Below are 115,343 nucleotides of genomic sequence, written 5' to 3'. Positions count from 1 at the left end.
CAACTCGACGGCGGCTTTCGCCTCCGCGGTCGACTCGGGCCGTTTCTTACGTCCGGTCTGATCGTTCAGTGTCGCGGCCACGGCACCCTCCTCACCAGGCACAACGCCTGGCAGGTCAGGCCGGAAACACCGTTAGATCCACACTCCCGAGATAGGCCTGTTCCACCTGCCCGGTCCCGGAATCGCCTTGCACGGCGACGGCGCGATACCAACGGCCCGCGCCATCCTCGCCTCCGTCCTAACCACCACCGCGGCCGAGAAAGCCACCGCCCGCCCCATCGTGGTCACCACCGCCGACCTAATCGCCCGGCTCCTACCCGAAAACGCCCTGACCGTCGGACTCGACCCCGACAACATCGCCTACGACGGAGAACGCCTCATCGTGCTCGCCGACACCGCAGCGGCCATCACCCACGCCGAAGAAGAAATGATCGGCCGGCGCCGACTACTGGACACCTTCAACGCCGAAACGATTCTCGACCTCAACACCTACACCGACCACGCCGAGACCCAACCCCCATACGTACTACTCATCGACTCCAACCCCCGGCACGCGCCCCGCCTCCACGCCATCGCCACCCACCACACCACCCTGGACCTACACCCCGTCATCCTCGGACACCACGACGGCATTCCCACCCTCGACATCAGCGCCGAGGGCACCATCACCAGCGACGAACCACACCCGGTTTCCCGACTGTCCACCCTCCCCGCTGGCGATCTCGCCGCCGTTCTCGCCATGCTCACCGACGCCGCCGCGCGTCCGGAACCCGGCCATGACATCGACCTCGACTTCGACCCCGCCCCGAACTACGCGGTCGACCAGGCGGCCACCACCGAGGTGGCCCCGCTGATCCCCGCCCAGCCAAGTAGGGCGGCGGCCCCGGTGCGGCTGCGGGTCCTCGGCCCAGTCCTCATCGACGTAGACACCGGGCCGGTAGCCACCGGGATGCGCAGCGGCTCCTACACCGTCCTCGCATCTCTGGCCGTGCACCCGAACGGGCGAACCCTCGACCAGCTCTCCGCCGACCTGCACCCCGACACCGACCCGAGCACCGCCGGCAAACGCATCCGCACCGACATCAGCACCATCCGGCGAGTGCTACGCGCCGCCACCGGCACGGAGGCCATGTTCGTCGTCTACGACCCAGCGGCCAGCCGCTACCACCTCGACCCCGAACTCATCGCCGTGGACCTGTGGCAGATGCTCACCACCATCGAGCGCGCCAACCAGGCCAAAGACGACACCGCCGCGCTCGCCGCGCTGCGGAAGGCAGCCGAGTGGTATAGGGGTGACTTCGCCGACGGCGGCGACCATCCCTGGATCGGCGACCACGCCACGACCTACCGGCACCAGATCCTGTCCGCGCTCGCCCGCATCGCTGAAATCGCCGAAACCGATCACCCGGACCAGGCGGTAGCCGCCCTGGAGCGTGCGCTGGAGTTCGACCCGGTCAACGAGGAGCTGTACCAGCGGATCATGCGCATCCATGGCCGCGCCGGACGACCCGACGCCGTGCGGCGCACCCTACGCCGCCTCGAGCAACGCCTCGCCGAGTTGGGTGACGCCGAACCATCCGAGGCCACCCGCCGCGTCGCCGCACGCCAACTCCAGCCCACCACCGCCGCCGGGGACCGCAGATGACCGACAACCCGGACACTCACATCCAGGCCAACCACGACACCGCCGACTACCCGGGCCGCAGCCGACCGCCGAGCGACGGCAGCGCAGGCTGGTCAGCGCGGTGGGCATACCCGTTCTATGCCGTGGCCGTCACCGGCGCCGTGATCGGTCAGACCTGGGTCGCCCTCGAACACCTGCCCTGGTCGCCCGCCGTGCCGGTCCCGGTCCGGGTACTCCTGGTGCTGCCGTTCGCGCTGTGCCTGGAACTCTTGGCGATGGCCCTCGCCGCGATGGCCGACGAACGGATGCGCCTCGGAGAACGCGCCTACGGCCTACGTGCGTTCTCGGCCATGGTCGCCGCCGTCGCGGTCGGTATCCAGGTAGCCGGGCACTGGCCAGACCTGTACTGGGCCGCCGTGTTCGGTGTCCTGTCCAGCTCCGCATACGCCCTGTGGATGCTGCACGCCGCCGCCCGCAGCCGAGACGCCCTCCGCGCGGCCGGCAAACTCGCCGACACCGCCCCCGACTACGGCCTATGGCGGCGGATACGCCACCCGAACCTCACCGCCCACGCAGCAGAGCTGGCCCGCGAAGGCCACCGCGACGCCACCACCGGCCAATGGCGCCCCCTCGCCCTGTTTGAGTCTCTGCGCGCCGCCGAACAGGCCATCAACGCCGAGAAACGCCGCCCGGCAGTCGCCCGAGCCGTCGCTGAAGTCGTGCGCGCCGACCAACACGACCCCCGCATGGCTGACATCGCAGTCCGGACACTGGACCTGGACCGGCTAGCCGCCGAACTATCCGCCCGCGTCAACTACTGCGCCTGGGCTGACCGACTAGCACCCGCCATCACCGCACCCACACCAACCCCGACCGACGGCGACACCAACAGGCCCGATCCGGCCGAGGCGTCAGAGCCCGAACAGCCACACCAACCTGCCCCCGCGCCTGACTTCGATGCGGCCACCCCGTATCCCGAAGCCCAACCCGTACCCGAGCTGGACTCACACGACCACGACCACGACCACGACCACGACGGCGGGGACTACGGCCCAGACGACGACGTGGACGACGGACAGGAAGCCGACACGGACGATGGTGACCTCGCCCCAGACCTCGCCCCGCTGCTACCCGCCGCCCGCGCGGCCCGCGACGACCTGGTCCGCCAAGGACGTACCGTCAGCCGAGACGCCCTCGCTCACCACCTCCGCCGCGACGGCCACGCCATCCGCAACAACCGCGTGTCCGAGCTACTCAACGCGCTACGCCGTGAAGAGACGACCCGCAACGGACACCTGAAGGTGCCGGTATGACGTCATTCCGGCCAGGCCAGAGGCCGAAACGACGCTGATGGATCTCTTATGCCGAACGAAAATGGCAAGCCCATCGCTGGCCACCGGCGTGTGCGCCCACTTCGCGCTGGTGTGATGGGTTCGTCCGCTACTAAACCTCCCGCCAGGGGTTGCGGGGTGCACAGATCATGCGGCATGCTAGCTCGCTGCGGGCGGCGACTGTTTGGTGTGGCCGCCAATCTTCGAAGGTAAAAATGACGGGGGGAAGTTTGCAGCAGGGCCCATCTTCACGGAAGAAGCGTCCTGATAGGACTTTTCTCATTCTCTGGGCCGCGGTTCCAGTTTTTGAGCTTCCCGTCGTCGCCCTCGTGATTTCCTCACCGGACGTAGCCTCAGATGCAGCCTTCGGCTCGGCCGGTTCGCAGGCGGTGGCCCTACTTTCGTTAGCGCTGGCGCTGGTCGGTGTAGCGCTTGCCTGGAAACGGCCTTCGCTCTGGCCTAGCCGGATCGCGGCTGCCCTGCTCTGGCTCACCTCTGGGCTCCTGGCGACGCTGACGCTCGGGTACCTAACACACGGAACATGGATGGGATTGGCGGTTTTGCTAGGGCACTCTGCGCTCGCGACGGGCGTCATCGGATGGGCACTGGTACGGCGCGTAGCGGCGGCTCAGCCATCAACCTTAGGGTGATGAGATCAGCATGAAAAAGGACCCACTTGCCCGACTTCGCGAGATCCAGAGCCGGGCGCTGGAGCTTCAGGATGCGATCAGTGCAATACAGTCTCAGCCACACCCGAACGGCGCGCGAGGCACTGACCCGACCGGCTTCGTTGTCGTAGCCGTCGCGGCGGACAGCCTGCCATCACGTATCGAGGTAGGTGCTGGTTGGCAACGCCATCTGACAGCTGACGAGATAGCACCATCCGTGCTGCTTGCCTTTCAGCAAGCGGTTGCCGAGGCTTCTCGGGCATGGTCCGAATCCCTCAACACCCACACCATGCGCTCCCTCACTTCCCTGAATCGCCGAGGGAAGGCCGCATCGGAGGCGCCAGGTCGGGGCGGTGAAGCTGCGATGGTGCAGACTCAACCGATCGGTGACCCACGTGACCCGTTGAGCCTGACGGAGGAAGTGCTCTCAGCGCTAAAGGTAACGCGGGACCAGGCCGCCGAAGCATCACCAACGTTGACGGGCTGGGATAGGGACCGGGCCGTCTCGATCACGCTTACTCCTACTGGCTTGCAAGCGTGCACGATTAACCCACAGTGGGCGGCACGAGAGGGCTCAGCGGGCATTAATACAGCATTGTCGGAGGCGCTGAGACAGGCGCGTGCTGGCATCGAGGAATGTGCCGCGCGCCGTAAGTCGACGACGCAGAACCTCGATGAACTTGCGCAACAAGCGCTCGCCACGTTGGCGGGGTTTCAAAATTTAACCAGCTCGCCGAAGGAGCGCTGAAATGCCACCCACCAATCGTCAACAGGTAACTGTAGCAACGGACGCGCTGCGGATCGAGGCAGGCGAGTGGGACCGGCAGAGTGCGGCGATCGGAGCGACCGCCGCCAAGGTTGCAGACATGGAGCTTGGTCGGGTTGAGGCTGGTCTATTTCAGCTGATCGTCTCCCCCTACAACGACGTTGTCCGACACGTCAGTCAGCGCTGCATCGAAGGGCAAACCGCCATGACTGAGGTCGCGAACACCCTACGCCAGGTCGCCGATACCTACGACGAGGAAGATCGCAGTAACGAGCACAAAATCCGAAACATCTACTAAATTAAGGTTCGTCGTGGACTTCAGTAAAGCCCAATTTGAGGGATTGTTGGCGGACATCAGCGCAGGCTTGGACGACCTGAGCATGCGGCTTAACCAGGTCGAGCCAGCCGCCATTGCCGCCGCTAACCGCTGGTTCGTTCCAGATTTTTTGGCCGAAGAAATTTTGTGGCTTGGTCGCGAGTCCTTCAAGGTTGGCAGAGAAATCTTCGACTTCCTTGTCGACCTCCTAAAAGGCGCCACCGCACCAATCTTCATGTTCATGGACGCCTGGGAATGGATGGACGTTCGCGGTTCCGCCTCGGGAATCGGCAGCGCCCTGTCCTCACAGCACCTGGTCGTTGACAACTCCGACTGGTCAGGCAAGGCCAGAGACGCCTACGTCAACAGCGCCGCGAGTCATTCAGATGCAGCCTCACACATCAGCTCGCTCGCGTCGAGCACATCGAACCACCTTCTACTATGCGCCGGTGCTGGCGCACTGTTCTACACCACGCTTGCCGTTGTGGTCGCCAAGCTCATAACAGCAACCATCGCCGCGATCACCGCTTTTGGTTCCGGTGTCTTCTCTCCGGTTGGTGCCGCGCTGATCCTGGAGGAAGCCGGGGTAAACACTGCGATCGTCTGGACGGCTATCTCTACGCTGTCGGCCTTCCTTGCTTCGCAGGTCCAAGTAATGGTTAGCCTGCACGGCGAGGCCGTGGACAACAGCTCCTTCCCTGCTGGGAAATGGCCATCGCCCAACTCGTCAACATTCAACGACGCGACGGTCAAGGACGGAGACGCAGACTGGTCGCTCGCCCCACCAAACTAGCCGCCCAGGCCGAGAGCCAGCATCCCAGGGATAGCAGGGCGCTCCCTGACTAGATTGGCTACCGGCTACCGGCCCATCTCTCTACCTGCCGCGGCGAGTAGCCGTTGGGCGGTGCGTTGTGGGATGCCGAGGTGTTGGGCCAGCTCGATGCCGAGGCCACGCCGGTCTCGACCGGCCTCGGCTGCTTCGGCCAGTAGCGGGAGTGTGGCGTTTTCCGTGTTTGGCCGTTGGGTGTGATCGATGTTGTTAGATGGTGATCCGGTCGCCGTAGGCGAGGATCAGGGCGTTGAGGGCCTTCGCCCAACCGTAGACCCGGCCGGTGATGCTCCCACTCTTGCGCTTCTGCTGGACGACGAGGTAGAGGACCTTCATCGCGGCCTGCTCGGTCGGGAAGTGCCCCCGCCGCCGGGCGGCCTGCCGGAACCGGGCGTTGAGGGACTCGATGATGTTGGTGGTGTAGAGGACCTTGCGGACCTCGTGGTCGTAGTCCAAGAACGGCACGAACTGTGGCCATGATGTTCGCCAGAGCCAGATCACGGCCGGGTACTGGTCGCCGAACTCGGCGGCGAACTCCTCGAACCGGGCCTCCGCGGCCGTGACGGTGGGGGCGGTGTAGATCTCCCGCAACGCGGGGGTGATCTTCTGCCAGTCCTTCCGATTCGTGTATCGCAGTGACGCCCGGACGAGATGGACGACGCACTGCTGGTGCACCGCCTGCGGCCAGACCTGCTCGATGGCGTCGGTCATGCCCTTGAGGCCGTCGGAGCAGACCATGAACACGTCGGCGACGCCCCGGTTGCGCAGTTCGGTAAGGTAGCCGGCCCACAGCCTTGGCGCCCTCGCCGCCGGTGCCGGCCCACATGCCCAGCACGTCGCGTTCCCCGTCGAGGCTGATCCCGACCACGACGTAGACAGGCCGGTTCGCGACCTGCCCCTGGCGAATCTTCATCACGAGTGCGTCGATCCGCCAGATGCGCGGCAATCTCCCCGGTGGTCAACCCTTTGGCATACAGCGACAGGATCGCCTCGTTGAACCCGTCCAACCTGCGGACGTGCTTCGGCACGATCCGCGGGGCGAACGAACCCGCCCGATCCCGAGGGACCTGGATCCGTACCGGCCCGACCTCGGTCCGCACCGTCTTCGCCACATGCCCATTGCGAACGTTGCTCCGCCGGCCGGTCGCCTCGTCGACGCCGACCTCGTCGAGGTGGGCATCCAGTTCGGCGTCGAGCGCTGATTCAAGGACCGTGCGGGTGACCCCAGCGAGGAGCCCACCCGGGGGTGACCAACGAGACTCCGTCGGCCTTGGCCCGCTCGACCAGCTGCTGCGCGAACTCCACCTCCGCCGCCGTCGGCTCCGGATGCTGAACCGCGTTCTCCTTGTCTGCCATGACGTGGTCCTTCCTGGACAGAATCAACGTCCTGTCCAACGGACCACACCCAGGTCAAACACGGAAAACTACGCAGTCCCAGCACGGTGCACATGCGACGCGTTCCGGCACGGTACAGGGGTTACGGGAAGGCCCGGGGCCCCCGGTGAGGGGTTGGCCCGGACCACGCTCAGGACCTCCGCCCTGGGCGATTCGAACCTCGAACGACTTCCACGGGAGGATCTGCTCTCCGGGTCTGGCGCGGGGAGAGCTGTCACGATCGGGATTCGTGATCCCTCTGTTGTGGGGCTCCGTGACTGCGTGGCGTCATACGCATGACCCCTTCGCCATGTGGGACGGCAACGTTTCTGACAGCTCGACCGAGAAGTTCACGCCGACCTCCAGCGTGTAGGTCCCGGCTCCCTGGAAGTCCAGGGTTTTCTTGGCGGTGTTGAGTGAGAAGCCGGAGGGAAGGGTGGTGCCCTTGCTCTTCGCTTCGGTCAGGAAGTCGTAGAGGTCATAGCTGCGGGGGCCTCCCATCATCATTTCCGTTGCCCAGAAGTTCCCCTGGAAGCTGGTGTTGAGGGCCAGGTTGCCGGTGTAGGTGGCTGGCGTCAGCGACGCGACGACGTACCGGGTTGTTCCGGCGGGCACAAGGACGCTCTGCGACGGTGCGGTGTGCCTGTCGTCGAGCCTCGTGGTCTGGGTGGTCGATTCTTGATAGGAGATCGTGGTCGATTTTTTCGTTCCGAAGTTCACGACCTTCGAGAAATCGAAGGTTCCCGAAACCTCGAAGGTGGTGGACACACCGGTGGTGACGGTGGTCGACACGATGTTGGTTCTTGTCCTGCTGAACGAGTTACTCTTCAACGTCTGGTCAATGGACGTGTTGTTGGTCAGTACCGCGCAACCCAGGTAGTACCGTTCACCCTGGACGATCGTGGGCGTGCCTACCGGAACTGCGATCTTCTCCGTCTGGGAGATTGGGAAGGTGTGGATATTATGGAGACCGCCCCAGTAGACGTAGTATGCTTGGTCCTTGATTAGTGATTCCAGACTGGTGACCGTTGCGGCCTGTGCAGGGGCTGCCGCTATCAGCACCGAGGCGACTGTGCTTATTGACAACGCAGCGAACATTCGAGCTCTGGATATTTTCAAACCGTGCCCTCCTCGGAACAACTGATCGTCGACTATTACTGATACGCGGGCGATCGGTATCGGGCGTAGGCGCGCAACATTTATCGACGCATCGAGATCCCCCTTCCCCTTGTTCATGGAGCAGGGTTGTCGATCCGTTCAGTCGATCGATCGACCTGACTATCAGGGATCACCATAGCCGCTTCGATGCACGATGTCCAATATTCTTGTCCGCGCCGCATGAACTGGCGATGATATACCACACCACAAGCCATTCTCCCAGAATGGCAGGGGTGCCTCACCTGTAACGACGCGATAAATGTGCCCCGTCCACCCGGAGAGGCAGGCCACAACCATCAGATTTACTACTGTCAGTACATTAATTCTTACGGCTCGCTACTGAGAACACTTAATACGATCTTGAATGTCTGTTGAGAGCTCCTAACCTGCGCCGTCATCTGCTGGCGCCGACGCCCACTGACAGCGTCAGGACCGCTCAAAATCCCCGGAACGTTCATCCCGGTGCTCAGACCAGACCGGCGTCGTGGACCAGGAGCGCCACCTGGACCCGGTTGTTGAGGTCCAGTTTCGCCAGCAGCCGCGACACGTACGCCTTGACCGTCGCCACACTCATGAACAGCTCCCCCGCGATCTCGGCGTTACTGCGGCCCTGGCCGAGCGCGATCGCGACCTCCCGCTCCCGCTCGCTCAACGTGGCGAGTTGCCGCTGTGCCCGCTGGCGGCGCGGGTCGACGCCGACGGCCCCGGTGACGTGCGCGACCAGTTGGCGGGTAACCGTCGGAGACAACATGGTCTCACCCAGTGCCACCCGCCGGACGGCATGCACGATCTCAGTCGGTGCAGTGTCCTTGAGCAGAAAGCCAGCCGCCCCAGCCCGCAACGCCCGCAGTACCTGCTCGTCAGCATCGAACGTCGTCAGCACCAACACTTCAGGTGCGTTGGGCGTAGACCGCAACTTTTCCGTAGCCGCCAACCCGTCAAGCCGCGGCATCCGGATGTCCATCAACACGACGTCCGGCGCGTACGCGGCCACGGCGGCGGGCACCTCGGTGCCGTCGGTGGCCTCTCCCACCACCAAAAGATCCGTCACACTGTCGATAATCATCAACAGCGCGGCCCGAACCAGCGGATCGTCATCGACGATCAACACCCGAAGGGGACCGGCCGGTGCCCCACCGCCCGCTGGCAAGCCGTTCGACCCCACCGGGCCCGGCTCGCCGGACGGACTGGTCAGGCCGGCCACGGCAGCCACGCGGCGAGCCGGAAGTGCCCGGCCGCGTCCCGTCCGTGCTCCAGCCGCCCGCCGGCTAGGCCGACCCGCTCGGCCACACCGATAAGCCCAGTCCCGGTACCGGGGATGCCGTCACCGGAGCCGGCCACGGGGATTGCCACGCCCTGCCCCGCCGCGCCGACCGGCCAGGGATTGCGGATCTCGACGGTGAGCCCGTCGCCCCGTCGCCCGGCGAGCCGCACGTCGACCACCGCGGCCGGGGCGTGCTTGCGGGCGTTGGTCAGCCCCTCCTGCACGATCCGGTACGCGCTGCGCCCCACCGCGGGCGGCACCTCCGCCCGGTCGGCGACTTCCTCGACGAGATTCACCCGGACACCGGCGGCTCGGGACTCGCCGATCAGCGTCGGCACGTCGACGAGGGTGGGCTGAGGCCGTTCCGGTTCGGCGCCCTCCGCCACCCCGGTCTCCGCCCGGAGCACCCCGATCACCTCCCGCAGGTCCCGCAGGGCTGCGTGTGCGCTGTCCCGGATTACCCCGGACGCCCTGGACACCTCTTGAGGCGAGGCATCCGGGCGGAATTCCAGTGCTCCGGCGTGCAGGCTGAGCAACGAGATGCGGTGCGCCAACACGTCATGCATCTCCCGGGCGATGCGGGTACGTTCCAACTGTCGGGCCCGCGTCACTCGCAGCTGCTGCTCAGCCTCGGCCCGATGCGCCCGCTCCCGCAGCGACACCACCAGTTGCCGGCGTGCCCGGACGAACATGCCCCAAGCCAGCACGGCCCCGAGGAACAATAGGGTCCACCCCACGATCAACCACAGCGACATCACCGGTTCGGGGCGCAGCCGCAGATGGATCGGCGTGGCGAGCAGGTGTACACCGAACATGCCGGCGGCGACCGGGAACGGCCGGTGCACGGTCACCGTGAACAGAATGATCAGCAACGCCACGCCGCCACCGACCGAGAACAGCGTCAGCGGCAGGCTGGCCAACGCCAACCCCACCGGCCAGCGCCGACGGACCCAGAGAGCACCACAGAGCATCAGGCTGGCCAGAAGATCGACCTCGTTGAGCCAGCTCGGGCCGACGTTCAGCGGCGAATCGCGCGGCGCCATCCCCGCCCAGCCGAGGGCGGCCAGGAAGCAGATGCTGTCGACGAACCAGTCCCGCAGTGTCCGCCGGGCACGGGCCGTGGGTACCCTCAGCGTGCCCGGAAGGAGCCAGGGGTGTTCGGGTGCAGCGGCGCTGGTCACCGGTCAATCGTAGGCACCAGTCGGGGAGGCCCGACAGCTACTAAAGTCGACGCCGGCCATGGTCCAAGGTCTACCCGACGACAGTCGGTCGACCGCAGCGCGCCGCCGGGTGGTTCCGGCAGCCTCGACGCCATGATTACGGTCGAAAACCTCACCAAGCGGTACGGCCCGCACACGGTCGTCGATAACGTCTCGTTCCACTGCGAGCCGGGCACCGTCACCGGCTTCCTCGGGCCGAACGCTGCCGGCAAGTCCACCACCATGCGGATGATCTGCGGGTTGACCCCGCCGACCGACGGCGCCGCAACGATCGCCGGCCGGCCGTACCGGCAGCTACCCAATCCGGGGCAGGAGATCGGAGTGCTACTCGACGCCTCGGCCCAGCACTCGGGGCGCACCGGGCGGGAGACGCTGGCCCTGGCTGCCACGACGATGGGCGTAGACCGCCGCCGGGTCGCCACGGTGCTGGACCGGGTCGGCTTGAACGCGGTCGCCGCCAGGCGGCGGGTCGGGGCGTACTCGCTGGGGATGCGGCAGCGGCTCGGCCTCGCGCTGGCGCTGCTGGGTGACCCCCGGGTGCTGATCCTCGACGAGCCGGCCAACGGCCTGGACCCGGAGGGCATCTTCTGGATGCGCGGCCTGCTGCGCGACTTCGCCGACCAAGGCGGCACCGTGCTGCTGTCGTCGCACCTGCTGCGCGAGGTGGAGGCGGTCGCCGACCGGCTGGCGGTGATCGGCGGCGGCCGGATTGTCGCCCAGGGCGGCAGGGACGAGTTGCTCGCCGATACGGGCACCTTGGTTCGGGCGCGGGACTCGCATGCCCTGCGGCTCACACTGCAGCGGGCCGCACTGGACGCCACCGCCGACACCAATGGCGGTTTCGTCGTGCGTGCCGAGCCGGGCGTCGTGGGCCAGGCCGCCGCCGACGCCGGGCTGGTCCTCACCGAACTGCGGCCCGCCGCCGGCGGCGGCCTCGAACAGCTCTTCCTCACCCTCACTGCGGGCGCAACCACGAAGGAGGCTGTCAAGTGACCATGACCGCCGAACCCACCACCGAGTCGGGCCCCCGCGTCGCGGCCGTCAGGCCGTCCATAGCCCGACTGACCTCGATCGAGCTACGCAAGCTCGCCGACACCCGAGCCGGCCGCTGGCTGCTGGCCACCATCGGGCTGATCGCGGTCGCCGTCGCTGTGGTGCAGCTGTTCAGACTGGACGACGCGGAGCAGACCTTCACCCGCTTCCTCACCCCGACGCTGCCTCTGGTGGGCCTACTGCTGCCGGCGGTCGGCATCCTGTCGATCAACTCGGAGTGGACCCAGCGCACCGCGCTGACCACGTACGCCCTGGTGCCACATCGGGAACGGGTGGTGCTGGCCAAGCTCGCGGCGGTGGTGCTGGCAGCACTCACGTCGGTGCTGGTGAGCCTGGCCGTGGCCACCGTCGGCACCCTCGCCGCCAAGGCCACCGGTGGCGCGGGAAGCTGGGACGGCGAGTGGGTGCTGGTACCGCACGCGGCCGTGCTCCAGCTGGTCTGGGGACTGATGGGGGCCGCGTTTGGCCTGCTGCTGCTCAACACCCCGCTGGCGATCTTCGGCTATCTGCTGCTGCCGATGGTCTGGGATATCCTCGCCAAGACGATCTCGGCGCTGCAGGGTCCAGCCACCTGGCTCCACCCCAAGATCACCATGGATCCCCTTCTCAACGACAATGAGATGACCGCCGGGCAGTGGGGCCGGCTGGCGGTCACGGTACTGGTCTGGGTGGCCGTGCCCTTGGTCGCCGGCATGCTGCGGACCCTGCGGCGGGAGGTTTCCTGATCGCGACGCCCGGCAGCCCGGCGCCGCCACGGTGGTGGACGACGGCGCCGGGGAGCTGGCACTTCCTCCTGTCGGGCGAACGAGGGTGGTGGCACCCGGGCTCACCGCCGACCCAGAACGTGCCCGGGTGGCGTCCAACTGCCCTGCCCCACCGAGGTCAGGTAGTCGTAGGCGTAGACGGTGGGCGGACACGGCCACCCACATCCACAGACCGGACACCGGTCCACCCGGAGCCAGTGTTCGACGATGATCCGCCGGGCGGACACGATCATTCGGTTGCGCAGTTGCACCGCCGACAGGCCGATCGGGTTGGGTCGGACAGGGGTGGCCATCACCGCTGACAGGTCCGCTGCCGGGCAGGTCGTGCCACCAACAGCCGCGGGTCAAGGATCACCGTCGGCTGGTCCCACAGCGGGCGGTAGGCGCCGGCCCGCGCCGAATACAGCGTGGCGGGGCCGACCGCGTCCAGCCGTGCGGGCCGGCGGCGGAGTAGCCGGATCATGCGCGTGCTCCCCTCGATCGGGTCGAGGCGGCGTGTCACCACCCAGGATGATCCTGCGGTGACACCGAGCTACTTGTCAGGATGGGTGCTGTCCGCGACGTATCCGCGCTTGACTCCGGACGGTCAGCTGGCGGCGAGTAGCGCGTCGCGGTACTCCTGCGTCCACTCCGCGTCGCGCTGGTCTGCGGGCAGGCCGGCTAGTGCCGTGACCACGAACGTTCACGGTGTTGGGTTGACACGCCGTCCGGCCTGTCGGCCGGGCGGCGTTGCGGCGGTCAGGCTGTGGCGGTGGCAGATCTTGTACGCGTGCGGCGGCTCAGTGATCAGGAAGGTCAGCAGCTGCTCAGAATCACTCGCCGGGGAACCGGTTCCCCGATCCGCCTGCGGCGGGCGATGGTCGTGCTCGCCTCGGCCGGTGGGAACACAGTGCCGGCCATCGCTCGCCTGGTCCAAGCTGACGAGGACACGATCCGGCAGGTCATCCACCGGTTCAACGAGATGGGGATGGCCAGCCTGGACCCTCAGTGGGCGGGTGGCCGTCCCCGCCAGATCAGTCCTGACGAAGAGCAGTTCATCGTCGAGACGGCCAACACCCGCCCCGAGAAGCTGGGGCGGCCGTTCACCCGGTGGAGCATCCGCAAGCTCGCCGACCACCTGCGCGTTCACTCGACTCGACGGGTCCGGATCGGGCGGGAACGGCTGCGGCAGATCCTGCACCGGCACCGGATCACCTTCCAGCGGACCAAGACGTGGAAGGAGTCCACCGACCCGCAGCGCGATGCCAAACTCGCCCGGATCGAGTACGTCAGCACCCACCTCCCACAACGGGTGTTCGCCTTCGACGAGTTCGGACCCCTCGTGATCCGCCCCCAGCCCGGCGCCGGGTGGGGGCCCGCGGGCCACCCGCGCCGGCTGCCGGCGAACTACCACAAGCTGCACGGCGTCCGGCAGTTCCACGGCTGCTACTCCGTCGGCGACGACCAGCTTTGGGGCGTGGTCCGACGCCGCAAGAGCGCCGCGAACACCCTCGCCGCGCTCAAGTCGATCCGAGCAGCACGTCCGGACGGGGCGCCGATCTATGTCATCCTGGACAACCTGTCCGCGCACAAAGGCCACAAGATCCGCACGTGGACGGCCCGCAACAAGGTCGAGCTGTGCTTCACCCCGACCTACGCCTCCTGGGCCAACCCGATCGAAGCCCAGTTCGGGCCGCTGCGCACCTTCGTCATCGCCGGCTCCAACCACCCGAACCACCCCGCGCTGACCCGGAAACTGCAGGCCTACCTGCGCTGGCGCAACGCCAACGCCCGCCACCCCGACGTCGGTCAGCGGCGAGCAGGGTCCTCCTCGGGCCGGATCCAATCGAAGGTGCGCTCCACCGCCCGTCGCCAGTTTTCCCGTTCCCGTGTCCGGACTGCGGCATCCATCTCCGGCACCCATCGGGCAGCCGGATGCCAGTTGCTGCGCAGGCCCTCCAGGTCTGGCCAGTACTCGACCGCAAGCCCGGCTGCGTATGCGGCCCCGAGGGAGACCGTCTCGGCCGCCATCGGGCGCACCACCGGCACTGCAAGTACGTCCGCGACGAACTGCATCAGCAAATTGTTCGCGGTCATCCCGCCGTCCACCCGCAAGGCGGTCAGCTCCAGCCCGGAGTCGGCGTTCATGGCGTCGACCACCTCACGGGTCTGCCACCCGGTCGCCTCCAGCACGGCCCGGGCCAGGTGCCCCTTGGTGATGTATGAGGTGAGTCCGACGATCGTGCCGCGCGCCTCGCTGCGCCAGTGTGGGGCGAAAAGCCCGGAGAAGGCGGGCACAATGTAGCAGCCGCCGTTGTCGTCGACCGTTCGGGCGAGGGTCTCGATTTCCGGTGCGGTGCTGATCAACTCCAGCCGGTCGCGGAACCACTGCACCAGGGATCCTGTGATCGCGATGGACCCCTCCAGGGCGTACAGGGCGGGCTCGTCGCCGATCCGGTAGCCGACGGTGGTGAGCAGGCCGTGCCGCGAAGGCACCGGCTCGGTACCGGTGTTCAGCAGCAGGAAGCTGCCGGTGCCATAGGTGCACTTGGCCTCGCCTGGGTCGAAGCAGGTCTGACCGAACAGGGCGGCCTGCTGGTCACCGAGGGCCGCCGCGATCCGGACGCCGGGCAGGACGGCTGTGGCGGTGCCGTACACCTCCGACGAGGAGCGGATCTGCGGCAGCATGGCCGCCGGCACGCCGAAGAAGCTCAGCAGTCTGGGATGCCAGTCGAGAGTGCGCAGATCCATCAACATGGTACGGCTGGCGTTGGTGACGTCGGTCAGGTGCAGGCCACCGTCCGGGCCGCCGGTGAGGTTCCAGATCAGCCAGCTTTCCATGGTCCCGAAGAGCACCTCGCCGCGTTCGGCGCGTTCGGCGAGGCCGGGGATGTGGTCGAGCAGCCAGCGCAGCTTCGGGCCGGAGAAGTACGTGGTCAGCGGCAGCCCGCACAGCTCCTGGATGTGCTCGGCGCCGCTGGCGCGGGAAAGGGCTTCCACCACCAGGTCGGTGCGGGTGTCCTGCCAGATGAGCGCGGGAGCCACCGGGACACCGGTGCGCCGGTCCCAGACGACCGTGGTTTCGCGCTGGTTGGCGATCCCGATCGCGGCGATCTGGTCGATGCTGAGGCCGGCCTGGTTGAGGGCGCGGGGAACGACCTTGCCGACGTTGCGCCAGATCTCCATAGCGTCGTGCTCTACCCAGCCCGGCCGGGGAAAGTGCTGCCGGTGTTCCCGCTGGGCAACTGAGACGAGATTGCCACGGCGGTCGAAGACGATGCATCGGGTGGACGTGGTTCCCTGATCGATGGCGACGACAAAGCGCTCGGTCATTACTCGTCCTTCGTGAAGCCGGGTGGTGGGTGACGGATCACCAGCGCGTGGCGCCGAGATCGCGGGACACCGCGCGGGCGGCGTCGCGGACGTACGTGACGAGGGCTGGGCGGGGGTTGCCGGACCCGTCGCAGGTGCGGTCCACCGGACCGGAGAGCCCGATCGCGCCCACGACCAGGCCGCCATAGCCACGGATCGGCGCGGCGATGCCGGCCTCGCCAGGGGTCATCTCACCGATTTCGGCCCCCCAGCCATTGTCCCGGATTTCGCTGAGGGCCCGGGTGAGTGCTCGTGCGGTGACCAGGGTGCGTCGGGTGTAGGGCTCGGGTTCGCGTTGCGTAACCGCGTTGGCGGCGCCCACGTCGTAGGCGAGCAGGACTTTGCCGAGCGCGGTGGCGTGCGGGGGAAGAAGGGACCCGACGTCCAGCGTCTGGAGGATGTCGTCGGGCCGGAACACGTGGTGGACCACAAGTACCTTGCCGTCCAGCAGAGTGCCGATACGGACCGCCTCGCCGCTGCGCGCGGCGAGTGGGTCCGCCCAGTTGATGGAACGGGAACGGAGCTCGTTGACGTCGAGGTAGCTCGTGCCGAGGTGCAGCAGCGTGGCACCGAGTTGGTACTTGCCGGAGGTCTTGTCCTGTTCCACGAATCCGACGTCTTGCAGCGTACGTATGATGCCGTGCGCCGTGCCCTTGGGCAGGTTGAGAGAACGGGCGATCTCCCCGATGCCGAGCCGGCCGGAACTGCTGGCCAGCAGGCGGAGGATCGCCGCGGCACGCGCGATGGACTGCACCTGACCCGGCATGGGGCGGATGCTAAAGCGTTCGGGGCCAACGCAACAGTGTTCGGCATTGTCGACCGGGGTTCGTTGACCTGCCTCCTCATGTTTCCTACGGTTCACCGCACGGCGACGTCCGACACCTCGCCGACATCGCACGGCCCTCCGTCCCCCGGTCGCGGAGGTCCGCCACCCCCACCTGGAGACACCATGACACAGCGTGTGAGAGCGCCCGGACTCCTTGGCGAGTTGGCCGCCGAGTTCGCCGGCACCGCGATCCTGATTCTCTTCGGCGTGGGCGTCGTCGCCCAGGTCACTGCCGGTGGCACCGGTGAGTTCGACAGCATCGCCTGGGCCTGGGGCCTTGGCGTCGCGCTGGGCATCTACGTCGCTGGCCGGATCAGTGGCGCCCACCTCAATCCGGCGGTGACGCTCGCCCTCGCGGTGTTCAAGGGCTTCTCGTGGCGCAAGGTGATGCCCTATGCCCTCGCACAGACCGCCGGGGCGTTCGTCGCGGCCCTGATCATTCGCTGGAACTACAGCGAGGTGCTGCAGCGGTTTGACCCGGGCTTGACCAGCAAGAGCCAGGGCGTCTTCTCGACCCTGCCGGGTGCTGGCATCACCGAGTGGGGCGCCCTGCGTGACCAGATCATCGGCACGGCGATCCTGCTGTTTCTGATCCTTGCCGTAACCGACGCCCGCAACTCTCTGCCCGGTGCCAACCTTGCCCCACTGATCGTCGGCCTGATCGTGGTCGCGATTGGCATGGCGTTCGCCGTCAACGCCGGCTACGCGATCAACCCGGCCCGTGACTTCGGCCCCCGCCTCGCGTCCTTCCTCACCGGCTACGAGACGGCCTTCCTGGACCCGAGCGGATATCCGTATTTTTGGGTGCCCATCGTCGGACCGCTGGTCGGTGGTGTCATCGGCGCCGGCCTCTATCAATTGTTCGTCGGCCGATTCCTGCCGAGCGATGAGCCGCAGCCGGGCGCGAACAGCGCCGAGACTGCGACCGAAACGGCTGCGATGTCCGAGCGCGCCCGCGTCTGATCGACATATCCCGACGACCCGTAGAGGTGACATCCCGCATGGCTGACTTCGTTGGTGCGGTGGACCAGGGCACCACCAGTACCCGTTTCATGGTTTTTGATCACGGTGGTAACGACGTCGGTCGCCACCAGCTCGAGCATCAGCAGATCCTGCCGCGGCCCGGTTGGGTCGAACACAATCCGGTGGAGATCTGGGAGCGGACCCAGACCGTCATCCAGACCGTGCTCTACGAGCACCGCCTGACCGTCACCGACCTCGCCGCGCTCGGGATCACCAACCAGCGTGAGACCACCGTGGTATGGAACAGGCGCACCGGTCGGCCCTACCACAACGCCATCGTGTGGCAGGACACCCGCACCGACCGGATCGCCTCGGCACTGGAGCGCTCGGGGCGGGGCGACATCATCCGCCGTAAGGCCGGCCTGCCACCGGCCACATACTTCTCCGCCGGCAAGATCCAGTGGATCCTCGACAACGTCGATGGGGTCCGGGAAGCAGCCGAGCGTGGAGAGGCCGTCTTCGGCAACACCGACACCTGGCTGCTGTGGAACCTGACCGGCGGCACCGACGGCGGCGTGCACGTCACCGATCCGACCAACGCCAGCCGCACCATGCTGATGAACCTGGACACGCTGGACTGGGACGACGAACTACTGTCGTTCTTCGACATCCCGCGCGCCATGTTGCCCCGGATCCGACCATCGTCCGACCCGGACTCCTACGGTGCCACCACGGCGCGTGGTCCGTTCACCGGATCGGTCCCGCTCACCGCGGTCCTCGGCGACCAGCAGGCAGCCACCGTCGGTCAGGTCTGCTTCGCCCCGGGCGAGGCCAAGAACACCTACGGTACGGGCAACTTCATGCTCCTCAACACCGGCACGGAGATCGTCCGCTCCCAGGCCGGCCTACTCACCACCGTCTGCTACCAGTTCAGCGACCAGGCGCCGGTATACGCCCTGGAAGGCTCCATCGCGGTCACCGGATCAGCCGTGCAGTGGCTACGCGACCAGTTGAAAATCATCAACACCGCAGGGCAGAGCGAGATCCTGGCCCGCCAGGTGCCCGACAACGGCGGAGTGTACTTCGTACCCGCCTTCTCCGGCCTGTTCGCCCCGTACTGGCGCTCCGACGCCCGCGGCGCGATCGTCGGCCTCTCCCGGTTCAACACCGACGCCCACATCGCCCGGGCCACCCTCGAGTCGATCTGCTACCAGAGCCGAGACGTCGCCGAGGCCATGGCCAAAGACTCCGGCGTACCGCTGGAATGTCTCAAGGTCGACGGCGGCGTCACCGACAACGACCTGTGCATGCAACTGCAAGCCGACATCCTCGGCGTACCGGTAAGCCGGCCCGTGGTCGCCGAGACCACCGCGCTCGGCGCCGCGTACGCCGCCGGCCTCGCCGTCGGATTCTGGCGCAGCACCGACGAACTACGCGAGAACTGGAACGAAAGCCACCGCTGGCAGCCCACCTGGCCACCAGAACAACGCCAAGCCGAGTACGAACGCTGGAAGCAGGCCGTCCAACGCACCCTGAACTGGGTCGACGTCGACTGACCACCACCGCATCCGAGAAACCCGGGAGGCCGGCGTCCCCGCTGGCCTCCCAGACACAGGAGAGAGAACGCATGCACTCCGCGACACTGTCACTGGCCGCCCGCGAGCGGTCGCTGGCCGCGCTGAGCAGCGGCCCGGAACTGGACGTCCTGGTGGTCGGTGGCGGCGTCACCGGCGCCGGCTGCGCCCTGGACGCCGTCACCCGGGGCCTGTCGGTCGGCCTCGTCGAGGCCCGCGACTGGGCCAGCGGCACGTCGAGCCGCTCCAGTAAACTCATCCACGGTGGTCTGCGCTACCTGGAGATGCTCGACTTCGGGCTGGTCCGCGAGGCGCTGCGCGAGCGGGGCCTACTACTGCAGCGACTCGCCCCGCACCTGGTCCGGCCGGTGCCGTTTCTCTACCCGCTGCGGCACCGCGGCTGGGAACGGCTGTACGCGGGCGCCGGTGTCCTGCTCTACGACACGATGAGCCTTTCCGGCAGCAACTCCCGCGGGGTACCGGCCCACCGGCACCTGACCCGACGTGGCGCGGTCCGCGCTTGCCCGTCCCTGCGTCCGGAGTCGCTGGTGGGCGCGTTGCAGTACTACGACGCTCAGGTCGATGACGCCCGGCTGGTGACGTGTCTCGTCCGTACCGCCGCAGCCCACGGCGCGTACCCCGTTTCCCGAGCCCGGGTCGTGGGCCTCCTGCGCGACGGCCACCGCATCACCGGGGCGCGGGTCCACGACCTGGAGACCGACCAGGTCCTCGAGGTCCTCGCCCGGCAGGTCATCAACGCCACCGGCGTCTGGACCGACGAAATCCAGTCTCTCGTTGGGGAGCGTGGGCCGGTGCAGGTTCGCGCGTCGAAAGGTATCCACCTCGTCGTGCCCCGCGACCGGATCCGCTCCACCACCGGCCTGATCCTGCGAACCGAATCCAGCGTGCTGTTCGTGATCCCGTGGGGTCGGCACTGGCTGATCGGCACCACCGACACCGACTGGGATCTGGACAAGGCGCACCCGGCAGCGACCAGCCGCGACATCGACTACCTGCTGGAACGGGTCAACGAGGTACTGGCCAGTCCGCTGACCCGCGACGACGTCGAGGGCGTATACGCGGGCCTGCGGCCGCTGCTGTCCGGGCATTCGGATGCGACCGCCAAGCTGTCCCGTGAGCACACCGTGGCGAACCCGGCTCCGGGTCTGGTGATGGTCGCCGGCGGGAAGTACACAACGTACCGGGTGATGGCCCGCGACGCTGTCGACGAGGCCGTGCGGGGACTCGGCGGTGGGGTGCCGCGGTCCTGCACCGACCGGGTTCCCCTGCTCGGCGCCGAGGGCTATGTCGCCCGATGGAACCAGCGCCGTCGCATCGCGCGACAGTACAACCTGACCGTGGAGCGGGTTGAGCATCTGTTGCGCCGCTACGGCGCCGCCGTCGACGAGGTGTTGGACCTGCTGGGAGAGGATCCGACCCTCGTTGAGCCGCTCGACGGCGCCGACGACTATCTGCGTGTGGAGGTCGTCCACGCGGCGTCAGCCGAGGGTGCCCTGCACCTGGAGGACGTGCTTACCCGGCGTACACATATATCGATCGAGACGTTCGACCGGGGCCTGGCAGCCGCCCGACCGGCGGCGCAGTTGATGGCGTCGGTGCTCGGCTGGGACGCCGAGCGTGTGGACCGCGAGGTGGCGCACTACGTCGCACAGGTGGACGCCGAACGGATGGCGCACGACCAGATCGACGACCAGGCCGCCGACGCGGCCCGGCTGGTCGTGCCGGATGTGGTGCCGCAGGTAGCACTCGCGGCCTGACCTGGCGCGCGCGCCGCATGCTTTCCGCCACGTCCCGCCCGACAGGCCGGAGTCAGCTACGGCCGACCCGGCTCGGATCTGCGTGAAGCCCGAGCATGATCAATTATCGGCCCCTACCTACGGAAGAGAACTGGTTTCCGGGTTAGTACTGCAACGGCAGTAGGCGAATCGAGTTCGGCTCGCGTTCGTTGGTCTGGCTGTGGCGGACGTTGATGTCGACCGGTGGCATGGGGAGTTGGGCCGGTTGCATGCCCGTATCGGGCCCCGGTTTCGCCGTTCGGAGCCACGGCGGCGGGCGCGGCAGTACCTGTGCGGGCTGGTGTCGGGTCTGGGCCGTAAGAACGGCTGGACCCTGGCTGAGCAGGCCGGGGATGTGTCGCCGGACGGGATGCAGCGGCTGTTGCGGTGGGCGGACTGGGACGTCGACGCGGTCCGTGATGATGTGCGGGACTACGTGGTCGAGCACCTCGGCGACCCGGCTGGTGTGTTGATCGTTGACGACACCGGGTTCCTGAAGAAGGGCACCCGGTCGGCCGGGGTGCAACGGCAGTATTCCGGCACCGCTGGCCGGACGGAGAACTGCCAGGTCGGGACGTTCCTGGCTTACCGTTCGTCGAAGGGTCACGCGTTGATCGACCGGCAGCTCTACCTCCCGGCGTCGTGGACCGATGACCGGGACCGGTGCCGAGCCGCCGGGATCCCGGACGACGTCGAGTTCGCCACCAAGGTGCAGATGGCCCGCCAGATGCTGGCCCGAGCCCTCGACGCCGGGGTGCCGGTGGGGTGGGTGACCATGGACGAGGCCTACGGCCAGTCGAAGTCACTGCGGCTGTGGCTGGAACACCAGGATATGGCTTATGTAGTCGCGACCCGCCGCAACGACGACATGATCACCACCACGATGGGCATCGCCCGCGCGGACGAGCTGATCGCCGCGCTGCCGGCTCGGGCATGGTGCCGGCTGTCCGCCGGCGCCGGCGCCCACGGCCCCCGCGAGTACTGGTGGGCGCGGGTACCGGTGCGTATCGGCTGGCAACCCGGTCGCGGGCACTGGCTCCTGGCCCGGCTCAGTATCACCACCGGCGAGATCGCCTACTACGTCTGCTACGGACCCCGCCGCACCCGCCTGATCGACCTCGCCCGCATCGCCGGAGCGCGGTGGGCGATCGAGGAGTGCTTCCAACAGGCCAAAAACGAAGCCGGCCTCGACGAATACCAGGTCCGCGACTGGCGAGCCTGGTACGCCCACATCACCCTCGCGATGGCCGCCCACGCCTGGCTGTCCGTCGCCCGATCCCTTACCGCAAAAGGGGATCCAGCCCCAGCGACGGCATGATGATCGGCTACACGGTACCGGAGATCCGAAGACTGCTCACCACACTCGTAGTCCGTTCAACCCACCCACCAGAGCGCGTCTGGGCCTGGTCCCGATGGCGCCGACGACGCCAACACCAAGCCCGCACCAGCCACTACCGACGACGCGGCTACCCCTAACGGGTCTGCTGCACCAGTAGGTGACATCTGAGTTGGCTTGCCCTGTGGGCGGGCTGGAAGGATGTCGCTGTGTGCCCAAGCCCTACCCCCGAGAGTTCCGTGATGACGTCGTGCGGGTGGCTCGTGACCGCGAGGCGGGAGTGACGGTCGAGCAGATCGCGAAGGACTTCGGGGTCCACCCGATGACGTTGTTCAAGTGGCTGCGTCAGGCCGACATCGACGCCGGCGCGAAGCCCGGCACGCCCAGTGGCGAGTCAGCCGAGCTGCGCGAGGCCCGCAAACGGATCCGCTTGCTGCAGGAGAACGAGGTCCTGCGTCGGGCCGCTGCTTACTTGTCGCAGGCGCATCTGCCGGGAAAAGGCTCTACCCGCTCGTGAGCGAGCTGGCCGCCGACGGGATCCCCGTCGCGGTGACGTGCCGGGTATTGAACATCGCTCGTCAGCCCTACTACCGGTGGCTCGGCCGGCAGCGTCGGTGACGCCGAACTCGTCGCCGCTCATCGCGCGAACGCCCTGGTCGATGCCCACCGCGATGACCCGGAGTTCGGGTACCGGTTCCTGGTCGATGAGGCCCGCGCCGCCGGCCAGGCGATGGCCGAGCGCACCGGGTGGAAGATCTGCTCGGACAATGGCTGGTGGAGCGCCTTCGGTAAGCGCAAGAAGCGCGGCAAGGGCGGCAAGGTCGGTCCACCGGTTCACAACGACCTCGTGCAACGGGACTTCACCGCCAGCGGGCCCGAACCGGTTGTGGCTGGCCGACATCACCGAACACCGCACCGGCGAGGGCAAGCTCTACCTGTGCGCGATCAAGGACGCGTGGTCGAGGCGGATTGTCGGCTACTCCATCGACTCACGGATGAAGTCCCGGCTGGCCGTCAACGCCCTGTACAACGCTGTAGCCCGACGCGGCCGGCTGGCCGGCTGCGTGCTGCACACCGACCGTGGGTCGCAGGGCGAATTCAACTGGTCGTCGCAACACCTTTGATGATGGAGGTGTTTGGATGGCGCGACGTCAGCAGCAGGCGGATCGGGCGTTGCGTCCGGCGATGCGTTCGCCGGGCAGGCCGATGCCGGCGCGGCATGTGCAGCGCGTGCGTTCTGGCGGTTGATCGCGCGGGGTAAGCGCACTGAGGAGGTAGCGCTTGAGCTCGGTGTGTCGACGCCTGTTGCAGTGCGGTGGTTTCGTCACGCTGGTGGCATGCCGCCGTTGAGTCTGGCCGAGCCTTCCGGCCGTTACCTGTCGCTTTTTTCCGAGCGTGAGGAGAATGCGCTGCTTAAGGCGCAGGGGCAGGGTGTCCGTGCGATCGCCCGGGAACTCGGGCGGGACCCGGGCACGATCTCGCGTGAGTTGCGGCGCAATGCCGCGACTCGCAGCGGCAAGCTTGAGTACCGGGCCACCGTGGCGCAGTGGAAGGCACAGGTCACCGCGCGGCGGCCCAAGCCGGCGAAGCTGGCGAGTAACCGGCGGCTGAAGGAGTACGTACAGGCCCGGCTGAGCGGGCAACTGTGCCGTCGTGACGGGACAGTTGCCGCCGGCCCTGCGACGACCTGGAAAGGGCTGAACAAGCCGCACCGTGCAGACCGCCGCTGGGCGGCGGCCTGGAGCCCAGAGCAGATTAGTCGACGGCTGGTCGTCGACTTCCCCGATGATGAAGATATGCGCATCAGCCACGAGGCGATTTACCAGGCGCTCTACATCCAAGGACGCGGCGCGCTCACGCGTGAGCTGGTGGCCTGCCTGCGGACCGGTCGGGCGCTGCGTAAGCCCCGTGAACGCTCGCGGAACAGGCCGCAAGGGCATGTCACCGCTGATGTCGTCTTGAGCCAACGACCCGCCGAGGTCAAGGACCGAGCGGTCCCCGGCCACTGGGAAGGCGACCTGATAATCGGACTGCACCGCTCCGCCATCGGTACCGTCGTCGAGCGCACCAGCCGATACACGCTCCTGGTCCACCTTCCCCGCATCGAAGGCTACGGAACCGTCCCGCCGGTCAAGAACGGGCCCGCCCTCGGCGGCTACGGCGCCATCGCGATGAAGGACGCACTCCAGTCCACGATGACCATCATGCCCGAGGGTCTGCGGCGATCACTGACCTGGGACCGCGGCAAAGAACTCTCAGCCCACAGCCAGTTCACGATCGATACCGGCATTGCGGTCTACTTCGCCGACCCCCACTCACCCTGGCAACGCGGCACGAACGAAAACACCAACGGGCTACTACGCCAGTACTTCCCCAAAGGCACCGATCTGTCCCGCTGGGGCCTCGAAGACCTCCTCGCCGTACAAACAGCGATCAACAGCAGACCCCGCAAGGTCCTCGACTGGAAGACACCCGCCGAAGCTCTCGACGAGCAGCTACGGTTACTCCAACCAACAAGCGTTGCAACGACCGGTTGAACCCAGGCAGTTTCGCAGCCGAAAATTCGTCCACGCCCTGCACCAGCATCACATGACCGGATCGATGGGCAGAGTCGGCGCCGCCGGCGACAACGCCGCCATGGAATCGTTCTTCGGCCTGCTGCAGAACAACGTCCTCGACCGGCGGACCTGGACCACCCGCCAGCAGCTCAGGACCGCGATCGTGACCTGGATCGAACGGACCTACCACCGCCGCCGACGACACTCTCTGTCCCGGTTGACCCCTAACGAGTACGAGACCACCATGACCCCACCGGCCAGTCAGGCCGCGTGACTGAAACTGTCACCTATCGGTGCAGCAGACCCTCATCATCTACTGCGCCGCCTGCGACCGACGCATGCAAGGCCAGTACAACCACGGCCACGCCTACTACCGCTGCCGATTCCCACAGGAGTACGCCCTCGCCACCATCTCCCACACCCCCGCAACGTGTACCTACGCGAGGACGCCCTCACCGACCCACTCGACACCTGGCTCGCCTCCGCCTTCGCCCCCCAACGCCTCGAACACACCATCGCCGCGATGGCCGACGCCCAACCAGTAGCCCATCCGCCCCCAACCGGCATACCAGCCCAGAGCATCATCACCGAGTGCGACGCCAAGCTAGAGCGCCACCGCGCCGCCCTCGACGCTGGCGCAGACCCGACGGTAGTTACCGCCTGGATCACCCGGACCCAGGCCGACCGCGCCCGCGCCGAAGCAGAACTACACGCACTCGCGAGCATCACCCCACACCGGCTGGCCCGAGCAGAAATCACCGCCCTGGTGACCGCACTCGGGGATATCGCCGCCGTGCTCCGCGACGCCGACCCAGCCGACAAGGCCAAGGTCTACCGGCAACTCGGCCTCCGGCTGAACTACCAGCCCGAAACGCAAACGGTGCGCGCTGAAGTGGAACTCAGCGCGCACCGTGGGGAAATGGTTTGTGTCCGAGGGGGGATCGATACCACAACCCCACCATCGCGATGCGTCGGCGATGACATAACAATTGAATTTCGATGGTAACAGCCTGCCAACAGCGAGCTTTGCCGAGTGCTGCGACGACACCGCCCCTTGCAAGGCCGCGGCCAGAGTACCGGGGTAGCTACTGGACCGTCACGGTGATAGACATCGATCGGCCGCCATCCGGGCCGACGGAACGGAGCACACTTGTGTTCCTACTTCCTCATCGTGATCGTCTAATTCCTGCCGACACCTCGGCGCACCGAGACAGGTTTCGTTCATCGCCGAAGGGGAGGCACCCCGCTACCCACTTGTGGGATCCACTTCAGGCAGGGGCCCGGTGACCTGATGTCCATCAACATACACAGCCTGCGCTACATTCGTGCACCCTCATCGCCTTGGCGCCACGACCCCCGCTCCAACGACACCGGCCCTGTAATGCGCCTATAGCCGGAGCATGCGAAGGGGGACGCGCAAGCGCCCATGCCCCTGGTATACCAACCACCCCACCCCACACCCAGGGCTCCGGCAAGGTAGCGATATGACCGTTGTGGCCGGTTGGGTGGGGACGCTCCGGATCATGGTGGTATAGAGACGGGCGCGGCCTTTCGATGATCATCTAGGTGTCGAGTCTGGGAAGATCAAAGAGGACCACGCCCGTTGGGATCATCATCGCTGATTGATGTGTTGGCCGTGCACGCGGACCACCTGGATGAGTCGTTGCCGGTCCAACGCCGGTCGAGCCTGGTCACGGCGTTGGCGGCAGTGCCGGACCGGCGAGACCCCCGCGGTGTCGTCCATGCGTTGCCCGCGGTCCTGGCCACTGCCGTCGCGGCGGTGCTGACCGGTGCCCGCTCCGCGGCGGCGGTCGCGGAATGGGCCGCTGATGCGCCGCAGCAGGTCCTCCCTGAACTGGGCGTGTTCCGGGATCCGTTCACCGGGGTGCATCGAGCTCCGGACGAGTCCACGTTCCGGCGAATCCTGGCCGGTGTCGACGCCGACGCCCTGGACGACACGGTCGGTCGGTGGGTCCTCGCGTGCCAGCCGGCGGCGACCACCGGGCGACGGGTGTACAGCGTGGACGGCAAAACCTTGCGGGGCAGCGGCCCGGCCGGTGAACAGGTGCATCTCCTCGCAGTGCTCGACCAGCACACCGGGACGGTCCTGGGCCAGGTCGACGTCGACGGCAAGACCAACGAGCTGACCCGCTTCCAGCCGCTGCTGGGCCCTCTCGACCTGACCGCGGTGGTCGTCACCGCCGACGCGTTACACACCCAGCGCGAGCATGCCCGCTGGCTGGTCGACACCAAGAAGGCCGCCTACGTCTTCACCGTGAAGAAGAACCAGCCGCGTCTGTATCGGCAGCTCAAGACCCTGCCCTGGACGAAGATCCCGATCCAGGACGAGACCAGCACCCGCGGGCACGGCCGCTACGACATCCGCCGCCTGCAAGCAGTCACCTGCACCGGGCCACTCGCCCTGGACTTTCCCCACGCCGTACAAGCACTACGGATCCGCCGCCGACGGCTGAACCTGGCCACTGGCCGCTGGTCCACCGTCACCGTCTACGCGATCACCAACCTGAGCGCAGCCCAGGCCGGCCCTGCCGAACTGGCCGACTGGCTGCGCGGGCACTGGGCCATCGAAACTCTGCACCACCTCCGCGACACCACCTACGCCGAGGACGCCAGCCGCCTACGCACCGGCAACGCACCCCGCGCCATGGCCACTCTGCGCAACACGGCGATCAACCTGCTCCGGCTAACGGCATCACCACCATCGCTGCAGCCCTACGCCACAACAGCCGAAACCCATACCGGCCACTCCAACTACTCGGACTCGACTGAAACGGCCATATCGTCACCTTGCCGGAACCCTGGCGAGGCAGCCAACCGGGGCGCGTCACTTCGTAAAAACCCGGGCTAATGTGCAGATATGATCGACCAAAGAATGCTCACAAGCATCGCCAGCAAAATCATCCAGACCAAGGCTTTGGTCGCGAGTCGTGCACGAGGTGTACGGGCCTCGGCTAGCCGGCCAAGCATCTCGACCTTCGACTCAAACAGGTACGGGCTGGGACTGTCGGCGGTCCTGAACTTCAGTGGGTCGGTGGGTGGTCCGGTGTCTGGCCTGTTGGGTTTGTCCGGATCTGAACTTGCCACCGTCACAGTATGTCCTCCCAAAGATGCCACGCACAACCGGCCAACGAGTTGACAAGCCTATGTAGGGTTCTGCCGCTGCTCGAACACGGCAGCGGCAGACCCGTTTTCTTCTTAAACAGGATGGGCGACAGGAGGCGGCGGTGTATTCATTGGCATCCGGATGCCGGTCGATGGATCACACATCACAACTATCCCGTAGATCAACGGCTACCCCTGGCATGCTGGACTGGAATTCCATTCCCAATTTCCGGGTAGCGTGCAAATGAGTCCGGGTGAAGCGCATTTTCTTGCTCTGTAATAATTCGCGCCAGCTACGAATGTTTGGTATCTCGCGCCGTCGGTGCCTACCTGCCAGTAGTACTCGCCACCCGTCGACCTGAATTGCATCTCTTCCACGCAGAGGTCGTTGCCTGGCAGCCCGCCACAGTTGTACGTCTGTCGCATAATAAGCCATTTGGACGTCCGCTCCCATAGGAACGCTTTCCTCGGTGAGTACCTAGCCCATTCGAAAGTCGGCTCCCATGGTGTCGCCGTGGCAATGTTGGAGAAATCGCTGTCACCCGCCAGGTTGTTTGCTTGCACTCTGAACGAGTATGTGCGATCTGCGGGGAGTTGATTCCACCGTCACCGTCTACGCGATCACCAACCTGAGCGCAGCCCAGGCCGGCCCTGCCGAACTGGCCGACTGGCTGCGCGGGCACTGGGCCATCGAAACTCTGCACCACCTCCGCGACACCACCTACGCCGAGGACGCCAGCCGCCTACGCACCGGCAACGCACCCCGCGCCATGGCCACTCTGCGCAACACGGCGATCAACCTGCTCCGGCTAACCGGCATCACCACCATCGCTGCAGCCCTACGGCACAACAGCCGAAACCCATACCAGCCACTCCAACTACTCGGACTCGACTGAAACGGCCATATCTTCACCTTGCCGGAACCCTGCACGTCCGGGCGGGGCGTTGTCGTGTCTATCGGAGTTCATTAAGTGGTGCCCCGGCCAGGGGTCCGAGAACGCCGCCACTACGAATCTGCACTGCGGCGGCAGAGGCTACGGAAGGTGCGTTTAGCGTGTTTAGGCAGCGCTCCTGGACTTTCGATCTAATTCAGTCAGCCAGTAGCGATGGGACCGATCAGCCGTTTTAGGCTAGAGACTTCGTATCGCAATACCTGCGATCCGGCTTCAGCTCGAGTGGTGACATTGCCCTACTACAACCTTGCCGTTCTTTCTATCTGAAGAAAGTAGCCAATGAAGACAAGTGCTAGATTGCTTCTATCCGCGACCCTCGTCCTATCGGGACTCCTGTCGATTTCAGGCCCGGCAGCAGCGGTGACCGAAACGGTCGGATCCGCCACGCCCATCCCGTCGCAGCCCAAACCGCCGGCCCTGCCAGCAGGGACTGCCGGAACCGCAACCGCACCAAACAGTGAGTCCTGCGATGAGGTAGTTGAACGTCACAAAAGGCGCACCGCCATTACCGGGAAAGAAGTTGTTGCTTGCGTTGTGGTCGGAGAGGAAGGCAAACTTCCCGAGCAGGGTGACATGCGCGTCGCCGCACCGCTAGAACTGCCGCAATACTGCTACGACAATGCATTTGACGGACAGTGGTGGGGTACTCGAGAAGAAGCTTGCCGCATTCGCGGTGTGCGAGTAGATATTACAAATGTACAAACTGGCCAACTAGTCGGGCAACTGCTATTGAATGAATACGCCTATGCGTATGGGTCATCGACCACCCTGAATTGGGCGCAGCAGGTCGAAGTATCCCTGTATGGCGGCTGGGGCACTATTGCCGGCACGACCGTGGATGCTCGCACCGAATGCAGTGGCGCATGCACTACGAGTAGTAGCGACTTTCCTCGACAGTCCGTCATTCTCGATACCCGCCAAGGTGGCGAGGCATATTTCCGGGGAACATCCAGTGCGGTTGGCAGCACAGGTAATGCAAATGCTAGCTGGCACTACCGCTTCTACAACCCTGCCTGGGTTGGCGGCCAGACCACTGAGGTGGCAGCTCCGTATCCCACTGTTCGTTGCGACAATGCAGTGCCCGGCTACCGTATCGCGGGATGCATTTGGCCAGACTGGCCAGGTGTGCTGAGCTACCAGTGGAACACCTATCCCGAACTGGCTAATCATATCTGGAACGCCCAGCAGTCCGGCCTCCCTGGTGCGTACCCCGGCCTCGCGCCCAATGGCAGCCCACTCACCCGGCTAACCGACGAGACCCTAAAAGTCAAGAACAGAAACAAGGCATGTCCTACCTCATATCCTCGACCGAGTGGCAAGAGTTGTGACGAATACCCCTTCGCTTCCACATACCAGGGTGCGTCTACTGGTGGTGGGACGGGTCGCACTCTCGAAGTCTGCTCCATCAGCGCACTACCCACCGGCGCAACCGGAGCCACAGGATACAGCGCCTGCATGATCAACGCGGAACAAAACAGCGAGGGCGGCACGGGTATCAACAAGATGTACCAGGAGAATCGAATCCTAGACCGCGACCCTTTCCACGTATGGATTTGGTCCACTCAGGACTGATTTTCGTAGGGTTTGCGAAGGTCTGGCTCGGAGGTCGGTGACCGATGTACTTCGCTGCCGGCACGGCTGAATCTAGAGTGGTCGGAGGGCGCCCACCTCCGACCACTTCCTACCACTTACCGATCTAAGGTGTAGCCATGAGCCCACTAACATCTGGACGGGGATCCGTACGCGTAAGCTACCACCTATTCTTCGTTCGCGAAGAGACGGAACACTTCGCCGAGATGACCGATAGCAGCAACGGCCTTGTGTCAACATATACTGGGGTCGCCGCCATCTTTACCGGAATCCACACGGGCAATGTAGCGGTAACGGTGGAAGCGCACCCGAGTGCACCACCGCCAGTTCTTGAAAGCTGGGAAGAGATCGTCGAGGTGTCGCTCGTCGCGCCGCAGGGTAGGGTCGCGGTGCATGCACTCGGAGATGATGGTCCAGACTTGCCAGACCTCACGCCGGCAGGTCCGGGCACCTACAGGATGCGGGTGCACGCTCGAGGCCGTGACATCGCCACTGACCTTGTTGCGACAGACCCCGTCGAGGACTACCTGATCCAGGCTTGGCCAAGCGACCACGCTCCAGAGCGGATCATTCGCCAGTCCGACAAGTACGGCGAGGGCCGGCGGGCTTCTCGAACACTCCCGCGTCGCCTAGAAACCGACCAAGAGCGGACATACAGAGAAGCACGTGCTCAACGGGCAGATAGGCTCCGTCGCCTTGCTCCGCAGTCCGAAGAAAGCTGATCAGCACGTAAACCGGGGGGGGAGGCCAACGTGCTCGCCCCCGGCCTTGGGTCAAAGGTCTGCCTCCGCGGATCGAGCCTCCGAAACCTCGCACTCGTCGGGTGTCGGGGCCGAAGGCCAGGTCCAGCCCGGTAGCCTCGCCTGCCGCTAAATCCGGCTGGATCCCTGAGCAGCGTGGTGGCGACGGTCCCGGGGCGATCCGAGTAGGTCGTGGGCGAGCAGCCCGGCGTACGCCTCCGCCCAGGGCCAGCACCGCCGCGGGGTGCCGCACACGGGGCAACGGCCGTCGACTTGGCGGTGGTCGTTCAGGTCCCGCCACCACCGGCGGATGGTCGCGTCGCCGGGCGTCAACGCCTACTCCCGGCGCGCTGCGGGGGCGCCCAGTTCCCCTGCCCGACCGAGCCGAGGTAGTCGTAGGCGGTCAACGTGGGCGGACACGGCCAGGCGGACCGGCAGATCGGGCACCGGTCCACCCGCGGCCAGTGCTCGGCGATGATCCGCCGGGCGGACAGGATCATCCGGTTGCGTAGCTGGACCGTCGACAGACTGCCGGAGCGCGGCCGGGCGTGGGTGGCCATCACCGGCGGCAGGCCCGCTGCCGAGCCAACCGGGTCATCAACGGCCGGCTATCGAGGATCACCGTCGGCTGGTCCCACAGCGGGCGGTAGGCGCCGGCCCGCGCCGAATACACCGTGGCAGGACCGGTCGCGTCCAGCCGTACGGGCCGGTGGCGACGGAGTCGGCGGAGTAGCCGGATCATGCGCGTGCTCCCCTCGATCAGGTCGAGGCGGCAACGGCACCAGTGTCACCACCCAGAATGATCCTGTGGTGACACCGAGCTACTTGTCAGGATGGGCGCTGTCCGTTACCGGGTAGCGGACAGGCGGCGGACAGCCTCGGCGACCTGCCTAGCCAGCTTCCGCGACGAGGTGGCGTCGGCGATGGCGCGAGCTTCGTCCAGGACCTGCCGGGCAGTGCTGGTGTCCCCGGCCTGCATGTGCGCCACCGCGAGGTGCACCAGGTGTCGGCCGTGCCAGTCCGATCCGCGGGCGTCCTCACTCGCCTCGGCGACCCCGGCGGTCAGCAACCGCAGGGACCGATCGTTGGCCCGGTCGTCCCGGGCGCCCAGGTACCGCCACACAATCCCCTGCTGCACAGCGAAAAACGCGGGCGTGTACCAGTAGCCCCACGGCGACAGGGGCTGGCCGATGGCCTGCTTAGCAAGATCGGCAGCCTCGCTGAGGAGGCCGACTACCTCGCGTGGGTGGGCGTTGGCCATGGCTAGGCCGCGGGCGCCCTGCCCGGTGGAGTATGCGCGTAGCGCGGTGTGGACCGTATCGTCTCGGCGGGCCGCCCCGGACAGGCCGATCATGGTTGGCAGGTCCCCGCACCCCTCGGCCTGGTGGCCCTGAAACGAGAGCACAGCAGCGATCAAATCTTGATTTCCGGCCTCGGTGGACCATTGCAGCGCGCGCCCGAGCCACATTGTGGCGGCGCGGTCATCACCGGTGGCAATCCCTAGCCACCCGGCGAATTGGGCCCATTGTGCGGCCATATCCACAACCGCCGGCCGGACCTGGTGGCCGGCATCTCGCAGCAGGGACAAAACGGTGTCGAGCTGCACGCGGACCGGATCGACAACCAGAGTTGAACCGATGCTGTCCTCTAGGCGCCGGTAGCTGGCGAGCAGATCGGCCAGGGCATCCACGGCACCGTGGTCAACCCGGCGGGGATGCTCGGCCGCATATGTGGCGCGCTCGCTGGGGGTGGGCATGTCGGCGACGAGAGCGGCCAGGGCCCCGCCCGCGGCCAGGGCGTCGTCCAGGCGCACGGCGACGTCCACTGTTGGCCGGGTCCGGCCGGTCTCTAACTGGTGCAGCAGACTCTTGCCGTAGCTGACCGCCACGCCCAACTGCCGCAGCGTCAAGCCGTGCGATTCGCGCCGCTGACGCAGCTCGGCGCCGAATCTCGGGTCCACGATGGTGCGTGTCGGTGCCGGCATTGGTTCTCCCAGGTAGCGGTCTGGGGTGGCGGGCGCCGGCCGCTACAACCGGCGCCCTGCCGCCATCGACGGTACTCCCTGCCCGCACGTCACGCCGTCACCTGTCCGTATGGATGTTCCGGCGCGTCGCGGCGTACGCCCTACCACGGAATGGTGGTTCCGAACAGGTTCGAGCTGTCCGCTATGAAGTAGCGGACATTCAAACCGTCAACGGACGTCCAAAAATCATTCGTCGATATGAGTTGTCGACTATGGATACGCTACTAAAATTGTTCGGGCTGATAAGTGATCACGAGCAACGGTGACGGGGCCTCCGTGCGGGGTCGTGGCCCTCGGTCGCGCACCATCGCCGCCCTATCTCGGCGGCCATCCATCGACACACCCCCGAGAAGTCTTCCCATCTGTTCATACGTGTGTTCGACTAGGCGGTGTCTTCAAAGGATCTTGATGTCGGATGATGTAGCGCGTGGGTCGTCGCTACGAGTTGTCTGACGTCGAGTGGGAAGCGCTGTCGAGGTACCTGCCGTCGGCGGTGACGGGTGGTCGGCCTCGGGTCGATGACCGGAGGGTGCTCAACGGGATCGTGTGGAAGATCCGAGCCGGGGCGGCGTGGCGGGACGTGCCCGCCCGCTACGGATCCTGGCAATCGATCTACACCCGTTTCCGCAGGTGGGCCCTGGACGGGACATTCGAGCGGATGCTGTCCGGGGTCCAGGTCGACGCGGACGCTGCCGGTGACATCGACTGGCTGGTCTCGGTCGACTCGACCATCGTGCGAGCCCACCAGCACGCCGCCGGCGCTAAAGGGGGCGGCGAGAAACGGACGAACCACAAGATCACGCCCTCGGTCGATCTCGAGGTGGACTGACCACCAAGATTCACCTCGCCTGCGACGGCCTGGGCCGAACCCTGGCGTTCGTGCTCTCCGGCGGCAACGTCAACGACTGCACCCGCTTCACCCAGGTCCTCGCCGACATCCGTGTCGAGCGGCCGGGTCCCGGCCGGCCCCGCGTGCGCCCGGACCACGTCATCGCCGACAAGGGCTACAGCTCCAAAGCCATCCGCGTCGACCTACGCCGACGCGGCATCGGGCACACCATCCCAGAACGCGCCGACCAGCAGGCCAACCGCCGCCGACGAGGCAGCCGAGGCGGCCGGCCACCAGCGTTCGACAAGCAGCTCTACAAACGGCGCAACGTCGTCGAACGCTGCTTCAATCGGCTCAAGCAGTGCCGCAGCCTCGCGACGCGCTACGACAAGACAGCGACCTCATACCGGGCCACCGTCACCATCGCCGCGCTACTCCAATGGTTGTGAACCTTTGAAGACACGGCCTAGCACGCCCTGACCGGCACTCACCGGAGGTCTTCGACAGCGTGAACTACCCCTCCCACCCCCACCGTCGCCCCGCCATGCCACTGGTCGCCCGCGCGGCACACGCCGCCACCGCCGCCTACCAGCGCGCAATGACCAGTAAGCGCGAACGCCTGTACCAGCAGGAGATATACCGGCTCCGGCAGGAGAACGCGTGGCTCCGGAACGAAGTCCGGCACTGCTGGGATGCCATCGACGGGATGGGCCACGACATGGAGGTGCGGCGCCAGGAATTCGTCCTGGGCGAGTTGCTTGCCCGGGCGGACACCCGCAGGCAGACGGCGGTCGTCGATCAACGGCGCCTGCTGGAGGTTCACCTTCCGCCGCCGAAGCCGAGGAAGCCGTCCGGGCCACCTACGCGGAGGGCTACGCCGACGGGATCATGCGCCGCAGGACCGACGGCCAAAACTGAGTTCCCCTACCGGTCCCCTACAACGAATCAGGCCCCCTCGCTGGAGGGGGCCTGACCTGCAGTGCGGGAGATCATATTTGAGTGTCCGAGGGGCGATCGATACCGCCGCCCCACCATCACAGTGCATGAACGATGACGTGGTAGTCAGCTATGGATTGTAGCTGCCCGGCACTCGCCCCATGCCGCAATGGAGACCGACCGCTAAGGGCCGATGAAGGCTGACCGCCGCACTCGTGCCAGCGCTCGGACTCGCCTGGCCGCAATGGAGACCGACCGCTACGGGCCGATGAAGGGCCGCTCTCACACCGGCGAGCCGGGTAGCACTATGACGGCCGCAATGGAGACCGGCCGCTACGGGCCGGTGAAGGAGTAACCCATCCGGCGGGTAGGCCCATCAGCCACTCGACGCCGCAATGGAGACCGACCGCTACGGGCCGGTGAAGGGACCGCACAACCGTTTGGCGATGGGAACACGGCAAGCAGCCGCAATGGAGACCGACCGCTAGGCCGTGTCTTCAAAGGTTCACAACCATTGGAGTAGCGCGGCGATGGTGACGGTGGCCCGGTATGAGGTCGCTGTCTTGTCGTAGCGCGTCGCGAGGCTGCGGCACTGCTTGAGCCGATTGAAGCAGCGTTCGACGACGTTGCGCCGTTTGTAGAGCTGCTTGTCGAACGCTGGTGGCCGGCCGCCTCGGCTGCCTCGTCGGCGGCGGTTGGCCTGCTGGTCGGCGCGTTCTGGGATGGTGTGCCCGATGCCGCGTCGGCGTAGGTCGACGCGGATGGCTTTGGAGCTGTAGCCCTAATAGTGCTTTGTTAGGTCGTTGTGGCGTGTCGCTTATATGAGCACCGTGGCGGTGTTTGGCTGCGCCGGTGGATGAACGGGAACTCGCCCGGGTGCGGGGGCAGTTGGAGGACTTCGCCGCAGGGGTGTTCGCGGGGTTGCCGCGGTCGGATCAGCGGGCGACGGGTCTGCGGTATCTGCGTGGGCTGATGCTGGATGGTCGGCGCAAGTCGATGCAGCCGATGGCGCAGCGGCTCGGCGTTGATCACCAGCAGTTGCAGCAGTTCCTAACCTCGTCCACGTGGGACGTCGGCGGTGTGCGACGGCGGATGGCCACCGCTGCGGTCGACGTGGTGACGCCGCAGGTGTGGGTGGTCGACGACACCGGATTCCCGAAGGACGGCAAGGCTTCGGCGTGTGTGGCCCGGCAGTATTCCGGCACCCTGGGCAAGGTCGCCAACTGCCAGATCGCCGTCAGTGTTCACGCGGCGACCGACACGGCATCGGCGGTGCTGAACTGGCGGTTGTTCCTGCCGGAGTCCTGGGACGAGGGCTGCGTGCCCGGCCCGGACGGCAAGCCCGCGAACCCGCACGCCCGCAGGCTGCGCCAGCAGCCCGTCACCCGCGATCAGGCCGGGGCGAAGAAACCCCACTCGCGGGTGCGGCTGCCACCCGTCGAGCAGATCGCGCAGATCCGCCGTCGGCGGGCGGCATCCAAGGCCCCCGACACCGAGCGGTACCGGCCGAAGTGGCTGATGGCCCTGGAAATGCTCGACGAGTTGGCCGAGTGGGGACTGTGTCCACCGCTGCTGACCGCCGACGCCGGCTACGGGCAGGTCGCCGAGTTCCGTCAGGGCCTGACCGAACGCGGCATTCCCTACATCGTGGCGACCACGTCGTCGACCACCGCGCAACCCGGCCACGCCCAACCCGTGCAGGTGCCCTACGCCGGAGCCGGCCCGCATCCCACACCGCGCTACCCCCAGCCAGCCCGCACCCTGAAAAACCTCGCCCTCACCCACGGCGCCGACGCGGCGCGTCTGGTGCGCTGGCGCGACCGGCTACCCACACCCGAACGCACCCCGGACCGGCCCGCCGGTGACCTGTCCGGGCACTTCTTCGCCCTGCGGGTGCGTCCCGCCGGCCGGGCCATCCAACGCGGCCCCCACCGCGGCGACGACGGCGTCCTGCCCGAATGCTGGCTGCTCGTGCAATGGCCTCCCAGCCAGGACGAACCCAGCGACTACTGGCTGTCCAACCTACCCACCGACACGCCCCTTGCCGAACTGGTCCGCCTGGCCAAAAGCCGCTGGCGCATCGAACACGACTACCGCGAACTCAAAACCGCCCTCGGCCTCGACCACTTCGAAGGACGATCCTGGATCGGCTGGCACCGCCACGTCACCCTCACCGCAGCCGCCCAACTGTTCCTCACCCAACTGAGGCTGACACACCCAAAAGCAGCAGGGCAGGCCTGAGCCTCTACGCCATCCTCCGCGAACTGCAATACCTACTCGCGACCTGGCTCGGACTCTGCCCTCTCTGCCACCAACTCGTCCCGACCTAACAAAGCACTACTAGCCCTACTGCGCGCGTTGGACACCGCCTGCCTCAACGCCGAAGAACTGGCCACGGCCGCAGAACAGTCTTTTGATCAACACCCGGACGCCGAGATCATCACCAGCTTCGCAGGCCTCGGTCGACTCATCGGCGCCCGGGTACTCGCCGAAATCGGAGATGACCGATCCCGCTTCGCTGATACACGAGCACTGAAATCGTATGCCGGTTCCGCCCCGATCACCCGCGCCTCCGGCAAGAGCCTGATCGTCATGCACCGACGAGTGAAAAACCAGCGCCTCGCCCACGCCAGCCATCTCTGGGCCTTCTCCGCCCTCACCGCCTCCCCCGGCGCCCACGCTCACTACCAACGCCGACGAACCGCCGGCGACGGCCACACCGCCGCCCTGCGCCACCTGTCCAACCGGCTCCTTGGCTGCCTTCACCACTGCCTGCAAACCCGACAGCTCTACCAGGAGACAACCGCCTTCACCCCACCCCAACCACAACAGCTACCCACCGCAGCTTGACACCAAATTGCGTGGGATGTCTTGTCGGCGATGACGTGGTCCGGGCGCACGCGGGGCCGGCCGGGACCCGGCCGCTCGACACGGATGTCGGCGAGGACCTGGGTGAAGCGGGTGCAGTCGTTGACGTTGCCGCCGGAGAGCACGAACGCCAGGGTTCGGCCCAGGCCGTCGCAGGCGAGGTGAATCTTGGTGGTCAGTCCACCTCGAGATCGACCGAGGGCGTGATCTTGTGGTTCGTCCGTTTCTCGCCGCCCCCTTTAGCGCCGGCGGCGTGCTGGTGGGCTCGCACGATGGTCGAGTCGACCGAGACCAGCCAGTCGATGTCACCGGCAGCGTCCGCGTCGACCTGGACCCCGGACAGCATCCGCTCGAATGTCCCGTCCAGGGCCCACCTGCGGAAACGGGTGTAGATCGATTGCCAGGATCCGTAGCGGGCGGGCACGTCCCGCCACGCCGCCCCGGCTCGGATCTTCCACACGATCCCGTTGAGCACCCTCCGGTCATCGACCCGAGGCCGACCACCCGTCACCGCCGACGGCAGGTACCTCGACAGCGCTTCCCACTCGACGTCAGACAACTCGTAGCGACGACCCACGCGCTACATCATCCGACACCAAGATCCTTTGAAGACACCGCCTAGTGCTGTGACCACGAACGTTTGCGGTGTTGGGGTCAGGCTGCTCGGGTAGCTGGCTGGCCCCAGCGTCGTTGTCGTTCGCTGCGGATGCGGGCGCGTTCTCGGCGTTGGGCGGCCAGGACGTCGGGGTGGCGGGCGTTGGCGTTGCGCCAGCGTAGGTAGGCCTGCAGTCGCCGGGTCAGCGCGGGGTGGTTGGGGTGGTTCGAGCCGGCGATGACGAAGGTGCGCAGCGGTCCGAACTGGGCCTCGATGGGGTTGGCCCAGGAGGCGTAGGTCGGGGTGAAGCAGAGCTCAACTTTGTTCCGTGCCGCCCACGTGCGGATCTCGCGGCTCTTGTGCGCGGACAGGTTGTCCAGGATGACGTAGATGGGTGCCCCATCCGGTCGGGCGGCGCGGATCGATGTGAGCGCGGCGAGGGTGTTCGCGGCGCTCTTACGACGGCGCACGACGCCCCAGAGTTGGTCATCACCGAGGCTGTAGCAGCCGTGGAACTGCCGGACCCCGTGCAGCTTGTGGTAGTTCGCGGGCAGCCGGTGCGGACGCTCGCGGGCGCCCATCCAGTGCCGGCCTGCGGGCGGATGGCCAGGGGCCCGAACTCGTCGAAGGCGAACACCCGCTGCGGGAAGCTGCTGCTGACGTACTCGATCCGGGCGAGCTTGGCATCGCGGTGTGGGTCGGTGGACTCCTTCCACGTCTTGGTCCGCTGGAAGGTGATCCGATGCCGCTGCAGGATCTGCCGTAGCCGTTCCCGCCCTATCCGCACACGGCGGGTCGCGTGCAGGCGCAGGTGGTCGGCGAGTTTGCGGATGCTCCACCGGGTGAACGGCCGCCCCAGCTTCTCGGGGCGGGTGTTGGCCGTCTCGACGATGAACTGCTCTTCGTCAGGACTGATCTGGCGGGGACGGCCACCCGCCCACTGAGGGTCCAGGCTGGCCATCCCCATCTCGTTGAACCGGTGGATGACCTGCCGGATCGTGTCCTCATCGGCTTGGACCAAGCGGGCGATCGCCGGCACCGTGTTCCCACCAGCCGAAGCGAGCACGACCATCGACCGCCGCAACCGGATCGGCGAGCCGGTACCTCTACGAGTGATCCTCAGCAGCTGCTGACCCTCCTGATCACTGAGCCGCCGCACGCGAACGAGTTCTGCCACCGCCACAGCCTGACCGCCACGACGCCGCCCGGCCGGCAGGCCAGACGGCGTGTCAACCAACACCGTGAACGTTCGTGGTCACGGCACTAGCGGCCCGATGATGGGCACCCAAAAGTACGGATATCCACTCGGGTCCAGGAAGGCCGTCTCGTACCCGGTGAGGAAGGACGCGAGGCGGGGGCCGAAGTCACGGGCCGGGTTGATCGCGTAGCCGGCGTTGACGGCGAACGCCATGCCAATCGCGACCACGATCAGGCCGACGATCAGCGGGGCAAGGTTGGCACCGGGCAAAGAGTTGCGGGCGTCGGTTACGGCAAAGATCACAAACAGCAGGATCGCCGTGCCAATGATCTGGTCACGCAGGGCGCCCCACTCAGTCATGCCAGCACCCGGCAGAGTCGAGAAGACGCCCTGACTCTTGCTGGTCAAGCCCGGGTCAAACCGCTGCAGCACCTCGCTGTAGTTCCAGCGAATGATCAGGGCCGCGACGAACGCCCCGGCGGTCTGTGCGAGGGCATAGTACGGCAGCCGCCATTCGTGATCATGGCTGGAGTTCGAGGGTGAGTCGCCGGGCGTAGTGGGCTCGTCTGGCTCGTGCCTGGTGGTGGCGTCGCCATCGTGACCAGCGCAGGTGGTAGGCGATGCTGCGCGTCGGCCGGATCAGTAGGACGTTGATCAGGCGGCGGATTTCGTTGACGGTCAGGTCGATCATGTCGGGTTGAGCGGGACGGTCTGCTGATCGGGCGGCGGCGGCGCAGATCGCGAGGACCGCGAGGGCTGCCAGGGCGAGGGTGGTGAACCGGTGCCAGGACGTCCAGCGGCGGACCTGGTGCTGGTCAAGCCCAACCTGTCCCTTTCCGGTCTGGAAACTCTCTTCCACGATCCATCTGATTCCGGCCACGCGGACCAGTTGGGCGAGTGTGACCGGGCCCGGCGCCCAGCAGCGGTAGAACGCCAGCTCACCAGTAGGGCGTAGAGGGTCAGGCCGGCGCGGGGGCTTTTGGGTCGAGGCGTTGCAGGGTGCAGAAGGCGTGGGCGGCGGATACGAGGGTGACGTGGTGGTGCCAGCCTTGCCAGGTGCGGCCCTCGTAGTGGTCGAGGCCGAGTCCGGTTTTCAGTTCGCGGTAGTCGTGTTCGATGCGCCAGCGGAGTTTCGCCCATCGGATGAGGGTGCGTTTCGGCGTGGTGGCGGGCAGGTTCGACAGCCAGTACTTGGTGGGTTCGTCGCGCTCGGGTGGCCATTCGGCGATCAGCCACGCTTCGGGTAGGTCCTGGTCGCGGTGTGCGGCGAGTAGGACCCGTCCGGCTGGGCGGACCCGTAGGAACACGAACCGGGAGCGCATCCTCACGGGCCGGCCGGCGCGGTTACGGGAGCCGTCACGCCAGTACACCGGCTGGGCCGCGGCAGCGCCGTGGCACAGGACCAGATCCTTGACCGAGGTCGCGGGGTTGCGGTATCGCAGTGTCGGTCGCCGGCCTGTCCACGCTGCCGGTGGCGCGGTCCGTGCCGCTTCCTGCCGTTAAACGCCGATCGTGGTGGCCATCTGCACCACATAGGACAAGCCACGCCCAATCGGGCCGTGGCGGAACTCGCCGCTGTCGCCGTACCCGGCGTCCGCCACGATCACCGGCGGCGTCAGCCCCCACCCGATCACCTCGTCGATCATGTCCAACCCGAGACGCCGCTTCTCCCGATGCCCGACCTCGCCAGGGATCTGCGATCGCACACGCCGCGCATCGACATCAGCCGCAGCGGCCGGCGAGGCGGGATCCCACGACTCCGGCAGGAACAACCGCCAGTCGACCGGACACGACGCGACATCGGTGACCCGGTTCAGACTCACCCCGATCTGACAGTTGGTGACCTTGCCCGCCGTACCGGTGTACTGCCGAGCCACACCCGGCGACGCCCTACCGCACTTGAGCCAACCCGTGTCATCCAGAGCCCACGCCGCCGGCCCGATCGCCTCATCCATCCGCACCGCCAGCCGCCGCCGCACCGGCACCACGTCCCACGGACTGTTCGTCACAAAATGGTTCAACGCCTGATCATGCACACCCGGCAGATGCCCCGCCATCGGCTGGATCGACTTACGCCGCCCATCCACCATCGACCCACGCACATACTGCCCAGCCCGGTCCTGCCACCCAGCACGAGTCAACGACCCGAACACCTCACCGGTGAACTCGGCCAGACCCTCACCCAGACGCTCCACTTCCCAAACATCCACACCAGAGCCAACAACTCACCACACCAACAGTCCTCGAACTATGCCCAAATGCGACAAAGCGCAACCTTGTGATTGGTTGTCACGTACGCGCGGGTCCTCCGGCGACGTGCGAGACGGTGTCGGTCACCTCCGCGAAGCCGCCGGCGCGTACGCGCTCGAACGTCAGCCTGGTGAGGTGTCGCTCGAAGCCCCGGCAGCGGGTTCGGGGATGATGCACGGATGGCACACGTCCTCGAGGCAGCGGCTCCGCTCCGCGGCCGGGCACGGGCCTTTCTGGCCGAGAACGCCCGCGTGATGCCGGTCGGCACCGGCCCGACGACGACCGTTGCCGGGCGGCCATGAAGGCGACGTTCGGACACAGCGACGAACAGGCGTTGGCCGCGCTGCGACACCTCCAGCGTCGGTACTCCGGGCTGACGTACCGCAGCGCGTTCCCGCGAGAGCGAGATCGTCTTCGAGCCCGTGTTCGACGTCGACCACGACGAGAAACAGATCAGGTTCGACTTCGCCATCTCGGACACCGATCCGGACGGTTGCCGCTACGGCTTCCCGCGTCCCGACGGCACGGTGTGGTTCGGCCACCTGAACACCGCCGTCCCCGCCTTTCCGTCGCTGGACTCTTCATCGAGTGCGACGCCCTGCTGCACCACGCCCACCGTCAGCATCTCCGGTCCACCGAGACGCCGCCCGACGCCGACGCCCACCGGGAGCGACTGCTGGACCGCCATCCCACCCTTCGACGCCTCGACATGGCCAGTGGTCTCTGTGTCGAGTGGTGGGCCGACGAGCGAAGACTCGTGCACGTCGATGGGTTCGCCGCACGGCAGGCAGCGCACGGACGCGGCGCGGGCCGGGTCGCGACCGTGGCGAGGACGTGGCACCTCGACGAGGATGCCGGGTCCGGGTGCGATGACCGGTCCTGATCGCCGGGGATCGACGGTGGGTCACCCCGGCGAGGCGACGAAGCGCAGTTCGGCACTGCGCCGCTGACCGTCCGGGCTGGTGAACCAGAGCTGGTCGGGGGCGGGCAGCATCTCGGTGACGGTGACCCGGGCGTCTGCCCCGGCGGTCCGCGCCGCCCGTCGCGCGGCGCGGGAGAGCACCTCCACCGAGGCGAGGCCGGCCAGGTCGACATAGACCGGCTTCTTCTCCCCGGTGCACCGGACGAAGACGTGCCGGGGCAGCCCGTGCCGGCCCGCCCAGGCCCGGGCGCGGCGGAACCGGCGGGCCTCGTCGGGGTCGGCGGCGAAGTCGATGGCGCCGGCGGGCAGGGTCCACGACTCACGGCTCACCACGAGCCTGCCGATGGTCAACCGGGGCCGGTGCGCAGCCGGGGAGAGGAGCCGGAAGTGCGGCATCAGGTTGGCCGCCACCAGGTCCGCCAGCACCTCCAGCAGGTCGTGGCACACGCCGTCGCGGCGCCGCCGGACGACGAGCCGGCCGTCGCTGTCGAGCACCTCGCAGCCACCGACCACCAGGTCGTGCTCCGGGTCATGGCCGCAGGTGTCGGGGGCGAAGACCAGACGACGATCCGCGGGGGCGTGCAGTCTCGGGGACAACCGGGTCGCGCTGCCGCCCTGCGCGCCCGTGGACGCCAGCCGGACCGTGCCGGCCGACAGGTCCGCCGCCATCGCCCGGGCCAACTCGTCCGGCGCGGGGTGGCACTCCACCCAGCTGGCGTACCGCATCGTGTGGTATCCGGGGTGCAGCTCCCCGAGGACCCAGTCGACGTTCCCGGCGACCACGGCGGCCAGGTCCGGCGCGGCGATCATCAGGTCCGGGCTGTGCTGGGCCGCCGCCGGCCAGCCCGGCGGGCCGGCGGGGAACGCGGCGGCGACGCCGGCCCGCAGACCGGCGGCGTCCCGCCACACCCGGCGCTCGCCGTCGTCGACGGCGAGCAGCCGTTCCCAGCGGGCGGCCAGGGCGCGGGTCAGCGGTCGCACCACCGGCTCCGGGTCGTCGATGAGCACTCCCCGGGCGGCCAGCCACAGCTCCGCCAGCGGCACCGGCCCACCCGGCCGCCGGGTGGCGAGCTGGTCGAAGAGGGTCCGAAGCGCCCGCCGGTAGAGGGCCGCACCGGCCGCCGTGTACCACCGGGCACTGTCCAGCAGCAGAGCCAGCGGAGCGCGGAGCGCGTCCAGCGCCGCCGGACCGATCGTGATCGTGTCCGGCTCCCGGCACTCCTCGAAGACCAGGGTACGACCGGCGTACAGCTGACCAGCCGCGCGGACCGGGGCCTCGCCGGTCAGGTCGGTGAAGGTCGCGTCCAGGGTGGACAGGGCGTCGCGGACCGCCGTCGCGTCCCCCCGGGCCGCCGCCACCCCCGCCGCCGCGGCGGTGAGCCGGTCGAGGGCGGCGCGGGCGGGTCCGCGTACGGCGGGATCGTCGACCCGGTCCACGACGGCCCGCATGGTGGCGGCCGGGTGCAGGTCGTCCGGGGGTGCCTCCAGGGTCCACTCGATCCGGCGGTCGACGTACAGCCGGTCCAGGGCGGCGCGGATCCGCTCCGGGTCGGTGGTGCGGGCCGCCGGGTCGGCGCGGACCACGTCGACCACCTCCCGTGCGGTCCGGTCGGGTCGCAGCGCCCGCAGCACGGCGGCGTCGACCGGATCCAGAAACACCGGCTCGGCCAGCGGGACACGCAGGTCCTCCCCGTCGGCGTCGAGCAGGGGCAGCAGCCGGGGAACCAGCCACGGACGCAGCGGCGGGGCGAGCGCCCGACCGAGTGCCGCGAGGGCCCAGCCCTCCAGGTAGAGGGTGCGGTCGCCGCCGGTGCCGTCGTGCACGAGGCGGACGGGCTCCACCTGCGCCGGGTCGATCCGCCCCCACCGCAGCGGCCCGAAGAAGCCGATCGTGTCGTTCTTCAGGCAGTACCGGTGCAGGTAGCTGGTGACCAGGGCCTCGATCCGGCGGTGCCGACCGGTGCGGGAGACCGTCCGCGGGTCACGTCGCAGCAGCGTGTCGAACCCGTTGTCCAGCGCGGCCGGGTTCTGCCAGGCGACCGCCTCGCGGACCCGCGGGTCGGCGGCCACCCGGTGCAGTGCCCGCGCGAGGGCCCGCTCGGCGACCCGGAACCGGGCGAGGTAGTCCTCCGCGGGAGCGCCGCCGTTCGCCGCGTCGGCCAACCCGGCCAGCTCCGGGTCGACCAGGGACTCCACGAGGTCGGCGGGGAAACCGGCCGCGCGGACGCAGAACCACTGCCACAGGCCCCAGCCGCCGCCGAGCGCCACCTGGTGCGGGGCGGCCATCAGCCCGCCCGGACCGCGGTCACCAGGTGGTCGCTCTCCGAGCCACCGAGCACCTGCTGGCGTACCTCGGTGAAGCCGGCCTCGTGCAGCAGGCCGACGAGTTCGTCACGGGCGTAGGCCCGACCGCCCTGGGTGTGGAAGAGGTTCAGGCTGAACATCCGGACGAACGCCTCGCCCGGTCCGGCTGGCCGCTCGGGCACCTCCGCGAGCGGTTCGAGCAGGGCCACCCGCCCACCGGGTCGCAGCGCGGCGGCGACCCGGCGCAGCAGGGTCAGCGTCGCGGCCGGCTGGTAGCCGTACACAATGTTGAAGAGCAGCACCAGGTCGTGGCCGGTGCCGTAGTCGACCTCGAAGAGGTCGCCCGCGCGCAGGGTGACCCGGTCGGTAAGCCCGGCGGCGGCGACGGTCTCCGCACCCTGGGCCAGCGCGCCGGCCAGGTCCACGACGGTCGCCCGCAACCGCGGGTTCGCGGTGAGGAAGGCCACCGGGTAGCTCGCGTGCCCGCCGCCGATGTCGAGCAGGCTGCGCGCGTCGGCCGGTACCGGTACCTGCTCGACGATCTCCGCACCGAGCCGGTCGGCGAGGCGACGCAGCATGGTCTGGAAGTCCGCGAGGGTCTGCGGTTGCGTCTCCAGCCAGGCGTAGAAGTCGCCGGTCGGTGCGCCGGAGCGGATCGACGCCTCCAGGTCGTGCCACCAGCCGATGAGAAGCGCCGACCAGAAGGAGAGCACCGGCGCGAAGCTGTCCGGGGCGGCACGCAGCAGCCAGCGCGCGGTGTTGGCGCTGTTGGCGTACCGGCCGTCGGCACGGGTTAGGTAGCCGTAGCCAGCCAGCGCGTCGAGGAGGATGCGCAGGCCGAGCGGGTCGGTGCCGGTACGCGCGGCGAGCTGGTCGACCGGCAGCGGGCCGTCGGCCAGCGCCTCGAAGACCCCCAGGCGCAACGCCGCTCCGGCGCTGCGGAAGGAGACCGCGTCGAGCAGGTCGAGGTACGCGGCGGGGGCGGCGTCGGAGGTGAGGAACTGCTGTTCCTCCTCCGGAGTCAGCGGCACCGGCATGGCGGGGGCTCCTTCACGTGGCTGGTCGACTGTCGGCCGGGGCGGTCTCGGGGTCCGGAGTGTCGTCGGGCAGGGCGTCGGGCAGGGCGTCGGCGCAGCGCAGCGCCGGCCGGGTCCAGGCGAGCGCGGCGAGGAGCACCATCGCCACCCCGGTGACCGCGAAGAGCAGCGCGATCCCCCGGCCGTCCCCGGTGCCGACCACCCGGCCCACCGAGTCGGCGAGCGCCCCGCCGGGACGCAGCAGCGGCTCGAAGACGCCGTCGGCGACCGGCCCGGCCAGCACGTACGCCAGCGGCACGCTGGCGTCACCGATCACCCGGGCGGTGGCCAGCACCCGGCCCAGCAGCGCCGGTTCGGTCTTGGTCTGGATCAGGGTCATGGTGGAGCTGTTCACGATCGGCAGGGTGAAGAGGAACAGCGGGGCGACCACGCCGATCAGCCAGGCGGAGGGGGACGCGGCGTGCAGGACGAGGGCCACTCCCCCGGCGGCGAGTCCACCGCAGACAGCGGTGACCCGGCGGGTCGGCCCGCCCCACGCTCCCATCACGAGGCTGCCGGCGAAGAGACCGGCGCCCCCGGCGAACATCAGCACACCGAGGGTGTCCGCCGTGGTGAACGACAGGATCAGCGGCTGGACCAGCACCCCGGCGAGTCCGAAGAGGAAGTTGTACACGCCAAAAACCATCATGAGCTGGAGCAGGCCGCGCCGTTGCCGCAGGTACCGCCACCCGGCGGTGGCTCCCCGCAGCACCGCCTCGGCGGGACCGGATCGGGCGGGGCGGGCCACCTCGGCGGGGAGCCGGACCAGCAGCAGAGTCGAGGCCGCGACCACGAAGGTGCCCAGGTCGATCGCCATGACCCCGCCGATCCCGATGGTCACCACCAGCACCCCGGCGATCAGCGGGGCGGCGATCTGCACGGCCCGGGAGATCTGCATCAACCCGTTGAACCGGCCCAGGTGACGCTTGCCGACCAACGCCGGGGTCATCGCCTGGTAGGCGACCTGGTGCACGGTGGACGCGGCGGCGCTCACCGCGGTGGCGAGGTAGATGTGCCAGACCGCGAGGGCGTCGGCGGCAACCAGCGCGGCGAGCGCCGCCGTGCCAGCGGCGGCGACGGTGTCGGCGGCCACCATCAAACGGCGGCGGTCCCGGCGGTCCGCGAGCGCGCCGGCGACGGGCGCGAACAGCACCGCCGGCAGCGTCGCGGCGAGGAAGATCAACGCGAACTGGGTGACCGAGCCGGTGCGCTGGTAGACCCAGACACCGAGGACGAACCCGGTGAGGCTCGATCCGACGAGCGACACGAGCTGCCCGAACCAGATCGCCGCCCACCGGGCGGTGGGTGTCGCACGGTCATCCACGGGGCCGCCCGGGCGGTGGGTCGAGAAAGCCGGCGGCCACGAACGCCGCCAGGTAGGTGTGCACCATCCGCTCGTCGGCTGCCGGGCAGGTGACCCCGGCCGCCGCGAGCACCGCCTCGGTGCCGGCGCAGTCGAAGTCCGGCTGCGTCCGGACCGGGGTGTCCGCGCCGAGGAGCGGGGCGAAATGGGCCAGCGCGGCGTCCGGGCGGTCCAGCAGGGCCGCCCGCCAACGGGGGTACGCCACCACCGTCACCGGGTAGCCGAAGCTGGCGAGCGCGGCGGCCAGGGCGGGGTACGAGATGGTCCGGTTGTTGTAGTAGTGGTGGTCTCCGGTGGAACCGGTCCGGGTCAGGTGCCCGATGCCGGTCCCGACGTAGTCGACCGGCGCGAGATCGGCCGGGTCGTCGATCTCCGGTACGGCACCGAGCTGCACGCAGGTTTTCAGCAGCCGGCTGAAGAAGTCGTCGGTGTTGCCGACGCCGCTGCCGGCGTCGCCGGTGATCCGGGCCGGGCGGTGCACGCTGACCGGCAGTCCCCGTTCCCGGGCGGCGCGGACCAGCGCGTCGGCCACCCACTTGCTGGCGTTGTAGCCGTCGTGGAGGCCGTCGCATTCGTCCGGGACGTCGCCCTCGCGGACCAGGGTGCCGGTGCGGGACGGGGTGACGAACACCCCGAGGGTGGAGACGAAGTGCACCGCGCTCGGGCCGCCGGCGGTGGCCAACCGGAGCACCTCCCGGGTGCCGCCGACGTTGGCCGGACGCAGCACCGGGTATGGCTGGACAAAGTTGACCACGCCTCCGTTGTGCACGATCGCGTCCAGCCGTTCGCCCAGCTCGGCGAAGGCCACACCGGTCAGGCCGAGGCGGGGTGCCCCGAGGTCACCGGGGACACCGACAACGCGGTCGGCGTACTCCGGTCGCCAGAGTCCGTACCGGTGGAGGTTGGCGCGGACCCGGTTGATGGCGGCGACCGGTGTGTCGGCGCGGACCAGGCAGTGCATGGTGGCGGTGCTCGCGGCGAGCCAGTCGGCAAGCAGATACGCCCCGAGGAAGCCGGTCGCCCCGGTGCAGAGCACCGTGCGGGGCGGCGAGACCGGCGTCCCGGGGGGTACGGACAGGTCCTCGGGAAGACGGGCCTCGGCGCGGAGCAGGTCACCGCCGCTGCGCGACGTGGGAGCGCCGCCGTCGAGGACGGCGGCGAGACCGGCCAGGTCGGCGGTGGAGAAGACTTCCCGCAGTGGCAACTCCACCCCGAGCGCGGCCTGGATCCGGGTCGCCACGGTCGCCGCGAGCAGCGAGTGTCCGCCTAGGTCGAAGAAGTTGTCGTGCCGCCCGACCGGGCCGGTGTCGAGCAGCTCGGCCCAGATGTCGGCGAGTGTCTTCTCGGTCGGGGTGGCCGGTGCTTCGTGCGCCGGCCGGCCGGTCTCGCCGGGCAGGGGCAGGGCGGCCAGGTCGAGCTTGCCGTGCCGGTTGGTGGGCAGGTCGGGCACCCGGACGAAGGAGGCGGGCACGAGGTGTTCCGGCATCCGGCGGCGCAACGCGATCCGCGCCGCCGGCCCGTCCGGGGTGGTGTCGTCGCCGACCAGGTAGGCGACGAGCCGGGGGCCGGCCGGGGCGTGGTCGACGACGACGGCGGTACGGCGTACCCCGGGCAGGGTGGCGCAGGCCGCCTCGACCTCGCCGATCTCGATCCGGTGGCCCCGGATCTTGACCTGCTGGTCGGTGCGGCCGAGGAATTCGAGGGTGCCGTCGGCGCGGTGCCGGGCCAGGTCACCGGTGCGGTAGAGCCGCGCCCCGGGTGGGCCGTACGGGTCGGGCACGAACCGGGCGGCGGTCTCGGCGGGGTTGCCGAGGTAGCCCCGGGCGGGGGCGGTGCCGCCGACGTACACCTCGCCGCCCAGCCCGATCGGCACCGGCCGCTGGTGGGCGTCGAGGACGTGCACCCGCACGTTCGGCACCGGTCGGCCGATCGGCAACCGGGTCAGGCCGGGCAGTTCACCGGCGTCCACGGTGGCGTACGTGGTGGCGCAGACGGTCGCCTCGGTCGGCCCGTAGTGGTTGTGCAGGGTGACCCGGCCGGCGGTGAGCCCGGCCCAGCGGCGGACGGTCTCCAGGTCGACGGCCTCCCCGCCGACCATCATGGCGCGAAGCGGGCCGACGTCGACCACGCCGGTCCGGGCTGCGAGGTCACCGACCCAGCGTGCCCAGAGCGGCGCGGCGGTGTCGACCAGGGTGAGGCCGTGCTCCCGGCACAGCGCGGTCAGGCCCGCCCCGGTGATCGCGGCCGGCTGCCGGTGCACCACGAGCGTGGCCCCGCTGACCAGCGCCGGAAGGATGTCGCCGACGGAGGCGTCGAAGCTCAGCGGGGGCAGCATGAGCAGCCGGTCACCGGGGGCGATGCCGTGCAGGTCGGCGAACGCCAGCGCCAGGTTGACGGCGGTGCGGTGGCTGACCATCACCCCCTTGGGCGTGCCGGTGGAGCCGGAGGTGTGGATGACGTAGGCGAGTTGGTCCGGGTGGACCGGCCGGGGTTCCACCGGGGACGGGTCCCCGGCCCCACCGGCGTCGACCCGTTGGCCGTCGGCGTCGACGGCGAGGAGTCTGCCGGCGTACGGCCGGTCGCCGCCCTCGTCCGGCGCACCGGCCAGGGTGGCGGCGAGGTCGGAGTCGGTGAGGCAGACCGCGGTGCCCGCGGCGGCGAGCAAGGCGCGCAGCCGGGCCGGCGGGTGGGTGGGGTCCAGTGGCAGGTATCCGGCGCCGGCCTTGAGGATCGCCAGCAGGCCGGTGACGGCGGCGCGGCCGGCGGCCAGCGCGAGCCCGACCGGCTGGTCGGGGCCGACGCCGACGCGGCGCAGGTGGGCGGCGAGCCGGTCGGCGCCGGCGTCCAGTTGGCCGTAGGTCAGCACCGGCCGGGCCGGCCCCTCCGGGCTGATGTCCAGCAGCGCGGGCGCGTCCGGGTCGGCCGCCGCCCGCGCGCCGACCAGATCGTGCAGCCCCACCCCGTCCGGGTACGCCCGGTCAGTGGCGTTCCAGGCGGCCAGGTCGTGCCGCTCGGCGGGACCGGTCAGCTCCACCGTGGAAAGGCGGACGTGCGACCGGGCAGCCAGCGCCGACAGCACGGAGCGGAACCGGTCGACGAACCGGTCGATGGTCACCTGGTCGAAGAGGTCGGTGTTGTAGTCGACCAGGCCGCCGAGTCCGGCCGGGGACTCGTGCACCGCCACGGTGAGGTCCAGGCGGGAGGTCTCCCGGCGGACCGGCACCGGGCGGACGGCGAGACCGGCCCGTGGACCGGCGACGCCGGCCTGGTTCAGGACCAGCATCACCTGGAAGAGCGGGTTGCGGCTGGCGTCGCGGGGCAGCCGGACGGTCTCGACGATCCGTTCGAAGGGCAACGCGGCGTGGGCCAGGGATTCCACGCAGGTGGCCCGGACCCGGGTCAGCGCCTCGGTCAGGGTCGGGTCCCCGGAGAGGTCGGTGCGCAACGGCAGACTGTTCACCAGCAGGCCGACCATCCGCTGCTGTTCGACGTCGGCGCGCAACGTCACCGGGGAGGCCACACACACATCGTCGGTGTCGCCGAGGCGGGCCAGCAGCACCTGGAGGCCGGCAAGCAGAATCATGAAGCGGGTGCAGCCGGTCCGCCGCCCCAGGGCGTCGAGTGACGCGACCAAATCATCGCCTATGTCGAAGCCGTGGGTGCGGCCGGGGAAGGTCTGCACGGCCGGTCGCGGCCGGTCGGTCGGGAGGTCGAGCAGACCGGAGGAGCCGGCCAGTCGGTCGGCCCAGAACCTCCGCAGTTCGTCGGCGGCGGTCCCGGCCGACCGGTCCTGTTGCCACAGCACGTAGTCCGGGAACTGCGCGGCCGGAGGAGCCGGCGGCGCGGCCACCCCGGAGAGACGGCGGTGGTGACCGTCGAGAAGGCCGGTGAGCACGATGCCGACGGACTGCTCGTCGGCGACGATGTGGTGCAGGCTGACCACCAACAGGTGCTCGTCGGCGGCCAGCCGGCCCACCCGGACCCGGACCAGGGGTGCCCGGCTCAGGTCGAAGGGGGTTTCGCTCTCCCGGTGGACGGCGACGGCGACCGCCGCCTCACGGCCGGCGGGTGCCACCGCGGTCAGGTCCTCCACGGCGAGTACGCACCGGGCGGACGGGTCGGCGGCGGGCAGGACGACCTGCTCCACCTCCCCGTCGCGCTCCACGAACGTTGTGCGCAGCGCGTCGTGCGCGGCGACGACCTCGTCCAGCGCGGACTGCAACGCGGCGAGATCCAACCGGCCGGTGATCCGGACCGCCTGGTTGAGCACGTACGCCGGGTTGCCCGGCTGGAGCCGGTCGAGGAACCACATACCCTCCTGCATCGGAGAGAGCGGCACCCGGGTGCCCGGTGCCCGCCGGGGGATGCCGGCGGGCCGGGCCCCGCCGGCGAGCCCCCGGCGGGCCATCAGCTCCCGGATCAGGCGCTCCCGGTCGGCGCCGGTCACTCCTGGCCACCCAGCAGCGCCCGCAGTTCCTCGTCGGAGAGGTCGGCCACCTCGTGCCGGAGGGCGGCGACGGCGTCGACCTGACCGGCGACCGGTTCGGTGGCGCGCAGCACGCCGGCCAGCGCGGCGATCGTCGGTGCCTCGAAGAGGACCCGGATCGGCACCTCCATCTCCAGCGCGGTGCCGATCCGGCTCAGCGCCTGCGCGCCGAGCAGCGAATGCCCACCGAGGCGGAAGAAGTCGTCGTGCACGCCGATCCCCTCGACCCGCAGCACCTCCGCCCAGATCCCGGCGAGCACCTTCTCCAGCGCGTCGCGGGGGGCGACCCGCTCCGCTCGCCGGTCGGTCCACCGGACGGCGGGAAGGGCACTCCGGTCGACCTTGCCGTTGCCGTTGAGGGGCAACGCGGCCAGCGGCACCAGGGCGGCGGGCAGCATGTACTCGGGCAGCCGGCCGGCGAGTCCGGGTCGGACCCGGTCGGCGAGGGACTCCGGGTCGACGCCGGGCGCGGGCACGGCGTACGCCACCAGTCGGGTGTCGCCGTCGCCACCGGCCCAGGTGCTGACCACCGCGTCCGCGACCAGGTCGTGGCTGCGCAGCAGGGCCTCGATCTCGCCCAGCTCGATCCGGAAACCCCGCACCTTGACCTGGTGATCGACGCGGCCGAGGAATTCCAGCCGGCCGTCGGTGCGTTGCCGGGCCAGGTCACCGGTGGCGTAGAGCCGGGCGCCCGGCTGGTCGGCGAACGGGTCGGGAACGAACCGGCCGGCGGTCAGGCCGGGCCGGCCGTGGTATCCCCGGACCACCCCGGAACCACCGATATGGACCTCGCCCACCACGCCCACCGGCACCGGCTGGCGGGCGTCGTCGAGCAGGTAGATGCGGGTGTTGGCGATCGGCGCGCCGAGGTCCACCGCGGCCGGGGCGGGTGGCACGACGGTGGCCGCGGACCAGACGGTGGTCTCGGTGGGCCCGTAGCAGTTCCACAGCGTCGCGCCGTCGGACAGCAGGGCGTCGGCGAGGTCCCGGGGCAGGGCCTCACCGCCGCAGAGTCGAGTCCGCAACGCCGTCGGTACGCCGCCGGAGGCCAGCAGCAGCCGCCAGGTCGCCGGGGTCGCCTGCATGGCGGTGATCCCCGCGTCGTTCAGGCGACGGCGCAGCGCCGGGCCGTCGCCCACCTCGTCGGCACCGACGACCAGCAGCGGAACGTCCAGCAGCAGCGGCACCAGCAGCTCCAGCACCGAGATGTCGAACGACAGGGTGGTGACCGCGGCGAACCGGTCCCCGGGCGTCAGGTCCAGGTCGTCGTGGAAGGAGGCGACGAGGTTGACCACGCAGCGGTGCGGGACCGCCACCCCCTTCGGCCGGCCGGTCGAGCCGGAGGTGTAGATGAGGTACGCCAACCCGTCCGGGTGCGACGGCACCGTCGGGATCGGTTCGTCGGGGGCCGGATCATCCGTGTCGTCGTCGAGGAGCACCGTCACCGAGCCGTCCAGCACCGCGCCGAGGCGCGCGTGGACCGCCCGTTGCGTGAGGACGACGCGGGTGCCGGAGTCGACGAGCATGTGGCGCAGTCGCTCCGGGGGAAGGCCGGGGTCCAGCGGCAGGTAGCCGGCCCCGGCCCGCCAGACGCCGAGCACGGCCGCGACCATGTCGACGCCGCGGTCCAGGCAGAAGCCGACCGGGGTGTCCGGGGCGACACCGGCGCCGAGCAGCCGGCGGGTGATCTGTCCTGCCCGCCGGTGCAGCCCGGCCCGGTCCACCTGCCCGTCCTCGCCGGTGACGGCTGGCCGGTCGCCGGGCTCGACGGGATCGGTGGGGAGCAGGTCCAGGACGGTGGCGACCGGCGGTGCGCCCCGGTCCGTCTGGTTCCACTCGACCACGGCACGCCACCGCTCCACCCCGCTCAGCAGCGGGATCCGGGCCAGGGCGAGATCCGGGTCGGCGACCCCCGCCTCCAGCAGAGTGCCCAGGTGCCGGGCCAGGCGGTCGATCGTGGACGCGTCGAACAGGTCGGTGTCGTACTCCAGTGCCAGCCGCAGGGTGCCGTCGGAGGCCGTCTCGGCGGCCAGGGTGAGATCGAATTTGGCGGTGCCGCTGTCGACCTCCAAGGAGGCGACGGTGCAGCCGGTGAGCCGGAAGGCGGTGTTCGGGGCGTTATGCAGGATGAGCTGGGCCTGGAAGATCGGCGCGTGGGACATGCTGCGGTCGGGTTGCAGTTCCTCGACCACCCTCTCGAAGGGCACCTCCGCGTTGCCGAGGCCGACCAGGGTGGCCTCCCGCACCCGCGCGACGAGTTGCCGCAGGGACGGGCGGCCGGCGGACGACACCCGCAGCGCGAGAGTGTTCACGAAGAACCCGGCCAGCCGCTCCAGGTCGGGGTGCTCCCGGCCGGCGACCGGAGTGCCGACCACGATGTCGTCCTGCCCGCTGTGTCGGGACAGGACGGCCTGGAAGGCGGCGAGCAGGGTCATGAACAAGGTGACCCCGTTGTCCCGGTTGAACTCCTCGACGCGCGCGGTGACCGACGCCGGGACGGTGAAGTAGTGACAGGCGCCCCAATATGAGCGGACGGGCGGGCGGGGCCGGTCGGTGGGGAGACTGAGCAGGGCCGGTGCCCCACGCAGGTGTTCCACCCAGTAGTCGAGTTGCCGGCGCAGGGCGTCGCCGGCCAGCCGGTCGCGCTGCCAGACGGCGAAGTCGGCGTACTGGGTGGGCAGGTCGGGCAGGTGGGCGGGGGTGCCGGTCGACACGGCGGCGTACGCGACCTCCAACTCCCCGAAGAGCACCCCGATCGACCAGGCATCGAAGACGATGTGGTGGACGCAGAACGCCAGGTGGTGGCGGTCCGCCCCGGTCCGGACCACCTGCACCCGCATCAGCGGGCCCCCGGCCAGGTCGAACGGCTGCCCGGACTGTTCCCAGACGAGCCGGGTGGCCTCGGCGTCGCGCCGATCCGCCGGGAGGCTGGTCAGGTCGACCTCGGTGAGGTCCACCTCGCCGGTGGGCCGGACCACCTGCACCGGTTCCCCGCCGGACTCGTCGAACGTGGTGCGCAGCGCCCCGTGCCGGTTGACGATCGTGGTCAGCGCGGTGCGCAGCGCCGCGACATCCAGCGGGCCGTGCACCCGGTAGGCGACCGGAATGTTGTAGACCGGCACCCCGCCGGTGAGCCGGTCCAGGAACCACAACCGCTGCTGGCCGAAGGAGGCCGGGTGGCTGCGGACCGCCCGGGCCCGTTCGGTGAGCAGTCTGGCCAGCAGGGCCCGCTTGCCGCCGGCGGCGGACGCGGTGGAGTCGGCGGTCGTCATCGAACCCCCTGGTTCGTGGTGTCGTGCAGAATCTGGACGTCGGTGGAGATTCCGGGTATCGGAAGGCCGTGCCGCTGGGCCGCCACCGCGACCTGCCGGCGCAGCGACGCCGGGCCGTTCTGCCCGAAGTGCCGCAGGTAGCCGGCGAGGGTCACCGGGTCATCGGCGAGGAACGGCAGGTCACTGGCGACCATGTGCCGGACCACCAGCATCGGCACCGGGCCGCGCAGCGGCCGGAACGCGGTGTTCCACAGGCCGCCCTTGGCCGGCGGGCCGTCGTGGAACTCGCCGAGCATCAACCCCTGCTCGGTGTAGTCCGGCTTGAGCCGCGCCTGCGTCCGGTCCACGGCCTCCCGGGCCACGTCGGGCGGGAGGTCGGGGAGGGTGAGCAGGATCGTCTTGAACTGGGCGGGTAGACCGGCAAGCGGTTCCAGACGGCGGAACCAGTCCCGGTAGACGGCGAGCACCTCGTCCAGGCCGGCCTCGTCGACGGTGTCCCCCCGGTGCACCGCCAGATAGAACGTGTCCCGGTCCAGGGAGCCCTGGACGAAGGGACAAACCGGGCCCTTGCGGCCCAGTTCCGGGTGGGGTTCGCAGAGGTACTCGCGGGCCCAGTCGACCACCGCCCGCAACTGGTCGACGATCCCGGTCAGCAGCGGGTGCAACGGCTCAGCGTGCAGGTCGGGATCGGTGAAGAGGATCTGCTCGGGGAAGTGCGGCTGGGTCAACAACCCACTCACCGCCCGGCGGACCGACGCCGGCCCGCGCGCAGCGTGGTGGCGGCGAGAGCGGCAGCCAGGACGAGACCGGCACCGGCGCCCCGCAGGATGCGGTCCTGCCGGTCGGCCCGGGCCAACGCGTCGGCGTACGGGGCGGTGGTGTGCGCGACCATCGCGTACAGCGGCACCCACCGACCCGGCAGCAGCCGGGCGAGGGTCCGGTCGGCGGCGGCGGCGATCGTGTACCCGAGCCGGTGCACCCGGCCCCGCAGGTCCTCGAAGTTCGCCGCGGAGAGGTCGGCGAGCACGTCGGTGTGCGGCTTGCGGGCCGCCTCGAACGCGGCGAGCGCGGAGGCCCGGTCGGGGTGCTCGGCGAGGCAGCGGTCGAGGACCGCGCAGTCCTCGAAGGCCGAATTCATGCCCTGTCCGTAGAACGGGTAGACGGCGTGGGCGGCGTCACCGATCAACACCACCCGGTCGGCGTGCCGCCAGGGGGCGGTGCGGACGGTCACCAGGTGGCCGACGGGGTGGTCGGCCACCTGGCGGGCCAGGTCGGGCATCAGGTCCTCCGCGTCGGGGAAGTGCCGGCGGAAGAAGTCCACCACCGCCGTCGGGGTGTCGAGGGCGGCGAAGCTCACCGGCCCCTCGTGGGCCATGAAAAGCGAGCAGGTCAGCGAGCCGTCCCGATTGGGGTGGGCGACCATCAGCCCCTCGTGGCCGGGCCAGACGTGCAGGGCTTCCAGCCGTACCCGGGGGCGGCCGTCGTCGCCGACCGGGATCGTCAGCTCCTTGTAGCCCCAGGGGAGGAACTCCTGGGCGTAGTCGGCGCGGAGGCCGTGCTGCATCTGTTGCCGGACGGCGGAGAAGACCCCGTCCGCGCCGACGACCAGGTCGGCGCGGACCATGGCCGGCTCGCCGCCACCGGTCGGCGCGACCCGCACCGTGGCGGTCTCCCGGTCCAGGTGCACCATCCGGCTGCCGAAGTGGAACCGGACACCCGGTTCGGCCTCGGCGGCGTCCACCACCCGCGAGATCAGTTCCTCGCGGAGCACCGAGTGGAGGATCTCGTGCTCGCGTACCCCGTAGGGCTGGAAGCGGACGGTGCCGTCCGGCGAGTGCACCACCCGGCCGCGCATCGGCACGCTCTGCTTGAGCACGTCGTCGAGGAGACCCACCCCGTCCAGCGCCCGCATGCCCCGGGCGGACAGCCCCAGGTTTATCGATCGCCCACCCGGGCCGGCCAGTGCCGAGCGGGGGTCGGGACGTCGCTCGTGGACCCGCACCTCGTAGCCCCGACGGGCGAGGTGCAGGGCGGCGAGGGAACCGGCCAGACCGGCCCCGACGACGACCACACGTTCTCTGCGCTCGGTCACGCACCCTCCTCGGCGATCAGGGTGTCCAGGAGTTCGTCGACCTCGCTGTCGGATAGGTCGTCGAGCGAGGCGAGTAGGTCCTGCGGCGTCGGGCCGACCGGCCCGGTCCGATCCGGCCCGGCGGGGGTCCCCGCGGTGTTGCCGACCTCGACGGCGAGTTCGGCGACGGTGGGCGCGGCGAAGAGGCTGCGCAGCGCCAGGTCGACGCCGAAGGTGGCACGGATGCGGGCGATCAGCCGGGTCGCGGTGAGCGAGTGGCCGCCGAGGGCGAAGAAGTTGTCGTGCACGCCAACCTCGGTGCGGCCGAGCACGTCGCGCCAGAGCCCGACGAGCTGCTCCTCGGTGCGGGTGCGGGGTGCGGTCGGCCCGTTGCCGGTGGTTTCCCGCCAGGTCGGCTCGGGCAGCACCCGCCGGTCCAGTTTGCCGCTCGTAGTGCGGGGCAGCGCGCCGAGCAGGACCAGGGTCGCCGGCACCATGTAGTCGGGCAGCCGACGGGCCAGGTCGGCCCGGACCGCCGGCCAGATCGACGCCGCCTCGGCGCCGGGCGGATCGGTGACCGCGTAGGCGGCGATCCGCACGTCGGCCCCCGCGCCCCAGGTGGTCACTGCGGCCTCCCGGACGGCCGGATGGTCGCGCAGCGCCGCCTCGATCTCGCCCAGTTCGATCCGGAATCCCCGGACCTTGACCTGCTGGTCGGCGCGGCCCAGGTAGTCGAGTCGTCCGTCGGGCAGCCGGCGGGCCAGATCGCCGGTGGCGTAGAGCCGGCCGCCGGGGCGCGGGCCGAACGGGTCGGGCCGGAACCGGGCGGCGGTGGGGCCGGGGCGGCCGTGGTAGCCGCGCGCCACCCCGGCGCCGCCGATGTGGATCTCTCCGACCACGCCCTCGGGGACCGGCTCGCCCGCGGGGTCGAGCAGGTGGATCCGGGTGTTGGCGACCGGGCCGCCCAGGTCGACCGGGACGGAGTCGCCGACCGCGCCGACCGAGGAGTAGACGGTGGTCTCCGACGGACCGTATGCGTTGACCACCCGGGCGCCGTCGACGCGCAGCGCGTCGGCCAGGTCGCGGGGCAGCGCCTCGCCGCCGCTGATCCGCAGGCGAACCCCCGCCGGTACGCCGGCCGACGTGACCACCATCCGCCACGTCGCCGGCGTGGCCTGGAGCACCGTGACGCCCCGGTCGACGCAGGCGGCGCGGAGCGCGGCGGCGTCCCGCGCGGTCTCCGCATCGAGGACCTCGATCCGGGCCCCGGCCAGCAACGGCAGCACCAGCTCGACCAGCGAAATGTCGAAGGCCGGGGTGGTGATCGCCGCGACCCGGTCGGCGGAGGTGAGCCCGAACAGCCGGTGGCAGCCGAGGAGGAGGTTGACCACCGCGCGATGGCTGACCGCCACGCCCTTGGGCACTCCGGTGGAGCCGGAGGTGTAGAGCAGGTAGGCGAGCCCGTCCGGGTGGCCGGTGACCGGCGGCGGGTCGCTCGACGGGCCGGTCGGGTCGAGCTGGTCGACGCGGAGCACCACCGGGGTGGTGCCGGCCGTCGCGACGGCGTCGGCGACGAGGGCCGCCCCGGCGGCGTCGGTGAGAAGCACCGGCGGGGCCGCGTCGGCGAGCATGCCGGCGAGCCGGGCCGGCGGCAGCGTCGGGTCCAGCGGCAGGTATCCCCCGCCGGCCCGCCAGACGGCGAGAAGCGCCGCCACCAGTTCGGTGCCCCGACCCACGCAGAGCCCGACCGCCACGTCCGGGCCGACACCGTGGGCGCGCAACAGGTGGGCGAGGCGATTGGCGCGGGCGGTTAGGTCGTGGTGGCGCAGGGACCCGTCCGGGCCGGCGACCGCGACCGCGTCCGGATCGGCCGGCGGAAACCGGTCGAGCAGTTCGCCGACTCCGGCTACGTCGGGCAGCGGCAGCTCGGTGTCGTTGCCGTCGCGCAGGATCCGCTCGCGTTCGGCAGGGTCGAGCAGGGGCAACTCGCCGACGGGTGTGCCGGGCCGGTCGAGGGCGGCGGTGAGCAGGGTGAGGTACCGCTGTGCGAGGTGGCGGATCCGGATCTCGTCGTAGAGGTCGGTGCGGTAGGTGATCCGACCGCGCAGCCCGGCCGGACGGTCCTCCACGGTGAGCGTCAGGTCGAACTTGACCGTGCCGTTCTCCCAGAGGCGGGGGGCGATCCGCAGCCCGGCCGAGGTGACGTCCGGGGTTGGCTCGTCGAGGGCGAACATCACCTGCGCCACCGGGGAGTGGGCGAGACTGCGGGTGGGGGCGAGCCGATCCACGATCCGGTCGTAGGGGACGTCCTGGCGGGCCTGCGCGGCGGTGGCCGAGGCGCGGGCCCGCGCGTGGACGCCCGCGAAGGACGGTTGGTCGGCGAAACCGGCCCGCAGGGCGAGGGTGTTGGCGAAGAAGCCCACCACGTCCCGGGTCTCGGGCCGGGTCCGCCCGGACACCGGGACCGCCACCAGCAGTTCGTCGGCGCCGGTGGCCCGGTGCAGGAGGATCTGGAAGCCGGCCAGGAGTCGGGTGAAGAGGGTGCCGTCCCGGCCGGCCCGCAGCCGTCGGGTCAGCTCGTCCGGAACGTCGAAGACCACCTCGGCCCCGGCGTCGGACTGCTCGGCCGGGCGAGGCCGGTCGGCGGGCAGGTCGAGCAGGGTGGGCGCGCCGGCCAGTTCGGCGTGCCAGAAGTCCACGTCGGCGTCGAACGCGCCCCGGTCGGCCTCCTCCCGTTGCCAGACCGCGAAGTCCGCGTACTGCACCTCGGGTGCGGGCAGGGCGGGGCGGGCGCCGGCCACCGCCGCCGCGTAGCCGGTGGCCAGCTCGCGGAAGAGGATCCCGAACGACCAGCCGTCGGCGACGCCGTGGTGCACCACGACGACGAGCACGTGCGCCCCGGCGTCCCGGCGGACCAGGCCGAATCGGGCCAGCGGGCCGGTCGCCAGGTTGAACGGCTCCCGGGCGGCGACATCGACCAGATCCCGCCAGGCCCCACCGGGACCGGCGTCGACCACCGGCAGGTGGACCGGCGCGGCCGGGACGACCACCTGGGCGGGATCCCCGTCGACCGCGGTGAAGTGGGTGCGCAGGGTCTCGTGCCGCTCGACCAGCCAGCTGAGGGTGGCCTCCAGCGCGGGCACGTCGAGTTGTCCGGTCAGCTCGACCGCCCAGGCGATGTGGTAGGTCACCGCCCCCGGGGCCATCTGGTCGAGCATCCACAGTCGACGCTGGGTGAACGACGACGGCACGATATAGGTTTCGGTGTTCATACCCCCGCCTGGTTACGGTGTGGAGGGGCCGGCCGCCGGTCGGCGGCCGGGGTCTCGGGGCCGGTTGACGCGGCGTCGACGGCTCCGGGCGTACGCGTGTCGACGGCGACGAGCCGCAGTTCCGCGGTGTGGCGCTGCCCCTGGGCGTCGGTCAGCCAGGCGTGTTCCGGGCCGGGCAGCATCTCGCTGCACCGCAGCGTGGCCGCCGGGTCGTCGGCGACGGTACGACGGACCGCGCGGGCGAGGACGTCCACCGAGGCGAGGCTGGCGAGGTCGAGGTGGAACGGTTTCGCCTCCACCGGGGTCTTCACGAAGAGGTGCCGGGGCAACCCGTGCTCCTGCTGCCACCGCCGGAGCCGCCGGAACCGCTCGCCCTCGTCGGTCAGCGTGGCGAAGTCCAGTTCCGCCGCGGCGAAACGCCAGCTCTCCCGGGCCAGCACCACCCGATCGACGGTGATCCGGGGCTGGTGGTCGGCGGGGCGGCGAAGGTCGAAGCGCTGCACCAGGTGCAGCATCAGCGGCTCGGCGAGCACCTCGGCCAGCGGCAGCCGGTAGCGTCCGTCCCGGCTGCTCACGGTCAGCACGCCGTCGACCGGGCCGAGGACGCAGTCACCGATCGGCAGCGACGTGGCCGGGTCGAGGCCGCAGCTGTCATGGCCGAAGACCAGTCGGACGTCCCGGTCGGTGACGAGCGCGTCGGCCAGCCGGGACGATGCGCCACCCACCTCCCCGGTCGCGGCGAGGGCGATCCGGCCGTGCGGCAGGTCGGCGGTGATCGCCGCCCGCAGTTCCCGCGGCACGGGGTGCTGGCCGACGAAGAGCGCCGCGCGGAGCGTGTTCACCCCCGGGTGCACCTCGCCGACCACCCAGTGAAAGTCGCCGCTGGCGACCGCCTCCGGCCCGGCGGCGGCGAGAAGCACGTCCGGGCTGTGCTGGTACGCGCCGACCCAGCCCGGCCGGGGCGCGGCGAACGCGGCGGCGACCCGCTGCCGAAGCTCGTCCGAGGTGGCGGTGATCCGGTGGTCGACCGGGTCGGGCAGGATCCGCGCCCAGCGGTCCTGCAATCCCCGCACGACCGGGGCGATCAATTTCTCCGGCGGGTCGAAGAGCAGGTCGTTGGCCCAGAGCCAGAAGTCGGCGAACGGAACGGTCGCCGCGCCGGTGCGGGCGACCAGTTCCCGGTACCGCTGCGTCGCGGCCCGCCGGAACAGCGCCGCCCCGGCGGAGGTGAACCAGCGGGCACTCTCCAACAGCAGGCTCAGCGCCGGCCAGAGGGTCGCGGTGAGGTCGGTGGAGAGGGTCACGTCGGTGCCCGAGGCGCACTCCTCGTAGACCAGGGTCCGCCCGGCGTACACCATGCCGGCCCGGCGGTTGGGCGACTGACCGGTGAGGGCACTGAACCGCTCCTCCAACGCCTCGACCGCCGCGCCCAGCCGGTCGGCGTCCCCGGCGGCCACGGCGACCGCGTCCCGGGCCCGGTCCAACTCGTCGAGGGCGGCCAGCGCCGGTTCGCGTACCGCCGGGTCGGTGACGGCCGCGAGGCGGGCGCGCAGGGCGCGTTCCGGGTGCAGGTCCTCCCTCGGCACCTCCAGCGACCAGGTGATCCGGCGGGCGTCCCGAAGTTCCGCGAGCAGCCGGTGGACCTGGTCGGGGTCGGTGATCCCGCTGCTCGGATCGGCGACCAGTTCGGCGGTGATCGCTCCGGCCGGTCGGGTGCCGTCACAGGCGCGCAGAAGTCGGGCGGTCACCGGGGGGAGAGGCACCGGTGCGGTCAGCGGCACGTGCAACTCGTCGCCGACGAGGGCGAGGAAGGGCATCCGCCGGGGCACCAACCAGGGGCGCAGCCCCGGGTCGCGGGTGGTGAGCGCCTCGGCCGTCTCGACGATCGCCCAGTTCTCGAAGTGGACGGTCCGGCTGGCGAGCGCCGCGGGGCCGTGCCGGACGGTCAGCGCGGGCACGCCGTCGTCGATCCGGGCCCACCCGACCGGGCCGAAGAAGCCGATGGTGTCGTTCTTGGCGCAGTACCGCTGGAGGTAGGTGGCGACGAGCGCCTCGTGCTGCCGGTGCCGCGAGTCGGTGGCACCAGGAGCGGCGGCGCGGAGGGGGTCCACCCCGGTGCACAGCGCATGCCGGTTCTGCCAGGTCACGGCGGCCCGGAAGAGCGGATCGGTGGCGGCGGCACGCAACGCCGCGGTGCGTCGCGCGCCGGCGTCGCCGTAGACCTGCCGGTAGGCGGCGAGCGCGGCCTCCCGCGCGGAGTGGGCGACCCGCAGGGCGGTGTCGGCCTGGAGCAGCGCGCCCCCGCCGACCGTGGCGGCCTCCGGCGGCAGCGGGTCCGGCGGGCCGTCCCGGCGCACCTGCCGGACCGCCCGGTTCCACCGGGCGCGCTCGCCGGGTGGGCTGGCCATGCGGGCCCGGCGCAGCGCCTCGGCGAGGTCCCGGCGGGCCTCGGTGAGCCACTGTTCGGCGGCCAGCACCGCGTCGGCGGCCTGGACCAGTTCCAGGTCACCGAGGGCGGTCAGCGTCCGCAGCGGGAAGCCGGCCGCGCGCAGGCCTACCCAGCGCCACAGCGCCCAGGGCCCGTCGACCGGCCGGACCAGGTGCGACCGGGTGAGGTCGACGGCCGGGTCGGTGGGTGACGACCGGTAACCGGCCCGATCCCGGCGGGTCACCCCGGGGCTCGCCGGTCGCACCCCGGTCGCCCGCTTGCCGAGCAGCCCGGCCAGCCCGGCGAGGGTCGGGTGGTCGTAGACGACCCGCACCGGCAGCTCGACGCCGAACCGGTCGGCGACGACGAAGGTCAGCCGGGTGGCGAGCAGCGAGTTCCCGCCCAGCACGAAGAAGTCGTCGTCCGGGGTGGACGGGGCGGTGCCGAGCAGGTCGGCCCAGAGGGCGGCCAGGCGCACCTGGACCGGGTCGGTCAGGTCGGCGACCGGATGGGCCGCCGGCTGGTCCGGCAGGGGCAGTGCCCGCCGGTCGATCTTGCCGCTGCGGGTCAGCGGCAGGGTCGGCAGGACCAGGTGGGCGGCCGGCCGGAGGTGGACTGGAAGCCGGTCAGCCGCGTACCGGGCCAGGTCCGGCGGGGTCGGAGCCGTTACGTCGGGGCGGGAGGTCAGGTACGCCAGCAGCCGGCGCCGCTCTCCCGCCCCGTCGACCAGGACGGCGGCGTCGGAGACGGCGGGGTGGGTCCGCAGCACCGCGGCGACCTCTCCCGGCTCGACCCGGAAGCCGCGGATCTTCACCTGCTCGTCGATGCGGCCGAGGAAGTCGAGAGTGCCGTCCGGCCGCCATCGGACTCGGTCACCGGTGCGGTACATCCGGGCACCCGGACGGGGGTCGAACGGGTCGGGGACGAACGCCGCGGCCGTCGCCGCCGGATGTCCGAGGTAGCCCCGGGCGACTCCTGCGCCGCCGGTGTGGAGTTCACCGGGCACCCCGACCGGCACCGGCCGGCCCGCCAGGTCGAGGACGTACACCGTGGTGCGGGGCACCGGCCGACCGATCGGCACCGGGTCCGGCACGGCTGCCGGGTCGGTCATCGGGTGCACGCAGGTGAAGGTGGTGTTCTCGGTTGGTCCGTACCCGTTGACCAGGACCGCACCGCCACGAACCCGCAGGGCCCGGCGGACCGCCTCCGGGGCGAGCACGTCCCCGCCAGCGAGGAGTTGCCCGACGTCGGTGAGGCAGTCCGGGTCGAACTCCACCAGCTGGTGGAAGAGCCCGGCGGTCAACCAGAGCACGGTGATCTTCTCCCGGCGGAGCAACCGGGCCAGCTCGACGAGGTCCGGCGTACCGGGCGGGGCGACCACGAGCCGCGCACCGGAGGTCAGGGCACCCCAGATCTCCAGGGTGGCCGCGTCGAAGGCGGCCGGGGCGAGGTGAAGGACCGTCTCGGCCGGACCCAGTCGCAGGTAGCCGGGCCGGTGAACCAGGCGAACCACGGCGGAGTGGGTGACGGCGACACCCTTCGGGGTGCCGGTCGAACCGGAGGTGAAGCTGACGTAGGCGAGCCCGGTGGGGTGCGGTCGCCGTACCGCGACGCCCGCCGGCGTGCCGGCGTCGGGGTCGTCCAGGCGGAACAGCCGGGTCGCGCCGGGAACCTCGGCGGTGGCCAGCACCGGCGGATCCCCGGCGGCGGCGAGCAGCTGCCGGGTTCGCGCCGGCGGGTCGGTGGGGTCGAGTGGCAGGTATCCGCCACCGGCCCTGAGCACGGCGAGCAGGGTGACGACCAGCTCCACCGAGCGGGGCAGGGCCACCGCCACCGGCTCGTCCCGGCGCACACCCCAGGCGACGAGACGACGGGCGAGGGCGTCGGCCCGGCCGGCCAACTCCCGGTAAGTGAGGCTGACCCCGTCGGCGCCGACCACCGCCACCGCGTCGGGTTGCCGCCGGACCACGGCGGCGACGAGGTCCGGCACGGTCGCGTCCACCGGGTACGCCCCGGACGGCACCGGATCGCCGACGGCGCGGAAGCCGGCCAACATGGCCCGGTCGGCGGCGTCGAGCAGGGGCAGCGCGGTGACCGGCCGGTCGAGCCCGTCGGCCAGTCCGGTGAGGATCACCGCGAAGTGACGCAGCACCGCCTCCGCGCCGGCCCCGCTGAGCCGGCGTCGGTCGTGGTAGAGCAGGGCCTTCAGCACCGGTTCGCCGTAGACGCAGAGGGTGACCATCGGACCCGGGTGCCGGTGGACGCGGGCGACCCGAGAGCCCCAGCCGGGCACCGTACGGCTCAGCGTGGTCTGCAGGTCGCGGCGCTCGTACATGAGGAGGGAGTCGAAGATCGGAATGCTGGCCGGCACTCCGCTCCACTGCTGGATCCGGGGCAGGGGGGCGAGCTGGTGCGGGCGGATCTCGTCGACCTGCCGGCGCACGTCGAGAAGCCAGTCCCGGACCGGCCGACGCGGGTCGACGTCGGTACGCAACGGCACCGTGTTGATCAGCAGGCCGAGCATCTCCTCGGCGCCGTCCACGGTGGCTCTCCGGCAGCTGCGGGTGTGACCGAAGACGACCTCGGTGAGTCCGGTGTGGCGGTGCAGCAGCATGGACCAGGCCGCGGTGACCAGCGTGCCGACCGGGACGCCGACGGTCCGGGCCGCCTCGTGGACGGCCGCGGTGGCCTCCGGGGTGAGCGTCCGGACCCGTTCGCCGACCGTGTCCACCCCGCGGGGCAGGTCGTCCGGCGCCCGGTCCCGCGGCACCGGGGTCGGCAGGGGCACGCCGGCCAGCCGGCGGGTCCAGAAGCGCTGGTCTCCGGTGAGCGGGCGCCGCGCGACCCAGACCGCGTAGTCGCGGAACGGTCGTCGCCCCGGCGGGTCGTACGGCCGACCGGTCCGGAGCGCGTCGTGGTCGGTGAAGACCTCGCCGAGCAGCATGTGGACCGACCGTCCATCGAGGATGGCATGGTGCAGGGTGACCGCCAGGGTGTGCCGGTCCGGCCCGTGGGTGAGCAGGGCGACCCGGGCGAGTGGGGCGATCGAGGGGTCGAAGCCGGCGGCGCGGTCGTCGGCGAGGAATCGGGCGAGCCGCTCGGCGTGGCCGGTGGACGGAGCAGCGGACCAGTCGTGGTGCGCCACCGGCAGGGTAACCGCCGGGCGGACCTCCTGCGCGAGGTCGCCGTTCGGGGACCAGACGAAGGCGGTACGCAGCACCGGGTGGCGCGCGGCGGCGTGTTGCCAGGCGGTTCGCATGGCGGTCGGGTCCAGCGGCACGGGCCAGTCGACGACGACCTGGAGGATGTCGACACCCGAGCGGGGCTGGTGTTCCCGGGTGAACAGCATGCCGGGCTGCAACGTCACCGTGTCGTAGCGGCTGTCCGGATCGACGGCGGCATCGAAGGGCGTTGCCGGCACATTGACTCCTTCGTGTCCGGCACACCGGACATAAAAACCTCTGGAACAGTCGGTAAGCAGGGAGGATCGAATTCCCGGCGCCCCGTTGCCGCGATGTGCGGAATTAACTGGGCCGGGGATAGCTAACCAAAAATTACGAGAGCAATTCGGATCTGTCAACCGGTCGGAATGTCCGGTCCGACTCGCCGACGGGTAGCCCGCATCCGATGAACTAATAGGATATTTCCGAGGCAATGGTAAATCGGCTCCCGCCCCCACCGATAGCCAGATCAGTGGGCAGAAGGTTGTGTCTTCCGCCGATACCTCCACCGATCCCACAGCGACGACACCCGCCGGTCGCGCGGCTGACCAGGACACCGGCGCGCAGGAGGGCTCGTCGCCCCTCGGAGGAGACGGGCGGCGGGCGCGACGGGGCGTCCCGGCACGCGCAGGGACCGCCAGCGGCACCGTCGCCCGCCACCTGGGCAGGCAAAACGACCGCGGACGTACCGGTTCTCCCGGTGCGTCCGCGGTCGTCGGTGGTGCGGTGGCGGTCAGCCCTGCACGGCCAGCCACTCCCGCAGGCTGCGCGGGCGCAGGTCGGTCCAGATCTCGTCGATATGCGCGAGGCATCTGGCCCGATCGCCGTCGAAGCCCGCCGGACGCCATCCGGCCGGAATCTCCGAGCCGATCGGCCAAATCGAGTACTGCTCCTCATCGTTGAGCACCACGTGATAGCGGCGCCGGTCCCCAGGCTCTTCCATCGACACTCTCCAAGGCGCTGTAGCCACAAGTTAGACCGACCAATATACCCTCGGTTCGGCCGGTCGGCGTTGACCGATCGGCGTCATTGTCTTGTCCGTTTGCTCATCGACAATAGCCGGACCGCGCGCAGGGGGTACGCCAGAACCAAACCGACGGACGTTCTAGGTGAATTCTCACACCCGGGGTCATTTTTTCGGCTCTGGCACATATTTTGTGATTGATCTTGGTGGCGGTTCACGAGTTGGTCAGGATGCGTTTGCGCAGGAGGTCGAGGTTCGCCCGGCCATACATCTGCCGCTTGATCGTCTTGATGCGGTTGATCTGGCCCTCGACCGGACTCGAACTCCAAGGCTGGGTGAGGCCGGCGACGACGGCGTCGCGGTCGCTGGCCAGGCCGGCGGTGAAGCCGCGGATTTCGGGGTATCCGGCGTGGCGGGTGCGGTCGATCCAGGCGTCGAGGTGCTGCCCGGTGCCTTGGTGGCGGACCCGCGGGCGAGGCTGGCGACGGTGTCGAGGTCCGGGCAGCGGCGGCGGGCGTCGGCGAGATTGGCGTGGTCGTCGTCGGTGAGTTTGTGGCCGGGGCGCATGATCCAGGCGGTGATCCGCCGGGCCGACGGCACCCAGACAGCGGTCGCAGGGGCAGGTCGGGTGCGGTTGATGGTGAGCCAGTCGCGCAGCACCCGCAAGCTGCCGTGGTAGCCGCGGGCCACGATCTCGGCGTGCAGGTCAGCGGTCTGGTGGATGCCGTCGGTGAGGCGTTGCCGTAGGTAGGAGTGGAATGGGGCGAGGACGCTGGGTCGGCTGCTGGAGTTCGGGCCGATCAACGCTTCGGCGGTGGCGGCGTGGGCGTACTTGCGGGCGGTTCTGACGTTCATGTCGAGGCGGCGGGCGGTTGCTTTGATCGACAGTCCTTCGGCTCGTAGGGCGTGCACGGCGGCGTGGCGTTGGCGGGTGTTCGTCGCCCGTCGTCCCGCTGCGACGGGCTCGTTGGCCGGTGTGGCCAGGGCAGATGGTGGTTCGGTGTGGGTGCGTAGGCATCGGCGGTGCCCGCGGATGACTTTCTCGACGGTGTCGCTGAGGTTCTTCAGCAGGTGCCACCGGTCGGCGACCTGGATCGCGTCAGGTGCCCCCTTTGCGGGCGCCGTCGGCATAGCTGCCGCCTCGATCGCGGCAGATGATCTGAACGCCGGGATGGTCGCGCAGCCAGGCGGCGAGGGTGTCTGCGGTGCGGTCGGGCAGAATGTCGATCGGTCGGCGGGTGTGCATGTCGAGCAGCACGGTCGCGTATCGGTGGCCCCGACGGCGGGCGAAGTCGTCCACGCCCAGCGCTGTCGGTGTCACCGGCGGCGGGTTGGGCATCCGGCGGATCATCCGGATCAACGTCGAGCGCGATACCGATGCCGCTAACCGATGCGCCAGCCGGCTGCCCGGTCGACCGCCCAGCGCCACCGCGACGGCTTCCAGGTCGCCCGCGGCCACGACGGTGTGACGGGCATGCCGCCGCGTCAGCCCGGGCACCTGCTCGACGAACGTCCGCCGTCCGCATCCGGCGTTCACGCAGGTGAATCGGCGGACCGTCAACGCGACCAGCACCTCATGACCACCCAACCTGACATCGGCCAGCCGCCGCACATAGCGGCCATGCACAGTGGTCGACCACACGCCACAGGCGCCACACCGTGCCCGCACCGTCTGCGTCGCCGCAGTGATCCTGACCCCGACGGCCCGGACCACCACCGCCTCCAACCGCAAGCCCATCAGGTGCGGCAGCAACGCCGGAATGATCTCCATCCCGGCAACCCAACCCGAACTACCGACGAGCGCGACTCACAAAATGTGTGCCAGAGCCAAGTTTGGGGCGGTGTTGACAACAGCCCGAACACCTCCGCAGGCCCAGCAACGACGACCAGCCCGCGCCGCCCGCCAGGCGTCCCCGCAGCAGCCGCAAACGCGCACCAAAGCAGTAAGCCAGCCGGACCAAGATCCTCGACCAAGATCCGACTGGCTTAAACTGCTCTACAGTTGGCCCTTTGAATCAGAGTAAGGCTACTCATCGCTCCGACAGCAGACAGGTCAATGCCTCCACCAACACCGTCGGCGTGCAGCACCCCGGTAGTTCTGAACCGCTGGCCGCCTGATGGAAACTAGGTGACGTCTGCGCTGCGCTGGCCGCGCAGGAGCGGGCCCTCGAACTCTACTCCCCCGGCGACTACACCGACTGGGCGCTCACCCGGCTCGACCGTGCTATCTGCCTGACGACAACGGGCGACGCATCCGACGCGCTTGACACACTGGCCGAGACGATCGGGAGTCTGGAAGGGGCAAAACGTCAGGGCATCATCGCTGAACGGGCGCGCTGCGTCCTCGACGCGTTGCCTCCGACGCAGCGCTCGTCCTCGACCGCACAAGACCTGGTGCCGAACTAGAGATTCAGGAAGCCCCGCCCGCACCACTAGTCGATTCGCAATCTATTCAAGTGCCATTCGCCGCGCCGGTTAAAACTCAGACTGATACTATGTGTATATGCACGCATACCCATAACCTTCACGGGCGAGGAAACCATTCTGCGTACCCCAGCCTTCGTTGCAATATCTCTTGCCATTTGAGCCCTTGACGCTCACAGCGGCATAACACGAACCTTTATTGGTATCCCCGGGGCAATTGCTGGACTTCTGTGCATAGATCGTACCCAGTGGGGCACTCGTAATCTTTGTTCTAGCCGTCATTTCCCAACTCCAGGTCGGGCATTTCACTTGGGTGTAGGACTCAATGTAGCTGTTCCAAGTCTGTCCAATCCATGCCGTTCCCGTGCACGGGTTTTGGTCATTAAACATCGTTACGGCAAAAGTCTTTGTACTTTCCCGCCTGTAGTCAGATGCATGCGCGGGACTTGCAAACACGAAGACCGCTGCCGCAGCGGATAGTACAGCCGTGAGAAAGATGGCTGATTTACGCGCTAATGATGTTGATCGAATCATGCTTCACCCTAGCATTACCTTTAGGCATGGTCAAGATCGCCGAATGGGTCGCCGACGTGCCGGCCGGGACAGCTCTTGCCCTGGGCATGACTCCCGATCGGCGCCCGTCGGAGGCGATGATCCGTCGGCTGTTGCAGGCCATGGACCCGCAACTACTGACCGCGGCGATCAGTGTCTGGCTCGCCGGCCGGGCCACCGCCTCAACGGCCGGCCGGGTGATTGACGTCAATGGCAAGACCCTGCGCGTGCGACACGAGGTCGCATGTGTCGGCGACACCAACAGGCCCGATCCGGCCGAGGCATCAGAGGCGTCAGAGGCGTCAGAGGCGTCAGAGGCCGAACAGCCACACCAACCTGCCGCCGCGCCTGACTTCGATGCGGCCAACCCGTACTCCGAAGCCCAGCCCATACCCAAGCTGGACTCACACGACCACGACCACGACCACGACGGCGAGGACTACGGCCCAGACGACGACGTGGACGACGGACAGGAAACCGACACAGTCAGTGGTGACCTCGCCCCGCTGCTACCCGCCGCCCGCGCGGCCCACGACGACCTGGTCCGCGAAGGACGTACCGTCAGCCGAGACGCCCTCGCTCACCACCTCCGCCGCGACGGCCACGCCATCCGCAACAACCGCGTGTCCGAGCTACTCAACGCGCTACGCCGTGAAGAGACGACCCGCAACGGACACCTGAAGGCGCCGGAATGACGCCAGTCCGCCCAGGTCAGAGCGTTCCGTGGTCGGGTGGTGTTCGCCGTTCGCGCTCACGAGACTTCCGAGGCAACGCGCGGCGGCGGGAAGGAGACAACAGGATGCGAATGGTCTCCTGAGCATCATCACGGCGATCCTGATCCTTGTGCAAAAGCACCGCTACGGCGCAGAGGAACACCGGATCAGCGCACTTTTTGACCAGGTATGGCCCGGAAGATAGACCTAAAAGGATCACGATAGCGCTGGGGTCATCTGGTATCCAGGACCACACGGGGCTGCTCCCTGACGAAGGAGGGAGCACACCTGTCAGACGACCAAGGACTCCCAACGGACAAGATCAATAGATGTCCGCAGGGACCCCGGAGCCCGGCTGCGATGACTCTCAGTAGAGTGATCGACACCGGGATCCTGCTCGTCGCGCACCACCACAGCCCTGTGATTGAGTCGACGTCGGTGGATCTCTCTACGCCGAACGAAGAACCGGTAGGCCCCGTCGCTAGCCACCGGCGCGTGCGCCCGCTTCGCGTTGATAGCGATGAGTCTGTCCTGGCCAAATTTGCCGGTTTTCGCCGTTGGTACATGTCGAGTCGAACTGGACTCGACGTAGAACTTCTGTTCGAAGGCAACGAACGAGTTCACCAGTTCACGGACATCACCAAACTGGCGCCAGCTCCGTGGTTGAAAATCTGGCCGACCACTGTGGTCGGGTAAGATCAGCACAGGCGCCTCGGCCCGATGCCCTGTGATTAGCGTATGGAGACGGGCGGACCGCTTAGACACCCCAACAAGCCGAGAAACGCGATGATAGACGACTTACCCGAACCCGCTGGAAGGGTAATAGCCGTGCGTGCTTCATTACGTGCGACCGCTAGTTTGAGCCGCCAGCTCGGGGTCGTCCGTGTCGCGAAGTGCGGCCGTCGCGGCGAGGTGTGTGCGGGACTGGAAAGCTGCGCAAGCCTTGCCAAGATCATGAACAGCAGCCATATGGGCCACTAGTCCCCAGGGACGATGGGCAGCCCCCTACAGGTCCGCTGACATGGAACAACTATAGATGACCACTTGGGTCTTATGCGGTAGGCAGGGGCGGCGGGCCCAGCCGATTTCACACGTGAGGCGTGGCCGGACGGGGGGCCGGCACGCCTCACGTGCTTGACCAGAGGAGTTTAGTCGCCCTCTGCCGCGGCGAGTAGCCGTTGAGCGGTGCGCTGGGGGATGCCGAGGCGTTGGGCCAGCTCGATTCCGAGACCGCGCCGGTCCCGCCCCTCGGCGCGGGCCTGTGCGAGGAGGTCTGTGGCGGCCTGCAGGCGTGGGTCGTCAGCGTATGGGTGTGGTTTGTAGGGGCCGGTGGTGCCGGGGGTGCGGCTGGTGGATTGCCGGCCGGTGCGTGCGTCGGCGTGTGCCCATACGGTGCGTCGGTACCAGTACCGGCGGATCCGTCCGCTGGGTAGTGCCTCGGTGTCGTCTGGGTTGTCGATCAGCTCGTGCGGCAGGTTGCGGTAGGAGGAGTAGCCGAGGATTTCGGCGGCGCCGCTGGAGGTGACGAGGTCGGTCGGGTTGCCGCTGCGGTCGACCTTGGTGAGCACGGCCTTCTTGTCGGTCAGGTGCGCGGCGTGGAACACCTCGATGTCGTCGCGCCAGAACCACTCCTGGCCGTCATGAACGAACGCGTTGGGGAAGCCGAATCGGTCGCGGTGCAGGTGCCAGTGGTTGACCGTGGAGCGTGCGGCGCCGGTGTGCGCCGCGACGCCTGCGCGGTCGAGTGCGATCCGTCCGCCGATGCTTCGTTGCGCCACGGCCGTCATCCTCTCAACCTCACCGATGCCGGGATCCGCTGCCCGGTCCTGCCGGTCGCGGTGGCGACGGGCAGGGCGTGGTTGTTGGCGGCTCTCGTAGGATGCTCGGCACGCCCGCCCGGGTAGAGGCTGTCGTCGGCCTGGATGGCCCGGCACCGGGCGAGGTGGCCGGCGGGAGTTCCACGCACCCTTGGGTGTGCCCGCCGGCCACCGACCATCTAGTTGTTCTTCGGCCGGAGTATCTGCCAGGCGACATGCGCCATCTGGCCGATGTTCAGGACGAGGAACTTGGTCCGTGTCGAGGGCCGTTTGAGCGCGCCGTACACGGTCAGGATCGCGGCGGCGGTGGTGCCGTCGATGATCACTCCGTCGATTTTGCGCATGTGTCCTCGCGCGGCCTCCCGAAGCGTCTCGATCAGTCGGGGGTCGCCTGCGGTGGCGTCGTTGGGTAGCTGGTCGATCCACACGAGGTCCGGGCAGTCCGGGCAATCGATGTGCACCGGGTCCTCGCCCACGCGGGTCACGGGGCCGTCGTCGGCGCCGCAGATCGGGCCGGGGTGTCCGCTGGCTTTGGCGTGCGTGTAGCCGTAGGTCATGGCTGCTGCCCGCCGGAGGTCGGGTTGGGTTCTGGGGCCGGGTTGGTGGTGGGTGGGTCGGGCAGGTGGGTCGGGTCGAGGGTGACGCCGAGGCGGGTGCGGGCGGCCTCGATCAGGCCGCTGGTGTGGTAGAAGATCTCGCCGCTGAGTTCGTCGTCGTGGTCGTGTGCGATGCGGCACGCGGTGATGAGTGACCGGCAGGCGGCGGTGAGCGCGTTGACGAGGGCGTCGTGGTCGTCGTCGCGGGGGCACGGTGTGATCTCGGTGGCGTAGTAGCCGTGTTCCTCTCCGGAGGGGAACCGGAGTCGGTACTGGTCGCCGTGCGGTCCGTCGGGCTGGGGCTCGACGGCGGTGATCGTGCCGAGGCGGTACTCGATGGGGTTGACGGGGTGGAGTACCCGGGCGGTGTCGTGCAGGTCCATCGTGGTCTCCATGGTCGTGGTCAGTGGGTGGGGTGGTCGGTTTCGCCGCCGCCGTTGATTTCGAAGGCGATGCGTTGGTCGCTGGTTTCGCTGGTGTCTGCGTGCAGGTACAGGTCGTCGGTGCGGCGTTTGACGCCGATGGAGACGCCGTGCAGGTCGAGCACCACGTAGGCGCTGCGGTCCCCGGCCTGGTGGTCTCGTGGGTAGAGACGCAGGTTCAGGTGGTTGACCGCCTCGATCAGAGCTGGCTCGATCGGCCCGGCGGCGTGCAGTGCGGCGCTGAGATGGCGGCCGTCCAGGATCACCGGTGATGCCTGGGCGTCACCCTCGTGTGGCGCATGTCCGTTCATGTCCGCGTTGCGCTCGGGCGTATCGGTTGCCGGCACGGTCGCAGGGTTGGAGGGGAAGGCGCCGAGGATGGTGGACAGGGTGCCGCCGAGGTGTTGGTCGGTGATCGCGGCGCAGGCGATCAGCGCGGCTCCGGCGACGACGGCCTGCGACGCGCTGTAGCGGACTCGCACGGCGCGGGAGCCGTCGTCGGTGATGGCGCGAACCTCGACCTTCCCGTTGTGCCAGGTGCAGACGGGTAGGTCCGAGTCCGGGGTGGCGCGTACGGGCCGTTCGAGGGCGTGGCGCAGGTCAGCGCGCAGCGTGGCGCGGGTGCGATCGACGGCGTCGTCAGCGTGTTGGGCGTCGGTGAGGGCAACGGCTTGTTCGGTGAGGCCCTCGACGGTCAGGGCGGCCCTGCGTTGGCGGTCGGCGTGTACGGCTGCGTGGGCGTAGGCGGTGGCGAGGGCGAGCAGGCGCTCAACAGTGGTCACAAGGATCTCCGGATAGAAGGGGGATGGTGCAGGCTGGTGCCGGGCGGCGCGGGTGTGATGCCGCGCCGCCCGGAGTGGGGTACCTACTGGGGCGCGGGCGCGCGGCCTTTTGCGGGGGCGCCCTCATTGGCCGGGGTGGTGGGGGTGTGGGTGGTGGCTACGGGTGGCTGGGTGGGTAGTGGGGGCAGGACGCGGTGGAGCATCGTGCCGGTGCGATCGAGGCTGGCGGCGGCGTGTGCGGTCAGGTGTACGCCGATGGCGATGGCCTCGGCGGTGGTGAGAGTGACGACGATTTGGCGGCCGTGTTGGTCGCGGGTGTGGATCTCGACGTGGCCGTTGGGTAGGACCCGCACGGGCAGGAACGTCTCGACCTGGGTGCGGTCCGGCGCGAGGGTGTGGATGGCCTCGGTCAGACTGCTGTAGTGGTTCTGGGCCTCGGTGTTCCAGTACTGGCTGCGGGCGATGTGGTGGTCACGCTCGGTTTTGGTGTCGGCGTGGTTGGCCACGGTGTAGGCCACTTTCGCCTTCGCGTAGGCGTCGCACAGGGCGTCGATCGAGTTCAGGACCGTGTCGGCGGCCGGCGTCGGGACGGTGCTCATGCGGAGGTCCTCCATCGTGGAGTGCGTGCGAGTGCGTCGAGGTGTGGGCGCGGTCGTAGCGGCGCGCAACGGGCGGGTGGTGCGATGCCCCGGTGGGCGGCCGGTCTGTGGCGGGGGTGGGCGTCTGGGGCCGGGCTGTGTGGGCGGGCGGGCCGCGCCGCCCGGTCGGGCAACAGGGTTGGTGACACGTTCGGCGGTGGTGGTGCCCGCCGGTGTCGGGGCCGTCCGCCGCCTGGGGCGGTGCCGGCCCTGATACCGGGCCACGCTCAGACCGCCAGCAAGTCGAACGCGCGGGCCTTGAGGTCGGCCCCGGTGCCGATGACCGCGCGGCGGGCACGGACCTCGACGGTGGCGGCTTTGGCGTAGTGGTCGAGGTACTCGGTGATGGCCTGGTATCCGGCCCACCGGGTGCCCTTGATCGCTTTCTGCGTGTCGGCGTCGCGGGCCAGGTACCGCAAGGTGGCGGTTCGCTGTTTGGCGTTGTTACGCGCGGTGTCCGAGGCGTCGTCGGCCAGGGGCCAGAGCTGGGCGATAGCCTTCTCGAATTCGCCCATGGTCAACGTCTCGTTGATCATTTTCTCGGCCTCGCGCTCGAACGCGTCGAAGTGGTCCCACACCAGCTGCAGTGCCTGCCGGGCCTCGCTGATCTTCGCGGTGATGTTTGAGGTGTGCCGGAACACGTAGGAGCCCTGCGACCGCTGGTAGGCCATCCGTTGCGTGTTGGCGCACACGATCCGTACCGGGGTGGCGTCCACCCGCAGTGAGGCGGTGCCGTCGTGGCTCGTGGTCGCGGCCAGGTACAGATCGTGGAGGTCGACTCCGGCGACCTTCATGCCCTCGGGCAGCTTCATGGTGACGAACACCGAGCGGCCGCCACGCATCGACCCGGCCGTTTCGAAGTGCGCGCCGGAGGCGTCAACGAGGAGGTTGAGTACCTCGGCGACCTGTTCGTTTTGCACCGTGGTGTAGTCGTCGCCGACGATGCCGAGGTATTCGGTGCCGCCGGTGGCCGGGTTCGTGCGTACGGTCATCCACTTGTCGGGGCAGTCGACCTTCGTGACACCCTTGTCGCTGATCTCCATCCCCTGCAGTGGGATCTTGCGGACCTCCCAGCCGCCGAGCCACGCGGTGCTCATGACCTCCTCGGCGGTCATGCAGTCATCGGTGACCTGGCCGAGTTGATGCCAGGCCGACAGTCGGGCGGAGGCGAACGCTGTCTGGCCGTTGGCCAGTGTCTCAAGTTCGTGTGCCACGAGGCTTCCTTCCGAGTCGTCGTGCGGATGTGAACAGCGGGTCGGGGTTCCAATCCCGGGCCGCGCTGTCGTAAATAATTGTTCCTACCTATGGTTTTGGATCAAGTCGATCTGGCCCGCTCTATCGAGTTTTCTGTGGCGAATTTGACGCCCGTCACCGGTGGGGTTCTACCGGGGTTCCGGTTCGGTGTTCAGCCGCCCGTGCGGGCCGTAGGTGTACTCGTGGACGGTCTTGAACAGCGCGGGGAAATACACGGTGAAGCCGTGCTCGGGGATGAACACGCTCCGGTAGGAGCGGGGTGATCCCGAGGACGTAGCGGTCAGGCTTGTCACCATGTAAGCCGGGCGGGATGATGCCACCGCCGGGCCGGTCCGGGCGGACGCGGCGGTGCCGGGCCAGCGCGATATGCGGGCACAGCGTGAGTACGGCCTTCATGCAATCCGGGTGCCCCAGCGGGTCCGCGTAGCGCCGCAGTTCGGCAGCCCGGGGACCACCTAGGAACGTACTGGGGGCAGGAAATATCAGAGTCGTGCGCTATTCGTAGCCGGTAGCCTGGCTCGATGATCGACAGCGAGGCGGTGATCATCGGCGCGGAGGCGGCGAGGCGGCTTGCTGAGCAGCGCCGTGTCGAGTTGGAACCTGGCTTGACAGCAGCGGAGTTTGACGTGTCGAGGGGCGGTTCGGGTTCGAGTTCGCTGATGATCACCGGGCGTTCCTCTCGGCCGGCCTGCCGGTAGGCAGGGGCTGGCCGGACTGGTGCGACGGCGAGGTCGATCACCTGCGTGATCGGCTCGCGTGGCCGGTCAAGGGCGTGCTGTTGACGTCGAACACAACGCGTTCTGGCATGACGAGTGGGGCGCGCGACCGGCCGACCGTGAAGAAGCGCTGGTGGTGGCTGGCAAGCGGTTGGCTTCGATACCGCAGATGATCCCGGTGTACTCGCACCGCTACTTGCCGGCCGGGCGTGGAACCTTCGGACACCCTGTGTTGTCGATGTATCAAACGGACATCATCTTCTATGGCGTCGATCTGATGGAATACGTCCGTCAGGAGTTCGGCGCCGGCGAAGGCCTCGATCGACGCGATCCGCGCTGGCAGCCACATGCGACGGTGGCATTCTGGCAGGAGTTGGTCGGGTGATAGCCGGTGCTTGAGTACCCCGGCGACACCGATGATCCTCGGTATGACGGGTGGTCGTACCTGGGCGACAGGTACCGCTGCCCGCTGGCCGACGCCGAGCTGAATTGTCATCACCGCGCAAGCCGGTTGCTGGCCGAGCAGCGTGAGACAGAGCTACGGCAGATGGTGCACGAGGGCCACCGGTGCGCGTTCGTCCGGTTGATGGAGCTGCTGGTAGAGGCCGGGCGGGTAAAGAGTCTGCGCGAGGTTGCGCTGGGCGGTGATGAGCGCGCTGGGGTGACGTTGGCGGAGTACTGGGTGCGCCGAGGTGACGAGGCGGCGCTGCGCCGGGAGACAGCGGTCCTGCCGCGCACTGGGTTGTGGCTGGCCGGTCTGCTGAGGGATCGCGGCCGGGAGCGTGAGGCGGTGGAGGTGTTGACCGCGCTGGCCACCGACGCCGGTGCCGACGAGCGCCACCGCCAAGAGGCTTGGGGCATGCTCCAACGCTGGACGAAGCGGGATGAGTCGTGATGGCCGCGTCGGAGCTTGCCGACACGGTCCGCGCGGCGTGGCAGCGGCGGTGGCCGGAGTGCCCTGCGATCGCGTACCAGCTACGGGGCTGCTATCCCGAGCGGTGGGTGCGCTTCCACAGCCTCCCCGGATCGAAGCGGTATGCCGACGACGCCAGCGAATACGCAACCATCCTTGACCGCCACAACACGGTGCTGACCGAGCTGTCACCCGGCGTTTCACTGATCATCATCACCTGCGACTGGACCGGCCAGAACGACCCTCCCGTGCAGCGCGCTCCGCTTCAGGCGAAACTCGACCCGGGCGGCGTGCACTGGTCCACCATCCAGCCTGATCCGGACGACGAAGCCGACTTCCAGGTGTACTGGCATCTGTTCGCCAGCCGCCGGACGTGGCGGCCAGGCATCCTGGACGATCTGCTTCGTGCGGTGGCGGACGACGAACTGAGCAATGTGATCGTCGGCCCGTCGGACTTGCGGTGGCTCTATCACCCGTACGACGGCGGCGCCGATGTGCTTCTTCCAAGCCGAGCTGCCCGAGATGAACTGCGAAATCGGCATCGTGAATGGCTGTCTGGGCATCCGGCCGGGCTGTGATGACCGGCCTGGCCGAACGATGACGGCTGGCTCCGCCGTCAGCCCGCCCAGGGGCTTGGTCCCTGCCTAACCACCACGAGAGCTGCCGGTTGGGTCGCCGGCCAAATCTCCACGTGATACCGGAAATAGTCACCGGGCTCGTCCGGGTTCCCGTCAACCTCCGGCCGGTCGGACGGCACGTATGACATACGAGCGCGGTACCGGCCCGCCGAGATATTGACGCGGTGCTCGGGTCCAGGATCCTCGGAACAGCCGTAAATGGACAACACGCCGGTAGGAATCTGCACATCCGCCTCGACGACATGCTCCGCTTGTGGCAGCTCCGGCGGGGGCGTCTCGTGCAGCTCAAGGCTCGTCTCCACGAAGTCGCTACGCGCTGTGCCGACTGAGATCGAGTGCGGCTCCACACCGATGCGGTGCACATGGACCGCTTCGTGAGTCCATCCTGCAGGGGCACGATCCGGATCCATCGCGCCGCCGGAGCGCATCTCTTGATCGTGGGCCTCGACATCTTGCAGGTAGAACTGACCGTGGTCGGCGAATACCACGGCACGTCTGGTCTCGGACACGGACGCAGCCTACGACAGGCTGCGGCTACCGCCCTTCAGCCACCGGTCAACGTTAGGCTTCGGCCCGTCTGATCGACGCTTGCTCAACCGTCCCTACGACGACGGCGCCGCACCCGGCAGCTCGACCAACTCCGCCCGGTGCACCCAGTACTTCATCGGTTGGCCGCACACTGAGCAGCATCGTCCGGCGGCGAGGTGGGCCAAAATGGTGGTGTTTATCGTGGCGAAGTCCACGTGCCATCCGCCCCGATCCGAGTCGGGGTCCGGGTTGGGGTTGGAGTGGATATTCACCGGTGGGATAGGCAGGCCGCGTCGGGCGTCGCGGGGGCGTGCCGCCAGAGCGGCCGGAATCTTCGGTGTTCCACTGTCGGGTCGGGTCATTAGTCGCCTCCGGCCCGCACGTCCACGATCGTTAGGTCGGGGTTTGTTGCCCGGAGCCGGGCCCGTACGCACGGCCACTCGTGGGCGCTGATGCGCCGGGTGATCGTGTCGAGGTTGGCGCCAGTCATCACCGTGTGTTGCACGGCGGCGGCGTCCGCATCGGTGAACACGGCTACCAGGTCACCCCCGGCGACCAGGTACACATCGGCGGTGTCAGCCGGTGGGGGTGTCGGCGCGGTACGACGGCGCCCCGGGCTGTGGCCGGGGTGACGGTGGGTGGTCATTGGTCATTGGTCATTGCCTTTCTGGTCTGTGGTGTGAGCGCCGGGGCCGGGCATGGTGCCCGGCCCCGGCGTATCGGGTCTGTTCGGTCAGGTCGTGGCCGGCGCGGCGTCGGCCCCGTCGGTGTCGCTCGGGTCGGTGCCCGTGCGGGTCATCAGCGCATCGACCTCGTCGGTGGGTGTGGGCGGGTTGTCGGCGAGGGCGTACTTCACCGGGGCCTCGCTGGTCATGATCAGCACGCCGAATCCGTTGAGCTTGTTCATGGCGTTGCCGACCGCGCCCGAGCTACGGCCACCCAACTCACGGCCGACGGTGCCCGGGGTGAGGTCGTGGCCGGGGCCGAGGTCACGAATGAACGCTTCGACCTGGTTACGTAGGCCGTTCTTGCCGAGCTTCGGCGACCCGTCGGTGTTGCTCTCGCCGGTGGTGCTGCGGCGGGTGGCGGTAACCGTGACACCGGTCTTGATCCGGTGCTTGTGTCCGCAGGTACACACACACTCGCGGTACGGGGCAGCGTTGGCGAGGTCCACCGTGTCGAGGTCAGCCTCACCACGCACCCACCGTTCCGGGGCGCTGTCACTGTCACCCGGCTTACGGACCGCCGCCCCGGCAACCTCCATCGCCGTAAGCACCCGGGCGACGACCTGAGCGCGTAGGCCGGACTGGTCAATCACGTCGGCCGCGCTCACCCCGTCGGGGTAGTCGCCCAGCACCCCAGCCACCATCACGATCTTCAGGTGATCACCGGCGCCCGACGGCACCCCCGACACAGGCACCCCGGACACCGGTGCCACGTCCGCCGCCGCGTTGCCGCTCGCCTCACTGTCCGCCGGGGTCGCCTCGTCGGCCGCGCCCGGCATGGCGTCGGTGATGGCTACCTCGTCTTCCGCCGCGTTGCCGCTCACGTCGCTGTCTGCCGAGGTCGGCTCGTCGGCCGTGTCCGGCGTGGCGTTGGCGGCGTCGTTGTTCGGGGTGGTGGGTTCCCAGAGGTCGGCGCTTTTGCGGTTGCCGTTGGTCGGGCCGGGAGTGCGGATGGCGGTTCCGGCCTCCTCCATGGCTTTGAGTGCCTCGGTGACGACCCGCAGCGAAAGGTTTTCCTGTCCGGCCAACTTGCGGGCGGTCACGCCGGGGAGGCGGCGCAGCGCGGCGGCGACGACAGACCGGGCCTCGGTGGTACCGGCGGTGAGAAGCATGTTCGCGGTCATGACATATCCTCCACAGAAAACGGGGTGGCAGCGAATACCGCATCGCGCTAGCGATTGTTGGCGGTTTCGCCGGGGCCGTTGTTTCGGTGCCCACGTCCATGGACCCTCGTTGCCGATTGAATGTCAACCCGTTGTTCAAGGCTCTTTCCGTCACCATTCCGGACGCCACCCACACCTTCATTTCAGGGCTGCTGTCCGACGCGCAATAGGCGCTGCGGGGCGCTGTGGCCCCTGCTGGCGGATGGTCCCCGCGCATGGGTATGTCGGTGTGGGTAGCGTTCATCGGGGCGCGTGTGGCGCGATGACGGCGCCGATGACGAGGACGAACTCGGGCCGGTCGGACCCGGGGTCAGGGTCCAACCGGCGCCGGGTACGCGAACCAGTCGAACGGCGAACCCGAATGATTTGTGGGGAAAATCACTTCATGCTTCCATCGTTTGGATGACTGTTTGGCGACTCTTTGGCGTGTTCTCCATTGGCCTTGTTCAGCTCGGTATGACTCGCCGAATGGCCGCTATCTGATCGGCCCATCCGGATAGTTTGCTGACTCGTACCACGTCACCGGTTTTCGGTGCTTGCACGATGAGGCCGGAACCGATGAACATTCCTACGTGTCGGGGGTCGGCGTGTGTGCCGCCGCTACCGGGGATCAAGATTAGATCTCCGGGGCGCAGATACCTCGCGCTCGGGATCGGGGTGCCGTCGTGTACCTGGTCGCGGGTGGTGCGTCCGATGGTGACCCCGGCCGCCCGGTACGCCTGTTGCATCAGCGACGAACAGTCACACTGCCGCGCTGGCACGCCGGAGTGCGCGGCGGTGCAATCGCCGCCGAAGGTGTACGGGTGCCGAGCTGCGCCAGGGCCCACCCAATGGCGGTCACGACCGGCGGCGGGGTGCCCGCCGGGAGGGTGAAACCCGGGTGGCAGGGACACGGCCACGCCGGGCGGTGGTAGCCCGTGGCCGTCGTACCCGCCGCCGTAGATCGCCGACACCACCCCGGCGGCGGCAGTGGCGATCACCAGCACGAGCGCCGCCGCCGCTACCGCGAGGCCGGTTGCTACCCGTCGCACGGGGCACCGTCCCCGGTGGGGGCGAGATCGGCGAGGCTGACCCGCCCGGGTTGTCCGGCGACCCGCCATACCGCACCCGCCGGCCCGCCCGCGTCGGGGGCGTGGTTGACGGCGGCGGTCGCCACGGTCACCCCGTCCGGTATCCCGGTGCGGGTGAGGTGGGTGTGCAGGTTGGCTTCCCGGGCGGTGGTGGGCAGCCAAAACAGCACAGGGTAAGCCCGGGATGGGGGTAGCGCGGCGTAGCCGGGCAGCTTGCCCACGACCCGGGACAGGGTTTCGGTGCCGAGATCGACTTCAAGCCAGAACGGCACGGCACGCCCGCCGGTGGCCCACACGCCGTGCCCGTCGGGTCGGACCAGGTTGCCGGCCGCCGCGCGGCTTTGGGTTTCGTTGTACCACCGCGTCAACCGCCCGCCGTGGGTGCGGGCGTGCCCGGTCAGCGCGACGAAGAACCCGTTTGTGGCGAGCAGGTGCGGCAGTGTCGGGGACATGGCGAGTCGGGCGGTGGCGTCGCGTACGGCGCCCGGGCGGGGCAGCGTGTCACCGCGCCCGGCCGCCAGGATCGCCGCGCCGACCGGGCCGAGGGTCCACCGCCAGGATTGCGAGCCGGGCCGGTGGTAGTGCCGGAACCGGTCGAGGATGTCCCGGCTGAGCAGGGTGTTAAGCCGGTTGCGGGCACGGCCGAGGGAGCCGAACGCGAGGTCGACGAGCTGGTCGGTGGTGAGGGTCTTGTGTTGGTCGAGCAGGTCGAGCAGGTGTCGGTCTCGGGGGGTGAGTCTGGTCAGTTCGCCGGCCACGACGGACGCCGTGAGGCGGGCACCGGTAGGGGCAGAGGCTTGTGCGCTAGTAGGAGTGATATCTCTTATCAGTCGGTTCCGGTTCACCAGACCTCCTCAGCGCCGTTGACGTGCGCGGATGGCGTGTTATAGGGGGTGGGGTCAAACGAGTCCGACCTCGGCGACGCCGAGCCGTCCCAGGCCACCCGCCGCGTCGCCGAGCGGCAGCTCCGGCCCGTCGCCCCGGCCAGCGGAGGACGGCCATGAACGACAGCCAGCTCCAGCGGATGCAATGGGCCGTACGGGCGACGCTGGCCCTCGGCGTGGCCGCCTCGGTCACCGCGAACATCCTGCACGCACAAGCGAACCCGATCTCCCAGGCCATCGCGGCGTGGCCGCCTCTGGCACTGCTGATCACCGTCGAGCTGGTCACCCGCGTACCCGTCCACCGGCGCTCACTCGGCGTCATCCGAGTCGTCGCCGCCTCGGCCATCGCCGCCATCGCCGCGTGGATCAGCTATCACCACATGGTCGGCGTCGTCGCCCGATACGGCGAGACCGGCACCGTCCCCTACCTCCTCCCACTCTCGGTGGACGGACTGATCATCGTCGCCTCGGTATCACTCGTGGAACTCGCTGCCCGCCGCCGCGAAGCCGAACGCCAACCGCACGCCGTGCCGGTCGAGGCACCAGCGGCACCGTCACCGGCCGCCCGCGCCGCCTCGGCACCTGCCGAGCCCCCGCCCGGCACCAGCGAATTCCCGCTACCCGTTTGGAGACCGCTACCCGAACGCCCTCCCGTTGACGTCGATGTGGATGCCGACAGGTCGCGTCTCGATGAGGCTTTCGACACCGCCGAACGCCCGGCGGACGACCACGAATCAGATGCCAATGAGACCGGCCATGACCTCGACACAGAGTCTCACGACGACGACTCGTCCAACGACACAGACGACGCCGATGTGGACCTCGCCCCGGATCTCGTACCGCTGCTGCCCGCCGCCCGCACCGCCCGTGACGAGCTGATCCGCGAAGGCCAGACCGTCAGCCGAGATACCCTCGCACGCCGCATACGCCAGAACGGCCACTCGATCCGCAACAGCGCCGTGTCGGAACTACTCGCCACGCTGCGCCAGGAGGCACGTTCGGTCAAGGGCTCTCGCCCCACCGCATCGGTATAACGTGCCCACGTCAGCTCACCGCACACGATCAGACGCGCGAGGAGGCCGCACGTGAGCGAGCCTGCCCGAGCGGCCACCGCCGCCCGCCCACCGCACCCCCAGCACTGCCCGCCCTGGTGTACCGAGTGCCGCCACGACGACGCCGACCCTTTCTCACCCCGGGCACTCCTACACCGAGGCGTGGCGGACAGCGTGCACGTCTACGACCCGGCGTGCCTCCTGGTTGAGGCACACGTGCGCGTCGCGTTCTGGGACAAAGCCCCGAGCTGGATCGGCACCGACCCCGCCGACCTGGAACGCCCCTACGTCGAGTTCAGCGTTCCCGCCGAGGACGGCCTACAACTAAGCCTCAACCCGGAGCACGCTCGCGGCCTCGCCGCCGCCCTGCTCCGCGCCGCCGACGCCGCCGACGCCGCCATTCGAGACGACGCCCCTCAGTGACACACACCAAACGCGAACGGCGACGCTCCACCCTCGAACAGAGCCGTCAGTCGTAACCCCGGCCTGGGACCAGCGGCGGTCTTGATCGCACTGTCGAGGTCAGCGTGGATAGGCACGGCTGCCCGGAACGGGCACCACGCCGAACGCTGCCAGAAGGGACCACACATGACCGACCGAACGCCCGGCCTGCGCACGATCGAGGTCACTGACGACGTGCACGACGTGCTGAAGCGCACCGCCGACAGCCGAGACACCGACATCAACGGGGCACTGCGCTACCTGATCGAGATTCCGACGCCTCGGGCCGATACGGACGACGACGAGGACTGAGACAGCTCGCAGACGGGTGCCGTCGGTTCCACCATCGCGGACGCGACGGCACCTGTCGGTGCTTCGGCTTCCGGCTCGCCCTCGCCTTGCTCCTACGCCCGGATAAGACGGCTAATCAATTCCTGTGTGAAGGGTGGGCGCTTGAGCCGGTCCGCCGTCGGCAGTTGTCCACCTGCCGCCTCAACGATCCTTTGCGCGGTTGACCTGAAGGCCGACACGTAGTCGGCCTGACGCAGCAAATCAACCATCTGCTGACTTCGTTTATCGATAGAATGCTCATTCAGCCGCGCGGATCGCCCTTCAAACAACTCATATTTATAGGCCATCAGTATGTGGTAGCGGATAGGCTTGTATTCAGCCTCTAGGCTTGTACGAAAAGCCGTTTCTAGTCGATATGCAGCGAAAGCCGAGGCAACATACGGGGCAAGGCGGTGGTCGTCGTCAAAGATCGAGTCCCCGACCTCTGCGTAAAGGTGCTGGGGGTATCGAGCAGCAAGATGCGGTAGATCAAGGAACGTAGCGGCGACGGCTCGCATCTGCTCACTAATAGTAACGATACGCGTACGTGTGACGTCACGGTAGTAGAACTGCCCAGCTCGTCGCTCGTAAGTCAAACCGGCCCCGAGCTGGTCTTGCAAGTAAAAGTCCTCAAGGCGCTTTTGAAACTTGGTAAGGGCGACCAAGTCGCTGTCGTTGACAGCGGTCTGCGAGTTTGTTGCGCGAATTATGCGTGTCGCCACATCTTCGTCATCCGTGACTACGAGCCGAATAGGCACGTAAACAGAGTCCGCAGCGTCGCCAAGTGACTCCTGTGCCAAATAAATACAATGGCTCGTCTGACACCCGTTGACAACCTGGTAACCAGTCAAAGACACGGCGTCGCCGGGTTTGGGCGCATACGATCGAGCAACCACCGTGACACCGTTGTTCAAGACGGGCAGCAGTGCTCGCTGCGGCGATCCCAGAGTCTCGATTATCTGCTGATTTACGTCGTTTTCCTCACCTTTGAAGCCTCGCACGTTGTCGTAGAAAACTCTCTCATTCAGAGTCCCATTTTCAGTCTGAATAAGCTTGAGAAGCTCTCGAACGGAAACAACGCCGAGGATAGCCTGATTAATGCCTGGCATCCCGGGCAAGTTGACGGCCTTTTCGAGCACGATGCCCGTCTCGTTAGCCTGAGTCTTTTTCCTCGACGCCTCATAAATGCGGGTCGCGCCATAAAGTTCAAACGCCAACTCACCAACGTAACTAAGAGCCTGCACATCCCGCTGGACTGTCGCCGCCCTGTCGAGCACGTTCCCATCCGCGAGCGAAGCATCGTTGGCCGTGCTGACGAATGCCAAGTTTACGCGAGGCCGCCCCTTCAGTTTTGACGCATAGTCATCAAAGATTCCGAACAGTGCGTCGGAGATGGCTGCAAGCTTCGGATGCTGCAAAGGAACTGCATTTGAAAGAACCTTCTTTGTCGCATCCCCAAAGTTCAAAATCTCCGAACTGCTGATACTAGTCGACGCCTTGACCTGCATCAACGTGAGCACAACTTCGAGGCTTCTCTTGTTGTCACACACACCCGGCACTTCGCTACGCTGGGTTACGAGTTCACCGTTGACCTCAAGGATCGCCAAGTCGATGCCGATGGTGGCCGGGTCCAACAAGAGATCCGTCATGTCCACTTGATCCAACACGTCATCACGGAGCAGTAAGGTTGCGACAAATAGCTCAAAAGCGCCCGACTCTGCCATGCCGAGGAGTTCCTGAGTCTCCCGGAATTCCTTGAAGAGGCCCCTAATAAGTGGATCCACGATGCTCCCATCATCGTCTGCTCAAGCCTCCGAGAGCGTACAGGCTCCGTCCGCGCATTCACAGCCCTGGGCATTGACCGGTCGGGCAAGTCCACCCACCAATCCCACAACAGCTACCGATCAGCCTCTAAGCCCTTGACTGCTATTCCCACAAATCAAGCCAGGCCGTCTACTCGGGAAGGGCGCCGCTCACCTCAGAGGGTGGTCCGCAGACGTTCGAGCTGATCTATTCCGTGTACCCGGTTGAAGATATTTTGGCGGGGTTCGCTATTGGTAGGTATCGGCCAATGCGGGAGAATGTGAATCCTGGTCGTGACCGTCAGGCGGTAGCAGCGTTAGGCCGGTCATGGGTGATCGGAAGCCATACCCCAGTGACGTCACCGACGAGCAATGGGCGCTGATCGGACCGTTCCTGGACGCGTGGAAGGCCAAGCGGGTCGCGGTGTCGGTCTCGGGCCGTCATGGTGACTACGACCTACGGGAAATCGTGAACGCGATCTTCTACCAGAACCGGACCGGCTGCCAGTGGGCGTACCTGCCACACGACCTGCCGCCGAAGTCGGCCACCTACTACTACTTCGCCCTGTGGCGTGACGACGGCACCGACCAGACGATCCACGATCTGCTGCGCTGCCAGGCGAGGGAGAAAGCCGGCCGTCGGGAGGATCCGACCGCGGTCGTGTTGGACACCCAGTCGATCAGGTCGGCGAGACGGCCCGCTGGGAGTCCTGTCATACTTTCACAGCGCAGCGGCTGGCCCTCGATCAACTTCGTCACAAAAGATGATCTATAGGATCCCGGCCGCTGCGTCTACTTCGGACGGCTGACCTGAGTCGCGACCGGTCGCCGGATCTCACTCAACGTTACATCCATGAGTGTCGACTTAGTTTTGAATGACCCTCAAGGTCAGCTTGGAAACGGCTTTGTGTATGATCATCCAAATCAGACCGTGCTGTTGCCTGAAGTGGATCCACAAGTGAGTAAAGGGGCACCTGTTCAAACGCCTCGCTCCGACGGAAAGGGCTAATGCATGTACTATCGACTATCCGGCCATCTCATCAAGCGGCTGGCGGTTGGGCTGGCACTACCGCTGGCCCTGATCACCGGACCGGGCGCGGTGTCGCCCGCTTCAGCCGCACCCTCACCGGCTGTACCCGGCGACCCGGCGCTTCCGGCCTATCCGGGGCTGCCCACCACCTCTGACCAGGCCGGTCCCGCCGCGGTCACCACTACCGCCGTACCGTGTGACAACAATGGCGCCGACAAAAACCTGACCCGGGGCGAGGTGCTGACCCGAGCCCAGAGTTGGCTGTCGATCGGCATCCCATACAGCCAGGAGCGATGCTATCGCAACACGTATGGTGACTACCGTACCGACTGCTCCGGCTTTGTTTCGATGGCTTGGGGCCTGGGTGGTTCCGGCAGTGCATTCTGGACAGGCAACCTCATGAGTCGAGCTTCGGCGATTTCGCGCAGTTCCCTCAAGCCTGGCGACGCGCTGCTGAGGCACACGGGCGACCCGAGCGAAAACCATGTGGCCCTGTTCCTGAAGTGGGCGGACTCGGCGGAGACCCAGCCGGTCGTCATCGAGCAGACCGGTAGCCGGAACACCGTTCAGAACACCTGGTCGAGTAGCTATGCCGCGCTCTACTCGCCGGTCCGCTACGACAACATCCTGGACGTTAGTGAGGGTGGTGACCGGTCGTATTACAATGGTAGTCAGGATCATCACTACGAGCGTGGTGCGGATAACACGCTGGTGCACTGGTGGTACACCGACAAGTGGAACCAGGCGATCCTGCCGGGCACGATCACCAGCGACCCGGTGGCGTATTACGCCAACGGGCAGGACCATGTGTACGGTCGTAACGCCTCGGGTGGTTTGCAGCACTGGTGGTATGCCGGTGGGCAGTGGAACACGGCCAACCTAGGTGGTGCCATCACCGGTGCTCCGACGGCGTTCTACGCCAACGGCCAGGATCATGCCTTCGCGCGTACCACCGAGGGGACGTTGTATCACTGGTGGTACGTCTCCGGGTCCGGTTGGCAGAAGGCCGACCTCGGTGGGGCGATCACCGGCAGCCCGACTGGTTATGCCGGGGGTAATCAGCAGCACGTGTATGCCCGTACCACCGCCGGCACCCTGTATCACTGGTGGTATGTTCCCGGGTCCGGTTGGCAGAAGGCCGACCTGGGTGGAGCGATCACGAACAGCCCATCGGGATACCGCGCTGACAATGGTCAGGACCATGTCTACGCCCGTACTACCGCTGGCACCCTCTACCACTGGTGGTATGTCCCCGGCACCGGCTGGAAAACCGCTAACCTCGGTGGAGCGATCACCGACAGTCCGACCGCTTACTACGCCGGCGGTCAGGACCATGTCTACGCCCGTACTACCGCTGGCACCCTCTACCACTGGTGGTACGTTCCCGGGTCCGGCTGGAACACAAGTGACCTCGGCGGAGCCATCACCGGCAGCCCGTCGGGCTACCGCGCCGAGACCAACCAACAAGACCACGCCTACGCCAAGACCACCAACGGCACCCTCCAACACTGGTGGTACGTCCCCGGCACCGGCTGGAAGACCGCCAACCTCGGAGGCAACCTGTGATGCCGCGACTGTTTCGCCATTCCGGCATCCTCGCCGGACTCACCATGGCTGTGGTGACCGCCGCAGCGTTCCTAGTGGTGCCGAGCGCCCACGCTGCGGTGGTGACCAACTGCACCACGGCCGCACCGACCGCTGGCGACGCGGCATTCGCCGCCAAGGTCAAGCCGACGCTGACCAACAAAATGGCGGTAGGCCTCGACGCCGGTAGTGCGGCCTGTGTCCGGGTCATCGTCGCGGCGGTGAAAGCCCGGAATTTGCCCGTACGGGCGGCCTCGATCGCGATCACCACGGCGATCGTCGAGTCGAGCATCAGAAACCTCGACTACGGCGACCGGGACAGCCTGGGCCTCTACCAGCAGCGGCCCAGCCAGGGGTGGGGCACAGAGGCCGAGATCCTGGATCCGGTGCACTCGACGAACTCGTTTCTAAACAAGATGGTCAAATACCCGAACGGCTCGGCTTCCGACGAGTGGAAGACCGGCGACATCGGCGAGATCTGCCAGTTCGTCCAGGTTTCCGCGTTTCCCGGCCGGTACTCGGTGGAGGCGGCGGACGGTGCGCGTATCGCCGAGGCGGCCTGGCACTGGGTTAGTGAGGGTGGTGACCGGTCGTATTACAATGGTAGTCAGGATCATCACTACGAGCGTGGTGCGGATAACACGCTGGTGCACTGGTGGTACACCGACAAGTGGAACCAGGCGATCCTGCCGGGCACGATCACCAGCGACCCGGTGGCGTATTACGCCAACGGGCAGGACCATGTGTACGGTCGTAACGCCTCGGGTGGTTTGCAGCACTGGTGGTATGCCGGTGGGCAGTGGAACACGGCCAACCTAGGTGGTGCCATCACCGGTGCTCCGACGGCGTTCTACGCCAACGGCCAGGATCATGCCTTCGCGCGTACCACCGAGGGGACGTTGTATCACTGGTGGTACGTCTCCGGGTCCGGTTGGCAGAAGGCCGACCTCGGTGGGGCGATCACCGGCAGCCCGACTGGTTATGCCGGGGGTAATCAGCAGCACGTGTATGCCCGTACCACCGCCGGCACCCTGTATCACTGGTGGTATGTTCCCGGGTCCGGTTGGCAGAAGGCCGACCTGGGTGGAGCGATCACGAACAGCCCATCGGGATACCGCGCTGACAATGGTCAGGACCATGTCTACGCCCGTACTACCGCTGGCACCCTCTACCACTGGTGGTATGTCCCCGGCACCGGCTGGAAAACCGCTAACCTCGGTGGAGCGATCACCGACAGTCCGACCGCTTACTACGCCGGCGGTCAGGACCATGTCTACGCCCGTACTACCGCTGGCACCCTCTACCACTGGTGGTACGTTCCCGGGTCCGGCTGGAACACAAGTGACCTCGGCGGAGCCATCACCGGCAGCCCGTCGGGCTACCGCGCCGAGACCAACCAACAAGACCACGCCTACGCCAAGACCACCAACGGCACCCTCCAACACTGGTGGTACGTCCCCGGCACCGGCTGGAAGACCGCCAACCTCGGAGGCAACCTCTAAAGAGCCACTCTGGACGCTGGCGCGTGGTCGAACAGCATTGTTGATTGATCATGCCTGGGCCGTGAGGTACGAGCGGCCGGTCAGCTTTTCCTGTCACCGCAAAGGGCTTCTTCAGACTTGTAGCGGCATACGCCGTGGTGTCCTGGCCTTCGGGGCATCCAGGGGCACCGTGTCAATTTTCAGCCGGAGGGTCACCCCTCGATTTTCCACGAGAATGGGCTGTGCATGTATCGATCAGTAATGCAAAGGAGCCTGCGAACAGCAGTCTCGATAATGTTGCTCGCCGGCGTCATGCTGGTGCCCAATTCACCCGCCCATGCCGGTAGCGACTACACAACCGACGCGTCCGAATGGCTGATGATTCAGCTCTTGAACCTGGAGAGCGGCACCGAAAACGGTGGCATCTACGCCAACAAGCCCGGGTATCACAACACTCGTGCCGGAAACCATCCGAACAACTACTCGGTCCTCGACCAAGAGGACAAGGGTGGGCCATCGGACAAGGCCGCCGCATACGACTGGACCTTTCTAGAGGCTCAGGATTTCATGACGGCCAGCAACCCGGACTTCGACGCGCAACCGATGCAGCAGTTCACTACCACAGCGGCCGATTACAGCGCTATTTCTCGCTATTCCCAGCGGCTGCTGGCCTCGGGTAAGGACCCCGATGACCCACGCATGGATGGGTGGCGCGAATTCTACGGCCAGGCCGACAACGACAGCGGCGTCGAGGGCTACAATTTCCGCTACGACTACGAAATCAGCTCTGACCCATCCCACCTGTGGCACATTCACCTGAGCGAGGACAGGGATAAGGTCACCAGCATGGCCAATAAGGAGGCGCTGCTGAGTGTCCTTCGCGGCGAAACGGTCGAACAATGGCTCAATAAGGGTGGTGACCGGTCGTATTACAATGGTAGTCAGGATCATCACTACGAGCGTGGTGCGGATAACACGCTGGTGCACTGGTGGTACACCGACAAGTGGAACCAGGCGATCCTGCCGGGCACGATCACCAGCGACCCGGTGGCGTATTACGCCAACGGGCAGGACCATGTGTACGGTCGTAACGCCTCGGGTGGTTTGCAGCACTGGTGGTATGCCGGTGGGCAGTGGAACACGGCCAACCTAGGTGGTGCCATCACCGGTGCTCCGACGGCGTTCTACGCCAACGGCCAGGATCATGCCTTCGCGCGTACCACCGAGGGGACGTTGTATCACTGGTGGTACGTCTCCGGGTCCGGTTGGCAGAAGGCCGACCTCGGTGGGGCGATCACCGGCAGCCCGACTGGTTATGCCGGGGGTAATCAGCAGCACGTGTATGCCCGTACCACCGCCGGCACCCTGTATCACTGGTGGTATGTTCCCGGGTCCGGTTGGCAGAAGGCCGACCTGGGTGGAGCGATCACGAACAGCCCATCGGGATACCGCGCTGACAATGGTCAGGACCATGTCTACGCCCGTACTACCGCTGGCACCCTCTACCACTGGTGGTATGTCCCCGGCACCGGCTGGAAAACCGCTAACCTCGGTGGAGCGATCACCGACAGTCCGACCGCTTACTACGCCGGCGGTCAGGACCATGTCTACGCCCGTACTACCGCTGGCACCCTCTACCACTGGTGGTACGTTCCCGGGTCCGGCTGGAACACAAGTGACCTCGGCGGAGCCATCACCGGCAGCCCGTCGGGCTACCGCGCCGAGACCAACCAACAAGACCACGCCTACGCCAAGACCACCAACGGCACCCTCCAACACTGGTGGTACGTCCCCGGCACCGGCTGGAAGACCGCCAACCTCGGAGGCAACCTCTAAAGAGCCACCGTATAAGGGCTTAGCCACGATCCGTGGATGAGGATCGGGTGGGCTTGCAACGGCGGCGTGTAGATGATGAGAGTGCCCTGCTGGGCTGCGATGGTCGGGGTTGCCTACGACCTGACCCTTGCGACGTGGAGGGCACTCTCAGCCCGAGCGTTGACGGGCTTCTACCAGGCGCTTCTGGTGTTGGTGTGGTTCCGCAAAGGCGAGGACAAGACCACCCTCGTGGCCGGGCTTCGGGGTATCGAGGGCAACCGCCTACCGGTATGTCGCCGAGGCCGTACGCGTCCTCGCGGTGCAGACACCGACCCTGCACGACGCCCTGAACCGGGTCGCCGCCGACGGCTGGTCGCACGTGATCCTCGACGGGAAGCTTATCGACACCGACCGGCTCGACGAGACCACCACCAGCGTCAAGGGCGCGACCATTGACGCCTGGTACTCCGGAAAGCACCGCGACTTCGGCGCAAACATCCAAGCGATCATGCGCCCCGACGGGCTACCGATTTGAACCTCGGAGGCGATGCCTGGACACCTGCACGACCTGACCTGCGCGCAGGAGTTGGACGGCACCGCCGCGCTCTACTGGGCCGCTTCGACATTGGATCTGCCGACCCTGGCCGACTCCGGCTACGAAGGCGCTGGTCAAGGCATCCACACCCCGCATTAACACACTGGGGTTGACCCAGTTTGACGGACAGGGTCGATAAGTTGATCTCACGTTACCTTGCTGGTTGGCCTGCGGGAATAGGCGGTCGCTTCGTACTCGGCCGGACTCAGAGGACGTCTGATTCACGTATTTTGTGTGTGTTGTGGTTGTAGTGGTTCTCGCCAGGTTGGGGTGGTTTCGGTGGTGAGGCGTTTGGCGAGGTTGTCGATCATGGCGATGGTGATCATGCTGGCGGAGTTGTCGGGTCGGGCTTCGTAGTCGCGGACGAGTCGGCGGTGGTGCATGAGCCAGCCTTTGACCTGCGGGTCTTTGGTGACGATCTCGACGTCGACGCCGAGTGCGGCGCCGTGTTCGACGAGGCGGCTTTTGAAGCCGGCGTCGACCCAGGTTTTGGTCAGGGTGGGGTAGGCGGTGGTGGCTTGGTCGAGCAGGGCCATGCCGATGGTGTTGTCACTGGCGCTGGCGGCGGTGACGATGACGGCGAGGAGCAGGCCGAGGGTGTCGGTGATGATGCCGCGTTTGCGGCCGACGATCTTCTTCCCGGCGTCTGTGCCCTGGGTGGCCAGTGGAACGTTGGTGGAGGTCTTCACGCTCTGGCTGTCCATGATGGATGCTGTGGGTGTGATGGTGCGGCCGTGGTGGTCGCGGACGAGGCCGGTGAGCTGGTAGTTGAGTTCGGTGAAGATGCCTTCCTTGCTCCAGGCGGCGAAGTAGCCGTAGACGGTGCGGTACGGCGGGAAGTCGTGGGGCAGGTAGCGCCAGGCGATGCCGGTGCGGTTGACGTACAGGATGGCGTTGAAGATGTCGCGCAGGTCGTGGGTGGGGCGCGGCCGCTGACGCCGGCGTCGGTGCGGGCTTGCCGCCAGGCGGTGAGGCGGGGTGCGATGAGGGCCCAGCGGGCGTCGGACAGGTCGGACGGGTAGGGTCGCCGTTCGGTCAGGCAGTAGGCGTACGGTGTCGGGGCCTCGACTTGGCGGACGTCATGTCCGTCAGTGCGGGATGAAAGTGAATCAGACACGATCCCGGGGTGAAATGCGCCGAAGCCCGGCAGGTCTACGCCCGCCGATATGTCTTCTTTCTGGGGCGGGTCGGGCATCTCGCGCTACCGAGGTCGAGGCGCGAATCGGCCATTACCGGCCCGAAGATGAAGCAAACGTCCAGTCAGAGGCAGCGGCAAGCAATCGTTGTGCGGTGCGCTGGGTGATGCCGAGTTGCTGAGCGAGCGCGACTCCGAGGCCGCGCCGGTCGCGCCCGGTGTGGTCGGCCTCGGTCAGGAGCGCGATGGCGGCGGGAAGTCGAGGATCGTCGGCGTACGGGTGCGGTTTGCGGGCACCGGTCGTGCCGGGGGTGCGGCCGGTGGACTGTCGGCCCGTACGGGCATCGGCCACGGCCCACACGGTGCGCCGGAACCATAGACGGCGCACCCGTCCGTCCGGCAGGCTCTCAATCCGGTCGGGGTGGTCGTACAGGGTGTCGGGGAGGTTGCGGTACGATTTGTAGCCGAGGACCCTCGCCGCTGTGCCCGAGCCGATGAGGTCTTCGGAGTCGCCGCGGCGGTCGACCTTCGTCAGCTCGGCGCGTTTCGCGGTCTGGTGCGCGGCGTGGAATGCCTCGATGTCGTCGAGCCAGAACCACTCACAGCCGTCGTGCTGGAAGCCTTCAGGGAAGTCGAACCGGGCGCGGTGGCGGTGCCAGTGGTTGACCGTGGAGTAGGCCGCGCCGGTGTGCGCGGCGACTCCGGCCCGGTCGAGGGCGACCCGTCCGCCGATCATGCGTCGTGCCACGCCCCCATCCTCCCTCCGGTGGTGGCTCGCTGCCGGCGCCGTGCCGTCGAGGCGCTACGGCTCGCCGTAGGATCGGCGGCACGCCACGACTCGGGTAGAAGCGGCCGTGTGTCCGCAGGCGGCCCGGAGTGGGCGAGGTGGCCGGTCGGGGTTGCGCGCACCCTCGGGTGTGCCCGCCGGCCACCGACCCGCCCGGTTACACCTTCGGGCGCAGCAGCCGCCACGCTACGTCCGCCATCCGGTGCAGTGGCAAAGCAGCGAGTTTCGCCCGGTTGGCGGGTTTGAGTGCGTCGTACACGGTCAGGATCGCGGTGGCGGTGGTGGCGTCCACTACCACCCCGTCGATCTTGCGGAAGGCGCCCTTCTTCACCTCGCGCAGCAACTCGATCACGCGGGGGTCGCCTGCTGTCGCGTCGTCCGGGAGTGCGTCGATCTCGGCCATTCCTTCGCAGTCCGGGCAGTTCACGAGGTGCGGGTCCTCGGTGATGCGGGTCAGCGGCCCGTCGTCGGCTCCGCATACCGGGCCGAGGCGGCGTCGGGCCTTGGCGTGGGTGAAGGTGGGCCGCTCGTGTCGCGAGGTGGCGGTCATGGTGCCCCTGCCTCGGTGTCGGGCCAGATGCCGAGCGGGTGGCCGGGGGTGATCTGGCCTCGGCTGGGTGCGAGGGTGTTGAATACTGCGGAGAACCTGTCGTGCAGCTCACCCCGGGTCCGCATCAGGTGTTTGCCTCGGGTGAGCTTCGCGGGCATCGCGTCGGTGACGCGGTGGATCAGCCCGTACAGGTCGTGAGCCTCGATCAGGTCGGCGCACCGCTGACAGGACGTCCAGCGCTCGCCCCACGCCTGGGTGATGGCGTGCTCGGTGTCGGTGCGGCGCACCCTGGCCGCGTGGTGTCGGGATCGGTAGTCGTTGACGGACACGACTTGCCCGGTGATCCGGCGCGCGTCGGTGACCTGGTTGGCGCATTGGTAGATCCAGGCGGCCTCGGGCGCGGAGCAGAAGTCGCATTCGATGATCGGATCGGGGATCTCGGTGATGGGTGCGGGCTCGGGCCGGTGGTCGCTTTGCTGCCCGCGTTGCTCGGCCGCGTGCAGGTATCCGACGATGAGGCCGAGGTCGTTGAAGCGGATGTTGAGCCCTCGACGGCAGCGGCGGCAGTAGATCGGCTCCTGGCCCGGCGCCGTGCTCGTGTCGAGCGCTGCCGCCTCGGGCGGACGGGCGAATTCCTCGGGACGCGGGAAGTGCGGTGCCACTACTGGTCGCCTCCGTCCTCGGTAGCGGTGTGCGGCCAGGCGGGATCGGCGGGGTCAAGGGGCAGCCCGAGGCGCAGGCGGGCGAGGTCGACCAGCCTCCGCAGCAGGCTCGCCGTTCCGCTGCTCAGGTCGGCGTCGAAGTCGTGGGCGATGCGGCAGGCGTCCCGCAGGGCCACGGCCGCCTTGGTGAACGCGGCCTCCAGAGCGGCGTGGTCGTCGGCGCGGGTGCACCACACGACGTGATCGGCCTGGTAGGTGCGCTCGGTTCCGTTGGGGAATCGCAGGGTGTAGCGCAGGGCGTAGGTGGTGTGCGGGGTGGAGTAGGCAACGTCGGTGACGGTGCCGAGGCGGTACTCGGTGGCGTCGGACGGCGTGATCACTCGGGCGGTGTCGCCGACCTCCATGGATCGGTACATCGGTACTCCGTTCACAGACTGGGTTAGCGGGTGGGGTGGTCGGTCTCGCCGCCGCCGTTGATCTCGAAGGCGATGGGCTGGTCGTCGGTCTCGGTGGTGTCGACGTGCAGGTAGAGGTCGTCGGCGCGGCGTTTGACGCCGATGGAGACCCCGTGCACGTCGAGCACCACGTACGCGGTGCGGTCCCCCGCCTCGCCGGGGTAGACGCGCAGGTTGAGGCGGATCAGCACCTCGGCGCACACGGGGTCGACCGAGCCGAGCAGGGCGAGCGCGCCCGCGAGCTGCTGGCCGCTGACGATGCGTTGCCCGTCGCCGATGCCGTCGGTGTTCTCCGAGGGGCTGATCCAGCTCGTCATGCCGGCCTCTCCTCTTCGCTGACCGGCTCGTCGCCGGTACTCGGATTGGGCGGGAAGACGCCGAGGATGCTGGTGAGGGTGCCGCCGGACTTCTCGTCGGTGATGGCGGCGCAGGCGATGAGAGCGGCTCCGGCGGCGAGGGCCTGGGCCGGGGTGTATCGGACGCGCACGGCGCGAGTGCCGTCGGTGGTGGTGGCGCGGATCTCGACGCGGCCTCGCTGCCAGGTGGCGACGGGCAGCTCGTTGTCCGGCGCGGCCGTGACAGTGCCGCGAAGTGCCTCGCGTAACGCGGCGCGCAGGTGCTCGCGGCGGCGGGCGGCGATGGCCTCCCACTCCGACGCCTTCTTCGTGTGCGCGGTGTGGTCGTCGCCGGTGGTGGAGGCGGCGCGGGCGTGGAATCGTTCGGCGTTGCCGGTCGCCTGGGCGAACTCGGCCGCGAGGTCGAACAGTCGGTCTGGGTTCATGCGGATACTCCGTGGTGAGTCAGAGGGGGCGTTGGCCGGGTGTGCCGCGCGGCCGGGGGTCGGACCGTGGCCGCGCGGCACGTAGCGGCGGTCAGGGACGGTCGGCGGGCGGTCCGGCGGCATCGGGCGGGTTCGCCGGTTGACGGGCGGTGCCGTTGGGGGCGAACGGTGGTGCGGCCTTCACGTGCGGAAGCCCGGAGGTGAGCTGACCGATTCGCTCGAGCACGATCGCCCCGGTGGCGGTCAGGTGCGCGCCCACGGCGAGGGCTTGCTCGCCGGTGAGCAGCACGACGAGGCGGCGGGCCGAGGGGTCGTGCAGGTGCAGCTCGACGTGGCCGTCAGGCAGTGGCCGGACCGGTTGGAAACGCTCGACCTGCGCTCCGCCGGGCAGCCCCACCCGAAGCGCCTTGGCCAGTGCCCGCCACTGCTCGTTGACGAGTGCGTCCCACTCCGCGGCGCGGGCCATCGAGTTGTCGTACTCGGCCCTGCTGGTCCCGTGTTCGGCCATCGCGCGGGCGACTTCGGCCCGCGCGAAGTTGGCGGCCACCTGGTTGACCAGGGCGAGCATTGCCTCGGCGGTGGGCGCCGGGGCGGGCGGTGACGCCACGACGGGCTCGGTCCGGACTTTCGCGGTACCGGTGGCGGCGTGCGCGCCGGTGCCGGTCCGGGCCGGAGTCTTCTTCCGACCCCGGAACAAACGCCAGCCCACCTCAGACCGCCAGCAGCTCGAACGCGCGGGCCTTCAGGTCCGCACCGGCACCGGTCAGCGCCCGCGTAGCGCGGACGAGGCCGGTCTTGGCGGGGGCGAAGTGGTCGACGTACTCGGTGATGGCCTGGTAGCCGGCCCACCGGGTGCCCTTGATCACCTTCTGCGTGTCGGCGTCCCGGATCAAGTACCGCAACGTGTTCGTGCGCTGCTTGGCGTTGTTCTTCGCCGTGTCGGAGGCGTCGTCCGCGAGGGGCCACACCTGCGCGACGATCTTCTCGAACTCACCCATGGTCAACGACTCGTTGATCATCTTCTCGGCCTCGGCCTCGAAGGCGTCGAACGCCTTCCACATCAGCCCGAGGGCCTGCCGCGCCTCGGAAATCTTGCTGGTCACGTTCGACGTGTGCCGGAACGTGTAGGAACTGACCGACCGCCGATACGCGAGGGCCTGCGTGTTCGCGCACACGATCCGCACCGGGGTCGCATCGAGGCGCAACGAGGCGGTGCCGTCGTGCGAGGTGGTGGCCGCGAGATAGAGATCCATGTCGTCCACCCCGGCGATCCGCATCGCCTTCGGCAGCTTCATGGTCACGAAGACGCTGCGGCCCTTGCGCATAGAGCCGGCCGTCTCGAAGTGCGCGCCGGACTGGTCGACCAGGAGGTTGAGCGTCTCGGCCACCTGCTCGTTCTGGACCACGCTGTAGTCCTCGCCGACCACGCCGAGGTACTCGGTGACGCCCGTGACCGGGTTGGTCCGCACGGTCATGTACTTGTCGGGGCAGTCGACCTTCGTCACGCCGCGCTCGGTGATCTCGATGCCCTGAATGGCGATCTTGCGGACCTCCCACCCGCCGAGCCACGCCTTGCTCATGACCTCCTGCGCGGTCATGCACGCCTCGGCGACGGTGCCGAGTTGGTGCCAGGCGGACAGTCGGGCGGAGGCGAAGGCGGTCTGCCCGTTCGCGAGGGTTTCCAGTTCGTGTGCCACGGTGGCACTCCTTCCGGGTTGTGTGTTTTGGCGGGCGACGGGCCGGGGGTTGCGACCCCCGACCGCGCCGTCACAAACAATGTTTCCTACCTCTACCGGCGGATCAAGACGATCGGTTGGAGTCGATCGAGTTTTCTGCGGCGAATCTGACGCCCGCCGCCGGGCGGGGCCTACCGGGTGTCGGTGGCCGGGTGTAGCCGCCCGTCCGGGGCGTACGCGTACGCGCGGACGGTTTTGAACGGGGCCGGTAGGTACACGGTGAACCCGTGTTCGGGGAAATGAATCGGGTTCGGTAGTCGCGGGTGATGCCCACCAGGTACCGGTCGGGTTTGTCGCCGTGCGATCCCGGCGGGATGATGCCCGCCCCCGGACGGTCGGCACGGGCGCGGCGGTGCCGCGCGAGCGCCAGATGCGGGCACAACGACAGTGCGGCGGTCATGCACTCGGGGTGTCCCGGTGGGTCCGCGTAGCGCATCAACTCGGCGGCCCGGGGTCCGCCAAGGAAGGCGACCCAATAGCCCATCGGCTCACCGCACAACGAACAACACCGTTCGACAGCGAGGCGTGTTGAGGTGGTGGTGTTGATCGTGGTGAAGTCCACGTGCGACCCGTCGCCGGTCGGGTCGGGGTGGATGTTGACCGGCGGGATGGGTAGCCCGCGCCGCGCGTCGTACGGGCGCGCGCCCAGCGCCGAGGGAATGTCGGGCCGATCGGTGGCCGGGCCGGTGTCCGATGGTCCCGTCACGACGCGTCGGCCGTACGGGAGGACTGGGCATCGGTCACGGTGATGTGCGGTTGCTGTGACCGCAATACGGCGTGTGCCTGTTCCCATTGCGCCTCGGTCAGGGGCAGGGTGACCGGTTCGAGGTTCGCGGCGGTCATCGTGACGGCCATGATGTCGGCCTTTTCCGCCGAGTCGAACACGGCCACCATGTCGCCCCCGGCAACCATGTAGACGGTGGGGTCATCGGTGGGCCGGGGCACCGGGGCGGTACGGCGGTGTTCGGCAAGCCACCGGCCGACCACCTCGGCCAGGTCGCCGGTCAGGGTGCCGGTGTCGTAGCCCTCGTCATCGAGCCATGCGAGGTGATCGGCGATGGTCCAATCGGGATGGATGAGCCAGGATTGCCGTACGGCTTGCCACATGGTCAGGCGTGCCGGAGCGCCGATCGGTTCGGCCGGTTGGGAGCCGGTCGGGCCGGGGACCGGGCACAGCGGGGTGCCGTCGTGGTGGGACGCGTCCGGACGCGAGGCGAATCCGTCGAGGGGCCAGTCGCGCGGCGGCACCGGGCGGCGGTGTTGAGTAGGACCAGCGCGGCGCGGACAGTTCGAGGACGGTATCGACGCAGGCAGCGGACGAATAGCCGTCCGCGCCTGCCGGCCCCGAGGCGGCGGCGGGCCGCCGCCTCGGGGCACGGGAAGGGGACGTGGTTCATGGGGTTGGGCACCTCCGGTGCGCACGCCTGAGCAGCCCGCAGCGGGGCGTGGGTGCGCGAGTGGGCTTGGCGAAGGCGGGACCGGACGATGCGCTTGGTGAGGTGACCTGTGGTGCCGACCGGCGCGGCCGTCCTCCTCACTGGGAAGGCGGGTGAGCCGGGGAGCGTACGGGGTGTCAGCGCCGTCAACGGGTCCGGTCGGAGAAGGTCACCTGCGCGGAAGAGTCCCGCACTAGGGGATTACAAATCCGAGCCTCGGATTGGAAAGCCGCAGCTCAGGCAGGCTGCTTACGGGCGCTTCCGGGCGGTTGGAGCGTCGAGGACCAGGGTCGAGGTGGCCTCGTTGACCACATCGGCGTACGGGTCGGACAGCTCGCCGGACTCGATCGCGGCCTTGAGCCGGGCGACGGCGGCCGTACGCTGCTTGTAGAGGTTCCAGCGGGACTGACCGGTCCGCTCGGCGTACTCGGTCAGGCTGACGTCCTCCATACGTCGCGCCGATAAGCTCCGCCTCCTGGAGGGTGATGGCCCCGGCGTTGACCGCGCGGGCGAGGACGAGATCCGGGTGCCCGTACGGGGCCGGTGGCAGCACCGCGCCGGGGGCGTGGTTCGGTGCCCCGGACGAGGCCGGCTCCAGGTCGCGCAGCTCCGTGCGGGCCTTCGAGAACGCGGCCGACAGCAGGTGTCCGACCACGCCCGGCCTGTCCAGCTCGACGGTGCCGAGCGCGCGGAGGAAGTGCTCGACGATGGCGGCCTGCACGTCTCCGGTGAACAGCTTGGCCAGCAGGTACGCCTTGAACCGCAAACCCGGCAGAGCGACGCCAACGGCACCGGCACGCCACGCCGGGTCACCGGTACGGGCGTGCTGCACCAGCAGCCGCCACGCCGCGTCTCGGGCGGCGTAGCTGCAGGACGGGTGCATCAGGATCGCCGACAGCTCGGGCAGGGCGATGGCCCGGCGGGGCAGGCCATGGCCGAGGCTGCGGCCGTCCACCGACAGCGGGCTCGGTCCCTGCCCCATCAGCCGGAATCGGTACTCGATGTCGTTGAGCAGCGTCTCGCCCCGCTGTGCGGCGGCCGGCTCGGTGGTAGGGGTACGACGGTCCATGGTGGTGCTCCCTCGTGATGACCGTGTGCCGTCCGGCGGGAGTGCCGGTCGGCGCTGTGCCACCACGCCACCAGGGCCTTTGAACAGATCATGAACACTGCTGATCTTGTTCAAGGTGTCTCGACCCGCGTTCAACCCGGCCGTCGCCAATGCCCGTCGATGCGCCTCGGCGGCAGCCGGCCGAGACCCCGAGTCGGGCTGTTCAACCCGTGGTCAGGCTGTTCAAGCACTCCGCGCCGGCCGCAGCCGCTTCGAGACCGCAGGCTTGAACACGCCCGCAACGAATCCACCTATACGAATCCAGTCGGAGGGCCAGGAGAGGCTATGGAACGCGCCCCGGGCGATCTTGTTCAAGCCCCGAGGCACGTCAGCCCAGTCGTGTTCAAGCAGGCGAGGATCTTGTTCAACCCGGCTAACGATCTTGTTCAACCGGTCACAGCTCCCTCGCGATCCGCTGCAGGTCAGATGATGCGGACGGTGGGCGTCTCGACGGCCCTGACCTGCGTGTTCAACCCGTCGATGATCTTGTTCAACCCCTCCGCGTCGGCCAGGGTGCCGAGGTCGGCGCGCGGCGGGGCTTCCAATCCGGGGCTCGGATTTGTAATCCCCTAGTGTCAGCGCTCGTCGGCGGACGTGGCCCACACGCCCATGCCGAAGCCCAGCTCCACCGCCTCCGGTGACCGGCCCCAGCCGGCACCGGTCGGCCTGCTCCTTCCCCGTACCCGTTTCCCGCGCACGCCCCGAGTGGGGGTGCCGGACTGGCACGGGGTGTCCCCGAGCCACCTCGCTTACCTCATCCGCCGCTACACCCACGTCGGTGACGTGGTGCTCGACCTCGACGCGCACCCCGCCGCCATCGCCGCGACCGCCTACATGAACCGGGTGCCGGCCCGGCTGTTCACCGGTCGCCACGGCCTGCACGTGCGGCTCCTGCCACCCGCCCCTGAACGCCGGACCCGCCACGCCCTGCGTCGTCCCGGCCCACGTGTCGACCTGATGCTGGCGGCCCTGCCGAAGGGCGCGCAGGGCCTCACCCAGGACGACGCGGCCACGGCGATGAGCACCTGGCGGCCCCTGCTACGCCCCGGCGGGTCCCTGCTGGTCGGCCTCACCGCGCCGCCGCCGGGCGAGATCAGCCGCCGCGCCACGGTCATCGCCGCCGCCCGCGCCGCCGGGCTTTTCTACCACCAGCACATTCCCGCCGTCCTTGTCCCGCTGCCCGAGCACGAGCCGCGCACCGCCCCGCAACGCCCCGACGAAGCTGACGACGGGCGCCGTCTGCTCGCCGGTCGTCACCTGCCGGCCTTCCGAGATTTGGTCGTGTTCGGCACCACCGCCACCGCCACCGGTGAGGAGAACGCCCGTGCCTGAGCCCCGTCCGCTCCACCCCGCCGACTCGCGCGACCTCGAACCGTCGCACCCCGGCGCGTCCGACCTGGCCGCCCTGCTCGCCGAGGGCTATCTCGGGTCGGTCTGGCTCACCGGTCAAACCGCATCGCGCGACCTGCGGCGCGGCCGGTACACCCCGGAGTCGTTGACGCACCCCGGCAAGATGCTGCCGACCATCCCCCGGTACGCCATCCGCACCTACACCAACCTCGGCGACGTGGTGCTCGACCCCATGGCCGGCATCGGCACCACCGTCATCGAGGCCATGCACCTCGGCCGTCACGGCGTCGGGATCGAGTACGAAGCCGAATGGGTCGCCAAGGCAGCCGACAACATCCGCCACACCGTCGCGGCCGGGGCACCGGGCCAGGGCGAGATCTACCAGGGCGACTCGACCACGCTGCCGGCGCTGTTGCCGGCGAGCCTGCACGGACGGGTGTCGCTGGTCATCACCTCGCCGCCGTACGGGCCATCCACCCACGGCCACGTCCGCACCCCCGGCCCGAGACGCGGCAAGATCCGCAAGATCCACCACAAGTACGGCGGCGTGGACAACCTCGCCTACCGCAGCCACGGCGAACTGGCCGACGGCTTCACCGCGATCCTCGCCGGATGCCGCCAACTCCTACGTCCCGGCGGACACATCGTCGTCACCGCCCGGCCCTACCGCCGCCATGGCGAACTCATCGACATCCCCGGCATGGTCGTCGCCGCCGGCATCAACGCCGGCCTCGAACTGGTCGAGGAATGCATCGCCCTCATCTGCGGCATCCGCGACGGCGTGATCATCCCCCGCGCCTCGTTCTTCCAGCAGAAGAACATCCGCGACGCCATCGCCACCGGCGACCCGCAATGGCTCGTCCAACACGAAGACGTGGTGGTTCTGAGAGCCCCGACCGGCGGTGCAGAGGTTCCCGATGGCCGGTAGCCCGCGTACGTCCGGGGCGGCCAGCAGCAGACCGCGCCGGGTCTCGCCTAACGCCGACAAGAGGCACAAGACTCGCGGCAACGCTCCCGCGAGCGGGGAGCCCGTGGAGGCGACGGGTGCCCGCGGTGACGAGCCCGAGGTTCAGTTCGAGGTCACCGTTCTCGACGGTGACGCCGGCCGACGGCTCGCTGTGCTGCAAGCCGAGGTGATCCTCGACGTACTGACCTGGCTGCACCAGCACCGAACGGCGTCCTCCTGACCGCGCCTCCCGCACGTCCTCGACGTGCTGTGGAGGATGCGGCAGCCGCAGCGGTCTTGATCCCTTCAACGAGTTGAGCGGTGATCGACGCCCACGGGCCGACCGCCAGCACCGGCGGTCGGCCCGTGGCCTGATCCACACGCCAACAGCAGGAGGAACACGTCCATGTACGCCACCGTCACCCGTGACGGCACCGGCCGCATCGTCGTCTACGGCCCCTATGGCATAGCCGTGACCGCATCGAACGATCAGGCGGTAACCGTGGCCATCTGCCCACCGGGTGCCGCCGACCGCACCACCGGCACCCTGGCCCACCCCTACCAGCACGCCACCGCCGGGCCAGCGCTCACCACCGCCCCCGTGTGCGCCCCCGCCACCGCCTCGGTGGGCGACCTCAACGCCCCGACCGTCGCGGTGTGCATCCACCCCCGCAGCCACAGCGTGTTCGTCGTCGGTCCCTTCACCGGGCCTGACCGCGCCGAGCAGTGGTGGCACACCCGCACCAACCGATTCGCCGAGACGGGCGCACACTGCCACGTCCTCGCGCTCACCGCCCCCAGCACCGGCGACGCCACCCCGAGCAGCGGAGACGAGGCATGAACCCCCGCGCAGCGACACCGCCCCCGCGCGTGGCGTTCTACGGCCGGACCGCCGACGCGGGTGACCTTGCCACGGCGGCCCTCGTGCTCGGCGGTCAGTACCAGCAGTGCGCCTCGGTCCTACCCGAAGGCGCGATCACGGCCGTGTTCTACGACCTCGGCACCCGGCCCCACTACCAGCGGGCACCAGCCAACCTCTCCCTGACCAACGAGCGAGAAGTTGGCCGTGACGGCGGTCTGGATGACCTGATCACCGAGGCCAAGCGGCCCGAACGCCGATTCGACTTCGTGATCAGCACCGACGTCTACCGCCTGTCCCGCCGCGAGGCACCGGTCTTCGCGATCATGCGTGCGCTTGCGGTCGCGGACATCGAGTTCCTACTCGCACCCGAGATCCGCGACGGCCACGGGCTCCCGGTCACGCCGTGGCAACTGCGCAGCGTCGCCTATCTCGACGTACTGACCCGCCTGCACGACCAGCGGCGGGAACACCGCACTCCAATCGACCGCAGGAGGTAAGCATCGATGGACCCCACGGTGACTCGCCACAGCACCCCCGCCCAACTGGCAGCGATTTCCCGCGCCTTCAACAAGCACGTCCTCGGCACGGACAGGCCCCGACTCGTCGAGTCATGCCTCCGACTCGTCTCCCCACACACGACGAACCAGCCGGCCCGCGTCCAAGACACGGCGTATCCCGCAGCAGCGGAACTCGCGGACTTCGCGGTCGGGCTGACCGTCGACCTCTCCCGCCTGCCGTCGCCGCTCGTCCGGCGCATCCTCGACGCGTTCGCCATCGACCTCAACAGCCCCTCGAAGGGCGCCAGCACACGCCTCACGATCACCATGAGCGCCATTCTGCGAGCCCATGAACTGCCCAAATCGGCCCTCCGTCTGGAAGTCCCCGATGACTGGCCTGCCCTGACGCCGCCAGCCGCGCGGGCACTCCTACGCCTCCTGAGCCACGTCGCGCAGCGCCGTGACACCGCCCCTTCCCCCCACGGAGCATGATGTGACCACCCTGCCCTTCGCGTTCCTCGGCCGCTGTTCCACCGAGGACCAGCAAGACCCCGAATCGTCCCGAGGCTGGCAGCGCAACCGCGCCACGGCCCTGATCGAGCCGCACGGCGGGATCATCGTCGCCGAGTTCTTCGACATCGGGCAGAGCCGCTCCCTGCCCTGGCAGCGTCGGCCCGAGGCCGGCGCCCTGCTCCGGGCACTGCGTGACCCGGCACGCGGATTCGACGCCGTCGTGATCGGCGAACCCCACCGCGCCTTCTACGGCAACCAGTTCGGCCTCACCTTCCCGCTGTTCACCCACTACGGCGTGGACCTGTGGGTACCCGAGGTCGGCGGGCCACTCGACCCCGACAACGAGGCGCACGACCTCGTGATGTCGGTCTTCGGCGGCATGAGCAAGGGCGAACGGAACCGGATCAAGGTACGCGTCCGCACCGCCATGACAGCGCAAACCAAACTCGAAGGCCGATTCCTCGGCGGACGCCCACCATACGGCTACCGCCTGATCGACCTCGGCCCGCACCCCAACCCCGGCAAGGCAGCCGACGGCAAGCGGCTACACGGACTCGCTCTGGACGACAACACCGCCCCGGTCGTCGCCCGAATCTTCGCCGAGTTCCTTGCCGGCAACGGCCTCTACGTCATCGCCGAAGGACTCACGGCCGACGGCATCCCCTGCCCCTCGGCCTACGACCGGGCACGCAACCCCCACCGCTCCGGCATCGCCTGGTCCAAGAGCGCCATCCGAGTCATCCTCACCAACCCCCGCTACACCGGCTGGCAAGTCTGGAACCGCCAACGCACCGACGAGATTCTGCTCGACGTCAACGACGTTGCCATGGGCCACACCAGCGTCATGCGCTGGAACCCACAACAGCAGTGGGTCACGTCCAACGACGAAGCACACCCAGCGATCATCGACACCGAGACCTTCGACGCCGCTCAGGCGCTCCTGCGCCGCCGGGGTCGTGGTCCCGGCGGCGAACACAAGAAGCACCGCGCTCGCCACATCTACCTTCTGAAGGGCAGCCTGTACTGCGCCTTGTGCAACCGAAAGATGCAGGGCCAGCGATCCAACGGCGAGGCATACTACCGCTGCCGCTACGCCCAGGAATACGCCCTCGCCAACAAGATCAACCACCCCCGCAACGTCTACCTCCGCGAACGTGACCTCATCGGCCCGCTCGACGCCGCCCTCGCCCAAGCGTTCGCCCCACACCGCATCGCCGACACCATCACCGCACTGACCGAGCACCAAGAAACCCCCGACATCGACCACGAGGCCGACCGCGCCCGCATCCAACTCGCCGAGTGCGAAACCAAGCTCACCCGCCACAAGGCAGCCCTCGAAGCCGGAGCCGACCCCACCGTCGTCACAAGATGGATCGCCGAGGTCGAAACCGAACGCCGCAGCATCCTGGCCGTGCTCAACCGAGCCCGCCCCCAACAGGCTCAACAACACCTGACACGACAGCAGATAGGCGATCTTGTCACCGCGCTAGGCGACATCATCACCGTGCTGCGAGAGGCCGACCCCACCGACCGCGCCGAGGTGTACCGGCAGATCGGGCTACGCCTGACCTACGACCCTGGAAAGCAGAAAGTCCGCGTACAAGCACAGCCTGTAGCGGACTTTCATGGGGAAATGGTTGGTGTCCGAGGGGGGACTTGAACCCCCACGCCCTATACGGGCACTAGCACCTCAAGCTAGCGCGTCTGCCATTCCGCCACCCGGACTTGCTCTTTCCAGCCTACCGCGACGACCGAAGTGATCTTCTCACCTGTCGGCTACCCAGCGGGCCGCACGAGGAGTTACTGTACACCGCCCGGATGGATCATGCACATCGGCTCTCGGCGGGCGAGAATACGGACAGGAGTGCTGTCGCAGTAGCGTCGGGGCACGTCGGGCCGGCAGCATGACCACGTGTCGTATCCCTCGCCCTCCCCCTTGGCCGCGGTGCAGCATCGGGCTCTCGCCCTGCGTCACGCCGGCGACCTGGCCGGCGCGCGTCAACTCCTCACCGACACGGTGGAGTCGGCCCATCCGCCGCCGTACGGCCCGGATCATCCCGAGGTGCTGGGCACCGCGCACCTCCTGGCACGACTGCACCGGGAGGCTGGCGACCCGAGCGCCGCCCGCCGGGTGCTGGAGGAGGCGCTCGCGGCGGGTCAGCGCCTCCGGTCGGACGCCGATCCCCTGTTACTGGCGCTCGTCTTCGAGTTGGCGACCGTGGCGGACGAGCTCGGCAACCGACACGAGGCCCGCCGCAACTTCCATCGGATCCTGATCGCCGGTTCGGCCGTGCTCGGGGCCGACCATTCGTCGGTCCGGGCGGCTCGGGCCTACTTCGACGAGGCCGGAATGGCTGACGGCTCGTCCGGCCCGCCCGGCCCGCCGCATCCAGTGCAGCACAATCCGGGGCGCCCGGGCGCTGAGACGGTCGCGGCGCTGCCCTCGAACGTTCGACGGGTGCAGCCGCCGGTTCCGCCGGAGGCCGCGCCGGCTCCATCGGGTCCATCTCCCGGCCATACGACACCACGGCGTCCGACGGTCGGACCGAGCCCGGACGGGGACGGCGGCAGGCGACGGCCCCGACCAGGTCAGCCCTGGGGTCCGCGATCCACCCACGGCTCTTTCGACGCCCGCCCCGCACCTGGGGTTTCAGCCGGTGAACTCGCGCCGGGCCCATCCCGGATAACGGACGATACCGATGTCAGTCTGCTGCCGGCCGCGCATCCGGCCGGGGCGCAGCGGCGGCGCGACCGGAACTGGACCGCGGTGGTCGCGGTACTCGCTGCGGCGGGGGTGGCCGCGGTGGCGATTGTCGGCACGGGCTTGGTGGTGCTGCTTCGGAGCGATCCGGCGGCCGCTCCGCTGCCGGAGACACCCCGGGGGTCGGCGGCGGAATCGCCGAGCGGGGTACCGAGTGCGCCGCCACCGACGGACCTGAGTCTGCGGGACGACCTGACCACAGTCACTCTCACGTGGACGGACCCGTCCGACGGCAGCGTGCCGTTCGTGGTGGCCGCTGGCCAGGCGGGGCAGCAACTGGGGATGAACGGCCGGGTGGAGCCGGGGCGGACCAGCTACACGATCAACGGCTTGAGTGCCGAGGTGGACTACTGCTTCACGGTGTTGGCGGTGTATTCGACGGAGACGTTCACCACGTCCGGGCAGGTGTGCACCGATCGCGAGCGGTAAATAGCCGGGCAGTACGCTGCGTGTACGCCGGTGGACGGTACGGGTTCCCTTACCGCTGCAGAGCCAAATATGATGGCAGCCGACTTCTGGGAGGGCCGCCGTCTTCGGACCCGTGACCTGCTCGAACGATACGGGGAGGCAACTGGTTGTGGCCACCGTCGATGATGGCGTGACTCCGCGTCGCCGCTTTCGTGGTGGGCTGGTCACCATCGCCACTGTGATGGCGCTGCTGGCCGCGATGGGGCTGACTGTGCTCGGGGTGGGCGCCGCCGACAACGCGGTGGCCACCTTCGACGCCAGTTCCTGGTTGTGGAGCAGTGCTCGGGGTGAGTTGGCTCGGGTCAACGGGGTGACGGCGCGGGTGGACACCCGGCTGGAGGTTCCGGGCGCGCAGCAGCATCCGGTGCAGGTCACCCAGACCGACCGGCTACTCGTCCTGCGGGATCTGAGCACGGGCCAGGTCAGCTCGCTGGACCTGGCCACGTTGCGGATCCTCGCGACCTCCCCCACCACGCCCGGTCTCGGGGTGAACGTCGCGTTGCACGAGGAGGCGGCGTTCGTGGTGGACGCGGTGCAGGGCATCGTCCGGCAGCTCGATCCGCGGTCGCTGTCGCCGGTCGGCGAGTCGGTCCGCTTTCCGCCGGGCATCACCGGTGGTTCTTTTGACGGTGCGGGCCGGCTATGGATCGCCGTGCCGAGCGAGGGGACCGTCTCGGCGATCAGCGCCGCGCCGCTGCCGTCATCGTCGGCGGGCGCCGAGGGGGGTCTGGGTCCGGAGCTGATCGAGACGTACGACGTGACCGAACCCCATCACGAGCTGATGGTGTCCACTCTCGATGAGGGTGTGGCGGTGCTCGACCGGACGGCGGGTTCATTGATCATGGTGCGTGCGGGGGATGTGACGCGGACCCCGCTGGTGACCTCCGCGCCGGCGGTGCTACCCGCCCGGACCAACGGGTCGGCGGTGCCGGTTACGGTGCCGTCGCAACGGCAGGTGCACGTGGTCGCGGACGGGGTGGTCACCAACTTCACGGTGCCCGGTGAAGGGGGCGACCTCAGCCCGGCAGTGTCATGGGCGGGCCGGTTCTACTGCGCCGACGAGGCCACCGGCACCGTGTACGTGCTCGACGAGGCCGGCCGGCTGGTCGATTCGATGTCCGGCGCACCGGCTGGTCCGCTTGAACTGGAGGTTCGGGAGAACCACCTGTTCATCAACGCTCCGGACGCGTCGATCGCCCGGGTGGTGGACGACCGGCACCGGATGCGGGAGGTCGACAAGTACGCCAACGACGTGCTGGGCGGTGACCCGCCGCCCACTCCCCCACCGCCGCCCCCGCCGCCGAAGCCGAAGGAGAGCCGGCCGGGTCCACCGCAGGCGGTCACCGCGGCGGCCGGGGACGCCCGGGCCCGGGTGAGCTGGCGGGCCGCCGCCGCCAATGGCGCCGAGATCATCAAGTATGTGGTGTCCGGCGGTGGGCAGCGCGTCGAGGTCGGCGCCAGCCAGCGGGCGGTGGAGATCAAGGGGCTGACCAACGGGGAGACGTACGCCTTCTCGGTGTTCGCGGTCAACGCCAAGGGGGACGGCCCGGCACGGACCAGTAACCCGGTGACGCCGACGGCGGAGGTGCCGGACCCGCCGGCGAGCGCGACCGCCGAGGCGCGCCCGGACGGGACGGTCGCGGTGCGCTGGCCGGCGGCGGACGGGCAGGGCAACACGATCGACCGGTATGTGGTGACGGCCACCTCGGCCGGCACGAACTCGCTGGCCGGGGAGGCGACCGGGACGGAGTTGGTGGTGCCGGCGGGCGAGTTGGAGTTCGGCCGGCAGTACGCGTTCTCGGTCGTCGCGGTCAATGACAGGGGTGCGGGTTCGGCGGCCTCGCCGGTGAGTAACACGGTGGTGCCGTACGCGCCGCCGGGGGAGCCGGTGGAGCTACAGGCCACGACGGTGGCGGAGCAGCCGGGGACGGTCGCGGTGCGGTGGGGGCCGGCGGCGGCGAATGGCCGTCCGGTAGCGGCGTACCTGGTGGACGTGGGTGGTCAGCGGAGCGAGGTGACCGACACTCGGACGACGGTCAGCGGGCTGGGTGACGGCAAGCAGGTCACGGTCAAGGTGCGGGCGGTCAACGAAGCCGGGCCGGGGCCGGAGGCCACGGTTCTCGCGCGGACTGTGGCCGCGCCGAAGGTGACGGTGACCGGTTCGTCGGCGACCGCCACGTCGGTGACGGTGAGCTTCACTGTGGATGCCGGCGGTGGTAAGGCGACCTGCACGTTGAGCACCAGTGGCAAGCCGGCGAAGTCCGGCCCATGTTCCCGGATCACGTTGTCCGAATTGACGGCCAGCACCGCGTACACGTTCACGGTGACGGCGACGAACGTGGCCGGCCCGGGCAGCGCGACCCGCGCGCAGTCGACGGGGGTGCTGTCCGGGACGGCAACCTGCGAAAACGGCGACTCCGGGGACCAGCGGACATACTGTGACGCCGACGTGGACGGCCGCAACGGTAACGAGATCTTCTCGGCGCCGCGGCAGGATGACCCCCGGCAGGTCGGGTGGGCCAGGCCGGGCACGCGGTTGAGGGCGTACTGCCGGCAGGCGGGCGAGGAGGTGTACGCCTTCGTCTACAACGGGCGCAAGAGGAGCACCTGGTGGGTGCAGGTCGACTTCCAGGGGCGCAACTACATTCCGTGGGCCTGGCTGAACCTCGACGGTGGTGACGACATCAACGCCCTGCCGACCTGCTGACCGACGCCAGGCAAGGAGCACCAGCGTGAGTTCCCCCGGGTTACTCAATGAGTCGGAGGTGCAGGGCTTCGCTGCCCTCGCCGCCCGGCTGGCCGAGAACATCAACGCGGTCGTCCTGGGCAAGCCGGAGGTGGTCCGGTTGGCTCTGACCGCGCTCTTCGCGCAAGGGCATGTGCTGCTGGAGGATGTACCGGGGGTCGGCAAGACGACGCTGGCCCGGGCTGTCGCCGCCACGGTGCAGGGTCGGTGGCGGCGGATCCAGTTCACCCCGGACCTGCTGCCGTCGGACGTATCCGGGGTGACGATCTACAACCAGGCCAGTCGGGAGTTCGAGTTTCATCCGGGGCCGGTCTTCGCCAACATCGTCATCGCCGACGAGATCAACCGGGCCTCGCCGAAGACCCAGTCGGCGCTGCTGGAGGTGATGGAGGAGCGCACGGTGACGGTGGACGGGGTGGGCCATCCGGTTCCGCAGCCGTTCCTGGTGGTGGCGACGCAGAACCCGGTGGAGATGGATGGCACGTACCGGCTGCCGGAGGCGCAGTTGGACCGGTTCCTGGTGAGGTTGTCGGTCGGCTATCCGGACGAGGCGGTTGAGGTGGAGGTGCTGCGGGGCGCGACAGCGCGTTCTCCCGAGGCGCTGACCCCGGTCACCGACACCGCGACGGTCGAGGAGATGGTGCGGATGGCGCGCCGGGTGCACATCGCCGAGCCGTTGTACGGGTACGCGGTGCGGATCGCGGCGGCGACCCGGGACCATCGGCAGGTCCGGGTGGGGGTGAGCCCGCGTGGGGTGATCGCGTTGACCCGGGCGGCCTGCGCGTACGCGCTGATCGACGGCCGGGGTTGGATCATGCCGGAGGATCTGAAGCTGCTCGCTGAGCCGGTGTTCGCGCATCGGCTGCTCCTCACCCCGGAGGCGCAGGTGCGGGGGGTGACCCCGACGGAGGTGCTGCGTCAGGCCATCGCCTCGGTGCCGGTGCCGCTGCCGTCCGGGCAGGCCACCACGGTCCGCGGTTGAGCTGTGGGGGTTACTGCCCGGGGGGTCGGGTTGTTTGTCGCTGCCGCTGCCCTGCTGGTGGCGGGCTTCCGCTTCGCGTACCCGGAGTTGGCGTTGCTGGGCGCGGCGGGGGCGACCGCGGGCGGCTACGCGTTGGCCGTGGCCGTGTGGCGGCCCCGGTTGGCGGTGGTCCGCCGGGCCGAGCCGGACCGGGTGGGGCGCGGTGAGCCGGCGACGATGACGGTGACCGTCCAGAACAGTGGCCGGCTCCGGTCGGCGAACCTGGTCGCCGAGGACCGCTGTGGTGGGGTCTCGGTGCCGGTGCCGGTGTTGCGGCTGCGGCCGGGAAAGGACACCACGGCCCGGTACGACGTGCCGACGACCCGCCGGGGCGTGGTGCCGGTGGGGCCGCTGCGGGTGACCCGGCGGGACCCGCTGGGTCTGGTGTCGTTGTCGCGCCCGTACGGCGAGACGGTGCCGGTGTGGGTGCACCCGCGGGTCCATCCACTGAACGTGATGCCCACCGGCGCGGGGCGCAGCCTGGACGGCCAGGTGGATTCCGTCCCGCACGGTTCGATCACCTTCGACTCGCTGCGGGAGTACGTGGTCGGGGACGAACTGCGTCGGGTGCACTGGCGGACCAGTGCGCGGGTGGGTGAGCTGATGGTTCGGGAGAACGTGGACACCAGCCTGCCTCGCCTGGTGGTGTTGCTGGACAACCGGGCGGTGGCTCATCCGCAGCGGTCGGCCGGTCTGGCGGAGTCGTTCGAGGCGGCGTGTGAGGCGGCGGCGTCGGTGCTGACCGCCGCGTACCGGGCCGATCTGCCGGTGGTGCTGGTGCTGGTGGCCCCGGCGGAGGAGGTCAACGCGGCGGGTGTGCCGGATGCCGGGGTGGTGGGCCCGCTGGATCGGCTGGCGGCGGCGGGACTCGGTGCCGACACCCTGGACGCCACCCTGACCCGGCTGCGGGGGGATCGCCTCGGCGACACGCTGATCGCGCTCACCGGCCCGGGCGGGCGGGCGACGCTCGGCCGGTTCGGTGCGCTCCGCGGCGCGTACCCGTCGGTGGTCGTCGGGGTTTTCGGGGCGGCGGAGCAGGCGCAGCCGCCGACGGCCGGCCTGGTGGTGATCGACGCGGTGGACGGGGCGGCCTTCGCCGCCGAGTGGGATCGGGTGCGACGGTGGTGAGGATGGCCGAACGCGGTGCCGGTCTCCCCGCGGGGAGGAGGTCGCTCCTGACCTCGGAGTTGCCGTTGGCGGTGGTGTTGGTCGTGCTGGTGACGCTGGCCGGGGTTGTCCTCGGGCGGATGTACGCCGGGGATCTGCTCCCGCTGCTGGTTGCTGGTGCCGCGGCCGGCTCGGTGCTGGTGGGGGTGCTCTGTCGACGGCTGCCCTCGTGGCTGGTGGCGCCGCTGTCGGTTCTCGGGCTGGCGGCGTGGACACTGTGGTCGTTGCGGCTCACCGCCGATCGTGCCGACCTGCCCGGCCCGCTGGTGGAGGTCGCTGGCGAGGCCGCCCGCAACGGCATTCCCCGGCTGTTGACCGCCATGATCCCGGTGGAGCCGACGCCGGACACGGTCCTCGTTCCGGTGGTCGCCGCCTGGTTGGCCGGGCTGGCCGCCAGTGAGGTGACGTTGCGGGCGGGTCGGGTGTTGCTCGGGTACCTGCCGCCGGTGCTGCTCTTCGCCGGCGCCGTCTACCTGGTCGGGCCGAACGCCGAACCGGCGGTCGGGCCGACGCTGGTCTTCGTGGCGGTGGCGGTGCTCGGGCTCGCGTTGCCGGGACGGGACCGGCCGGCCGCTGCGGACCGGCTGGCGGGGCTGCCGCCGAGGGCCGGCGCGGCAGCGCGGATCCGGCTCGTCGGGGCGTCCACGGCCGGTACGGCGGTCGTGGTGGCACTGGCGGTCCTGCTCGGTCCCGCGCTCGTCGGCATGGTCGGCGGCCGGCCGGTTGACCCGCGCCGGTACGTGGAGCCGCCCCGCGTGGACTCGCTGGACGAGAATCCGTTGATCCGTATCTCGGGTTGGGCACTGCAACCGGAGCAGAAGCTGCTGGACGTGACGACCCTCGCCACCGACGGGGCAGACCCGGCCGGTGCTGGGGTAGGCCCGGCCGGTACCGGGGCACGGATCCGGCTGGCGGTGCTCAGTGACTACGACGGGGTTACCTGGCAGGTCGGCGCGACGTACCGCAACGCGGGCCGGATCCTCCCGGCGACGGATACCGCGCCGGGGAGCATCGTCGAGACGGTCCGTCAGGAGTTCACCGTCGCCGAGTTGACCGGGCGGTTGTTGCCGGCGGTCGCCACCCCGCGGGAGGTGACCGGGGCGCGGGTGGCGTACGACCCGGCGACCGGGACCCTGATTCAC

Annotated in this window: 88 protein-coding genes, 1 tRNA gene and 27 pseudogenes (2 of these 116 only partly in view); 52 read left to right on the top strand and 64 right to left on the bottom strand. The window is 68.7% G+C overall.

Annotated elements, in window-relative coordinates; genetic code table 11:
* Positions 1-81, bottom strand: a pseudogene (locus tag SALPAC3_RS26230) (IS256 family transposase) (its annotated part extends 498 nt beyond the left edge of the window); the annotation flags it as partial.
* A 67-nt stretch (positions 82-148) separates the two neighbouring features.
* On the opposite strand from SALPAC3_RS26230, the pseudogene SALPAC3_RS26225 reads away from it, so the two are divergent.
* The 5 genes and pseudogenes from SALPAC3_RS26225 to SALPAC3_RS0123790 form a co-directional block, all read left to right on the top strand.
* Positions 149-1,645, top strand: a pseudogene (locus SALPAC3_RS26225) (AfsR/SARP family transcriptional regulator); the annotation flags it as partial.
* The gene (locus tag SALPAC3_RS0123800; protein ID WP_018223673.1) at positions 1,642-2,937 is read left to right on the top strand and encodes a hypothetical protein; all 1,296 of its coding nucleotides are present in this window, start codon (positions 1,642-1,644) and stop codon (positions 2,935-2,937) included. The pseudogene SALPAC3_RS26225 and the gene SALPAC3_RS0123800, both read left to right, overlap by 4 nt.
* A 678-nt stretch (positions 2,938-3,615) precedes the next feature.
* Positions 3,616-4,371 carry a hypothetical protein gene (locus tag SALPAC3_RS27610; protein WP_080635229.1) on the top strand — a complete coding sequence of 252 codons (756 nt, stop codon included), beginning with the start codon at positions 3,616-3,618 and terminating at the stop codon, positions 4,369-4,371.
* Position 4,372: 1 nt separating this feature from the next.
* A complete protein-coding gene (locus tag SALPAC3_RS0123795) occupies positions 4,373-4,687 on the top strand; it encodes a type VII secretion target (RefSeq protein WP_018223672.1) in 315 nt (104 codons plus the stop codon).
* A 13-nt stretch (positions 4,688-4,700) separates the two neighbouring features.
* Positions 4,701-5,498, top strand: a complete 798-nt coding sequence (locus SALPAC3_RS0123790; protein ID WP_018223671.1) for a hypothetical protein — start codon at positions 4,701-4,703, stop codon at positions 5,496-5,498.
* 65 nt (positions 5,499-5,563) lie between these two features.
* Here the strand turns inward: SALPAC3_RS0123790 and SALPAC3_RS29455 are convergent.
* The 5 genes and pseudogenes from SALPAC3_RS29455 to SALPAC3_RS0123750 all read right to left on the bottom strand — a co-directional run.
* A pseudogene (locus tag SALPAC3_RS29455) lies at positions 5,564-5,773 on the bottom strand (hypothetical protein); the annotation flags it as partial.
* A pseudogene (locus SALPAC3_RS29450) lies at positions 5,745-6,890 on the bottom strand (IS256 family transposase). The pseudogenes SALPAC3_RS29450 and SALPAC3_RS29455, both read right to left, overlap by 29 nt.
* Positions 6,891-7,196: 306 nt before the next feature.
* Complete coding sequence (locus tag SALPAC3_RS0123765; RefSeq protein ID WP_198290373.1) at positions 7,197-8,027, bottom strand: ETX/MTX2 family pore-forming toxin; 831 nt, start codon at positions 8,025-8,027, stop codon at positions 7,197-7,199.
* 505 nt (positions 8,028-8,532) lie between these two features.
* Positions 8,533-9,279, bottom strand: a complete 747-nt coding sequence (locus SALPAC3_RS0123755; protein ID WP_018223665.1) for a response regulator — start codon at positions 9,277-9,279, stop codon at positions 8,533-8,535.
* Entirely contained in the window at positions 9,258-10,511 is a 1,254-nt protein-coding gene (locus SALPAC3_RS0123750) for a sensor histidine kinase (protein WP_018223664.1), read from the bottom strand. The genes SALPAC3_RS0123755 and SALPAC3_RS0123750 overlap by 22 nt, the downstream gene beginning before the upstream one ends.
* Before the next feature lie 132 nt (positions 10,512-10,643).
* Between SALPAC3_RS0123750 and SALPAC3_RS0123745 the strand changes: the two genes are divergently transcribed.
* A complete protein-coding gene (locus tag SALPAC3_RS0123745) occupies positions 10,644-11,543 on the top strand; it encodes an ABC transporter ATP-binding protein (RefSeq protein ID WP_018223663.1) in 900 nt (299 codons plus the stop codon).
* A complete protein-coding gene (locus tag SALPAC3_RS0123740; protein WP_018223662.1) occupies positions 11,540-12,328 on the top strand; it encodes an ABC transporter permease subunit in 789 nt (262 codons plus the stop codon). Before SALPAC3_RS0123745 ends, SALPAC3_RS0123740 begins: the two co-directional genes overlap by 4 nt.
* Positions 12,329-12,429: 101 nt before the next feature.
* On the opposite strand, the gene SALPAC3_RS0123735 is transcribed toward SALPAC3_RS0123740, so the two are convergent.
* Both SALPAC3_RS0123735 and SALPAC3_RS28105 read right to left on the bottom strand, forming a co-directional pair.
* Positions 12,430-12,660, bottom strand: coding sequence for a hypothetical protein (locus SALPAC3_RS0123735; RefSeq protein ID WP_012181798.1), 231 nt, complete (start codon positions 12,658-12,660; stop codon positions 12,430-12,432).
* Positions 12,660-12,872, bottom strand: a complete 213-nt coding sequence (locus SALPAC3_RS28105; RefSeq protein WP_157632340.1) for a hypothetical protein — start codon at positions 12,870-12,872, stop codon at positions 12,660-12,662. Before SALPAC3_RS28105 ends, SALPAC3_RS0123735 begins: the two co-directional genes overlap by 1 nt.
* Before the next feature lie 246 nt (positions 12,873-13,118).
* On the opposite strand from SALPAC3_RS28105, the pseudogene SALPAC3_RS27600 reads away from it, so the two are divergent.
* Positions 13,119-14,249 (top strand): annotated as a pseudogene (locus tag SALPAC3_RS27600) (IS630 family transposase); the annotation flags it as partial.
* Here SALPAC3_RS27600 and glpK (SALPAC3_RS0123715) read toward each other — a convergent pair.
* Positions 14,156-15,679, bottom strand: coding sequence for a glycerol kinase GlpK (glpK, locus tag SALPAC3_RS0123715; RefSeq protein ID WP_018223659.1), 1,524 nt, complete (start codon positions 15,677-15,679; stop codon positions 14,156-14,158). The pseudogene SALPAC3_RS27600 and the gene glpK (SALPAC3_RS0123715) sit on opposite strands and share 94 nt — an antisense overlap.
* A gap of 37 nt (positions 15,680-15,716) precedes the next feature.
* Positions 15,717-16,484 (bottom strand): IclR family transcriptional regulator, encoded by a 768-nt coding sequence (locus tag SALPAC3_RS0123710; RefSeq protein WP_018223658.1) that lies wholly within the window; start codon positions 16,482-16,484, stop codon positions 15,717-15,719.
* A 183-nt stretch (positions 16,485-16,667) separates the two neighbouring features.
* Between SALPAC3_RS0123710 and SALPAC3_RS0123705 the strand changes: the two genes are divergently transcribed.
* From SALPAC3_RS0123705 to SALPAC3_RS27585, 12 genes and pseudogenes are all read left to right on the top strand, one after another.
* Entirely contained in the window at positions 16,668-17,507 is an 840-nt protein-coding gene (locus SALPAC3_RS0123705; RefSeq protein ID WP_012184592.1) for an MIP/aquaporin family protein, read from the top strand.
* Between the two features lie 38 nt (positions 17,508-17,545).
* Entirely contained in the window at positions 17,546-19,063 is a 1,518-nt protein-coding gene (gene glpK, locus SALPAC3_RS0123700; RefSeq protein ID WP_018223657.1) for a glycerol kinase GlpK, read from the top strand.
* Positions 19,064-19,134: 71 nt separating this feature from the next.
* Complete coding sequence (locus tag SALPAC3_RS0123695) at positions 19,135-20,859, top strand: glycerol-3-phosphate dehydrogenase/oxidase (protein ID WP_018223656.1); 1,725 nt, start codon at positions 19,135-19,137, stop codon at positions 20,857-20,859.
* A 199-nt stretch (positions 20,860-21,058) separates the two neighbouring features.
* Complete coding sequence (locus tag SALPAC3_RS0123685) at positions 21,059-22,195, top strand: IS701 family transposase (RefSeq protein ID WP_080635228.1); 1,137 nt, start codon at positions 21,059-21,061, stop codon at positions 22,193-22,195.
* Between the two features lie 229 nt (positions 22,196-22,424).
* Positions 22,425-22,730: an IS3 family transposase gene (locus SALPAC3_RS28495; RefSeq protein ID WP_018219736.1), complete on the top strand. Its 306-nt coding sequence runs from the start codon at positions 22,425-22,427 to the stop codon at positions 22,728-22,730.
* Between the two features lie 367 nt (positions 22,731-23,097).
* Complete coding sequence (locus SALPAC3_RS28095) at positions 23,098-23,337, top strand: IS3 family transposase (protein WP_018223653.1); 240 nt, start codon at positions 23,098-23,100, stop codon at positions 23,335-23,337.
* Positions 23,338-23,353: 16 nt separating this feature from the next.
* Positions 23,354-24,750, top strand: a pseudogene (locus tag SALPAC3_RS0123670) (IS30 family transposase).
* Between the two features lie 7 nt (positions 24,751-24,757).
* Positions 24,758-25,045 (top strand): annotated as a pseudogene (locus tag SALPAC3_RS0123665) (integrase core domain-containing protein); the annotation flags it as partial.
* A 156-nt stretch (positions 25,046-25,201) separates the two neighbouring features.
* Positions 25,202-25,777, top strand: coding sequence for a hypothetical protein (locus SALPAC3_RS26205; protein ID WP_018223650.1), 576 nt, complete (start codon positions 25,202-25,204; stop codon positions 25,775-25,777).
* 597 nt (positions 25,778-26,374) lie between these two features.
* Complete coding sequence (locus SALPAC3_RS26200; protein WP_232430540.1) at positions 26,375-27,640, top strand: ISAs1 family transposase; 1,266 nt, start codon at positions 26,375-26,377, stop codon at positions 27,638-27,640.
* 829 nt (positions 27,641-28,469) lie between these two features.
* Positions 28,470-28,790 (top strand): transposase, encoded by a 321-nt coding sequence (locus SALPAC3_RS0123650; RefSeq protein ID WP_026185849.1) that lies wholly within the window; start codon positions 28,470-28,472, stop codon positions 28,788-28,790.
* 417 nt (positions 28,791-29,207) lie between these two features.
* Positions 29,208-30,419: a NucA/NucB deoxyribonuclease domain-containing protein gene (locus tag SALPAC3_RS27585; protein ID WP_157632339.1), complete on the top strand. Its 1,212-nt coding sequence runs from the start codon at positions 29,208-29,210 to the stop codon at positions 30,417-30,419.
* 887 nt (positions 30,420-31,306) lie between these two features.
* On the opposite strand, the gene SALPAC3_RS29295 is transcribed toward SALPAC3_RS27585, so the two are convergent.
* From SALPAC3_RS29295 to SALPAC3_RS0123635, 4 genes are all read right to left on the bottom strand, one after another.
* Positions 31,307-31,510: a hypothetical protein gene (locus SALPAC3_RS29295; RefSeq protein ID WP_080635226.1), complete on the bottom strand. Its 204-nt coding sequence runs from the start codon at positions 31,508-31,510 to the stop codon at positions 31,307-31,309.
* The gene (locus tag SALPAC3_RS0123645) at positions 31,507-31,737 is read right to left on the bottom strand and encodes a hypothetical protein (protein ID WP_018223649.1); all 231 of its coding nucleotides are present in this window, start codon (positions 31,735-31,737) and stop codon (positions 31,507-31,509) included. Before SALPAC3_RS0123645 ends, SALPAC3_RS29295 begins: the two co-directional genes overlap by 4 nt.
* Positions 31,737-31,919, bottom strand: a complete 183-nt coding sequence (locus SALPAC3_RS0123640) for a hypothetical protein (protein WP_018223648.1) — start codon at positions 31,917-31,919, stop codon at positions 31,737-31,739. Before SALPAC3_RS0123640 ends, SALPAC3_RS0123645 begins: the two co-directional genes overlap by 1 nt.
* Before the next feature lie 105 nt (positions 31,920-32,024).
* Positions 32,025-33,161, bottom strand: coding sequence for a helix-turn-helix domain-containing protein (locus SALPAC3_RS0123635; protein WP_026185848.1), 1,137 nt, complete (start codon positions 33,159-33,161; stop codon positions 32,025-32,027).
* Between the two features lie 466 nt (positions 33,162-33,627).
* On the opposite strand from SALPAC3_RS0123635, the pseudogene SALPAC3_RS27575 reads away from it, so the two are divergent.
* Positions 33,628-34,478: pseudogene (locus SALPAC3_RS27575) on the top strand (IS5 family transposase).
* A gap of 38 nt (positions 34,479-34,516) precedes the next feature.
* Here SALPAC3_RS27575 and SALPAC3_RS28490 read toward each other — a convergent pair.
* Positions 34,517-34,852, bottom strand: a complete 336-nt coding sequence (locus SALPAC3_RS28490) for a hypothetical protein (RefSeq protein ID WP_198290357.1) — start codon at positions 34,850-34,852, stop codon at positions 34,517-34,519.
* Positions 34,853-35,470: 618 nt separating this feature from the next.
* Positions 35,471-35,746: pseudogene (locus SALPAC3_RS27570) on the bottom strand (IS5/IS1182 family transposase); the annotation flags it as partial.
* 71 nt (positions 35,747-35,817) lie between these two features.
* On the opposite strand from SALPAC3_RS27570, the gene SALPAC3_RS0123610 reads away from it, so the two are divergent.
* Together SALPAC3_RS0123610 and SALPAC3_RS0123605 are read left to right on the top strand one after the other, a co-directional pair.
* Positions 35,818-37,206: an IS701 family transposase gene (locus SALPAC3_RS0123610; RefSeq protein WP_018223643.1), complete on the top strand. Its 1,389-nt coding sequence runs from the start codon at positions 35,818-35,820 to the stop codon at positions 37,204-37,206.
* 96 nt (positions 37,207-37,302) lie between these two features.
* Positions 37,303-37,815 (top strand): annotated as a pseudogene (locus SALPAC3_RS0123605) (transposase); the annotation flags it as partial.
* 20 nt (positions 37,816-37,835) lie between these two features.
* Here SALPAC3_RS0123605 and SALPAC3_RS0123600 read toward each other — a convergent pair.
* From SALPAC3_RS0123600 to SALPAC3_RS28090, 6 genes and pseudogenes are all read right to left on the bottom strand, one after another.
* Positions 37,836-38,410 (bottom strand): annotated as a pseudogene (locus SALPAC3_RS0123600) (IS5 family transposase); the annotation flags it as partial.
* A 77-nt stretch (positions 38,411-38,487) separates the two neighbouring features.
* Positions 38,488-39,605: pseudogene (locus SALPAC3_RS26190) on the bottom strand (IS630 family transposase).
* A gap of 84 nt (positions 39,606-39,689) precedes the next feature.
* Positions 39,690-40,124, bottom strand: a pseudogene (locus SALPAC3_RS26185) (MIP/aquaporin family protein); the annotation flags it as partial.
* Positions 40,125-40,146: 22 nt separating this feature from the next.
* A pseudogene (locus SALPAC3_RS0123585) lies at positions 40,147-40,572 on the bottom strand (IS701 family transposase); the annotation flags it as partial.
* A gap of 13 nt (positions 40,573-40,585) precedes the next feature.
* A pseudogene (locus tag SALPAC3_RS26180) lies at positions 40,586-41,836 on the bottom strand (IS701 family transposase).
* Positions 41,837-41,915: 79 nt separating this feature from the next.
* The gene (locus SALPAC3_RS28090; protein WP_155244132.1) at positions 41,916-42,053 is read right to left on the bottom strand and encodes a hypothetical protein; all 138 of its coding nucleotides are present in this window, start codon (positions 42,051-42,053) and stop codon (positions 41,916-41,918) included.
* Positions 42,054-42,055: 2 nt separating this feature from the next.
* Here SALPAC3_RS28090 and SALPAC3_RS29110 point away from each other — a divergent pair, with 2 nt between their 5' ends.
* Positions 42,056-42,178, top strand: a complete 123-nt coding sequence (locus SALPAC3_RS29110) for a hypothetical protein (RefSeq protein WP_018223636.1) — start codon at positions 42,056-42,058, stop codon at positions 42,176-42,178.
* A gap of 197 nt (positions 42,179-42,375) precedes the next feature.
* Here SALPAC3_RS29110 and SALPAC3_RS26175 read toward each other — a convergent pair whose 3' ends face one another.
* From SALPAC3_RS26175 to SALPAC3_RS29515, 14 genes and pseudogenes are all read right to left on the bottom strand, one after another.
* On the bottom strand, positions 42,376-42,717 hold the full coding sequence (locus SALPAC3_RS26175; RefSeq protein ID WP_232430539.1) for a hypothetical protein: 342 nt from the start codon (positions 42,715-42,717) through the stop codon (positions 42,376-42,378).
* Positions 42,718-42,780: 63 nt separating this feature from the next.
* Positions 42,781-45,084 (bottom strand): lantibiotic dehydratase, encoded by a 2,304-nt coding sequence (locus SALPAC3_RS0123565; protein WP_018223634.1) that lies wholly within the window; start codon positions 45,082-45,084, stop codon positions 42,781-42,783.
* Entirely contained in the window at positions 45,084-46,139 is a 1,056-nt protein-coding gene (locus tag SALPAC3_RS0123560; RefSeq protein ID WP_018223633.1) for a methyltransferase, read from the bottom strand. The genes SALPAC3_RS0123565 and SALPAC3_RS0123560 overlap by 1 nt, the downstream gene beginning before the upstream one ends.
* A 13-nt stretch (positions 46,140-46,152) precedes the next feature.
* Complete coding sequence (locus SALPAC3_RS0123555) at positions 46,153-47,502, bottom strand: MFS transporter (RefSeq protein WP_018223632.1); 1,350 nt, start codon at positions 47,500-47,502, stop codon at positions 46,153-46,155.
* Positions 47,495-51,949: a non-ribosomal peptide synthetase gene (locus SALPAC3_RS0123550; protein WP_050563754.1), complete on the bottom strand. Its 4,455-nt coding sequence runs from the start codon at positions 51,947-51,949 to the stop codon at positions 47,495-47,497. Before SALPAC3_RS0123550 ends, SALPAC3_RS0123555 begins: the two co-directional genes overlap by 8 nt.
* Before the next feature lie 35 nt (positions 51,950-51,984).
* Positions 51,985-55,299: a non-ribosomal peptide synthetase gene (locus tag SALPAC3_RS0123545; protein WP_018223630.1), complete on the bottom strand. Its 3,315-nt coding sequence runs from the start codon at positions 55,297-55,299 to the stop codon at positions 51,985-51,987.
* Positions 55,296-56,030 carry a DUF6875 domain-containing protein gene (locus SALPAC3_RS0123540; protein ID WP_018223629.1) on the bottom strand — a complete coding sequence of 245 codons (735 nt, stop codon included), beginning with the start codon at positions 56,028-56,030 and terminating at the stop codon, positions 55,296-55,298. The genes SALPAC3_RS0123545 and SALPAC3_RS0123540 overlap by 4 nt, the downstream gene beginning before the upstream one ends.
* A 5-nt stretch (positions 56,031-56,035) precedes the next feature.
* Complete coding sequence (locus SALPAC3_RS0123535) at positions 56,036-57,391, bottom strand: FAD-dependent oxidoreductase (protein WP_018223628.1); 1,356 nt, start codon at positions 57,389-57,391, stop codon at positions 56,036-56,038.
* The gene (locus SALPAC3_RS0123530) at positions 57,388-60,642 is read right to left on the bottom strand and encodes a non-ribosomal peptide synthetase (RefSeq protein ID WP_018223627.1); all 3,255 of its coding nucleotides are present in this window, start codon (positions 60,640-60,642) and stop codon (positions 57,388-57,390) included. Before SALPAC3_RS0123530 ends, SALPAC3_RS0123535 begins: the two co-directional genes overlap by 4 nt.
* Positions 60,639-61,124 (bottom strand): annotated as a pseudogene (locus SALPAC3_RS29290) (lantibiotic dehydratase); the annotation flags it as partial. The pseudogene SALPAC3_RS29290 and the gene SALPAC3_RS0123530, both read right to left, overlap by 4 nt.
* Positions 61,125-61,460: 336 nt before the next feature.
* A pseudogene (locus SALPAC3_RS29285) lies at positions 61,461-65,126 on the bottom strand (amino acid adenylation domain-containing protein); the annotation flags it as partial.
* A 267-nt stretch (positions 65,127-65,393) separates the two neighbouring features.
* Positions 65,394-67,103: pseudogene (locus tag SALPAC3_RS29280) on the bottom strand (condensation domain-containing protein); the annotation flags it as partial.
* Entirely contained in the window at positions 67,025-67,234 is a 210-nt protein-coding gene (locus SALPAC3_RS0123520; RefSeq protein ID WP_026185846.1) for an MbtH family protein, read from the bottom strand. The pseudogene SALPAC3_RS29280 and the gene SALPAC3_RS0123520, both read right to left, overlap by 79 nt.
* 235 nt (positions 67,235-67,469) lie before the next feature.
* Positions 67,470-69,026 (bottom strand): annotated as a pseudogene (locus tag SALPAC3_RS29515) (ISL3 family transposase).
* Positions 69,027-70,311: 1,285 nt separating this feature from the next.
* Here SALPAC3_RS29515 and SALPAC3_RS28940 point away from each other — a divergent pair.
* Positions 70,312-70,926, top strand: a pseudogene (locus SALPAC3_RS28940) (hypothetical protein); the annotation flags it as partial.
* A gap of 393 nt (positions 70,927-71,319) precedes the next feature.
* A complete protein-coding gene (locus SALPAC3_RS28080; RefSeq protein ID WP_157632337.1) occupies positions 71,320-71,640 on the top strand; it encodes a hypothetical protein in 321 nt (106 codons plus the stop codon).
* A 452-nt stretch (positions 71,641-72,092) separates the two neighbouring features.
* Here the strand turns inward: SALPAC3_RS28080 and SALPAC3_RS0123505 are convergent, their stop codons facing one another.
* The 7 genes from SALPAC3_RS0123505 to SALPAC3_RS28935 all read right to left on the bottom strand — a co-directional run bounded on the left by SALPAC3_RS0123505 (position 72,093) and on the right by SALPAC3_RS28935 (position 76,746).
* Complete coding sequence (locus SALPAC3_RS0123505; protein WP_018223624.1) at positions 72,093-72,731, bottom strand: hypothetical protein; 639 nt, start codon at positions 72,729-72,731, stop codon at positions 72,093-72,095.
* Between the two features lie 209 nt (positions 72,732-72,940).
* On the bottom strand, positions 72,941-73,318 hold the full coding sequence (locus tag SALPAC3_RS0123500; protein ID WP_018223623.1) for a hypothetical protein: 378 nt from the start codon (positions 73,316-73,318) through the stop codon (positions 72,941-72,943).
* Positions 73,315-73,752 (bottom strand): hypothetical protein, encoded by a 438-nt coding sequence (locus SALPAC3_RS0123495; RefSeq protein WP_018223622.1) that lies wholly within the window; start codon positions 73,750-73,752, stop codon positions 73,315-73,317. Before SALPAC3_RS0123495 ends, SALPAC3_RS0123500 begins: the two co-directional genes overlap by 4 nt.
* A gap of 8 nt (positions 73,753-73,760) precedes the next feature.
* A complete protein-coding gene (locus tag SALPAC3_RS29270; RefSeq protein WP_332308198.1) occupies positions 73,761-74,090 on the bottom strand; it encodes a hypothetical protein in 330 nt (109 codons plus the stop codon).
* Positions 74,091-74,644: 554 nt separating this feature from the next.
* On the bottom strand, positions 74,645-75,160 hold the full coding sequence (locus SALPAC3_RS0123485; protein ID WP_018223620.1) for a hypothetical protein: 516 nt from the start codon (positions 75,158-75,160) through the stop codon (positions 74,645-74,647).
* 266 nt (positions 75,161-75,426) lie between these two features.
* Positions 75,427-76,413 (bottom strand): DUF932 domain-containing protein, encoded by a 987-nt coding sequence (locus SALPAC3_RS0123480; protein WP_018223619.1) that lies wholly within the window; start codon positions 76,411-76,413, stop codon positions 75,427-75,429.
* A gap of 168 nt (positions 76,414-76,581) precedes the next feature.
* Positions 76,582-76,746, bottom strand: a complete 165-nt coding sequence (locus SALPAC3_RS28935) for a hypothetical protein (RefSeq protein ID WP_232430537.1) — start codon at positions 76,744-76,746, stop codon at positions 76,582-76,584.
* A gap of 228 nt (positions 76,747-76,974) precedes the next feature.
* Between SALPAC3_RS28935 and SALPAC3_RS29265 the strand changes: the two are divergent.
* The 3 genes and pseudogenes from SALPAC3_RS29265 (at position 76,975) to SALPAC3_RS0123460 (ending at position 78,660) form a co-directional block, all read left to right on the top strand.
* Positions 76,975-77,554 (top strand): annotated as a pseudogene (locus SALPAC3_RS29265) (hypothetical protein).
* A gap of 6 nt (positions 77,555-77,560) precedes the next feature.
* Positions 77,561-78,064 (top strand): hypothetical protein, encoded by a 504-nt coding sequence (locus tag SALPAC3_RS0123465; protein WP_018223615.1) that lies wholly within the window; start codon positions 77,561-77,563, stop codon positions 78,062-78,064.
* A complete protein-coding gene (locus SALPAC3_RS0123460) occupies positions 78,064-78,660 on the top strand; it encodes a DUF3885 domain-containing protein (RefSeq protein ID WP_018223614.1) in 597 nt (198 codons plus the stop codon). The genes SALPAC3_RS0123465 and SALPAC3_RS0123460 overlap by 1 nt, the downstream gene beginning before the upstream one ends.
* Positions 78,661-78,698: 38 nt before the next feature.
* On the opposite strand, the gene SALPAC3_RS0123455 is transcribed toward SALPAC3_RS0123460, so the two are convergent.
* From SALPAC3_RS0123455 to SALPAC3_RS0123430, 6 genes and pseudogenes are all read right to left on the bottom strand, one after another.
* Positions 78,699-79,229, bottom strand: a complete 531-nt coding sequence (locus SALPAC3_RS0123455; RefSeq protein WP_232430536.1) for a hypothetical protein — start codon at positions 79,227-79,229, stop codon at positions 78,699-78,701.
* Between the two features lie 141 nt (positions 79,230-79,370).
* Positions 79,371-79,610 (bottom strand): annotated as a pseudogene (locus SALPAC3_RS0123450) (hypothetical protein); the annotation flags it as partial.
* Positions 79,610-79,894, bottom strand: a complete 285-nt coding sequence (locus tag SALPAC3_RS0123445; protein ID WP_018223611.1) for a hypothetical protein — start codon at positions 79,892-79,894, stop codon at positions 79,610-79,612. The gene SALPAC3_RS0123445 and the pseudogene SALPAC3_RS0123450, both read right to left, overlap by 1 nt.
* A gap of 87 nt (positions 79,895-79,981) precedes the next feature.
* Entirely contained in the window at positions 79,982-81,097 is a 1,116-nt protein-coding gene (locus SALPAC3_RS0123440) for a MarR family transcriptional regulator (protein ID WP_018223610.1), read from the bottom strand.
* Between the two features lie 485 nt (positions 81,098-81,582).
* Positions 81,583-82,167, bottom strand: a pseudogene (locus SALPAC3_RS0123435) (C40 family peptidase).
* A complete protein-coding gene (locus tag SALPAC3_RS0123430; RefSeq protein WP_018223609.1) occupies positions 82,155-82,964 on the bottom strand; it encodes a replication-relaxation family protein in 810 nt (269 codons plus the stop codon). Before SALPAC3_RS0123430 ends, SALPAC3_RS0123435 begins: the two are co-directional and overlap by 13 nt.
* Before the next feature lie 242 nt (positions 82,965-83,206).
* On the opposite strand from SALPAC3_RS0123430, the gene SALPAC3_RS0123425 reads away from it, so the two are divergent.
* From SALPAC3_RS0123425 to SALPAC3_RS28485, 3 genes are all read left to right on the top strand, one after another.
* On the top strand, positions 83,207-84,124 hold the full coding sequence (locus tag SALPAC3_RS0123425) for a DUF2637 domain-containing protein (protein WP_018223608.1): 918 nt from the start codon (positions 83,207-83,209) through the stop codon (positions 84,122-84,124).
* 51 nt (positions 84,125-84,175) lie between these two features.
* Positions 84,176-84,565 (top strand): DUF6907 domain-containing protein, encoded by a 390-nt coding sequence (locus SALPAC3_RS0123420; protein WP_232430534.1) that lies wholly within the window; start codon positions 84,176-84,178, stop codon positions 84,563-84,565.
* Positions 84,566-84,730: 165 nt separating this feature from the next.
* The gene (locus SALPAC3_RS28485; RefSeq protein WP_018223606.1) at positions 84,731-84,895 is read left to right on the top strand and encodes a hypothetical protein; all 165 of its coding nucleotides are present in this window, start codon (positions 84,731-84,733) and stop codon (positions 84,893-84,895) included.
* A 92-nt stretch (positions 84,896-84,987) separates the two neighbouring features.
* Here SALPAC3_RS28485 and SALPAC3_RS0123410 read toward each other — a convergent pair whose 3' ends face one another.
* A complete protein-coding gene (locus SALPAC3_RS0123410; RefSeq protein WP_018223605.1) occupies positions 84,988-86,697 on the bottom strand; it encodes an AIPR family protein in 1,710 nt (569 codons plus the stop codon).
* Positions 86,698-87,043: 346 nt separating this feature from the next.
* Here SALPAC3_RS0123410 and SALPAC3_RS0123405 point away from each other — a divergent pair.
* The 8 genes and pseudogenes from SALPAC3_RS0123405 to SALPAC3_RS28910 form a co-directional block, all read left to right on the top strand.
* Positions 87,044-87,406, top strand: a pseudogene (locus tag SALPAC3_RS0123405) (transposase); the annotation flags it as partial.
* A 321-nt stretch (positions 87,407-87,727) separates the two neighbouring features.
* Entirely contained in the window at positions 87,728-89,311 is a 1,584-nt protein-coding gene (locus SALPAC3_RS0123400) for a PLL family lectin (RefSeq protein ID WP_018223603.1), read from the top strand.
* A gap of 44 nt (positions 89,312-89,355) precedes the next feature.
* Complete coding sequence (locus SALPAC3_RS0123395; RefSeq protein ID WP_232430576.1) at positions 89,356-90,831, top strand: DUF346 domain-containing protein; 1,476 nt, start codon at positions 89,356-89,358, stop codon at positions 90,829-90,831.
* Positions 90,832-91,122: 291 nt separating this feature from the next.
* Positions 91,123-91,722: pseudogene (locus tag SALPAC3_RS29260) on the top strand (hypothetical protein); the annotation flags it as partial.
* 42 nt (positions 91,723-91,764) lie between these two features.
* Positions 91,765-91,851: pseudogene (locus SALPAC3_RS29255) on the top strand (hypothetical protein); the annotation flags it as partial.
* Positions 91,852-91,857: 6 nt separating this feature from the next.
* Positions 91,858-92,646: a PLL family lectin gene (locus tag SALPAC3_RS29250; protein ID WP_332308197.1), complete on the top strand. Its 789-nt coding sequence runs from the start codon at positions 91,858-91,860 to the stop codon at positions 92,644-92,646.
* 298 nt (positions 92,647-92,944) lie between these two features.
* Entirely contained in the window at positions 92,945-93,160 is a 216-nt protein-coding gene (locus SALPAC3_RS28915; RefSeq protein WP_018223600.1) for a hypothetical protein, read from the top strand.
* Positions 93,161-93,172: 12 nt separating this feature from the next.
* Positions 93,173-93,319, top strand: coding sequence for a hypothetical protein (locus SALPAC3_RS28910; protein WP_018223599.1), 147 nt, complete (start codon positions 93,173-93,175; stop codon positions 93,317-93,319).
* Positions 93,320-93,441: 122 nt separating this feature from the next.
* Here SALPAC3_RS28910 and SALPAC3_RS26135 read toward each other — a convergent pair.
* The 13 genes and pseudogenes from SALPAC3_RS26135 to SALPAC3_RS29105 form a co-directional block, all read right to left on the bottom strand.
* Positions 93,442-94,259, bottom strand: a pseudogene (locus SALPAC3_RS26135) (IS5 family transposase).
* A gap of 190 nt (positions 94,260-94,449) precedes the next feature.
* The gene (locus SALPAC3_RS0123365) at positions 94,450-95,091 is read right to left on the bottom strand and encodes a hypothetical protein (protein WP_018223596.1); all 642 of its coding nucleotides are present in this window, start codon (positions 95,089-95,091) and stop codon (positions 94,450-94,452) included.
* A gap of 208 nt (positions 95,092-95,299) precedes the next feature.
* Complete coding sequence (locus tag SALPAC3_RS0123360; RefSeq protein WP_018223595.1) at positions 95,300-95,692, bottom strand: hypothetical protein; 393 nt, start codon at positions 95,690-95,692, stop codon at positions 95,300-95,302.
* Complete coding sequence (locus SALPAC3_RS0123355) at positions 95,689-96,354, bottom strand: hypothetical protein (RefSeq protein ID WP_018223594.1); 666 nt, start codon at positions 96,352-96,354, stop codon at positions 95,689-95,691. The genes SALPAC3_RS0123360 and SALPAC3_RS0123355 overlap by 4 nt, the downstream gene beginning before the upstream one ends.
* The gene (locus SALPAC3_RS0123350) at positions 96,354-96,770 is read right to left on the bottom strand and encodes a hypothetical protein (RefSeq protein WP_018223593.1); all 417 of its coding nucleotides are present in this window, start codon (positions 96,768-96,770) and stop codon (positions 96,354-96,356) included. Before SALPAC3_RS0123350 ends, SALPAC3_RS0123355 begins: the two co-directional genes overlap by 1 nt.
* A gap of 23 nt (positions 96,771-96,793) precedes the next feature.
* Complete coding sequence (locus SALPAC3_RS0123345; protein WP_018223592.1) at positions 96,794-97,126, bottom strand: hypothetical protein; 333 nt, start codon at positions 97,124-97,126, stop codon at positions 96,794-96,796.
* On the bottom strand, positions 97,123-97,590 hold the full coding sequence (locus tag SALPAC3_RS0123340) for a hypothetical protein (RefSeq protein WP_018223591.1): 468 nt from the start codon (positions 97,588-97,590) through the stop codon (positions 97,123-97,125). The genes SALPAC3_RS0123345 and SALPAC3_RS0123340 overlap by 4 nt, the downstream gene beginning before the upstream one ends.
* A 91-nt stretch (positions 97,591-97,681) precedes the next feature.
* Complete coding sequence (locus SALPAC3_RS0123335) at positions 97,682-98,287, bottom strand: hypothetical protein (RefSeq protein WP_018223590.1); 606 nt, start codon at positions 98,285-98,287, stop codon at positions 97,682-97,684.
* Between the two features lie 13 nt (positions 98,288-98,300).
* Positions 98,301-99,287: a DUF932 domain-containing protein gene (locus SALPAC3_RS0123330; protein WP_018223589.1), complete on the bottom strand. Its 987-nt coding sequence runs from the start codon at positions 99,285-99,287 to the stop codon at positions 98,301-98,303.
* A 103-nt stretch (positions 99,288-99,390) separates the two neighbouring features.
* Positions 99,391-100,032 (bottom strand): hypothetical protein, encoded by a 642-nt coding sequence (locus SALPAC3_RS28905; RefSeq protein ID WP_018223588.1) that lies wholly within the window; start codon positions 100,030-100,032, stop codon positions 99,391-99,393.
* A complete protein-coding gene (locus tag SALPAC3_RS0123320; protein WP_018223587.1) occupies positions 100,029-100,574 on the bottom strand; it encodes a hypothetical protein in 546 nt (181 codons plus the stop codon). The genes SALPAC3_RS28905 and SALPAC3_RS0123320 overlap by 4 nt, the downstream gene beginning before the upstream one ends.
* 381 nt (positions 100,575-100,955) lie before the next feature.
* The gene (locus tag SALPAC3_RS26130; protein ID WP_232430533.1) at positions 100,956-101,831 is read right to left on the bottom strand and encodes a VOC family protein; all 876 of its coding nucleotides are present in this window, start codon (positions 101,829-101,831) and stop codon (positions 100,956-100,958) included.
* A gap of 461 nt (positions 101,832-102,292) precedes the next feature.
* The gene (locus SALPAC3_RS29105; protein WP_018223584.1) at positions 102,293-102,415 is read right to left on the bottom strand and encodes a hypothetical protein; all 123 of its coding nucleotides are present in this window, start codon (positions 102,413-102,415) and stop codon (positions 102,293-102,295) included.
* Between the two features lie 64 nt (positions 102,416-102,479).
* On the opposite strand from SALPAC3_RS29105, the gene SALPAC3_RS0123300 reads away from it, so the two are divergent.
* The 7 genes from SALPAC3_RS0123300 to SALPAC3_RS27540 all read left to right on the top strand — a co-directional run bounded on the left by SALPAC3_RS0123300 (position 102,480) and on the right by SALPAC3_RS27540 (position 107,698).
* Positions 102,480-103,202: a hypothetical protein gene (locus SALPAC3_RS0123300; protein ID WP_018223583.1), complete on the top strand. Its 723-nt coding sequence runs from the start codon at positions 102,480-102,482 to the stop codon at positions 103,200-103,202.
* A complete protein-coding gene (locus SALPAC3_RS0123295; protein ID WP_018223582.1) occupies positions 103,195-104,148 on the top strand; it encodes a TRM11 family SAM-dependent methyltransferase in 954 nt (317 codons plus the stop codon). The genes SALPAC3_RS0123300 and SALPAC3_RS0123295 overlap by 8 nt, the downstream gene beginning before the upstream one ends.
* 103 nt (positions 104,149-104,251) lie before the next feature.
* Positions 104,252-104,407, top strand: coding sequence for a hypothetical protein (locus SALPAC3_RS28470; protein ID WP_018223581.1), 156 nt, complete (start codon positions 104,252-104,254; stop codon positions 104,405-104,407).
* 165 nt (positions 104,408-104,572) lie between these two features.
* Complete coding sequence (locus SALPAC3_RS0123285; protein WP_018223580.1) at positions 104,573-105,007, top strand: hypothetical protein; 435 nt, start codon at positions 104,573-104,575, stop codon at positions 105,005-105,007.
* Complete coding sequence (locus SALPAC3_RS0123280; protein ID WP_230511774.1) at positions 105,004-105,525, top strand: hypothetical protein; 522 nt, start codon at positions 105,004-105,006, stop codon at positions 105,523-105,525. Before SALPAC3_RS0123285 ends, SALPAC3_RS0123280 begins: the two co-directional genes overlap by 4 nt.
* A 6-nt stretch (positions 105,526-105,531) precedes the next feature.
* On the top strand, positions 105,532-106,017 hold the full coding sequence (locus tag SALPAC3_RS0123275; protein ID WP_018223578.1) for a hypothetical protein: 486 nt from the start codon (positions 105,532-105,534) through the stop codon (positions 106,015-106,017).
* Position 106,018: 1 nt separating this feature from the next.
* On the top strand, positions 106,019-107,698 hold the full coding sequence (locus SALPAC3_RS27540; protein ID WP_198290355.1) for a recombinase family protein: 1,680 nt from the start codon (positions 106,019-106,021) through the stop codon (positions 107,696-107,698).
* Here SALPAC3_RS27540 and SALPAC3_RS0123265 read toward each other — a convergent pair.
* Positions 107,677-107,763, bottom strand: a tRNA-Leu gene (locus tag SALPAC3_RS0123265). The genes SALPAC3_RS27540 and SALPAC3_RS0123265 overlap by 22 nt on opposite strands.
* A 211-nt stretch (positions 107,764-107,974) precedes the next feature.
* Between SALPAC3_RS0123265 and SALPAC3_RS0123260 the strand changes: the two genes are divergently transcribed.
* From SALPAC3_RS0123260 to SALPAC3_RS26120, 5 genes are all read left to right on the top strand, one after another.
* Positions 107,975-109,228, top strand: coding sequence for a fibronectin type III domain-containing protein (locus tag SALPAC3_RS0123260; protein WP_018223577.1), 1,254 nt, complete (start codon positions 107,975-107,977; stop codon positions 109,226-109,228).
* A gap of 148 nt (positions 109,229-109,376) precedes the next feature.
* Positions 109,377-111,974 (top strand): fibronectin type III domain-containing protein, encoded by a 2,598-nt coding sequence (locus tag SALPAC3_RS0123255; protein WP_018223576.1) that lies wholly within the window; start codon positions 109,377-109,379, stop codon positions 111,972-111,974.
* 25 nt (positions 111,975-111,999) lie between these two features.
* Entirely contained in the window at positions 112,000-112,995 is a 996-nt protein-coding gene (locus tag SALPAC3_RS0123250; RefSeq protein WP_018223575.1) for an AAA family ATPase, read from the top strand.
* Positions 112,996-112,998: 3 nt separating this feature from the next.
* Positions 112,999-114,162, top strand: a complete 1,164-nt coding sequence (locus tag SALPAC3_RS0123245; protein WP_018223574.1) for a DUF58 domain-containing protein — start codon at positions 112,999-113,001, stop codon at positions 114,160-114,162.
* On the top strand, positions 114,138-115,343 hold the 5' portion of the coding sequence (locus SALPAC3_RS26120; protein ID WP_198290354.1) for a transglutaminase TgpA family protein. The gene runs 1,161 nt beyond the window's last position; only the first 1,206 of its 2,367 coding nucleotides appear in the window; it begins with the start codon at positions 114,138-114,140; the stop codon falls past the right edge of the window. Before SALPAC3_RS0123245 ends, SALPAC3_RS26120 begins: the two co-directional genes overlap by 25 nt.

The sequence above is a fragment of the Salinispora pacifica DSM 45544 genome (genome assembly GCF_000378845.1).
Classification (GTDB): Bacteria; Actinomycetota; Actinomycetes; order Mycobacteriales; family Micromonosporaceae; genus Micromonospora; species Micromonospora pacifica.
The sequence above is the reverse complement of the archived record's forward strand: the minus strand, read 5'-3'. Positions and strand labels throughout refer to the sequence as shown.

Bases quoted from the DNA above. Each gene is read 5' to 3' on its own strand.
- SALPAC3_RS0123800 (WP_018223673.1), top strand. From the start codon at position 1,642: ATGACCGACAACCCGGACACTCACATCCAGGCCAACCACGACACCGCC.
- SALPAC3_RS27610 (WP_080635229.1), top strand. From the start codon at position 3,616: ATGAAAAAGGACCCACTTGCCCGACTTCGCGAGATCCAGAGCCGGGCG.
- SALPAC3_RS0123795 (WP_018223672.1), top strand. From the start codon at position 4,373: ATGCCACCCACCAATCGTCAACAGGTAACTGTAGCAACGGACGCGCTG.
- SALPAC3_RS0123745 (WP_018223663.1), top strand. From the start codon at position 10,644: ATGATTACGGTCGAAAACCTCACCAAGCGGTACGGCCCGCACACGGTC.
- SALPAC3_RS0123735 (WP_012181798.1), bottom strand. From the start codon at position 12,660: ATGGCCACCCCTGTCCGACCCAACCCGATCGGCCTGTCGGCGGTGCAA.
- glpK (WP_018223659.1), bottom strand. From the start codon at position 15,679: ATGACCGAGCGCTTTGTCGTCGCCATCGATCAGGGAACCACGTCCACC.
- SALPAC3_RS0123710 (WP_018223658.1), bottom strand. From the start codon at position 16,484: ATGCCGGGTCAGGTGCAGTCCATCGCGCGTGCCGCGGCGATCCTCCGC.
- SALPAC3_RS0123705 (WP_012184592.1), top strand. From the start codon at position 16,668: ATGACACAGCGTGTGAGAGCGCCCGGACTCCTTGGCGAGTTGGCCGCC.
- glpK (WP_018223657.1), top strand. From the start codon at position 17,546: ATGGCTGACTTCGTTGGTGCGGTGGACCAGGGCACCACCAGTACCCGT.
- SALPAC3_RS0123695 (WP_018223656.1), top strand. From the start codon at position 19,135: ATGCACTCCGCGACACTGTCACTGGCCGCCCGCGAGCGGTCGCTGGCC.
- SALPAC3_RS0123650 (WP_026185849.1), top strand. From the start codon at position 28,470: ATGTGCGATCTGCGGGGAGTTGATTCCACCGTCACCGTCTACGCGATC.
- SALPAC3_RS0123645 (WP_018223649.1), bottom strand. From the start codon at position 31,737: ATGGCCACCCACGCCCGGCCGCGCTCCGGCAGTCTGTCGACGGTCCAG.
- SALPAC3_RS0123640 (WP_018223648.1), bottom strand. From the start codon at position 31,919: ATGATCCGGCTACTCCGCCGACTCCGTCGCCACCGGCCCGTACGGCTG.
- SALPAC3_RS0123635 (WP_026185848.1), bottom strand. From the start codon at position 33,161: ATGCCGGCACCGACACGCACCATCGTGGACCCGAGATTCGGCGCCGAG.
- SALPAC3_RS29110 (WP_018223636.1), top strand. From the start codon at position 42,056: ATGGCACACGTCCTCGAGGCAGCGGCTCCGCTCCGCGGCCGGGCACGG.
- SALPAC3_RS0123565 (WP_018223634.1), bottom strand. From the start codon at position 45,084: ATGGCCGCCCCGCACCAGGTGGCGCTCGGCGGCGGCTGGGGCCTGTGG.
- SALPAC3_RS0123560 (WP_018223633.1), bottom strand. From the start codon at position 46,139: ATGCCGGTGCCGCTGACTCCGGAGGAGGAACAGCAGTTCCTCACCTCC.
- SALPAC3_RS0123550 (WP_050563754.1), bottom strand. From the start codon at position 51,949: ATGGCCCGCCGGGGGCTCGCCGGCGGGGCCCGGCCCGCCGGCATCCCC.
- SALPAC3_RS0123545 (WP_018223630.1), bottom strand. From the start codon at position 55,299: ATGACGACCGCCGACTCCACCGCGTCCGCCGCCGGCGGCAAGCGGGCC.
- SALPAC3_RS0123530 (WP_018223627.1), bottom strand. From the start codon at position 60,642: ATGAACACCGAAACCTATATCGTGCCGTCGTCGTTCACCCAGCGTCGA.
- SALPAC3_RS0123520 (WP_026185846.1), bottom strand. From the start codon at position 67,234: ATGGAAGAGCCTGGGGACCGGCGCCGCTATCACGTGGTGCTCAACGAT.
- SALPAC3_RS0123505 (WP_018223624.1), bottom strand. From the start codon at position 72,731: ATGACGGCCGTGGCGCAACGAAGCATCGGCGGACGGATCGCACTCGAC.
- SALPAC3_RS0123500 (WP_018223623.1), bottom strand. From the start codon at position 73,318: ATGACCTACGGCTACACGCACGCCAAAGCCAGCGGACACCCCGGCCCG.
- SALPAC3_RS0123495 (WP_018223622.1), bottom strand. From the start codon at position 73,752: ATGGAGACCACGATGGACCTGCACGACACCGCCCGGGTACTCCACCCC.
- SALPAC3_RS29270 (WP_332308198.1), bottom strand. From the start codon at position 74,090: ATGAACGGACATGCGCCACACGAGGGTGACGCCCAGGCATCACCGGTG.
- SALPAC3_RS0123485 (WP_018223620.1), bottom strand. From the start codon at position 75,160: ATGAGCACCGTCCCGACGCCGGCCGCCGACACGGTCCTGAACTCGATC.
- SALPAC3_RS0123460 (WP_018223614.1), top strand. From the start codon at position 78,064: ATGGCCGCGTCGGAGCTTGCCGACACGGTCCGCGCGGCGTGGCAGCGG.
- SALPAC3_RS0123445 (WP_018223611.1), bottom strand. From the start codon at position 79,894: ATGACCACCCACCGTCACCCCGGCCACAGCCCGGGGCGCCGTCGTACC.
- SALPAC3_RS0123440 (WP_018223610.1), bottom strand. From the start codon at position 81,097: ATGACCGCGAACATGCTTCTCACCGCCGGTACCACCGAGGCCCGGTCT.
- SALPAC3_RS0123425 (WP_018223608.1), top strand. From the start codon at position 83,207: ATGAACGACAGCCAGCTCCAGCGGATGCAATGGGCCGTACGGGCGACG.
- SALPAC3_RS28485 (WP_018223606.1), top strand. From the start codon at position 84,731: ATGACCGACCGAACGCCCGGCCTGCGCACGATCGAGGTCACTGACGAC.
- SALPAC3_RS0123400 (WP_018223603.1), top strand. From the start codon at position 87,728: ATGTACTATCGACTATCCGGCCATCTCATCAAGCGGCTGGCGGTTGGG.
- SALPAC3_RS0123395 (WP_232430576.1), top strand. From the start codon at position 89,356: ATGGCTGTGGTGACCGCCGCAGCGTTCCTAGTGGTGCCGAGCGCCCAC.
- SALPAC3_RS28910 (WP_018223599.1), top strand. From the start codon at position 93,173: ATGCCTGGACACCTGCACGACCTGACCTGCGCGCAGGAGTTGGACGGC.
- SALPAC3_RS0123365 (WP_018223596.1), bottom strand. From the start codon at position 95,091: ATGATCGGCGGACGGGTCGCCCTCGACCGGGCCGGAGTCGCCGCGCAC.
- SALPAC3_RS0123360 (WP_018223595.1), bottom strand. From the start codon at position 95,692: ATGACCGCCACCTCGCGACACGAGCGGCCCACCTTCACCCACGCCAAG.
- SALPAC3_RS0123350 (WP_018223593.1), bottom strand. From the start codon at position 96,770: ATGTACCGATCCATGGAGGTCGGCGACACCGCCCGAGTGATCACGCCG.
- SALPAC3_RS0123345 (WP_018223592.1), bottom strand. From the start codon at position 97,126: ATGACGAGCTGGATCAGCCCCTCGGAGAACACCGACGGCATCGGCGAC.
- SALPAC3_RS0123340 (WP_018223591.1), bottom strand. From the start codon at position 97,590: ATGAACCCAGACCGACTGTTCGACCTCGCGGCCGAGTTCGCCCAGGCG.
- SALPAC3_RS26130 (WP_232430533.1), bottom strand. From the start codon at position 101,831: ATGGACCGTCGTACCCCTACCACCGAGCCGGCCGCCGCACAGCGGGGC.
- SALPAC3_RS0123300 (WP_018223583.1), top strand. From the start codon at position 102,480: ATGCCGAAGCCCAGCTCCACCGCCTCCGGTGACCGGCCCCAGCCGGCA.
- SALPAC3_RS0123285 (WP_018223580.1), top strand. From the start codon at position 104,573: ATGTACGCCACCGTCACCCGTGACGGCACCGGCCGCATCGTCGTCTAC.
- SALPAC3_RS0123280 (WP_230511774.1), top strand. From the start codon at position 105,004: ATGAACCCCCGCGCAGCGACACCGCCCCCGCGCGTGGCGTTCTACGGC.
- SALPAC3_RS0123275 (WP_018223578.1), top strand. From the start codon at position 105,532: ATGGACCCCACGGTGACTCGCCACAGCACCCCCGCCCAACTGGCAGCG.